A 112,119-nucleotide genomic window follows, 5' to 3' on the forward strand; every position below is an offset into this window, starting at 1 on the left:
AGTTTTTATGGCCCGATCATGGCCATTCGTGGCGTGTCATTGGACGTGCATCGAGGGCAGGTCGTTTCAATCCTGGGCGCAAATGGCGCGGGCAAGACAACGCTGATGAAAACAATCTCAGGCGTGATGGATCCCGAAAAAGGTTCAATCACATTTGACGGTCAGCAAATACAGGGATCGGAACCTCACAAGGTCGTGCAAAAAGGCATCGTCCATGTGCCCGAGGGACGCGAGGTCTTTCCACTTTTGACCGTCGACGAGAACCTGAACCTTGGGGCTTATACCCTTTCGGATAAAGGACAGATCGATCATGACCGCGATCTGGTGTTTTCCTACTTTCCTGTGTTGAAAGACCGCCGCAATCAAGAGGCTGGCACTCTGTCCGGCGGGCAACAGCAGATGCTGGCGATTGGGCGCGGCCTGATGGCTAACCCGCGTATCATGCTGTTGGATGAGCCTTCGCTGGGCCTATCGCCGCTGCTGGTGCAAGAGATTTTTGGCATTCTCAAACGCCTGAATGACGAACAGAGCATGACAATGATGCTGGTCGAGCAGAACGCTAATGCAGCACTGGAACTCGCCCATCATGGCTATGTAATGGAGATCGGACGGATCGTTATGGATGGTGCGGCTGAAACCTTGCTGCAATCCGAGGACATTCAGAACTTCTATCTGGGCGTTCAGGAAGAAGGCGCGCGAGAAAACCGTCGCTGGAAACGCAAAAAGACGTGGAGGTGAGCTGGATGGACGCAAGCCCCCTGCCCCCTCAGACCAGTATCAACGGTGTGCAGTTCAACGCTACGCCCGGTCAGAGACCCCTGCGAGTCGATGGCTGTGTCACGATATGCGAGCTATTCCAGAAACGCTGTGCCGAACTGGGACAGCGTACGGCGCATCGCGAGAAGGACTTCGGCATCTGGAAATCCTACTCATGGGCCGACTACTGGCAACACGCCAAATGGATCGGGCTGGCCCTGCGCAAGCTGGGTCTGCAACGTGGCGAGGTTGTCTCGATCCTGTCCGAAGACCGCAAGGAATGGGCGTGGTTCGACATGGGCATCCAGTGTGTCGGAGGGATTGCTTCGGGCGTCTACACCACAGATTCGGCCAGCCAGTTAAAATACCTGATCAATGACAGTGGCAGCCGGTTTCTGATCGTTGAAGATGAAGAGCAGTTGGACAAGTTCCTCGAAGTCGAGGCGGATCTGTCCGATCTGCTCAAGGTCATTATCCTTGAGGATGAAGGCCTGCACGACCTGGATCATCCGCGTTGCATGATGATCGAGGACTTGTATGCTCTGGGGCAGCAGGCTGAGGTCGATGAACCCGGCGCATTCGAAGCAGAAATCGCTGAAACCACGTCACAAGACACCGCCCTGCTCATATATACGTCAGGTACCACCGGTAATCCCAAAGGCGCCATGCTAAGCCATGAGAACATAATGGCCGCGATAGAGGCAGGGGCGCATTCCCTGCCCTCCCAATCAACCGACGAACAGCTATGCTTTCTGCCGCTCTGTCATATACTCGAACGCGACGTGTCGATCTACTACCCGCTTGCGATGAAGACTACTGTGAATTTCGCTGAAAGCCCCGAGACAGTGTTCTCCAACCTGCAAGAGGTCTCTCCCGCCACCTTCACTGCCGTCCCTCGCGTGTGGGAGAAGATCTACTCGCAGGTCATGTTCATGGCGAAAGAAGCAACGCCCACAGGGCGTTTCGCCTTTGCACAGGCGCTCAAGTCTGGAATGGCGCGGGCTGAATTTATCCTTGCAGGCAAACCTGTTCCAGCACTGATCGCTATGCAGTTCTGGCTTTGGGATCGGCTTGTTCTGCGCAACCTGCGCCGGATGCTGGGCTTAGATCGTCTCCGCCGAGGCGGCTCTGGTGCAGCGCCGATCTCTCCCGATTTGCTCAGGTGGTATTGGGCAATTGGTGTGCCCATTGTAGAGGGCTTCGGTATGACCGAAACCGCCGGCATAGCAGCGCTGAACACGCTTGAGGCCAACAAGATCGGCACCATTGGGAAACCTGTTCCTGGCAACGACCTGCGCATCTCGGATGACGGAGAAATTCAGGTCAAAGGCCTGAACGTCTTTCAGGGCTACTGGCGCAACAATGTCAAAACAGCCGAAAGCTTCACCTGCGACGGCTGGCTGCGCACCGGGGATATGGGGCATATCGACGAGGAAGGTTTTGTCACCATCACAGGGCGCCTCAAGGACATCATCATCACTGCGGGCGGTAAGAACGTCACGCCCGCAGAGATCGAGAGCGGGTTGAAGTTCAGCCAGTATATCTCGGACGCGGTGATCATCGGGGATCGGCGCAAGTATCTGACGGCGCTAATCATGATCGATCAGGAAAATGTCGAGAAATTCGCACAAGAGTGCAAGATCCCCTTTTCGAACTTTTCTTCCCTTTGTGCTGCTTCCGAAGTGACGGAGCTGATCGGCGAGGAAATCGCAGCGGTTAATAAGGACTTTGCGCGGGTCGAACAGATCAAGGATTTCCGGCTGATCGACGTGTTGCTCACTGCCGAAGATGAGGAGCTGACGGCGACGATGAAACTCAAGCGTGGTCTGGTGGAAAAGAAACACGCACATCTCATTGAAGATATGTACAATTAGTTAAGGGGCGACCCAACAGGGAGGAGAAGTATGAAACACTTATTTAAGGGCCTTGCCGCAGCGACGGCATTGACTGCATCCGCCACGATCAGCTGGGCGCAAACACAAGGCGTGACAGATGACGAGATCGTCATTGGCTCAGTCAACGACCTCAGCGGCATCTTCGCTGCCGTGGGCGTTCCGGCCACCAAAGGCGCAAATGTGGTCTTTGATCGCGTCAACGCCGAGGGTGGCGTGCATGGCCGCAAGATCCGCTTTGTCGTCGAGGATAACGGCTATCAGATGCCACGCGCGATGCAGGGCTATAACAAGCTGCTGAACCGTGACAAGGTTTTCGCGATGTTGCAGTCGCTGGGTACGCCGATGAATGTTGCTGGGTTCAAGCTGCTGGACCCGAAAGGTATTCCTAATGTCGCCCCCTTGACCGCCGCGCGGCAAATGCTGCAAGAGCCGATGAAGAACAAGTTCACCTCGTTCTCGACCTATTACGATCAAGCTCGGATTGGGGTGAAGTATCTGAACGGTGAATTTGGATCGCAAACCGTTTGCACCATGTACCTGCCTACTGATTTCGGTGAGGAAATTCTGGAAGGCAGCAAAGCGGGAGCCGAAGAGGCTGGCATCACTTTCGGCGCTGAGACCACCCATAAACCGGACGAGACGGATTTCGTGGGGTCCTTGAGCAAGCTTAAAGAAGAAGGTTGTGACATCGTCACGATGGCGCTCGGCGTGCGTCAGGCAATCACCGTTGTTGGAACGGCCAAGAAAATGGGCCTGACCGACATGAAGTTCCTCGGCACCTCTGCCAGCTTCCTAACCGTGGTGGCGCAGGTGCCCGGTGGTGTGACCGACGGTTTCTATGCGGCGGCCTCGTGGCTGGATCTCTGGGCGCGCGCCGAAGAGCCAGCCCCGGCAGCATTTATTGCTGAATACAAAGAGGCTACGGGCGAAGACCCGGTCGGATTTTCAATGCTGGGCTATTCAGCGGCCGAGATGATGGTCAAAGCGCTTGAAGCTGCAGGTCCTGATCTGACGCATGATAGCTTTATCGCCGCGATGGAATCTCTGGATTACATGGATGAGTTGGTCGGCAACCAGATCACATATGGGCCCGATGACCATCAGGGTGCTGACACTGTATTTGTCAGCGTCGTCGAAAATGGTGCGTGGAAACTGGTTTACGAAGAATAAACCGACCAAGAAAAAAGGGCTCGCAGTTGCGAGCCCTTTCCAATTCGGTATCCGCAGCGATTAACGCTTCGAGAACTGGAACGAACGACGCGCTTTGCGCTTACCGTATTTCTTACGTTCCACAACGCGGCTGTCGCGGGTCAGGAAGCCAGCGGCTTTCAGAGCGCCACGCAGGTTGGGATCGTACAGTTGCAGCGCTTTCGAGATGCCGTGCTTGACCGCACCGGCCTGACCGGTCAGGCCGCCGCCTTTGACGGTTGCAACAACGTCGAACTCACCTTCCACACCAGCAACCTGGAACGGCTGGCGCAGGATCAGCTGCAGAACGGGACGCGCAAAATACTTGTCCTGATCCTTGCCGTTCACGGTGACCTTGCCGGAACCCGGCTTGATCCAGACGCGGGCAACAGCGTCTTTACGCTTGCCGGTGGCGTAGGAACGACCCAGCTCGTCACGTACGGGTTCACGTACGATAACTTCTTCGGCCACGGTTTCAACGCCTGCGACGGCGCTCAGCTCTTCGAGAGTATTGATCTGATCAGCCATCGGTCATTAGCTCCGGGTGTTTTTCTTGTTCATGGACTTAACGTCCAGAACTTCGGGCGCTTGCGCCTCATGAGGATGCTCGGCACCAGCATAAACGCGCAGGTTGGTCATCTGCTGACGCGCCAGACGGTTGCCCGGCAGCATGCGCTTGACCGCTTGGGTCACGACGCGCTCGGGGTGTGCACCCTCAAGGATCTGCTGCTTGGTGCGCGACTTGATGCCGCCCGGGTGGCCAGTGTGCCAGTAGAAGTTCTCTTCGCGCTTCTTGCCAGTCATCTGGATTTTGTCAGCGTTGATCACGATGACATTGTCGCCCATGTCCATGTTGGGTGTGAACGACGCTTTGTGCTTGCCACGCAGGCGCATGGCGACGATCGAGGCAAGACGGCCCAGAACAACGCCCTCGGCGTCGATCAGGATCCATTTCTTGTCGATGTCTGCAGGTGTTGCAGAAAAGGTTTTCATGGCAGGATAGTCCTGTTTGATGTGAAAGACCGCCCCTTGGCGGAGCGGCCCGAATTCGATGGAGGGGGTTTAGACCTACTAGTTATGCAGGTCAATACAGGCAAAGTATAATATATCTATCAATAACAATAACTTATAAAATAGGTATTATTTTACCCCAAAATTTCTTCGGCATATCCAACTTTACGTAGTTTAGCTAAGCTAGACTCAACCAAGATCATCCAATGTCGGAGGTGGCAATGCAAGAATTGGAACAGGTTATCGCTGCCTATGGTGCGGCATGGCAGTCGACCGATCCCGAAAGGCGACTGAGCCTTCTTGAGCAGTGTTTTACACAAACTGGTCGTTACGTCGATCCAACTGCAGAAGTTTCCGGCAGAGATCAACTCAATGCCCATATCGGAGCGGTTCTGAGTGATACAAAGGGCCGAGTTGAGCTGACCAGTGAGCCGAATTCACACCATGATGTGGTCCACTTCACCTGGCATATGGTTGCTCCCGATGGTTCCATTATGGTGGCCGGACATGATTTCATTCGTCTCGATGCCGATGGTAAAATTGCACATTTGTCGGGCTTTTTCGGCGACCCTTCCCCGGTGCAATAGCGGCTAGACGCTTATTTGTTCGGGTGGGTTATCCAGCAGCGCGCGCAGGCGCAGCATGGCATCTTCGAACTTCTCAAGCGAGACATGCCCATTCACCGCTATACGAACGGCATTTGGCGCGCGACCATCCCGCAGCGCGAATTCATCGGCCGATCGCAGCTGAATACCTTCCCGCTCGGCCGCCCGGCTGAACGCAGCAGACCGCCAACCGGAAGGCAGATGAAGCCAGACGAAGGGAATTTCAGAATCCCAGTTTAGATCGAAGCCGCCCAGGGCGTTTACCGCCACACGTACATATTCGCCCATCTTGGTACGGACGTTTTTTGCAAGTTGCCTCGCCTCTGGATGTCCCAACAGCAACCGCGTCAACTCAGCCAAAGGCTGGGCGAGCCCGAAATACCCGTATTCTGCAGAACGCCGCAGATCGACGCTCTGCTCTTTCGGTGCGATGGCGAAACCTACCCGTAATGCTGGTGTGAGAGTTTTCGAAATTGACGAAACATGCCAGCCCCGTTCGGGTGCCAAAGCACGATAGCTGGGCGCGCGGGCCTCGCCCATGCGATAGCAATCGTCTTCAATGATCTGTAATTCATGCTTTCGCGCAATCTCGACAACTTCTTTGCGCCGCTCCAACGGTGAATGCCCGCCCGTTGGGTTCTGCACTTCGGGTGAGACGCAGATCGCCTGCGCCTTCGTTTGCCTGAGGATGTGGTCCAGCGCATCGGGGCTTATGCCCCATTTGTCCATTTTTACCCCGACAACCTCGGCGCGCATCAACTCACCTGCCCGTCTGAACCCGGCATAAGACAAGTCCTCAACCAACACGATGGGTTTCGGATCTTTCAGAACGGTCTGGAACACGACGCAAATGCCACTTTGCCCACCGTGTGTCAGTACAATGTCATCTGCATTCAATGAGCCCAGAGGAAGATCTGACAACCAGTCGGCCACAACCTGGCGCACGGGTAGGTAGGCATCTCGGGTCGGATAGTTCATAAACATCCGCGGATCGCCTTTTGCAACCTTTTCAAGGCATTCGCGGATTAATGTCACCTGCCCCACATCTGGCAAGCGTGGGCTGAACAGGCTGACATTGGATTCATATTTGTCGTCCCTCAGATGTAGCTGCCGCGACCAGACATCATCCAGAATGGGCGATCTCGGCGGGGCTACAAATGTACCACGCCCGACCTCGGCTTGTAGCAAACCTTCATCGGTCAGGATCGTATAGGCGCGCGCGACAGTGCCTGGTGTAATCTTTAATCGATACGCTAACTCACGCACCGGAGGCAGTTTCTTTCCAACCTCCAGCGTTTTGTTTTCTATCGCTTTTCGGATCGTGTCAGCGACCAGAGTATATTTTGGACCTTTGGATTTCGGTAGCGCCTCTGGCCAAATTGTATCCATTACAATTCTTCCTTTGATTTCGACACAATGCTGAATGTATCAAGGCAGTGTACCGAGCATATTTACTTTGTGTCAATACAATTTGAAAGGATACCCAAGATGACACGCGCAATGCACAACCCCGCCCTCTTGCTGCTGAACGACAGCCCCCGGCTGCCGCTGATCGCCGCGCTGGCCGTGCGGTTTGCGGCGTCGGTCACACAATGGGAACAACGCCGCCGCAGCCGGGTAAACTTAGGTAAGCTGGATGACAGGCTGCTCCGCGATGTCGGGCTGACCCGCCATCGGGCAGATGCAGAAGTCAGCCGCTATTTCTGGATGAAATAGACTATCCCCAGTCCCATCTAAGGGACCTCTTCCTGGCCGGGGTTTATCCCCGGCCTTTTTTACCCAAAGGCAGCAGCGGCTGAGCCTTCTGGAGGAAGCGAATAGGTCATGCTGGCCCGCGCGACGGGCTTGTCAGATCCGTCCGAGTAAATCAGCACATCCCCAACAGCCAGCGTTCTACCTAATTTCAACAACTTACACTCAGCAATCAGGTCCGCCCCGCCTTCGGGCTTGCGCAAGAAATCCAGAGAACTGTTGGTGGTGACAGCCAGAGATTGCCGACCTTTCCGTGCCAAAACCATTGCATATACACTGACATCGGCCAGCCCGAACATGGACGGACCAGATACTGTGCCTCCGGGGCGCAGGTGACGGTCTTCGACCCTCAGGCGCATGGTGATGTTGGCTTCTGTCAGATCCTCGACGACAAAGTCGTTATGAACCTGTGGAAACACCTGCGCCAGGTATTCCGTCAATTCTTGTTTATTCAGTGCTAATGACATGCTTCCCCTCGTCGCTCTGCCCGCCTAGAGTTGGCCTGAACGCCAGCGGGAGGGCAAGATGGCAATTCTGGAACGTCACGACACAGGTGCGATTGCACGGCTTCAAATGAACGCGCCTGAGCGGTTGAACGCCCTCAGCGATGAAATGCTGGCGGCCCTGCAGGCAGAGTTCAACGCGCTGCGCGAAGACAAGTCGAGTCGTGTTGTTGTTCTTTCCGGTGCGGGGAAAGCCTTTTGCGCGGGGCACGATCTGAAACAGATGACCCAGGGGCGGCAGGCACCCGATGGTGGGCTTTCTTATTTTCAGGATCTGTTCGACCGATGTGCCAAGATGATGATGTCCATTCAGTCCCTGCCCCAACCCGTGATCGCCCAAGCGCACGGGATCGCCACTGCCGCAGGGTGTCAGCTTGTAGCAACCTGTGACCTGGCAATCGCGGCCGAGGGCACACGGTTCGGCGTAAATGGTGTCAATATCGGCTTGTTCTGCTCCACTCCGATGGTGGCTCTCAGCCGGAATATACCGCGGAAACAGGCGTTTGAAATGCTCACGACCGGTGATTTTATCACCGCCGAACGCGCGGCTGAGCTGGGTCTGATCAATCGAGCGGTTCCCGAGAACTTGTTGGAAGATGAAACCAATGCGTTGGCCGAGAAGTTGGCAGGCAAGCTCAGCAGTGCGGTGAAAATCGGTAAAACCGCTTTTTATCAACAGATTACAATGCGGACTGATCAGGCATACGATTATACCGCCGAGGTAATGGCACAGAATATGATGGACCGGAATACTGAGGAAGGAATTAGTGCCTTTATCGAAAAGCGCCCGCCTGATTGGCACCAGTAACGCAATTATTTAATACATTTTTGCCGACTGTTCGCATTTTTTCACTTTTCAAAAGGGCGACACTGTGGCAAAGCTGGGTCAAGGCCAAGGCCTGACCATACTTTTGGGTCGCCGTGGGCGGAAGGTCCCTCCAAGCTGGTTTCTCTCACCGGCGTTGACATTCCCGCAGCGGCGACCCCAAGAATCCCCCTCAGAACTAAAGCCATTACTGCGCATTGCGCATGGCGCTGCTCTGCCCTATTTGGCAGCACATGACAGAGACATTGCATATCGTGGGCGGCGGCATGGCCGGGTCCGAGGCCGCCTGGCAGGCAGCGGAAATGGGCGTGGATGTTGTGATCCACGAAATGCGTCCTAATGTGGGCACGTTTGCACACCAGACCGGCAATCTGGCCGAGATGGTGTGTTCGAACTCATTCCGATCGGATGATGATGAACAGAACGCAGTCGGCTTGCTGCATTGGGAAATGCGCGCGGCAAACGGGTTGATCATGACGACCGCAGATAGCCATCGCCTGCCTGCGGGTGGCGCGCTTGCGGTTGACCGTGATCCTTTTGCCGAAGCCGTAACTGCCAAGCTGAAGGCCCATCCACGGGTCTCGGTCTCAGCGGAAGAAGTTACCAATCTACCCCAAGACGGAAAGTGGATCTTTGCAACCGGGCCGTTGACCTCGCCCGCATTGGGGGAAGCCATTCGCGCAGAAACTGGTGCCGAGGCGCTGGCCTTTTTCGACGCGATCGCCCCCATCGTCTATGCAGACAGCATTGATATGAGCAAAGCCTGGATGCAGTCACGCTACGATAAGGGCGAGACTGAGGAAGAGCGCACCGCCTACCTCAACTGTCCGATGGATCGTGACCAGCACGAAGCCTTCATTGATGCGCTGCTGGCTGCAGATAAGACCGAATTCCACGAGGGAGAGACCGCTGGTTATTTCGACGGCTGTCTGCCGATTGAGGTTATGGCCGAGCGCGGTCGTGAAACTTTACGCCATGGCCCGATGAAACCTGTTGGCCTGACAAATCCGCATCAACCGGAAGTAAAACCTTATGCCGTCGTCCAATTGCGGCGCGACAATGCCTTGGGCACGTTGTTCAACATCGTCGGTTTCCAAACCAAGATGAAATACGGTGCGCAAACCGAGGTATTTCGTATGATACCGGGTCTGGAAAATGCCAGCTTTGCGCGATTGGGTGGCATTCACCGCAATACTTTCATCAACTCTCCGACTTTGCTGGACGCGCAGATGCGGCTTAAGTCTAGGCCAAATATTCGTTTTGCGGGGCAAATCACGGGGGTGGAAGGCTATGTGGAAAGCGCAGCGATGGGCCTTTTGGCAGGCCGTTTGGCCGCTGCCGAAATACTAGGCCGATCCCTTCCCGACGTACCGCAAGACAGTGCGATGGGCGCATTGATCCACCACATCACGGGCGGCGCCGAAGCCAAGACCTTCCAGCCGATGAACGTGAATTTCGGTCTGTTTCGTCCGGTCGACGGCCTGAAGGGGGGGCGCCGAGGCCGCAAGGACCGCTACAAGGCCTATACCGATCGCGCAAAGGAAGTCTGGAGCGATTGGGTAAAGCAGTGTTGACTGGACGTCGCCCCCAGCCTGCGCCTAACATGTAAGGTATGAGCGATAAGTTTCTGAAAGACACATACAATCTGAATTCTGCCCAGGAAACGCACGATCACTACCAGAAATGGGCGGCCTCATACGATGATGAGGTCGGTGAGCACGGATATGTCACCCCGGACCGTGTTGCGGCAGCATTGAAATCCTTTGTCTCAGATGCTGATGTGCCGGTGCTGGACCACGGATGCGGTACCGGGTTGTCGGGTTTAGCACTTCGCAAGGCGGGTTTTCGTGTCATCGATGGGATGGATCCAACACCAAAGATGCTGGAAGGTGCCGCTGCCAAGGGGGTTTATCGCAACTTGATAAACTTCGAAGTTACTGATCCCAACCCCATTGAGGCCGAGGCTTACTCAGCCATAACATGCATTGGCGTCATCGGCGTTGGTGCCGCGCCGCCTGAAACCTTTGATCTACTTATGAACGCGCTGCCACGTGGCGGATATCTGGCGTTTTCCTTCAACGATCACACTTTGGCTGACCGCACTTACACCGGGCGGCTGAACGACTGGCTGGACATGGGTCACGCAAGGTTGTTATTCCGCGAATACGGTCCGCATCTACCGGGTATGGACATGAAATCAGACGTTTATGTTGTTGAAAAAACGTGACATTCACAACGCGTTTTGCGCCATCGCCAACAGGTCCGCTGCATTTGGGGCATGCCTATTCCGCGCTTCTTGCGTTTGATCAGGCACGGGCTGCGGGTGGATCATTTCTTTTACGGATCGAAGATATTGATCAATCGCGATCCAGGTCCCATTGGGAAACCCAGATCTACGACGACCTGCACTGGCTTGGACTGCACTGGCAGCACCCGGTGATGCGCCAGTCGGACAGGCTGCCGCGATACAGAGAGGCATTGGAAATTCTGAAAAACATGGGCCTTGTCTACCCTTGCAGCTGCAATCGTGCCGATATCGAATCTGCGGCCGGTGCTCCGCAGGAAGGTGTACCCCAGTTCGGACCTGACGGGCGCATCTATCCAGGCACGTGCCGCGACCGCCCTTTGTCGGATGCTTCAGATGGGGATGTTCTGCGCCTGAACATGCACAAGGCAATCAAGGCATCCGAACTTCGTGGATTTTGTGAAACTGGTGCGAAGTATTTGGGAACGCATGAGCTTGATGCGCACAACCTCATGAACGCGGTTGGCGACATCATTCTCGTTCGGCGCAATATGGGCAGTTCGTATCACCTGTCCGTCGTGGTTGATGATGCGGATCAGAACATCTCCCATGTGGTCCGGGGCGAGGATTTGTTCGATGCCACGCAGATACATGTCCTTTTACAAGGGCTGCTTGGGTTGCCGACACCTGTTTATCATCATCACCGTCTGATCCGGGACAACAACGGCAAACGCCTCGCGAAACGTGACGACGCACGCGCCATCTCGCTTTATCGCGAACAAGGAGCATCTCCCGCTGAAATCAGAGAGATGGTGGGCATTTGACCTGACCACCATCAGAGGCCCCACTATTCCATCGGCTTCATGAGTTCGACTTCGGTCCCATTGCGGACGGCCGTGTAGAAACAACTTCGCCGGTTGGTGTGACAGGCTGGCCCCGTTTGGTTCACCACAACCAGCAGGCAATCCCTGTCGCAATCGACGCGAAAATCCACCAGGGCCTGCAAGTGGCCTGAGCTTTCGCCCTTGATCCAGAACGCCTGTCGCGACCGCGACCAATACGTAACCCGTCCGGTTTCCAACGTGCGCTCGATGGATTGGGCATTCATCCAGGCCATCATCAGAACCTCGCCCGTCGCTTCGTCCTGTGCGATCGCGGGGATCAAACCCGCCTCATTGAATTTCAGTGTCGACGGATCGAACAAGACTGCGTCAGCCATCGCAAAAACCTTTTGCATCCCAGAATCCCGCCATTATGTATGGGGAATGGACAACGAGGGAAAGCCATGAGCGGCGAAACCGATCTGATCAAGCTCTATTCCGGACGCATCTTGGCGCTAGCTGCGGATATTCCTCATCTGGATCGCTTGGATAATCCCGATGCGACGGTAAAGAAACGAGCCCCTTTGTGTGGATCGACCGTGACTGTAGACGTCAAGCTTGAAGATGGGCGGATCGTGGACTTTGGGCAAGACGTCAAGGCCTGTGCGTTGGGTCAGGCCTCGGCTTCGGTCGTAGGCAGCGCCGTGATCGGGGCGACGCGGTCGCAGGTCGAAACCGCACGTGATCAGCTTTCCGCAATGCTGAAGAAAGACGGCCCTGGCCCCGAGGCGCCCTTTGACGGGCTCGAAGTCCTGATGCCCGCGCGGGACTACAAGAACCGCCACGCGTCAATCCTGCTGGCGCTTGACGCGACCGCCGAGGCGATGGAGCAGGCCGAACAAGCCAACTGCGCCTGATTGGCTTTTCCATACAAAGCCGTATAGGGTGCCCCCAATGATTGGGGGGGGCTAAAGTGAACAATTTGCTGGAACATTTTGTGACGCTCTGGGTCGTGATCGACCCGATCGGCACCATCCCCGTCTTTATCGCTGTCACTGCTGGAATCGCGACGAGTGCGCGTCGTAAAACTGCTTTACTGGCCGCGTTGGTCAGCGCAGGCATTCTGCTGTTCTTTCTGATCTTTGGGCAACTTGTGATCGAGGCTTTGGATATCGGCCTTAACTCGTTTCAGGTTGCAGGCGGAATTATTCTGTTTCTCTTCGCTCTGACTATGATCTTTGGCGAAAGCAAACAAGTGATCGAGCAGCGCCAGGCCGAAGAAGACTTGGACGACAAAATGCACAAGACCAATCCGGCCATTTTCCCTTTGGCCGTCCCTTCGCTTGCGTCACCGGGCGCGATGCTGGCGATAGTGGTTCTAACGGACAACAACCGATACAGCGTCGCCGATCAGAGCATCACTGCACTGGTTATGTTGGTCGTTATTGCCATAGCGTTTGTGCTGATGCTGCTGGCCGAGCCGATCATCCGGTTGATCGGGCATTCCGGCGCGGCGATCATCAGCCGCGTGATGGGGATGATCCTTGCATCTGTCGCCGTAAATTCAGTTCTATCCGCCACGATCGAAATCATCAAAACCGGACAGCTGTAAAAAAGAACCGCCGCACCTTCCGGGCGGAAAGGGCGGCGGCAAGTCATGCGTTTCTCATGTAGGGTCCGGATCACCGCACGGGGCCGAGGCAGGCCCCTTCAAGGGAAATGGGACAGGCAGGTCACCCTTGACTATGACGGGGAGACAAGCGCGGTGTGATCGGCACGAGATCGCAGGCAGAAAGGCTTAGAACCCGGTTGGCAGGTGAAGGGCAACCACCAGCATCACAACCAGTGAAACCGCGCCCGCTGCATCCTGCAAAATCGTGGATTGTGAACGGGTAAAGGCAGTTTTGATCTGGCTCAGCATGGTCTCACCTCCGGTCAGGTTTAATCCTTTGTTGACCTTTTGTTCTCATATTTTAACGAGTCGGTAAAGAACTTTTTGAGAACATTTGTGAACTTAGTGGGATTTTTGGTCTAACCCACTGATATCAAACGGATCGCCTGATCCTGCTTCATAAGCCACAGAAGAACACGCGCAGCCTGCCCCCGATCCGAGGTCAATTTGGGGTCTGCGGACAGCAAAGCGCGCGCATCTGATTGCGCCACCGCCATCAGCCCAGCTTGCCTTTCAAGATCAGCTATCCGGAACTTTGGCAGGCCAGATTGTGCGGTTCCGATCAAGTCACCCGCACCGCGCATCTGCAGATCGGTCTCGGCAATGCGGAAGCCGTCTTCAGTTTCTCGGAGTACCTCCAGCCGTTTGCGACCACCCTCGCTAAGCGGTGTCTGATACATCAACAAACAGGTTGAGGCCTCTTCACCACGTCCAACTCGGCCCCTAAGCTGATGCAACTGCGCCAGACCAAAAATCTCTGCCCGCTCAATCACCATGATCGTGGCGTTCGGCACGTTCACCCCAACCTCGATCACCGTAGTAGCGACAAGGACTTTGGTCTTACCACTCTGAAACGCCGCCATTGCCGCGTCTTTATCGGCGGGCGGCATTTGGCCGTGTACCAGACCCACCACATCGTCCCCCAAGATCGCGCGCAACCTTTTGAAACGCTCTTCAGCTGCAGTCAGGTCCGAGACCTCGGATTCATCGACTAATGGGCACACCCAATAGCATTGTTTGCCTGCATCAATCGCACCGCGCAGATGGGCCACAACTTCGTCCATGCGTTGCGTGCTGATGACTGCGGTCTTGATCGGTTTACGACCCGGCGGCTTTTCATCCAGCACCGAGACGTCCATATCGCCGTACTGCGCAAGCGCCAAACTGCGCGGGATGGGCGTAGCGGTCATCACCAGCACATCCGCGCGTTGGCCCTTTTCGGACAGCTCCATGCGTTGGCGGACGCCAAAACGGTGCTGCTCATCAACGATGGCCAGTCTTAGGGCTTTGAATTCAACATCGTCCTGAAACACCGCGTGGGTACCGACCAATATCTGAATATCTCCCTGCTTCAGCGCAGCCTGCTTCGCTCGACGCTCAGCCCCCTTGTCGCGCCCGGTCAGGATTTCCAGTACAACTCCGGCTTCTTCTGCCAATGGACGCAGCCCTTCAAGATGCTGCCGGGCAAGGATTTCGGTAGGGGCCATCATTACCCCCTGCCCGCCAGCTTCGACGGCTATAAGCAGCGAAACAAATGCTACCAGAGTCTTTCCTGCCCCCACATCGCCCTGAAGCAACCGGTTCATCCGCGTCTCAGCGGCCATATCTGCCGAGATTTCCTCGATCGCGCGTGTCTGCGCTCCGGTTGGTCGATATGGAAGGCTTGCCAGCACCTTGGATTGCAAAGCACCGGTGCCGAGACTGACGATCCCTCGCGCTTTACGCTCACGCTGTCGTGCCAGGGCCAGCGTCAATTGATGTGCGAGCAGCTCATCGTAAGCCAGACGTTCCCGCGCAGGCGCAAAAGGTGCTACGTCGTCCGCCCCTTGTGGGTGATGCGCCGCGTGAATAGCAGTTGTCCAATCTGGCCAATTCTGTTGTGCCACCTGAGCGGGGTCGGCCCATTCGGCCAATGCAGGTACTCGCGCCAACGCACTTTGAGCAGCTTTATAGGCAGTTTTTTGCGTCACACCCTGCGTCAGATGATAAACCGGTTCAAACTCGGGCAATTCGCCTGCGTTTTCAGGCGCGACCATATGATCGGGGTGTACCATCTGAGCCATGCCATCGAACAGCTCAAGCTTTCCCGATACCACCCGGCGTGCGCCCTCCGGCAACAGCTTCTTCAGATAGTCCCCTCGGGCATGAAAAAACACCAGTTGGAAATCCGCCTGACTGTCTTCAACATGAATGCGATATGCGCCCCCTTTGTTCCGCGGTGGTCGATGCGCGCCGATCGTCACCTCAACAGTCAAAGTCGTCGGAAGGTCGGCGCCCTTTATCGTATCGCGTCGCCGCCGGTCAATCACCGCATAAGGTAGCGAAAACAATACATCGCGCGGTGAATCGATCCCTAATTGGCCCAGAAGCTGCGCGGTCTTCGGCCCCACACCATCTAGTGTTTCAAGACCCGCAAACAGCGGAAAGAGCTGTTCAGGCCTGCCGCTCATAGATCGCCAATCAGTTGAAGCCAGCTATCTTCATCCAAGGTTTCGATGCCCAGATCAGCCGCTTTTTTCGCCTTGGACCCTGCGCCCGGGCCCGCCACGAGCAAATCAGTTTTCTGACTGACCGAGCCGGATACCTTGGCCCCCAGCGCTTCGGCGCGGGCCTTGGCCTCGGCGCGTGTCATCTTTTCAAGCGTTCCCGTAAACACGACGGTTTTTCCTGCGACCGGACTGTCCGACGCAGGAGCCTCTGGTGGAACAACCGTCAGATGTTTACGCAGATCATCAAATGCTTGGCGTTCCTCCGAATTGGCAAACGCATCAGATAGTGACAACCCGAGCGTGGCGCCGATTCCGTCGATACCAATCAGATCTGCCCAGGCGCTGGCGGCATCTGTCGAAACATCCATTCGCGCGAAAGCCGCGTCCCGAACTTCTTTAACTTTCGCACGCCTCGCTTCTGCAGTAGCCGCGATCCTCTCGGCGTCTTCCGCTTCATCGGCTGCACGCTGCGCAAGCGCGGCAGGCCGGGCCGTATCAATGGAGGCCGCCATTACATCCCATTCCCGATAAAACAACGCCAAATCTCGTGCACCAACTTCGCCCACATGACGAATCCCCAGAGCGAACAACAGACGGGCGAACGGTATGGTCCGCTTATCATCGATCGCTGCGAACAGGTTGCTGGCCGATGTCTCGCCCCAGCCGTCGCGGTTTTTCAACCGAGCCAGGTTTTCGGTGTCGCGATCTTTCAATGTAAATATGTCAGCGGGTGTGTTTATTGGCAGAAGAGGATCGCCATAAAACATCTCGATTTGTTTTGCGCCAAGCCCTTCGATATCGAACGCCTTGCGCGATACGAAATGTTTGAGTTTTTCAACCGCCTGAGCGGGACATATCAGCCCCCCTGTGCAGCGGCGGACCGCATCCCCCTCTTCCCGGATCGCGTCGCTGTCACATTCCGGGCATTTCGTCGGGAAAGCGAAGGGCCGCGCATCATCGGGTCGTTTCGACAGATCAACATCCGAGATTTTCGGGATCACATCCCCGGCCCGATAGACCTGAACCCAATCTCCAACGCGAATATCCTTGCCCTCACGAATGACCCCGCCTTTGGCGTCCCGCCCTGCAATATAATCTTCATTGTGTAGGGTCGCGTTCGAAACAACTACCCCGCCAACGGTTACCGGATGCAGGCGCGCTACCGGGCTAAGCGCGCCCGTACGACCCACCTGAATGTCGATGGCTTCAAGCCGCGTCCAAGCCAGTTCGGCAGGAAATTTGTGCGCAATCGCCCAGCGGGGCGTGGTAGATCGGAAACCCAGCCGGGCCTGCAGACTCAGATCATCGACCTTGTATACGACCCCATCAATGTCATAGCCCAAGGTCGCGCGCTGAGCTTCAATCTGACGGTAATGTTCCAACATCTCATTAGTCGTTGAGCAACGCCTTGTCAGCGCATTGACCTGGAACCCCAAGGTTTTGAGGCGATCAATTGCGTCCATCTGAGTCTCAGCTAGCGGTGCAGACAACTCACCCCAGGCGTAGGCAAAGAATTTCAGCGGGCGAGATCGTGTTATTTCGGAATCAAGTTGACGGAGCGAACCAGCCGCAGCGTTGCGCGGATTTGCAAAGGTCTTTCCACCTGTTTCGACCTGACGTGCGTTCAAAGCCTCGAAATCATGGTGAGACATGTAGACCTCGCCGCGAACCTCAAGAACGTCTGGTGCACCCTCAATTCGGTGTGGAATATCGGAAAGCGTACGCGCATTTGCGGTAACGTTTTCACCGGTCTCACCATCACCACGTGTTGCAGCCTGCATCAGTTCACCCTGCTCATACCGCAGGGATAATGACAGGCCGTCGATTTTGGGCTCAGCTGTATAGGCGAGCGGTGCCTCATCTCCCAGTCCTAGATATTTGCGGATCGAGCGGTCAAAATCGGCAACATCCGTGTCATCAAACGCATTGCCCAGTGACATCATACGCACGGCGTGGGTCACTTTTGCAAACCCATCTGAAACGCGTGCGCCCACTTGTTCAGTAGGGCTGTCGGAGCGTTTCAGTTCGGGGAAACGCGCCTCGATCTCGGCATTGCGACGCTTGAGAGCATCATAGTCGGCATCCGAAATTTCTGGAGCATCTTCAGTGTGATAAAGCTGGTTTGCCCGCAGCAATTCCTTGGCGAGCAGGGCCAATTCTTCCCGTGCTTCATCTTCTGTCAGATCTGCGATTGCTGTGGTATCGCTCATGGCCCCGCCCTGTCACATCGTCTTGAAAACCAGTGATAGGACGAGGCCATGGTCAGGTCCAGTGTTGTGCTGACACGCGAGTGGATTTACCGCCCCGGACCATCGACGGTAGCAATCAGATCAGATTAGGCACCCACGGCCATGCGGGTTTCACCCATGTTGTTGGCTTGCGGATCACGCAGGACATATCCACGGCCCCAGACCGTCTCGATATAATTCTCACCACCGGTCGCATTGCTGAGTTTCTTGCGTAACTTGCAGATGAAGACGTCGATAATCTTGAGCTCGGGCTCATCCATGCCGCCGTAGAGATGGTTCAGGAACATTTCTTTGGTCAGTGTTGTTCCTTTCCGCAGGCTCAGAAGTTCCAGCATCTGATATTCCTTGCCTGTCAGGTGTACGGTTTTTCCGTTCACCTCTACGGTTTTGGCATCCAGATTTACGGCGACCTGCCCGGTGTGTATCACGGATTGAGAATGCCCCTTAGAGCGGCGGATAATCGCATGAATGCGCGCCACCAGCTCTTCACGATGGAAAGGTTTGGTCAGATAATCGTCTGCTCCAAATCCAAATCCCTTGATCTTGCTTTCGGTGTCATCAGCGCCCGACAGGATCAGGATCGGTGTCTCTACCCGTGCTATGCGCAGTTGGCGCAATACTTCATGGCCGTTCATATCCGGCAGGTTCAAGTCCAACAGGATGAGGTCGTAATCATATAGCTTGGCCAGATCGATGCCTTCTTCGCCAAGGTCCGTCGCATACACGTTGAGATTGGCGTGTGTCAGCATCAGTTCGATGCTTTTGGACGTGGTTGGATCATCCTCGACAAGAAGTATGCGCATGTTCACTGCTCCAATTTAGGTCAAATTCTTCAACTGATTTGAGCCTGAATAAAAATGGTTAATCTGACGTTACCGTTGAATCATTTATTCACTTTCATCTTTAAGTTGTCGATATTTTTTTAAGGCCGTCACCTTCAACGCATCGATCCCGTGCTCAGCAACTGCTGAGACCCACGAGTTGAACTCTTCATCGCTGATGCCATAGCGCTTTTTGGCTTCGGACAACGAAATCAACCCATAAAGTACACCGCGCACAACGATCACCTTGCGCGACGCCACCCAGCGCCGCGTATCCGCAGGAGGCAAATCGGCGCGTGTCAGCACGCTCCCGTCCGGCAGGGTGACCGACCTTGGACCTTCTACTTTGTGCAAATACATCTCTCATACCTTCTGCTGCTGCGACAAAGCTGCACCCAGCCTACTTAAAAGGGCGTGAAACCGCCCCTTGAGAGTGTCTAGAATTTTCTTATATTCTGCCGGTCTTTCTTAACCCGGACAGGAACCGCCTATGGCCCTCGATACCGAGACCCCGCTGAACTCGCTTGGCTTTGCCAAACCACCCTCGGAAACGCGGGTTGTCGTGGCCATGTCCGGCGGTGTGGACAGCTCTGTTGTGGCGGCCCATCTCGCTGATCAAGGCTATGATGTCGTAGGTGTTACTCTGCAGCTTTACGATCACGGTGCGGCGTTGGCCAAGAAAGGCGCGTGCTGTGCGGGAATCGACATCCACGATGCGCGTCGCGTGGCGGAAGAACGCGGGTTCCCTCACTACGTCTTGGACTATGAAAATATCTTCAAGGACGCTGTAATCGACGAATTCGCCGACAGCTATCTTGCCGGCGCGACTCCGGTGCCCTGCATCCGTTGCAATGAACGGGTGAAGTTCAAGGACTTGCTTGAGACCGCCAAGGACCTTGAGGCCGACTGCATGGCCACAGGCCATTACATCCAGCGAAAGATGGGCCCCAATGGCGCCGAGCTTCATAGCGCTGAGGATGCAAATCGCGATCAGTCCTATTTCCTATTTTCGACCACACCGGAACAGTTGGATTTCCTGCGTTTCCCGCTTGGCCACCTGCCCTCCAAAGACGCCACGCGCGAGATGGCGGCACAATATGGGCTGGCCGTTGCGGACAAGCCGGATAGTCAGGACATCTGTTTTGTGCCCAACGGAAACTATGCCAGCGTGATCGAAAAACTGCGCCCCGGAGCCGCAGAACCCGGTGAGATCGTACACGCCGATGGCCGCGTTCTGGCGCAGCATAACGGGGTGATTCACTATACGATCGGTCAGCGTCGTGGGCTCGGTATCGGTGGTCTCAGCGAACCTTTGTATGTGGTCAAGCTGGATGTGGACAAGAAACAGGTTGTTGTCGGCCCCAAAGAGATGTTGGCCACAAGAACCGTTCCCGTGCGCGAGATCAATTGGCTGGGTGACGAACCGTTCACGTCAAAGAACGAATGGCATGTTTCGGTCAAAGTCCGCTCGACCCGCCCCCCGCGTGAGGCGATTATTCGACCCCTTTCGGACACAACAGCCGAGGTTGAATTGCTGACGCCCGAGGAAGGTATCTCTCCGGGTCAGGCTTGTGTGTTCTACGAAACCGATAGCAGCCGTATCTTTGGCGGCGGCTGGATCTGGCGCGGTTACTAAATCGCGTCAGTCCACGAGTTGCTGAGGATATAGATCCCGGCACAAATCATTACGTAAGGCACCAGTTTCTCAAGCCGACGTGCGAAACCGCCGGTCATGATCGGGGATTGTGCACCCCAAAGCCCCAGCATGGTCAGCGTCAGCGCTGCTGCCACCGCGCCGGTGACACCCGCAATCCGATAGCTGGGGGCTGAGTCGGCCAATAGCGGCGCAAGCACAGCGAACGTGTCCATCGACAGGCTTATGAACAGCAGCATGGTGACGAATGTTGAGGCACTCGTGGATATTTGAGGGGCCTCCTCGGCCTCTGATCCCTGGAACTGGCGGACAACTCCGATCAGCCCGAGGCCAAGTGGTATCACGCCCAGATATCCAGCCCAATGTGGCACCACATCATCGACACCCAAGGCCAACAATAAGGCGGCCGCGATGATTAACATCTGCGCCAGCAGGAACCCCGCAACGGTCCGGCGCGGACCAGACACCATCATCAACGCTACAAGAGCTGCAAGGTTGTCGAGATTGGTCAAAACCTGCGCCATGAAGGCCGAAGCAGCAAAGATCACATGATCCAGCATCACGATTTCATTCTGTCCAAAACGGACCTTGCCGCACGCAAACCCGGTGCTTCGCCACCGCGACCAAGACGCTCCATCGTCGTCGCCATGGCTTGATGTTGGGCGTCGGGGGTGGCGGCCACCTGTTCCAACGCCGAAGCGATCTTGTCCGGTTGGCATTCATCCAGCAGACATTCGGGTACTGCGTGTGTCTCCGAGACCAGATTGACCAGTGTGACGGTGTCCAGCTTAACCATTCGTTTTGCGATCAGCGTGGTCAGCCAGTTGAGGTTATAGGCGATCACCATCGGTGTTGCCTGCGCGGCCAGTTCCAATGAGACCGTGCCGGATGCAGCCAATGCAAGATCAGCTGCGGCAAACGCTGCCCGTTTCTGCGCTTGCGCGTCGTCCGAAGGCAATTCCCGCGGATCGACAACTATCGGATTCCCCGGCCAGTTCCGAACCTGTTCGGCGACCGCATCAACCATATGTGCAACTGCGGGCACGACCACGCGCATATCGGGACGGTTTTTCAGAAATTCCTGCAAAGCAGCGCCAAAGATCGGAGCCAGCCGTTCGACCTCACCCCGCCGAGAGCCGGGCAAAGCCAGCACGATGGGCGCGTCGCCCAGATCGTGAGCCGCGCGGAATCGCTGGATATCCTGATCGGACGCAATGGGTTCGTTCGCAACCGGATGGCCGACAAAGTCACACTCCATCCCTGCCCGCTCCATATAAGGCGGTTCAAAGGGTAACAGCGCAAGGACGTGATCGATTACTTTCGCCATCTTGTCTGCGCGCCCCGGCCTCCAGGCCCAGACGCTGGGGGCAACGTAGTGGACAGTGCGAATCTCGCTGGAGGCCTTTACCAGCTTAGCCACACGCAACGAGAAATCCGGGCTGTCGATAGTGATCAGTACATCAGGCTTCGTGTCTAGAACTGCCTGAGCAGTCTCAGCGATACGGCGTTTTAGGTGAAAGAACTTGGGCAGAACCTCGACCAACCCCATAATGCTGAGTTCAGACATGGGAAATCGGCTGGTCAGCCCCTGCGCCTGCATTAGCGGCCCGCCAACCCCATCAAAGTGCACCTCTGGCAAAAGGGTACGCAGACCTTCCATCAACGCGGCTCCTAAACGGTCGCCCGAAGGTTCACCGGCGACCAGAAAAACGCGCATCAGACCGTGCGCTCGCGGACATAAAGAAACAGACCAAGGCGATTGCATTCTTCAATCACGCGATCGCGTTGCAAAACGATGACGCCGCCCTTTTCAATGACAATGCCAGACAAGCCCGCAGCGACGGCTGCTGACACGGTGTCGGGTCCGATGGCAGGCATATCTGCGCGCCGGTCCTGATCCGGCTTTGGACCTTTGTACAGAATGCCACCGCCCGCGTCGGGGCGCTGTGTCAAGGATTGCAGCATCCATGCGGTGCCATAGATGCCCTCGATCGCCAACGCTTGGGATTTCAGTACTACGCAAGCCTGACCGATATCCGCCGCCCCCATGTTGCGCAGGATTCCGGCCGCTCGATCTGCGTCGGCGTGATCCGCTTCAGAAGGCTGGGCTTCGGTCAATGAGCCAAGCGGCGGCAGCAAATCCGGCGCGATCTCATGCGCCGCACGGACCGTCAAACCGGCATCCTCAAATATTCCAATGACCGCGCGCAATGCGCCGTCGTCACCGGCCATTATGGCCTTTTGCAGGATCGGCACCAGCGGCATCGTCGCCGCATCAATGCGAGCTGGATTGACAGTCGGACGACGCACTGCCCCTGCCATGCAAATCTCGGTCACGCCGCGGGCTTTGAGATCGGCGACGAAGCTACCCAGTTGCTCCAATGGAAAAACCAAGTCGGTGGTCAGTGTATCGGGCTCAAACCCTTCCAGAGCGCAGATCAGCGGGCGGTTTGGCAGACAATTGACCACCTCGTCTGGTAAAGCGCCAGTTCCTGCGATCAATGCCAGCATTGGCCTACTTCCTCGGGGTCAGGAACGAACGGTCTGTTTGCCCCGTCACAAATTCGACGATCTGGCGCACATATTCGTTGTCTGCATCCTCGCCCAGCCGGGTGGCGCGATCCATGAAGGTGCCGTCTCCTTCTGACAGTTCCTTGAAGGCCGCGCGCAATGCCGAGATATCCTCACGCGTTACACCACGCCGTTTCAAACCGACCAGATTCAAGCCATCCAGCTCGCCCCGAGGCGCCTGAACAAGCCCATATGGGATCACATCATTCGGGACCATCGTAAGCGCGCCAATGATGGCACCGCGACCTACGCGCACGAACTGATGTAAGCCCGAAATTCCGCCAACGATGACGTCATCCTCGATAATACAGTGACCAGCTGCGCCAGCGTGATTCACCAGAATGACCCGGTTGCCGATTTGTACATCATGCGCCACGTGGACACCGGCCATCAGTAAGCAGTCATCGCCAATCCGGGTGATACCACCGCCGCCATCCGTGCCGGTGTTGATAGTGACGTGTTCGCGGATACGGTTGCGCTCACCGATTTCAAGGCGCGTGTTCTCGCCACCGAATTTCTTGTCTTGCGGAATTTCCCCGACAACAGCAAAGCTGAAAATCACTGTGTCATCACCAATTGACGTATCGCCGGTGACTACGACATGGGATTTCAGTTCGACCCGATCGCCCAGACGGACCTGCGGACCGATATGGCAGAATGGACCAATCGTACAACCCTGCCCGATCTGCGCACCGTCTTCGATAATGGCGCTGGGATGAATACCGCTCATGTTGTTTTTTCCATGTCCCAGTCGACATAGGCCGAAAATTCAGCTTCGGCAGCAACCTCGCCCTCGACTGTCGCGCGGCCGCTGAACTTGAAGATCTTGCCACCTTTCTTACCGCGTACAGTTTCGACATGCATTTCGAGAACATCGCCTGGTACGACCTTGCGGCGGAATTTGCATTTGTCGATATTCATGAAATAGATCAGCAACTCGCTGTCGATGACATCCATGCCGACACCCAGCATAACCCCTGCAGTCTGCGCCATCGCCTCGACAATGGTCACGCCAGGCATGATCGGAGTTCCGGGGAAATGGCCCTGAAAGTGCGGCTCGTTCATGGTGACATTCTTGATGCCCACCGCTGATTGATAGCCATCGATATCCACAACCTTGTCGACCAGCAAAAACGGATAGCGATGCGGCAATATACGCTGAATCAGCTGAATGTCGGCGCTCTTGGTTTCCGTGGTCATGGTGCGGATGTCCTGTTCTGGATGTCTCTTTCAAGCGTGGTTAGCAATACCCGTACCCAAGGGCAAGCCAGCCTATTCGTTGTTATTGTTTTCAAGTGTAGCGCCGTCGCCGATTGCGGCATCGATCCTGGCGATCGCAGCGTTGGTAATATCTGAGGCGTCCGTGCTTAGAACCACATTGGACCGCTCGATCACAATCGAAGCGCCAAATTCACGCAGCAGTTCGATCAGCACCGGTTGCGCCATTTCAAAAAACTGACCACGCGCCTCTTCGCCGCGCCGCGCTAATGCGTCCAGTTTGGCGCGCTGGCCGTCACGGTGTGATTGAACTTTCTCGTCAAAAGCTTCGGCAAGCGGGCGAAACTCGTCTGCCGAAAGATCTGACCTCTTTTCGGTCAGATCTTTTTCTTCCTTGCTCAACTGCGCCACAATCCGTTCGTTTTCTTCAGCCAAAAGGGTGCTTTCGGCTTCAATCTCGCGAAAGACGCGCTGCCCAAAGGCGGAATCTGCAAACAAACGCTCACTGGAGATTGTCAGAACGTCTGTTTGTGGCACGCCCAATTGCTGCGCACCCAGCGGCATTGCTACAGCTAGCAGTACCAAAACGCACAGGGCCCTTAGCGGGCCCTGCAGGATGTTCTTAACTTCGGTGATCATTCGCGATCAGAACCTGGCTTGAACGGTCAGGTCAAAGCTTTGCTCTTTATCGAAGTCCTCTTTCTTGAGGGCCTGCGAGAAGTTGAAGCGAAGCGGACCAAACGGTGTTTCCCACAGTATGGATACCCCTACAACATGCCGGATCGAACCGCTTTCACCAACAATATCAGCGCCAGCGGTGTTGACGTTGTTGAGATTGTAGAGGTTGCCAACATCATAGAAGACGCCGCCACGCAGCCCCAGTTCTTCGGGCAGCCCCAGCGGGAAGTCCGATTCGAAACGAGCAACCCAGTAGTAGTTGCCGCCGATGGCATCGTCCTGCCCGTTCGAAAGGTCACGCGGCCCGATACCAGCAGGCTCAAACCCGCGGAATGTGCTAGGACCTAGAACAAACCGGTCGAGCGTGCGGCTGAAATCGTCCCCGGTCCAGTTCAGCGCACCCAGTTCAAGCGTCGCGCGCAATACGACTTCTTCGTTGAGGACGCGTTTCTGCGCGATCGCCCGTGCCGTGGTTTTGAAGAATTCATTGTCCCCGCCAAGACCAGCAGCATCCACGCCGACTTCGAACAGGACGCCCGCTGTGGGGTTCAGGCCACCAATACGGCTATCGTATACGTAGGACACACCCAGAGAACTGCTGGTTCGTTTCCCCTGATCGATCTCTGATGAGATGACAGCGCCGTTCCGCTCATTGCTCTGCTGGGTCATTTCGCTGCGATCCCAACCATAGCGAAGACGCAACGCCGACAATTCACCAATCGCGTAGCTCAGCTGTGGGCGGAAGAACACTGTTTTTGTGTCGTAGCTGGCAAAGCTCGAATTGGTGCTGGCCAGACCAAGCCCAAGATCAAAGCGTAGCTTACGGCCCAGCAGATAAGGCTCGGTAAAGTTGATAACGTACTGCTCAGAATCCTGAGCTGTCGACAACGTGATACCCAAGTTTTGCCCGCGGCCGAGGAAGTTCGATTCATTCAATCCGATTGCGATCCCGAAACCGTCCGAGACCGAGTAGCTACCACCCAGGCTCAACGAACCGGTTGGTTGTTCTTCGACATCCACGTCCACGATAACCTGGCTTGGCGACGATCCCTCGCGGGTTTCCACATCAGCGACCGAGAAGAAACCCAAGGCGCGAATACGTTCGGCGCTCTGGCGGATTTCGCGGGGATTGAAGGGGTCGCCTTCAACGGTATCGAATTGGCGGCGGATCACACGGTCCAGGGTGGTTGTGTTCCCCTCGATATCGATGCGTTCCACAAAGATACGCGGGCCACGGGTCAGCACGAACTGGACATCCAACGTCAGATCGCGGGGATTACGCGTTACCCGGGGCTCGACCCGCAGGAAATCAACGCCGTTTTTCAGCCCCAGACGCTCCATCCGCGCGATCGAGTTCTCAAGCACCGTCGGAGAGTAAATTACACCTGGTTTGACTTTCAGAGCCGCCTGATAAGGCGCTGGGTCCACACCCGGGATCTCACTGACGGTCGTAATCTGACCGAACGAGAACCGCTGTCCTTCTGTGACGTTCATAACCAGAAAGAATGCATCCCGTTCGCGGGTGAATTCGACATTGGCACTATTGACGCGAAAATCGATATAACCGCGTGACAGGTAGAAATCACGGATCACCTGTTTGTCGAATTCAATTCTGTCGGCAATGAAGGTGTCGCCGCGAAGGAAGGTCCGCAGAATGTTCGCCTGCTTTGTTTCAAGCACGCGGCGCAGGCGACGGTCCGAAAACGCGCGGTTTCCTACAAAACTGACGCGCTCGACCTCGATTGTCGTTCCCTCGGCGACTTCGAACACCAGATCGACACGGTTATCGCTGCGACGAATGATGCGCGGGATAACCGTCGCGGATACGCGGCCCTGCGCCGAATATACTTCGGCAATCAGGTCAGCGTCCGCTTCGGCCTGTTGAGGCGTGAATACGCGGCGGGTTTGGGACGATATCGCTTCGAGCAGGAGATCATCTTTTACGCGGCGATTGCCCTCGATGCTAATCTGGTTGATGGTCGGGTATTCCTCGACCGCGATGACCAACGAACTGCCACGTGGTGTAAGTTCGACTGTTTCAAAAACACCACTGTCAAGCAAACGCTGGAAGGCATCATTCAATTGTCCTGCCGTAACAGTCTGCCCCGGTTCGATTCCGGTGCGGGCGATAATCGTCGAAGTCTCGATCCGTCGATTGCCCTCAACTTCGAAGCTGTTGATGGTGTAAGATTGCGCTTGTGCGGGCTGCGTCAGAACCAGTAAACCCGGTGTAGCAAAAAGGAAAAAGAACGTTAGTGCCTGCCACAAAATGTTGTTTTTCCGCCCCCGCGAGCCGCAGTATGTGCCCGTGCGCCTGCTGTCAGTCATTTTTATCACTACCCAGAATTTTCAGCCTTTAGCTGCTGAGTAGCCCGATTGTGAGGCCATGTCAAAAGACGAAAAAGCAAAAACGGCCCATAAGGCCGTTGCACGTAAGTCAGACATGTTCAGGAGAATCACAAACCGAGCAGATAACCACCAACAGCTAGGGCCAGCGCGGTCACGGCAAAGCTAAGCAGCATATCCCAGTTCAACTGGAACAGGACGCTGACACTCTGATAGGATTTTTGAAAAGCCTTGGTCATTGAACTCAAGCCTACACTTATCGATGCACCCCAAAAAGATAGGCTTGAATTGCGGCAATTTTGCGTCGGAACGGTGCCAAGATCGCCTTAATCAGCAGAACAGATCATTACTGACCGAGAAAAGCATCAATGACAGGATCAGTGTGACACCGACCCCCATCAGTACCCTCAGCGCTTTATCACTGGGTGGTCTACCAGACACAGCTTCATAAGCGTAGAATAGCAAATGCCCCCCATCCAAGGCTGGGATCGGGAACAGGTTCAACAACCCGACCGCCGTTGACAATACGGCGATGAAGAAGATGAAGTTCTGTGCCCCCTGGCTGGCCATAGCACCCGAGGTTTCGGCAATACCGATCGGCCCGGAAATGTTGCAGGTGCTGATCGCTCCGGTGATCATGTGCCACATTCCCGACAGTGAGCCTTCGATGATGCGCCCGGTTTGGACCACGCCACCTTCGATCGAATCCCAAATGCCCGCTGGAACGGTTTCGGGATCGATCATCATGCCGCCTACGATACCGATGCGCCAATGGGTGATGAAACCACCATCCGACGTCGGCTCGTCCGTGCGTCGGGGCGCAAGTGCAAATTCCAAATCCGCCCCGTCGCGCCATACATCCAGCAGCAATACGCGCCCGTTCGATCCTTCGACATGTTCCTTAAGCTGCTCGAACGCAAAGATCGGATCACCGTCTACCGCCCTGATTACGTCGCCTTGCTGCAACTGTATGTCCATCGCGGCACTGCGCGGCGTAACCTGTTGGATTAGCGGTGGAAAGAGCCAAGGTGCCACGACATCAGTGGTCTCTCCATCTCGGATAACCGTATAGTCCAGCTCTGGTTCTACAGGCAGCGAATTGATGAAATCGGACCAGTTGCTTGCGTCATCGAAATCCGGTGTTGGAATGCCTGCGATGGCGATAATCTCATCGCCCTCCTGCAGACCCTGAATTGTACCAGGCAACGGCTGCAGTGCACCAACTGTCAAAGGTTCACGGGAAACACCCTGCGACCAGAAAATCAGGCCAAACACCAATATCGACATCACGAAATTAAAGACCGGCCCTGCCGCAACAGTAGCCGCACGCGCCCAAAGCGGGGCGCCGTGCATGGTGCGGCGCAGCTCTTCCGGGCTTTGCGCGGAGATCTCACTCATCGCGTCTACGTCTTTGCCGGACGCGGCATTGGCATCCCCGAGGAATTTGACATAACCGCCAAATGGCAGCAGCGCGACCTGCCAGCGAGTGCCGCGCTTATCTATGCGGCTCCATAGAACCGGGCCGAAACCGATCGAGAACACTTCGGCATGAATGCCAGACCACCGACCAACGATGTAGTGGCCGTATTCGTGCACCGCGACAATCACGGAAAGCGCAATAACAAAGGCTATTATCGTGTAGAGCAGATTGCCAAATTGCGGGATCAAAGAGAGTATATCCAAAAGTTCTATCCTGCTCGTTCCAATACGGTTTCATCGACCCACTGACGTGCGAGATGGTCCGTTTGCTGTACATTATCAAGGGTCAATGGTGCATCAATCAGGCTGTCTGAGGCCTCAAAGCGCTCCAACACGGCCGACACCGTGTCTGCCATATCCAAAAAACGTATCCGGTTTTCTATAAAGTGGTCCAATGCGCGCTCTTTGGCGGCGTTGAAGATCGCACCGGACAAGCCGCCGCGCTGCATCACTTCGCGGGCAAGACGCAAAGCCGGGTAACGCGCTTCATCCGGTGCATGAAATCGCAACTGACCCAGTTGCGCGAGATCCAGACGCGCAACAGGTAAATCGCGCCGTTCGGGCCAATGCAGCGCGTACCCGATGGCATGGCGCATATCCGGAGCACCCAGATGCGCCATCAAGGCGCCGTCCTGAAATCCGACCAGTGCGTGAACGATGGATTCGGGGTGCACGAGGACTTCGATATTCGATGGATTAACGCCAAAATATTCTTTGGTTTCTATAACTTCCAATGCCTTGTTGAACATAGATGCGCTGTCGATCGTAATCCGCTGTCCCATGTTCCAGTTCGGATGACTCGATGCCTGTTCAACAGTCGCCTTTGCCAGATCGCCGAGCGGCCAATCCCGGAACGCTCCACCGCTTGCGGTGATAATGATCCGTTCGACGCTAGTCATATCCTCGCCCACAAGCGCCTGAAAAACTGCCGAATGTTCGCTATCCACGGGCAATAGCGTGGCGCCATGCGCCCGAGCCGTTTCCAGAACCAGCGGCCCGGCACAAACCAGCGTTTCCTTGTTGGCAAGCGCGAGTGTCGCCCCTTGTTTCAACGCTTCGATCCCCGGAGCCAGTCCTGCGGAACCGACAATTGCAGACATCACCCAATCCGCCGGTCGCGCCCCGGCCTCGATCAGAGCGGCCTGCCCCGCAGCCGCTCGCACTCTGCTGCCGGCCAATGCGTCACGCAGATCATCGAGTTTGTCATCAAACGCAGTCACCGCCACGTCTGCATCCAGGCGCACCGCATCGCGTGCAAGCTGCGCGACGTTGCGTCCACCGGTCAACGCGACCACGTCATAGGCATTCGGATTTCTTGCGATCAGATCAATCGTATTCTGGCCAATGGAACCAGTCGCACCAAATATGGATACCCTTCGCATCACATACCTCCGGGCGCGTAAAACAGCCCTGCGAGCAACACAAAGACTGACGCGCCCATCATCCCATCAAACCGATCCAGAAACCCGCCATGGCCGGGTATAAGGTTTGAGCTGTCCTTAACGCCAAAGCCACGTTTTGTCGCGCTTTCAACAATATCACCGATCTGGCTGGCCATAGAGGCAAGAACCGAGACAACGATAAAAGCAATGCCGAAACCGGCATAGTGCGCAAAAACTGTTCCGACCAGCGCGGCGGCAACCCAGCCTCCAACCGTACCGGACCATGTCTTCTTGGGGCTAACTCTGGGCCAAAACTTAGGTCCGCCAAGCGTTTTGCCCACAAAATACCCGGCGACATCCGTGGCCACGACCACAAGGATCAGCCAAACCATCCATCCAAATCCCAGGTTCTCTCGGATCGATATGAATCCCAGCCCCGACATCGCGATCCAAAGGGCAAACAGGACGTATATCCCGCGCGCACGGTTGATCTGTCCTGCTCCTACCAATGCCGGGGCCACCAAACATGGAAGCTTGTATAGCGGTGGTAGATGATAGCTTAGGACCACGGCGAACCCGGTCAGTATCGCCAGCTGAATCGCGACACCCTGACGTTCTGGGTCGATCATCCGGATCAGTTCCCATATCATCAGACCGCAGACGGTGCCGATAAATATCTCAAACCACAGGCCGCCTAGCCAAACTTCGACTGCCGCAATAGTCACAAGAACCGAAGCCGACAAAACCCGGGCAGTCAGATCAGACCATCGGCCATCACTCATGCCGGGACCGCTCCAAACCGCCGTTCACGCGATCCATAGTTGCGGCACAGCCGTTCGAGTTCTGCAGCGGTGAAATCAGGCCACAGAGTATCGATGAATTCGTACTCGGAATAGGCAGACTGCCACAGCAGGAAATTAGAAATCCGCGCTTCACCACTGGTACGGATCACCAAATCGGGGTCAGGCAGAACGCGCGTGTCCAGATATTTGGGCAGAGTTTCCTCGTCCACGTCCTCGGGGCGCAGAATGCCATCGGCAACGTCACGTGCCAAACGTCTGGTCGCGCGCGCCACCTCGTCACGACCGCCATAGTTCAAGGCAACGGTTAGATGAACCAGGTCATTGTTCTGTGTTTCGCGTTCAAGCGTATCCATCAGCTCGGTCAACTTGGCATCCAGCCGAACTCTATCCCCAATGAAACGGACCCGAATGCCGTTATCTTTCAAGGTCTTGGTCTCTTTGACGATGTAACGGCGGAACAAGCTCATCAGGCCTGCAACTTCGACCTGAGTGCGTTTCCAGTTTTCAGTCGAAAACGCAAATACTGTCAGATACTTGATCCCTAAACCCGGGCAGGCCTCGACCACCTCACGGACGCGGCGCGCACCTGCATGATGGCCAAACAATCGAGGCCGCCCGCGTGACTGTGCCCAGCGACCGTTGCCGTCCATGATGATAGCAACGTGGCGCGGCCCTGCAATCGGAGAGGTATCGGGATCCTTTGGCATATCCGAGGCTCAGACCTGCATGATCTCGGCTTGTTTGGTCTCGAGCGCATCATCGACGGATTTGATCATGGTATCCGTCAGCTCCTGAACCTCGGTTTCCCAGAATTTCTGATCGTCCTCGGACATGCCGTCTGCCTTGGCCTTTTTGATCTGGTCCATGCCATCACGGCGCACATTCCTGATCGAAACCCGTGCGCTTTCTGCATATTGACCCGCGACCTTGCCGAGCTCGCGACGGCGTTCTTCGTTCAGTTCGGGAATCGGCAGCATGATGATGGTACCATTCAGTTGCGGGTTAATACCCAAACCGCTTTCCCGAATGGCCTTTTCAACTTTGCCGACGAGGCCCTTGTCCCAAACATTCACGGTTACCATGCGCGGTTCAGGGACGTTCACGGTACCAACCTGATTGATCGGAGTCATCGCGCCGTAAGCATCGACCATGACGGGCTCAAGCATTGAAGCCGATGCACGACCGGTCCGCAGCGAAGCGAATTCGGTTCTGAGGTTGGCCATGGCACCGTCCATGCGGCGTTTCAGATCATCGGTATCGAGTTCGAAATCATCAGACATGCTGCTCACTCCCCGTCTTCAGGTGATGTTCGGATGGGTCTTAAGCCATCACAAATGGGATGTATAGCAATCATGGTCACGAAATGTGGCAATGGCCAGAACTGTTTCCGGCATTTCGGCCTCATTCCCGACAATTGGTTCGGCCGGATGCATGCTCCGGCCGAACCGTTGTCTGTTTTGTCTATCAAGCGTTCACGTTGACCACGACGCGCCCTTTTACCTGACCTTGCAGAATGTCCGCTCCCAACTGGGGCAGATCAGAAAGGGTTGCTGCATGGACCATCGCCTCAAGCTTATCCATGGGCAAATCGGTCGCGATACGCGTCCAGGCTCGGACCCGGTTGTCGTATGGCTGCATCACGCTGTCGATGCCCAACAGATTAACACCGCGCAGCAGGAATGGGATCACGGTTGCGGGCAGCGCCGCACCACCGGCAAGGCCAACCGCAGCTACCGAGGCCCCATACTTCATCTGCCCCAGCACGCGGGCAAGCATCGCTCCGCCCACCGCATCAACACATCCGGACCAAGTTTCACTTTCCAGCGGACGCTTGGTGGTCTCGTTCAACTCGTCACGCGGGACAATTGTGGTTGCACCCAGTGATTTCAGGTATTCTTCGGTTTCAGGACGCCCGGTCACAGCTGCAACCTCATAGCCCAGATGGGCCAAAATGGCCGTCGCGACCGAGCCGACACCTCCTGCGGCACCTGTGACCAACACCGGGCCATGACCCGGCTGCAAACCTTGATCCTCCAGCGCCATGACGGCCAGCATAGCGGTGAACCCGGCAGTGCCAACGGCCATCGCCTGCCGTGTATCCAACCCATCCGGCAACGGCACCAGCCAATCTGCCCGCGCGTTTGCTTTTTGTGAATAGCCGCCCCAATGCGCTTCACCTACGCGCCAGCCCGTCAGCACGACCTTGTCGCCAGGTTTGTAGCGTGCATCCGAGGACTGCTCGACCGTGCCCGCATAATCGATGCCCGGAATATGAGGATAGCTACGCACCAGACCACCGCCTTTGGGCGACATGCACAGGCCGTCCTTGTAGTTCACCGTTGAATATTCAACGGCGATCGTCACTTCTCCATCCGGCAGCGTATCCAGAGAAATCTGCTTCACCGAAGCGCTTGCGAGGCCACTTTCTTCATCTTTTTCAACGACAAGTGCATTAAACATGAACTTACTCCTTCTATTGCCTCAATCGGCTGTGTTCCTGAAACAAGGGCTTAGCGCCAGAATTTTTCCTGCACCTCGGCCCATCGCATTCCATGTTCGGTCATCAATTCAATCCGCGTACCTGGCGCCCAATGGGACCGGTCGACCATTCCAATGGCTACATTCACTCCAAACTCGGGTGAATACGCAGCCGAAGCCACCTGCCCGACCTGCCGGCCCCCGGCCATCAGCGGCCAAGATTCGGTGCACGGTCCGATCTCACCTTCAATGACAAGCGGACGGATCTGCCGGGGCGGACCGTTTTTCGCCTGATCCGCCAAGGCGGCTTTGCCGATATAATCCAGCGGAGAATTGCAGAACCGTGCTAGCCCGCATTCATAGGGCGTATTCTCGCGCCGCATGTCCGACCCGAAACTCAACAGACCGCTTTCAACACGCTCAATCCCGTTTGGGCAACCTGCCCGCACATTCAGGTCTCGGCCATTAGAAAACAGCGTGTCCCATAGTGGCATGCCATAATCCGTTCCTTCGACGTATATCTCGAACCCGCCTTGTTTTGACCAGCCAGACCGGGCGACGACGAATGATGTATCTTCAAACGCTAACCGTTTATATCGAAAGAACTTTATATCCCTGACTTCATCACCAAAGACGCGCGTCATCAGCTCGTCCGCCTTGGGGCCCTGTACCGCCAAGGGCGACACATCCGGCTCAGAAATATCGACATCCAGCCCCAGCGCAATCACGATTCCCAGAGCAAATTGCCAAAGGTCACCATCGGCAACCGACAACCAATAGTGATCATCCGCCAGTTTGATCGCAACAGGATCATTCAGCATGCCGCCATTGTGATCTACTATCGGCACATAATAGCACTGGTTCGCCTGCATTTTGTCCATATCGCGCGGGCTGAGCATCTTCATCAGCCGCAACGCATCCGGGCCTTTGATCTGTACCTGCCGCTCACACGAGACATCCCAGACCTGAACATGCTGTTTCAGATGCGCCGCATCAGCCTCGATGCTTTCAAAAACCGTCGCAAGCAGCATGTGATTATAAACGGTATACCCTGTGACGCCTTCGGCCTCGACGCCCGGAGTGAATGGGGTTTTGCGCACGCGCCGGTTCGGTGAGATGACTGCCATGTCAGAAATCCTCTGGCAGAAAGACAAGATCGCTGACAGGTGCCTGCGAACCAGCCTCGGTCAGCATTTGGTGCAATTGTCCGCGATGATGTGTCTGATGATTGAACATATGAATGACGCATTGCCCGTAAGGCTTTGTTACGTCGTTCTCTTTTGCAGCCGAGTACCACGTGAACGAACCGCTCAGGACATCATCCCCCAACGTATTGGCCCATCTGGCAATACGGGCGTCAATCGTATCGCGCAGCGGCAGCCAGTCGGCCATGCCAGTGCAGATCGAGACACTCTCAGGAATGCCGCCACCTGGCCACGGTCCCTTGTCAAACCGGGAAATCCAGATCCAATCCCCCCAAAGCAGATGATTGGCAGTTCCCATGATCGACCCGAAAAAAGCGCCGCGATCCCGTGCCAATTCTTCGTCTGAAAGAGCTTTGAGAAAGCTCTTTAACTGGTTGTTTTGCCAGTGGTTATATCGCGCCATTTCACGGGCATAGGCACCGGTTATCATTACTTTGGCCCGTGCCAGTCAATCGGGCAGATCTCGGCTGACTTGCCGCCGAAGTCCCATACGCGACCATAGTCGCGCACCTTGGATTTCGTGCCTTTTGCTACAATGATGTCCGGCCCCATCCAGTATTTCGAATTTGAAACCATCACTGGGTGCTCTGGGTCTTTGCCAGCAAGCATTTCGATCTCACCCTGAATCTTGCGCCCTATCATGATCCGGCGTTTGGTGCCGTCCCTTTCGATCTGAACCGGTGCACGTTCAGCCCCTATGATCTCGCTGACCAACATAGTGAACAGCCCGGTTGTGCCACCTGCCTGACCGCTGAATATTTGCAACAGTCCATTATAAGCCTTGCCGCTGGCACGTTCATCCACATAAGCCGCGACTTTCCACTGGCCTTCGCCCATGCGTCCGGGGATATCAACCAACAGGCCCACATTCAGTCCGGACAAATCTTCGCCTTCGTAGTGGCCTTCGTCGATCGCGATACCCATCCACGCGTGGCAATGCCCTTCGGTCGGAGGGTGTGCACCCAGCGAAACCACGCATGGGCAGAATACGTCACACGAACAGTTCAGGATCAGTTCACCCTTAACCGCCCAATCGGTCGGGCTCATCTCACGCCGCTTGGGATTTGGCATCCGGCTGTCAATTCTTTGACTGACTGGCAGCTTGTCTGCATCCGGTTTTCTGTTTTTTGCCATCGACTTATCCTCCGTAAACAATGTGATGAGCGAGCAGGGCAAAACCACCCGCAATCAAGACGAATCCCATAGGACGGGTCACGGCGTGCCCGATCTGGGGAAGTTTTTCCAATACCATGAACAGGGTCGCCAGCCCCATCCAGAGCAGGCTCATGACGCCGCCGACAAAGCCCAACGCCATGAAGCCCCAGCAGCAACCGACACAGAACGCACCCAGTCCGACGCCCATGCGTACACCGCCGCCGAATCCGGTTTTCCAGTGGCCCAGAAAATACGTCATCGGTGCATGGCAAACACCGTGGCAGACTTCTTTCGCCCGAGAAAACTGAAAGGCACCCACGGCGATCAACAGGCCGGCGGCCAAATATGGCGATTTAGCGATTCCCAACATATCAACCGCGCCGCCAAACAGCAGCGCCAATTGCAGGCCAGTGATCAGCGCAGCAAAGCCCACCCAAACTATGAAATATCCGGATAGAACGCCCAGCCACCCTGCCCGCGTACCGTTCGCGCTGCGGATCAGATCATCATAACTGCGCAACGTGGGCACCAAAGTCGGCAGCATCATGGCCGCCATCATGATCGCCCACATCCAGAAAAGTGGGCCGAACTCGGCCATGGGCATATACATGTCCATACGCGGATCCATGGCCGCCATCGCCTGACCCATCGGTCCGGGTCGACCGATCCAGTCCACGTCCATATCGCGGCTCATCGAGACCATCATCCACCACGACCAAAGGATCGTGATGTAGAAGCCCAACCAAAGCGCGCTGCGGAAAATTGAGCGACTCACTTGCTCCTCCCGACTCAACTCTCTTGCTTTTCAAATGTCAGACTTTTAAATGTCAGACAAATAAAAATTACGCATCGCCGAAAACAACCATGAAAATCGACCCTCAGAGTACTGCAGATCTATCCGCTCAAATTGCTCAGGCGATCCGCGACGCCATTATTTCGGGTCGGTTAATCGTAGATGAGCGTCTGCCCTCAGAATCTGAGTTGGCCGATCAGTTCAAAGTATCACGGCCTACGGTTCGCGAAGCACTGAAACGTCTGGCAGCGCAGTCCCTTATCCGCACGCAACGCGGGGCATCGGGTGGTGCGTTTGTGAACCGACTGAGTTTTGAGGACGCCTATTCCCAACAAGTCACAACCTCGACACTGCTGCTGTCGATGAACGCTGTCAGTTTCGACACCGCATGCGAAGCGCGTTATGCGCTCGAACGTGCATGCGCTGCTTTGTCGTCACAACGCCGCACCGCAGATCAACTCGCCACCATGCGGGCCGAGATATTTCGTCAGGCGCAACCAGGTCTCACAGATGAGGCTTTCTGCGCGTCCGACGTCGCCTTTCATCGCGCGCTTGTGGATGGCGCGGGCAACCCCGTTCTGTCCTACCAATTGGCCGGTGCGGTCGAGGCTATGCAACCTCTGATGAACATGATTACGTTCACGGCTCGATCCCGCGAAGAGATCATTGCCCTCCACAGTGACATCACAGACGCACTAGAAGCGCGTGATGCCGGCTCGGTCGATGCAGCATTGATCAAACTTGAGGCCTACACACGGCAACTGGCGCAGGACGTGGCCGAAAGACGACGCAAACCCGCCTGACCACAGGCAAAAAGGAACGAAGGACGGCGAGGTGCCCGAGCAGGCAGCATGACATCCGGCGTTAAGACCGGAACTTCCAACATGAATTGAAGATCAATGACTTACGGGAGGACGTTATGAACCAAAGACCGGACCCAACCTTTTACCCATCAGCCAAACTGGCGATGGAGGGCCCCACTGAGACGCTTGCATTCACTTTGATGCTAAGCCCTGATTTTTCCCAACCAGACGGTTTGGCCGTCGTGAACGTGGATCCGACTTCGGATGATTACGGAAAAATTGTCCATCAAGTGATCATGCCAGAGAAAGGCGATGAGTTTCACCATTTCGGGTGGAACGCTTGTTCCTCTGCGCTGTCACCGCTTAGTGGTCATGCGTTTCTGGAACGCCGCTACCTCATTGTTCCTGGTATACGATCCAGCCGGATCTACATTATCGACGTAAAGAACCCGCTTGAGGCCAAGATACACAAGATCATCGAACCCGAAGAAGTCTTTGCAAAAACTGGATATTCCCGCCCGCACACGATCCATTGCGGACCGGAGGGGATCTACGTGAGCACGCTTGGAGGCGGTGGCGAAGACGGCACGGACGGCCCACCGGGCATTTTCATCATGGATTGCGAGAGCTTCGAGATCATCGGGCGCTACGAGATCGAGCGAGGTATCCAAGACAAACACTACGATTTCTGGTGGAACCTGCCACGCGACTATATGGTCAGTTCGGAATGGGGGCTGCCTCCGCAATTCGAAAACGGCATCGTGGCCGAGGATCTGCTTTCGAACAAATACGGGCACAGCATCCATTTCTGGAACCTGCGCAGCCGGACCAATATTCAGACCATCGATCTGGGTGAAAATCACCAGATGGCCCTGGAAATCCGGCCCGCTCACGATCCGGTCAAACAATATGGGTTCTGTGGTGTGGTGGTTGACACGACCAACCTGCAGGGCGCGATCTTTACTTGGTGGCGTAATGATGATGGCACCTTCGAGGCCAAGAAGACCATCACGATCGATCCGCAGCCCGCTGATCCTGATGACTTGCCTGAATTGCTGAAAGGCTTCTCTGCCGTTCCGCCACTGGTCACGGATATCGACCTCAGCTTGGACGATAAATACCTTTATGTGGCCTGTTGGGGCACGGGTGAGATGCATCAATACGATGTCTCTGATCCGATGAACCCGACCCTTGCGGGCAAAGTCGAGATCGGGGGGATCGTCAAGAAAACAAAACATCCCAACGGGCAAGACTTTGGTTACGGGCCGCAGATGGTTGAAATCAGCCGCGACGGAAAGCGGGTATATTGGACCAATTCGCTTTATTCCACTTGGGATGATCAGTTCTATCCCGGTGAACGCGGGGCTGCGATGGTCAAGGCGGATGTTGGCGAAAACGGAGGCCTGACATTGGATCCGAAGTTCTGGGTCGACTTCCCCGACGGATATCGGGCCCACCAAATCCGGCTTGAGGGTGGAGACTGTTCTACCGATAGTTTCTGCTACCCATCGGTCTGAGTTGGAGACTCTGATGACATCAACGGCTGGTCTCTGGCTGGCCGTTGTGCTTAGCGGCGCTTATCATGGCCTGAATCCCGGAATGGGCTGGCCGCTTGCGGTGTCTTCGGCGCTGATGGAACAACGGCCATCAGCTTTGTGGCGCGCATTGACCGCCCTGGCTGGTGGTCATTTCGTCGCCATGCTGGGGGTCCTACTGCCATTTGCTATGATGGCAGTTCTGGTTGAATATCAACGCGAAATTCGTATCGGCGCTGCGCTGATTGTGATCACAATGGGTGTTTACATCGCGATAACACGCCGGCATCCCCGGATGTTGTCGCGCGTACCGCCAAGCAAATTGGCACTTTGGTCGTTCCTCGTTGCGCTGGCACACGGCGCGGCGTTGATGTTGGTTCCGATTTATCTTGGATTGTGTGGATCAGACGAGCTGGAAACGGGCCAGATCGCAGTCTCTCAGATCATGGCGAGCAATGGCCTGCTCGTACTGACGGTCGCTGCACTTCACACAGCCGCCATGATCCTTGGCGGGGGCATTCTGGCCTTCGCCGTCTATCGCTGGCTGGGTCTTCAATTTCTGTCACGCAGTTGGTTCAATCTGGAACTTGTCTGGGCTCTCAGCCTGATCGCGGTCGGAGTTATAGGCTTGTGGTCAGCGATTTAGATGCTTTTCTTTACATAGTGCTGCGCTAGACTCTGCGGGCAGAGCAGAAAGGGAAAAAGTCCATGATCACAGCCCTTAACGTGATTGCCGCCTTGCTGACCATCGGCTTTGGTTTGTTCGGATTTCTGGCCCCGGCCTACACAGCCAACGCGCTGGACCTAGCCCCCACCAAAAGCACCATGGGACTTAGTGAGATGCGAGCCTCGGTTGGCGGGTTGTTCGTGGTGACAGGTGCCGTGGTTCTCTGGCTCAACACACCGATGGCATATGCCATGCTGGGCGTTGTTTATGCAGGGGCGGCGTTGGGTCGGTTTGTGTCTTTGGCGCTGGATAATCCCCCGTTCGTCAAGGCGCTGACTTTTGGTGGAATCGAGCTTGTTCTGGCCCTTTGGCTTATTCTCGCCAACATGAACAGAGCTGCTTAACTTATTGAATTTGATATAAGTCAACCTTAGCATTCCGGGTTTGCATCCGACCACGTCCTAACCTATATATGAGGGGTCCTTCGGGACTATGGACATAAACGCGCTCGTAATAAGCGGATCGGACCCGGGGGCGGTACCCGGCGGCTCCACCAACATCCTTCGTTTGAGGATCATGGGGCCGAAATAGGATCGACGAACGTCTAAAGGGGTTAGCTTTGTCTCGGCTGTCTGCCACCGTTACCGGCGAAACTAGTACAATTGCAAACGACAATCGTGCTCCGGTTGCAGTTGCTGCGTAAGCAGTAGCAAGACCGAAACTTAAGCCCTTGCGCCTAGCCGCGTAAGGCGGGGTTCGCAGGTACCTGGCAACAGAAACCTGCATTTTACCGATTATGTCTGCTCCATGCCCATAACTCACCTGGGATTCAGGGTTTATTCACTTCTCTGCTTCATCTTCCTGAACAAGCGACAGGAGGGCTGAGATGACGAATTCTGACAGGCTTAGGGCGTGGTATTCAGAGGTCTGGGAACAAGGCAATACCGATGCAATCGATCAGTTTTTTGCCCCGGATACGATGGCCGAAGGGTTGATACCCGAAATGCAGGTTGGCGCGGACGACTTTCGCGATCTGGTCATGGCGTTTCGTCATGTTCTGGGCGAGATCACAGTCGAACTGCCGAAGATCATCGAAAATGGTGATTGGGTCTCGGGTATTCTGCATGTCCGCACTTTCCGGGCCGATAACGGTGCCCCGCTTGAAGTTACCGGACAAGTCATGGCGCGCTTCAAAGGGGACAAGATGGTCGAGGCCTATAATCAGTTTGATTTCATTACACTTTTTGAACAACTGGGGCAGTTCCCACAGGATACTCTTCCGGTTTGCATGACCGGGCAAAGGTTGGACTGGGCCTGATAAACTTGACCGCAAGCTTGACCCATCCCGCATTTGCGCGCTAGCAGAGGATCAAGGGGTAAGCTTGCGAACACCCCGTGAGGCGGCAGCCCAAGTTCGCATGTATCCAAAGCAATAAGGAAACATGCAATGGCTGCCCCCAATGCAATTACACCCCGACAACTCTTGCGCCTGATCGGTACGCCTCAGGCTCCTATCCTGTTTGATGTGCGCACAGATGGGGATTTCGACGATGATCCCTCCCTCATACCCGGCGCATTCCGAATGCCATATCAAAATGTTGATGGCATAAGAAATCATACCGGCGATCATTCTTGCGTAGTAATTTGCCAGAAAGGCAAAAAGCTGAGTCAGGGCGTTGTTTCATGGCTGCAGGCTGAAGGGGTGGTGGCAGAATTTCTGGAAGGTGGAATGTTCGCCTGGCGCGCTATGCCGGGCGCAATGGTCGTGCCTGTGCCTGCCCTTCCTGCAGTTGCAAAAGGCAACACGGTCTGGGTGACGCGGCATCGCCCCAAGATTGATCGCATCGCGTGCCCCTGGCTGATCCGCAGGTTTGTCGACAGGCGCGCTCGGTTCCTGTTTGTAGTACCGGATGAAATTCAGGGGGTTGCCGAGCACTTCGGCGCCACACCCTTTGATGTTGAAGGAACTGATTGGAGCCATCGCGGCGACAATTGTACCTTTGACACGATGCTGGATGACTTCAAGCTTCGATCTGAGCCTCTGGACCGCATGGCGACGATCATACGTGCCGCCGATACAAACAGGCACGATCTGGCGCCTGAGGCCGCCGGGTTACTGGCCCTTTCGGTCGGCTTGTCGCGCCAGTATCGGGATGACCAGCAGCAATTGCAGGCTGGATTGCATATCTATGATGCACTCTATCGCTGGGCGCGCGATGGCTCTAGCGAGACGCATGATTGGCCCGCGGGTCACGGCAGATGACCCCTTCATATCAAGAGTTGATCAGGGTGTTTGGGCGCATCGGGCTGCTGTCCTTCGGCGGCCCCGCCGCCCAGATCTCACTCATGCATCAGGAGCTGGTTGAAAGGCGCCCCTGGCTGGACGAACAGACCTATCTGCGCGCGCTTTCCCTATGCATGCTGTTGCCGGGTCCCGAGGCCATGCAGCTTGCCACTTATGCAGGATGGCGGCTGCGCGGAGTGGCCGGTGGGTTAATCGCAGGCAGTTTGTTTGTACTGCCGGGTGCTCTGGTGATCGCGCTGTTGGTTTTGCTCTATGCGGCCTATGGCACATTGCCTTTGGTTCAAGCCGGATTCTTGGGCATCAAGGCCACGGTGATCATCATCGTCCTGCAAGCATTACTGAACCTATCGAGGAAAGCGCTTACAGACGTCGAGCACCGGGTTATCGCGGGCCTAGCCTTTTTGGGGATCTTTGTCTTCAACCTGCCCTTCCCTCTAATCATACTGTGCGCTGCCGTTTGGGGATTCGTGACTTCGAAAGACGACATGCGCGTTGCCGTTCAAGCCAGCCCAACACTTGCCAATCCTGTTCGCACAGCGGTTTTCTGGCTTATTCTTTGGCTGGGGCCGTTGTTTGTGCTGTCTTTGAGCGGTCAGGAACTGCTCAGCGATCTGGGCTGGTTCTTTGCCCGCCTTGCGGTTGTAACTTTTGGCGGTGCCTATGCGGTGCTGGCCTATATGACCCAGACCGTGGTCGAAACCTACCAATGGATCAGCACGGACCAGATGATCGACGCGCTAGGTCTGGCCGAAACCACGCCTGGGCCACTGATTCTGGTGACTCAGTTTGTGGCCATGCTTAGCGGTCAGATTGCCGGAGGCGCCTCGCTGGCTTTGGCGGCTGGCATTGTCGCTCTATGGGCGACGTTTGTACCGTGTTTTCTGTGGATTTTTCTTGCAGCCCCGCATCTGGACAGAATCGCCGCGCGTCCGCGTCTTGGGGCCGCGATGCACGGAATCACAGCTGCGATCGTCGGAGTGATTCTCAACCTCTCCGTGTGGTTCGGGCTAAACGTCTTGTTCACCTCAATTCCGGGGTGGCATAGGGGACCAGTTTCTATCCCCCTACCCGACCCTTCGTCGCTTGAATTCAGCGCACTTGTGCTGACCGTTCTGGCCGGCCTGTTGATTTTCCGTATGAAATCCGGTTTAGCAACCACACTTGGTATCATGGTTCTGGCCGGACTAGGCATGCAGATTTTGTAATCAATACAGCCCAGCACAGCCTTTCGTTTCCGTCCGAATGAACTATGCTGGGATTAACCACTTTCGAGGATCAACCATGTCGCAAGACATCGACTACGGGAATCTGATGCACACGGCCATGCGAGGCCTGATCAAGACCGTCCTGACCGACGTGTCCGAAACCGGCCTGCCCGGTTCGCATCATTTCTTTATCACTTTTGATACACGGCATGAGGGCGTTGAGTTGGCCGATTGGCTGCGTGAGCGCTATCCAGGCGAGATGACGATTGTCATGCAGCACTGGTTCGAAAACCTCGAAGTCGGTGACGATGGCTTTTCGATTACGCTGAATTTCGGGGATGCGCCGGAACCCCTTTACATCCCCTATCTGGCGATCAAGACCTTCGTAGATCCTTCGGTTGAGTTTGGCTTGCGCTTTGAAAGCCCGGAAGACGAGGACGAAGAGATCCATGTGACGGAAGAAGCCCCGATTGAGCTTGAGGCCGAAGAGACGGAACCTCAGCATGATGCGGATGTGGTCTCGCTGGACAGCTTCCGGAAATGACCAGAAAACCCCGCTTGATGCGGGGTTTATTCTCTTTGAAGGAATGTCTCGACCGAGCGCGACTTAACCCCATCGCGAAACCGGGAAAATGACAGGTCGAGCCCGCCATCAGCTAGTGTCCGGTCAAATTGCTGAAGCTCATAGCCACCGTTTTCGGCTATGAACAACGAAAACACCGTCAGAGTATCTCCTTCGATCCGCCCCCAAACAAAGGGTTCCCCTTTCATCGGGTCAAGCGGCACCTCATGGCCAAACACATTTCGCTTCATGGCCGCAGAATAAACATCGGGCCGATCCGAGCTTTGAAAATCAACCGAGTATTTCTCATCCTTGATGCGACCGTCGGCTTTGTAAGTCGTGGTGGTCCAACTCACGTTGAAGCCCCCTTTAATTTCCTGAATCGAAACGCTCATATCCCGAGGGGTCGCCGTACCATCCGCATCAACAACGTCGGCCGAACCGGTATAGTCGCCCACGAACGGCTCGATTCCCGTCGCCTGAGCGTGTTGCACAAATACTGCCAGCCAAAAACTCGCGGCAAACAATAACGCAAGCGTATACAAAGGGCTTTTGAGAAGTGACACGCGCATGGTTGCCTCCGTCAGGGTTATTGTCCCATCTTAACTTTAGCCCGCCGACGTACAATGGCACTGTTTTCGCTAACAGAAATTATTTGTAGCTGTGCCGCGTCTATACCTTTTCGCGGCCCAAGTTTAAGGTGCGCTCAACTGGCCGATTGCGCCACAGCCTTGCTGCGGGTAAACGGCATACGACTGCATACCAGACCGGAGCGACCGATGTCTCAAACCCGCACTGAATCCGACAGCTTTGGCCCGCTTGAGGTGCCTGCCGATAAGTACTGGGGCGCGCAAACGCAGCGTTCGATCATGAACTTCCCCATCGGCTGGGAAAAGCAGCCCGTCGCCATCGTGCGCGCGCTGGGTGTAATCAAAAAGGCCTGTGCAATTGAAAACAAAGCCATCGGCAAGCTGGACGCCAAGATCGCCGACGCGATCATACAAGCGGCCGGTGAAGTGTACGAAGGCAAGTTTGACGACAACTTTCCTCTGGTCGTATGGCAAACCGGCTCGGGCACGCAATCCAACATGAACTCGAACGAGGTCATTGCGAACCGCGCGATTGAGATTATGGGTGGCGAGATCGGCTCGAAAGATCCCGTTCACCCGAATGATCACTGCAATATGGGTCAATCCTCGAACGATACTTTCCCCACCGCGATGCACATCGCCACAGCGATGAGTGTGCGCGATGTGTTGATGCCCGGGCTTGAGAAGTTCGCCTCGGCGCTGGAAGCCAAGGCAAAAGAGTTTGCCGGTATCATCAAGATCGGCCGCACCCATACGCAGGATGCCACGCCGTTGACGTTGGAACAGGAATTCGGCGGGTATGCGCATCAAATTCGTCAGGGCATTGCGCGTGTAGAAGCTGCAATGCCCGGTATCTATGAACTGGCTCAAGGCGGTACTGCTGTGGGTACCGGTTTGAACACGCATGGCGGCTGGGATGAGGCTGTCGCCAAGAATATGGCCGATATCACCGGCCTGCCCTTTGTGACCGCGCCGAACAAATTCGAAGCTCTGGCCGCACATGATGCCATGGTCTTTTTGTCGGGCGCTTTGGCCACGATTGCCGGTTCCTGCTACAAGATTGCCAACGATATCCGTCTGTTGGGTTCGGGGCCCCGCTCAGGATTGGGTGAGCTTATCCTGCCCGAAAACGAGCCCGGTTCTTCCATCATGCCAGGCAAGGTGAACCCGACACAGGCCGAGGCGCTGACTCAGGTGGCCGCGCATGTGATGGGCAACGACGCAGCAATGAAGTTTGCAGGCTCGCAGGGCCATTTCCAGTTGAACGTCTACAACCCGATGATGTCCTATAACCTGCTGCAGTCGATCCAGCTGCTCGGCGATGCAACCGACAGCTTTACCGAGCGAATGCTGTTGGGCATCAAAGCCAACGAGCCACGCATCGACAAGCTGATGAAGGAATCCCTGATGCTGGTGACTGCTCTGGCACCGACAATCGGGTATGACAACGCCACGACCGTCGCCAAAACAGCGCACAAGAACGGCACAACACTTAAGGAAGAAGCCATTGCGTTGGGCTTTGTGGACGAGGCTACGTTTGATGCGGTTGTACGGCCCGAGCATATGATTGGACCCAAGGACTGATGGGTAAACCGGTTAACCTGAACCGGTTTCGAAAAGAAAAAGCGCGGGCTGAAAAAAAGGCCCGCGCGGATGCAAACGCTGCGAAACACGGGCAATCCAAAGCCGACAGGACCGTCGTAAAGCTGCAGCAAGACCGGCAGCGCCGGGACCTTGACGGTCACAAGGTCGACGAATGAGTGGACGTCCTGTCAAACGCTCCCTGACCTTGCAAGGTCATCGAACATCCGTTTCGCTTGAGGATGAGTTCTGGCAAGCCTTCCGTGACATCGCGCGGAAAAAAGATATCCCAATCAATGTCCTGGCGGCAAATATTGATGCAGAGCGCGACCCGGAAACCGGACTGGCTTCGGCCATTCGTGTCTTCATTCTGAATTGGTATCGTCAAACCGATTGAGTACTTGATTTCAAACAATCGCGTCGCTTATCTTCGCGGAGAACAAAAAGGGTACATTCATGAACGATTTGGCAACAGGCCCAGATGGAAAGCCTCGGTGTTCGTGGTGCAACGCCGCCCCCGAATTCTTTGACTATCATGATAACGAATGGGGATATCCGGTTTCCGATGACAGACGACTGTTTGAGAAACTGTGCCTCGAGAGCTTTCAGTCAGGCTTGAGTTGGCGCACCATTCTGTCAAAACGCGAGAATTTCAGGGCAGCATTTAGAAACTTTGATTTCAACAAGATAGCAGAATTTTCTGATGCAGATATCAATCGACTTCTGGACGACAAAGGCATCGTGCGACACCGCGGCAAGATTGAAGCCGTTATCAACAATGCCTGCCGCGTGCAGGACCTAATCGCTTCCGAAGGATCATTGGCCGCTTATGTCTGGAGGTACGAGCCTACGGCGCCACCCGCCCCGCAAAGCGCTTCCACGTCGGCAGAATCCATTGCGATGTCGAAAGATCTGAAAAAACGCGGTTGGAAATTCGTAGGCCCCACCACGATCTTTGCCTTTATGCAGGCCATGGGGTTGATCAATGATCACGCCAACGGATGTGTCATGCGCGAAAAAGCGGCGCAATTGCGCCGCGATTTCATCAAGCCCGAATAGACTACCCCACGATCAGATCGAGGCGCGGAAGATATTGTCGATATTCCCGCCGAGCGCTGCGTTGAATTCCGCGTCAGATTGCTGTTTGGACAGCCCTTCGGTCAGTGCGCGCGAAAACGACGCGATCATCTTGCTGTTTTGGCCAAGCAGGTCGCAGGCCTGCTCGGTCGAGTATCCGCCGGACAGCGCCACAACACGCAGGACGCGCGGGTGATCCGCCACCTCATCATAAAGGTTGGCCTGGCTGGGGATGGTCAGCTTCAGCATCACCTCCTGACCCTCGACCAATTGATCCAGGTTCTTCAGGATTTCTGATTTCAGAATGTCCTCAGCCTCGGCCTTGGTTTCCGAGTGGATGTTTACCTCAGGCTCGACAATTGGGACCATTCCCGCATCAGTGACCACGCGTGCGACCTGGAACTGCTGCGCGACAACGTCGGCAATGCCCTGAGCATTTGCTTCGTGGATAACTGAGCGTTCCTTGGTGCCAAAAACACCATCCGCCTTGGCCAACGTCTCAGCCAGCCCCGGAATTGGCTTCATCATCTGAACACCGTTGGCCTGATCCTCAAGTCCCTTGTCGATTTTCAGAAACGGCACGATGCCTTTTTCGGACCACAGATAATCCGCGACCTTCTTGCCGTCGATTTCTTCGCCCAAGGTCCGTTCGAACAGGATCGCGCCAATCACTTTATCCTTGGTGAAATCGTCAGCCAGAATGATCCGCGCGCGCATCTTCTGAATCTCGCCGAACATCTCTTCGTCTGATCCGTAATCCGATGCTTCAACACCATACAAAGCCAGCGCTTTGGGGGTTGAACCGCCGCTTTGGTCCAGTGCTGCGATAAATCCTGCGCCTTCGGACATCTGCGCGCGCTGTTCTGCTTTCGACATAACTCAATCCCGTTCAATATGATTCCGCATTTTCAATCCGCATACAGCATGCCGAAGAGCGATGGTAGTTTGTTAGCGCTCAACCAAGCGCAACCAAATTCCGTCTTTCGATCTGACGGTCAAATGCGCGACCGGTATCGGCGTTTTGTCTGGTATTGTTTCGAATCGGTAACGACGCAAGAGCATCGATAAGATCAAAGGACCTTCTACCATCGCGAACCCTGCGCCCGTGCAGACCCGGGGGCCAGCCGAAAAGGGAATATAGGCCTCGCGCTGGCATTTCTTTCCGTTTTCTGTCCTCCATCGCGTGGGGTCGAATTCGTCTGGCCGGTCCCAAAGCCTTTCGTGCCGATGCAAGTGCCAGGGGCTTACAACGATCTGAGAACCCTGCGAAATATCCCGATCACGGAAGCGTTCAGGACATGTCGCCTCGCGCACCATCATTGGAACTGGTGGATACAGGCGCAAAGCTTCACGAAACACATCGCGGCTAAGTTTCAATTGGGACATGGTAGAAAACTTGGGCATGTCCAGAGCTTTCGCTTCCTCAGCCAGCTTTTCCTGCCAGTCCGGATACATCGCCATCAGATAGAGCGTCCAAGCCAGTGCAGACGCGCTGGTTTCATGCCCCGCCAAAAAGAAGATGGCGACCTGATCGACCATTTCCTGCGCATCAAACCGGTCTCCGGTTTCCGGGTCTGTTGTCGTCATTATCTTGGTGGCCAGATCATCGGGGGCCGACCCGTTTTCGATTGCTATAGCGCGTTCATCCGTCAATCGGCTGATCAGATCCCGAATCTCGCTGGCGGTTTGGCGAGTTTTGCGAGAATGAAATCGGGGCATCCAGCTTGGAACCGGCACGAATGCGGCCAGGTTCAGCAAGGGCTGTTCGCGCTGATAGATTCGGAATTTATCGAAGACCTGCGCGGCAACCTCATGTTCGATAGGAACCGAAAACAGGGTACGGAAAATCACATCCGACGCGACATGGCTTGTGATTTCTTCACATTCCACCTTCTGCCCAACCCTGCCAGAAAGCCGATCCGCACAAGCCTGCGCCGCATTTAACATTGCGGGAAACGTATCTTTCAAACGTCCGCCTTCAAAGGCGGGATCAATGATCCTGCGCTGCCGTTTCCAGACTTCGCCATTGGTCAGGAACACGGACCGGCCCAATAAGGGGCGTAAGCCTTCGCTGATGCGATTTGATTTTGGAAACGCATCCGGGCGCTCTTTCAGAACTGCGCGGATCAGATCGGGTTGGTTGACCATATATGAGCGAAAGAACGGCGTTCGGAATTCAGCCATCCACGCTCGATATAGACGCTGGGGCTGAGCAGACAGCAAGTCTTGCCGAAACAGACGTAGATACCGCCACAGCGAGACCTTATCTGGTCGTGCTTCGGGCTTTGGGGGCGTCATGCTTCCACCGCGATGTATTTCGAAACAGCCCGCTCAATGCGCGATCGTGATGGGGCGCGCCATTCAAACCGCTGTTTCAATGTTTCAGGACCTGCGGTGATGCGGAAATAGTCATAAAGTCCAGGTTGATCGAACGCACAAAGATATTGAAAGTGCAGGCGAAAAAAGCGCCAACGCAATTGCTGCCATCGCGCGGGGGACAGTGTTTGGGTGAAGGCCGCAGAAAGAACCAGCGGCCCGCATTTTTTGGGGCCAGCGACGCCGCTGACCGCGACCGGATCGCACAACGCAAACGCGCAGCCATCCCCCGGTGCAGAGACATCGATCCAAGTCATATCCGCGCGTTCGGATAGATATTTAAGATCAGCGCGAAGCGTGTGTGCCTGCGGTAGAAACGAAACCATTGGCACCACCTGTCCCAAGGTCAGAAAGGATACGACTGGCTTATCCAGTACACCGCCCCGTCGTCGTAAAACATCTGCCAACACTGACACACCAAGATGGGCGCCAGAGCTGTGACCTACGACCAGCACCTCATCGGTGTCTGTGTCCAGCGTCTCGGTGATCAGGTCAGAAAACTCCCGCAGCCTCGATTGCAGATCTTGCGAATACGCGCCGTATAGCTTCGCCGAGTGGGCATAGTCATGCATAAGGTAATAAGCGAACAGACGATTATCGATCTTTCGGAACCATTGCATCAGAGCATAGATTACCCCGGCAGCAGGTACCAAAGACCACCACACAACGAGTGGTTTCAATACAGCGACTAAACCCCAAGCAATCAACAACGATGCCAAAAGCTGCAGCAGCAGCATTGCCACCGGGTATAGCGCCGCAATTACGGGCCCCTTGCGCAGCTGCATCAGCCGCCAAAGCGTACCGGTCGAGATATATATCCAGGCGGTTCTCGCCAGTTGCAGATAGGTTGCCGGTATCGATTGAGCCATGCTGTCACGCACGATATCCGACCAGACCAGAACCTGAACATCTGCATCAACAGGACTGCCGTCCTGCTGAGAAGTCACCTGCCAGCCGTAGGGACCTTCGCCCGTCCTAGCTCTAATATCGATCTGGTATCCCGATATCTCAGCCTGGGCGCGCCCCTCTTTGCGGTAGAGCTCTCGATATCGGCGCGGATGAATCGGGTCGTAGCCGGGAATGTAAAACACCCGGCGTTTGCGCACCTGCGGTTTGGATTGCTGACTGCTCATTACCCGGCCCTCTGCGCCAAAGATTAGCGCAGCGTTGACGCCAAGGTAAGACCTGGCGTCTATCCATCCGCGTTTAAAGCCAGAGGGTTAACCGAGGTTTGCCAATGCCGGGAATGTTTCCAGCAGCCACCAGCTGAATTCGGTGAACAAACCGGTGACAAGCATGATGCCAACAAACAGCAGCAGCCCGCCCATCACCTTCTCGATTGTGCCCATATGCGGTTTGATGCGGTTCATAACCGCCATCGAGCGGTTCAGGAACATCGCAGCCAGCAAGAATGGAATGCCCAGGCCTGCCGCATATACGCCAAGTAATACGGTGCCACGCGTGACTGATGCTTCGGAGGCGGCCAGCGACAAGATTGCACCTAATTGTGGGCCGATGCACGGCGTCCAACCGAAGGCGAAGGCCAGTCCCAGAATATATGCCCCGAACACAGATCCGCTGGAGTCACCCGTATCAACGCGTGCCTCACGATCCAACAAAGGAATACGGAACACGTTCAGAAAGTGCAGGCCAAAGACAATGACGACAGCACCCGAGAGTTTGGCGAAAAGCACCTGGTTCTGAAGGACAAACGCCCCAAAGACCGAGGCTGTGAAGCCTAGCAGCAGGAACACTGTCGATAGACCCAAAACAAAAAACAGTGCCGCCAGGGTCGCCTTGCGCCGCGCGCGCGCCTCATCCTGCATCTCGTTGATAGTCACACCGCTCATATACGCGAGGTACGGTGGCACAATCGGCAGCACGCAGGGAGACAGAAAACTTATCAACCCGCCCAGCATGGCGATAAACATGGCAGGCAGAAGGCCCGCGTCTATGATCTCAATTCCGAACATGACTCAGCACATATGGTATCGCGCGGGTTTCGTCACGAGGCCATTCGGTCACATCCTCGTGGTTGCGCGCTGGACAGTATCGCTCGTTAGAAATATCTCAGCCCCATGACCAATAAGATTGAAACACTGGATGCGTTGGGATTGTTGTGCCCCTTGCCTGTTTTGAAGGCTCGGAAGCGCCTGAAATCCTTGCCTGCGGGGGGTATGCTGCGCGTGCTGGCCGATGATCCAGCCGCGATTATCGACGTACCGCATTTCTGCACCGAATCTGGCCACACACTTGTCTCGCAAGAAACAGTGGATGGTCATCAGATATATGTGATCCAAAAATCGGCCTGAGGATTCTTTGGAACGCACCCTAATGAAAAAGGCGGGCCAGTTGGCCCGCCTTTTTCTTACTGTCCCAATGACCACCACCCTCGGCGCTTTGGCTTGGCCGGCGCGGGTTCGGGTTCGTCTGCCACTGCCTCCAAGACCGGCTCTGGGGTGGCAGCCTCAATGACTTCGGGTTCTGCTGCCACGGTCGATTCTTCGGCTTCTTCGGCAACCAGTTCAGGCGCTTCAGCAGGTTCCTCTGGCACTTCTTCAGCGACTTCAGAAGCCGACGTTGCTTCGGCGATCTCAAGTTCTGATGGTGCATCAGCACTATCGGACTCAGCGGCTGGTTCGATGCTTTCAGACTCATCGGCTGGCTCTTGCTGTTCAGCCTCGGCGGCCTCAGCATTGACCGGCTCTTTCTGCGGACCGGAGTTCGCATTATCCGCTTCGGTCTGCGTCTCGCTTGCTTCGACTGTGGCCTCAGTATCCTTTTTGCGTCGACGCGGTGCCCGGCGCTTTTTGGGTTTGGCCGCTTTCTCGGCATCTTCCTCAGCAACAGGCTCAGCCTCGGTCTGCTTGGCATCGACGCTCTCAGCTTCGTTGCTCGAGTCGGTTACACTGTCTGCGTCAGACTCGTCCGCATTGCCATCCGGCGCGTCACCATTGCCCGAACTCTTCTTGCGCCGGCGCCGACGCCGTTTACGCTTGGGCTTGGTCTCTTCCTCGCTCTGAACCGCAGTTTCTTCTTCGGTTTCGTCCTCATCCGTGGCGTCGACCATATCCATCAGCGACGCATCAACTGATACCACCGGCGCAGTTGCTTCAGGAACAACGCGGCTCGCGGTCTTGAACTTCTCCATCGAGAAGTCGGGGCTGACCAAATGAACGTCCCCTTCGATCCGAACCGACAAACCATACCGCGCTTCGATCTGCGCGATGTGTTCGCGTTTCTGGTTCATCAGGAAGTTGGCGATGCTAACCGGGCAACGCACCAATACCTCACGCGAACGGCGGCGAGTGCCTTCCTCTTCAATCTGGCGAAGGATTGACAGTGCCATATTGTCGTCCGACCGGATCAGGCCGGTACCATGGCAAGACGGGCATGGCTGGGTCGTCGCCTCAAGCATTCCAGGACGCAGACGCTGACGGCTCATTTCGAGCAGTCCAAAGCCCGAAATCCGGCCCACCTGAATACGGGCACGATCCGTTTTCAGCTTGTCCTTCAGTCGCTTCTCAACGGCCGAGTTGTTTTTGCGCTCGTCCATATCGATGAAATCGATCACGATCAGACCGGCCAGATCGCGCAGACGCAATTGGCGCGCCACTTCTTCGGCGGCCTCCAGATTGGTCTTCAACGCGGTTTCCTCGATCGAACCTTCTTTGGTCGCCCGACCCGAGTTCACATCGATCGCCACCAGCGCTTCGGTCACCCCGATCACGATATAGCCACCGGATTTCAGCTGAACCGTCGGGTTGAACATCCCGGCCAGATAGCTTTCCACCTGATATCGCGCGAATAGCGGCAGCGCGTCTTCGTATCGCTTCACGTTCTTGGCGTGCGACGGCATGATCATCTTCATGAAGTCTTTGGCGATGCGATACCCGCCCTCGCCTTCAACCAGAACCTCATCGATGTCGCGATTATACAAGTCGCGGATCGAGCGTTTGATTAGGTCGCCTTCTTCATAAATTTTCGCAGGCGCAATGGATTGCAACGTCAGCTCGCGGATCTGCTCCCACAGTCGTTGCAGGTATTCATAGTCGCGCTTGATCTCTGATTTTGTCCGTTTGGCTCCGGCCGTGCGCACGATCAGACCCGCGCCCGTGGGCACGTCGATTTCAGCGGCAATGTCTTTCAGTTTCTTCCGGTCAGCGGCATTGGTGATCTTGCGGCTAATTCCGCCGCCCCGTGCGGTATTGGGCATCAGTACGCAGTACCGACCCGCCAAAGACAGATACGTGGTAAGTGCCGCACCCTTGTTGCCGCGCTCTTCCTTGACCACCTGCACCAGCAGGACCTGACGCACCTTGATAACTTCCTGAATCTTGTAGCGGCGCGGGCGTGGCTTGCGCGGAGGACGGATATCCTCGCTATCGTCTTCGTCTGCGACCGACTCGATGGTATCGTCTTTCGAAGCCGCGTCAGCGCTTTTGCTTTCTGTCTCGCCATCCGCCTCGGGCTCGTCACCAGAAGCTTCCGCCTCTTCTTCGTCAGACTTGGCTTCGACCTCATCCGAAGGTTCTTCTTGGTCGGTATCAGTTGCTTCGACAGGCGCGTCTTCCGCTACCTCAGCAGTCTCTTCTGGCGCTTCCGCCTGCTGATCTACATCTTCGGACTTAGCTTCTTCGGTCGGAGCTTCTTCAGCAACAGGCTCGGCGGCATCCTCTGGCTCTTCCACCGGCGTCTCGGCAACGATTTCCATCGGAGACGTCCCTTCGGGCACCTCCGTCTCTTCACCGTCATCCAGATCGATGGTTTCCATTCCGGTCGGCTCTGAGGAAACCTCCAGCGTCTCAACCGGATCGTCCGTCTTGACGTCAGCGGCCTTCGAGCGCGAACGCGACCGGCGCTTCTTGGGCTTTGTTTCCTCGGCCTCATCCCGCGCCTTCATCGCCTCGGCATAGGCGCGCTCTTCCTCCATCAGCGCCTCACGGTCGGCGACGGGGATCTGGTAATAGTCGGGATGTATTTCAGAAAACGCCAGAAACCCGTGCCGGTTCCCGCCGTAGTCCACAAATGCCGCCTGTAGCGACGGCTCAACCCGTGTTACTTTTGCAAGATAGATGTTGCCAGCAAGCTGGCGTTTGTTTTCGGATTCAAAGTCAAATTCCTCAACCTTGTTTCCGTCGACCACCACAACGCGGGTTTCCTCCGCGTGGGTGGCATCGATAAGCATTTTCTTAGCCATGTGTCCTTGGTGCACCGCGCCAAACGCGTTGTCCTGACCCGTCCAGGCGGACAGGCGCTTTTGGGGAGGTGTCTTGTACGGGCGATATCGGACGGCGCGCGGCAGGGTCTGGCGCTTTGGCCCCCTGCCCGTATACTCAATCGTTGCGCGCGCGTCATCGCGGTTCTTCTCCGACAGGCGCGTCTAAATGCGGCCCGCCCATTTATTCCTTTCACCCGCATAGACGGGTTCAGGCGTTCATCTGCCCCATTGGGGCATAATCGGTCTGCCGCGCCGCGCGGGATCTATCCTCACCATCAGCTCAGCAGCGAAACTCAAAACACGGGGCTTGCAGGCACAAAATACCCGGCCCGTTCGATCACAATAAAAGCAGTCCTGTGGAAAAGACAATGGGCAAACTGCATCGCGACCCAAGAACGCGCCGAAGAGTCCCTTCATCTGTTCAGAAATATCCAGGGGTTGAATTGAACCGCAGGCTCAAGAGGGGGCCAGCCCCCTCCTCCGCTTTCACAGGTAATCCGAACGCTGCAACCCGTACTTCGCCATCTTTTCGTTCAGTGTCCGGCGTGGCAGGCAGAGTTCTTCCATCACCGAGGCGATCGATCCCTTGTGACGGCGCATCGTATTGTCGATCAGCATCCGCTCGAAGGCTTCAACATATTCCTTCAGCGGCTTGCCTTCAGTTGTCATCACAGGCTGCATCTCTTCGTGATCCGACATCAGCAGCGAAGCAATTGTCCCCGACCCGCGCCGCGACTGCAGCACCGCACGCTCAGCAATGTTGATCAACTGCCTCACATTCCCGGGCCACGGGGCCTGAAGCAGCTGAGCCGCTTCCTGCGCACTGACCTGAGGCGCGTCGCAGCCATATTCCTCTGCGAACTGTTCGCTCAGACGGGTGAACAGCGTCAGGATGTCCTCACCCCGCTGTCGCAACGGAGGCATGGTGATGCGCAGCGCCGCCAACCGATAGAACAGATCGGGACGCAATACATCTTCTGAGGTTTTGCCCGCTTCCTGCAGGTTCGAAATCGCAACGATCCGCGTTTCCGCAGGGGTGCCCTGCTCATTCATAACGCTCAAGAGACGGGCCTGCAGCGTATCACTCAGGGCTTCGACATCCTCGAGAACCAGCGTACCGCCGCGGGCCTCTTCGATGGCGGGCAACTGCGTGTCCTCGGGCAACATCGGGCCAAACAGGCGTTTCGACAGCGCTTCTTCCTCAAGTGCTGCGCAAGAAACCAGGACGAATTTCTTACCCGCCCGGCTACCAACCGCGTGCAATGCATGCGCCACCAAAGTCTTTCCGGTTCCGGTTTCCCCATCGATCAGGACATGACCATCCGCCTGCCCCAGATCCAGAATATCTTCACGCAACCGCTCCATGACGGGGCTGGCACCGATCAGCTTGTTCATGATCTGCGTACCGCCAGACAGCTCACGCCGCAGGGCTCGGTTGTCGAGCGTCAGACGACGCGCATTGCTGGCGCGTTTGGCCAGTTCGGACATGCGATCGGGGTTAAACGGCTTTTCAAGGAAATCGAACGCCCCGACACGCATCGCCTCTACGGCCATTGGCACGTCGCCATGTCCCGTGATCATGATCACCGGAAGCGTGCTATCGGCCCCCATCAGCTTTTTCAGCAGTTGAATGCCATCCATTCCAGGCATCTTGATGTCAGAAATCACGATCCCGGGGTATTCTGGCCCCAAGACCTTGAGCGCATCCTCGGCGCTTGAAAAGGTTTCGGTGTCGTACCCCGACAAAGCCAGCCACTGGCTGATCGACTGGCGCATGTCCTGTTCATCATCCACGATGGCGATTTTCATGGCCTGTGCCATAGTCACTTCCTCTATTCCGCGGCCTCAAGGCCGTCGCTTCCCAATATGGGCAATTGCATCTCAAACACCGCGCCACCCTGTTGGCCGTTGCGCGCGGTCAGCCGTCCGCCATGGTCGTTCACGATCCCGGACGAGATGGCAAGCCCCAGACCAACGCCGTCCCCCGGGCGTTTGGTCGTATAAAACGGCTCGAACAGGTTTTCGATATCCTCGATCCCGTGGCCATTGTCCCGCACGGTCAGTACCGCAGTTTCACCTGCAGCGAGAATGATCTCGACATCCGGCTCATCCACAGACTTGGTCGCATCCAGCGCATTGCGCAAGAGATTGACCATAACCTGTTCGATCCGCATCCGATCACCCATCACTATAACAGGTTCTTCGGGCAAAATCTGGGTTATCTTCACATGCCGCTGACGCAGCTGCGGTTCCATCATCGACAGGGACGAGGCCAGCGCTTCGCCAAGATTTACTGGCGAAAACGCATCTGCACCTTTGCGCGCATAGGATTTGAGCTGGCGCGTGATCGCTCCCATCCGCTCGATCAATCCGTCGATCCGCCCAAAGCTGGCCAACGCCTCTTCGGGCCGGTTTCGACGCAAAAGCAGACGCGCGCCGGCCAGATAAGTTTTCATCGCAGCCAGAGGTTGATTTAACTCGTGACTGACTGCCGCAGACATCTCGCCAAGTGCTGCCAGTTTTGAGCTCTGGGCAAGGGTTTGTTCGGCAACTTCCAGCGTCTTTTCAACACGTTCACGCTCAGCGATTTCCCGCTGCAGCCTTACGTTCAATGCGCGAAGCTCCGCCGACTCGCGCTGGAACAAGGTCATGCGCAACGTCGCCCTGCGGCTGAGCGCATAGAAGGTCAGCGCCAGAAGAATCGCAAATGCCATGATCTCAAGCGCCAGAACGCTGTTCACCCGCTCGCGGATCGATGAATAGGTGGTGAACGAAGTCATTTGCCAGCCCCGGAACGGAATGCGGGTCTCCATCCGCATCACAGCCTCGCCCTGAAGATAGGCATCGGGGGGCAAAGCGCTCCAATCGGTTGTGGCCCGGATTGCGCGCTGGATCGCGTTCTGAGGGGGTTGGCGCAACATGGCACCGCTTTCATCCAGACCTCGCCACTGAGGCTCGGTCGAGAGGATGATCGTACCAGTGCTGTCTGTGACCATCACCGCGTCAGAAATACCAGCCCAGGCGCGTTCAAATTTCTGCAAATCAACTTCGACTACGATCACGCCAAGAATCTCTGCATTCGCCTCGATTCGCCGCGAGTACACAAAGCTGTAACCGCCGGACTCACGTGGAATAACCGAGAATATAGTGGCATTCGACCGGATAGCATCGATGAAGTAAGGCGAGTTCCGGTGGCTTTCCTGCAACCGGTTCCGGTCGGTTGCAGCACGTGTCAGGCCATCCCCATCCAGCAAAACCAGCGAGGCCGCCCCGATTTCTTCAACGAAAGAGATCAGGCGCTGGCTCGACAGCGTGTAATCGCTGGATTGCAGGGCCGAAATCAGAGTGGGGTCACGGGCAAGCAACTGCGGCACTATGGCGTTGCGTCGCAACTCACTAAGCAGGTTGCCGGAATACAAGGCTAACCGCAGTTCGGCGCGGTTTTTGGTCGATTCGGTGAAGCGACTGGTTAGCAGACTGTTGGTGATCCACACTGTGGCGACAGTAGCAAGCAGCAACAAAAACACGGCAAGACGCAGCCGCCAGCCCATAGGCGCGCCGCGAAACCGGTTCAGAAACCCTTTGCTGTCTGCTTGATCTTCCGCGCTCATGTACTGACGCTACGCGTCCCGACTGATGACCTCAAGTCACGCGGGCGTCAGCACCCCGGCCAATGCGCGGAAGAGCGCCGTCCCGTCGGTGCCTCCGTGGCCTGAATCCGCCGCCCGTTCTGGGTGGGGCATCATACCTAACACGCGCCGGTTGTGCGATAAAATCCCTGCAATATCGTCGCGCGAACCATTGGGATTTTCGGCATATGTGAACGCAATGCGATCCTGATCTTTCAACTCGGCCAAGGTCTCATCGTCTGCGAAATAATTGCCATCGTGATGCGCAATCGGGATATCGATCACATCCCCGGCATTGTACCCTTCAGTAAAGGCGCTATCGCTGGTTTCGACCTTCAGTCCGATCGTTTTGCAGATGTATTTCAGACCGGCGTTGCGCAACAGCGCGCCAGGCAGAATTCCGGTTTCGGTCAGAACCTGAAAACCGTTGCAGATACCGACGGCATAGCCACCACGTTCGGTATGCGCGGCCAGCGCTTTGCAAATGGGCGACTGGGCCGCAATCGCGCCGCAGCGCAGATAGTCACCGTAAGAAAACCCACCCGGCACACCGACGATATCTATACCCTCGGGCAGCGCGGCATCCTTGTGCCAGACCATATCGACGGAAAAACCGGCCTGCTCGAAGGCAACGGCAAGATCACGATCGCAATTGGAACCGGGGAAAACGATGACGGCTGCGCGCATGGCGGACCCTCCTAGGTCAGAAAAACTTAGAGCAGTTCGATCTCAAAGCGTTCGATGACCGTATTGGCCAACAGCTTTTCGCACATCTTGGTTACGTCCGCTTCGGTCGAGCCGTCGGCCAGTTCTAGATCGATCACCTTGCCCTGACGGACACCTTCGACCTGATCAAAGCCCATCGCACCCAATGCGTGACGCACAGCCTCGCCCTGAGGGTCCAGAACCCCGTTCTTGAGCATCACATGCACACGTGCTTTCATTTTCGAGAACTCCACTGATGGACCGCGCATCGATCCGTTTCGTTGGGCGCGGGATACCCCGCTTGGGCTTGTCGGACAACCCTGTCGATATGAGACAGGATCAGTTGATCAGCGTTGGTTTTGTGACATTGCTTTTGGGCAGAACGCCAAGACGGCGGGCGACCTCAGAATATGCATCAGTCAGACTACCCAGATCACGGCGGAACACATCCTTGTCCAGCTTCTGACCGGTTTCGATATCCCATAGACGGCAGCTATCGGGGCTGATTTCGTCCGCAATGATCAGTCGTTGGAAATCGCCTTCGAACACACGCCCGATCTCGATTTTGAAATCGACCAGACGAATACCAACCGCCAGCATCACGCCGCTCATGAAATCATTAACGCGCAGTGCAAGGCTCAGGATATCGTCCATATCCTGCTGGCTCGCCCAGCCGAATGCCGCAATGTGCTCTTCGGTCACCAACGGATCACCCAGCGCATCGTCCTTGTAGCAGTATTCAACAATCGGGCGCGGCAGTTGAGTACCCTCGGCGATACCGAGGCGTTTGGACATCGATCCGGCGGCATAGTTGCGGACGATCACTTCCAGTGGAATGATCTCACAATTCCGCACAAGTTGCTCCCGCATGTTCAGACGGCGAATAAAGTGCGTCGGAACTCCGATCTGGGCCAGACCGGTCATGAAGAATTCGCTCAACCGGTTGTTCAGAACGCCCTTTCCATCGATCACGTCTTTCTTCTCGGCGTTGAAAGCTGTGGCGTCATCCTTGAAGTACTGCACGATGGTGCCCGGCTCGGGACCTTCATACAGGATCTTGGCTTTACCTTCGTAAATCTTCTTGCGACGCGCCATGAGCGACCTTTCCAGTCTGGGGAAAGGGAATGAGTCCCTTCACGTTGGCGCCCTCATAGTGCAAGCCCCGCTTTCCCGCAAGTTCGCAACACCGAGAGGCTTTGACGCAGCGCAAATACCTTGCGCACAGGGCGTCGTATAGTCATATCATCAGAAAAGAACATCTAACCCAAGAGGTCCCCAACCAATGACCACATTCGACGAACGTGAAGCCGCGTTTGAAAACAAATTCGCTCATGACGAAAAGATGCAGTTCATCGCCCGGATGCGCCGCAATCGATTTATGGCTGTATGGGCCTCGGCGCTGAAAGGCGAGACTGTGGAACAGGCGCGTAAATACGGGCAGGAACTTGTCCACACCGACCTGCAAAATGTCAGCGAAGACGATGTTGTCGAGGCGGTCAAAGGCTACCTCGGTGATCTCGCGGATGAGGCTAAAATCCGCGAGAAGATGGTCGAACTTCTGGTCGAAGCCAAAGAGCAGGTGATGGCGGAAGCCGAGTCCTGATGCCTGAGCTGCAAAACTCATGATCTTCATGAGTTTTATGAATTTGATTTGACGCCCCGGTCATGAGACACGGGGCGTCTCATATTTTGACGGGCTGTGGCCCCAATTTTGGAATACTCCAATGACAAACGCGCTCAGCAACCTTCTGGAAACCGTTGACGTCATTCTGGCGGATGGCGCAACCGGGACGAACCTGTTCAACATGGGCCTGCAATCAGGCGATGCGCCGGAATTGTGGAACGTCGATGCGCCTGACAAGATTCGTGCTCTGTATCAGGGCTCGGTCGATGCCGGCAGTGATCTGTTTTTGACAAACACATTTGGTGGAACAGCCGCGCGTTTGAAGTTACACGACGCCCAGAACCGCGTGGCCGAGCTGAACCGTACTGGCGCTGAACTGGGTCGCGAAGTCGCTGATAAAGCAGGCCGCCCAATCATCGTGGCCGGATCCGTTGGTCCGACCGGCGAGATCATGGAACCTGTCGGTAGCCTCTCACACGCCGAAGCCGTCGAGATGTTTCATGAACAAGCTGAGGCATTGAAGGCCGGAGGCGCAGATGTTCTGTGGCTTGAGACCATAAGCGCGCCGGAAGAATTCCGGGCTGCGGCAGAAGCGTTCGCTCTGGCAGATATGCCGTGGTGCGGCACCATGAGTTTTGACACGGCTGGCCGCACAATGATGGGTGTTACATCTTCTGATCTCGCAATGATCGTGGAAACTCTGCCCAATCCTCCGGTTGCGTTCGGGGCGAATTGCGGCACTGGTGCCTCGGATATACTGCGGACGGTACTTGGGTTCGCTGCCCAAGGAAACGAACGTCCACTGATTTCCAAGGGCAACGCAGGGATCCCGAAATATGTGGACGGTCATATCCATTATGATGGAACGCCTGAACTGATGGGCCAGTACGCCGCCATGGCGCGCGATGCAGGTGCAACGATCATTGGCGGTTGCTGTGGCACTATGCCTGCGCATTTGCGCAAAATGCGCGAGGCGTTAGATAACGGTCCGCGCGGCGAGCGCCCGACCCTGGATCAGATCGTATCGGCGCTTGGTCCGTTTACCTCAGCCTCAGATGGCACTGGGGACGAGGCCGTTCCCGAACGGCGCACTCGTCGCCGCCGCCGGGCCTGATTGAATGATCAGCGCCCTTCGAATTTCGCAGGGCGCTTTTCAAGAAAGGCTACGACGCCTTCGGCAAAGTCTCGGGTACGTCCGCATTCGCCCTGCAGGTGGGCTTCGGCCGCAAGTTGCTGAGGTAATGTTCTATCGTAAGTTCCCCGGATCGCTTGTTTGATCGCGCGAAACCCAGAGGTTGGGCCATTCGCCAAATACGCAGCTCTCTTGCGCCAATGAGCGTCGAACTCATCATCTGCAACCGCTTCCCAGATCAATCCCCATTCATCCGCCTGGCGCGCGCTGATCTTGTCTGCAAACAACGCTGCACCCATCGCTTTGGCAAACCCCATCTGACGCGGCATGAACCAGGTGCCGCCTGCATCAGGCAGCAGACCAATCCGAGCGAAAGCTTGCAGAAAATAGGCACTCTCGGTTGCTATCACCACATCGGCACAAAGCGCCAGGTTGGCCCCCGCCCCCGCTGCAGGCCCGTTAACAGCCGCTATTGTTGGCACGGGGCAATCATAGACAGCCTCAAGCATCGGTTCATATTCGTCGCGAAGCGCGCGTTCGAGGTCGATCTTTCCTGTGCTCGACGCGTCACCCAAATCCTGACCTGAACAAAAGGCAGAACCAGCACCCGTCAGGACAATCGCGCGGGCGTGTTGCGCGGCGTCTTTCATTGCGTAGGTGATCTCGGCCCGCATCTGCGTCGTCAACGCATTCATCTTATCCGGCCGGTTCAATGTCAAAACCGCCAAATTATCAGTAATGTCCAGAAGGACCGCTTCGTATTCCATGCAAAACCTCAGCTGCGCAGCGTTCTGCAAAACACTGACGCAAATGCGGAAAAAGGAAAAGAAGAACCGCGCGTCAGTCTTCCAGAATTCGGCGCAGACGCTCTTGTTCTTCCTCACTAAGGCCTTCTGAATGCGCTACTTCCTGATGCTGCGCACGCTTGCGCAAAAAGTTCCACCCCATGCCGGCCGCTATCAGCAGCATGACAGGAGCCGACAGCCATAACAACAGATTAGCGCCGGTCGCGGTAGGTTTCAGCAGCACATATTCGCCATAGCGATCAACGATAAAGTCCACAACCTCTTGATCAGTATCCCCGGCAACCAGACGTTCTCGAACCAAGATACGCAGATCACGCGCAAGTTCGGCATTGCTTTCGTCAATGCTTTCGTTCCTGCACACCAAGCAGCGCAGACCGGTACTGATATCTCGCGCTCGTGTCTCGAGCGCCGGGTCGTCAAGCACTTCATCCGGCTGAATAGCCATGATGGGGGATGCAATCAGCAGCAGGATAACAAGCAGGCGCTTCATTCGGCAGGAACCCCGCTTGCAGGCGTTTTCCGTGCACCGGCTGCAACACGGAAACGGCGATCCGACAGGCTGAGCACACCGCCCAGAGCCATGAGGATACATCCGCCCCAAATCCAGTTGGCCAGAGGTTTGATATAGGTTCGCATCACCCAGCCGCCATCAGCTTGTTGATCCCCGATCACAACATATAGATCGCGCAGAAAGCGGTAGTCGATTGCAGCCTCAGTTGTCGGCATCCGTGCCACAGGGTAGTCGCGCTTTTCCGGGTTAAGAGTCGCAATATAGCGCCCGTCCTTCTCAACAAGCACATCCGCCATGGTTGAGAAATAGTTCGGCCCCTGTACCTGACGCACATCTTGCAACGTCAACGTAAACTGTCCCACTTCAAAAGGCTGACCCGGTTGAGCGACACGAATATCCTCCACTTCCCAAGCGGTTAGGCCTGCGATGGCAAACATGGTGACACCCAAACCACTATGGGCCACCGCCTTACCCCAGTCTGCGCCGGGCAGTCGAAACAGGCGTCCAAAACTGCCTTTGCGGCCAGTGCGGCTCCAAAGATCGACGATGGCGCCGAAGGTGATCCACGCCCCCAGGAACAAGCCCACGGGTCCCAATGCGCTGCGTCCGGTCTGCATCACCCAGACCAGTATCGCGATCGTGACCGCCAGTACAAATGCATAGCGCAAAGACCATGCCGCCCGGCTTAGCTTGCCCCGCTTCCACGGCAGCATTGCGCCGACGGGAAGAACGATTCCGAGGGCGACCATGAATGGGGTAAATGCCGCATTGAAGAACGGCGCGCCCACCGAGAGTTTTCTATCGAACGCCATCTCGGCCACCATTGGCCACATTGTGCCAAAAAACACGACAAAGCAGCTAACTGCCAACAAGATGTTGTTCAGAACCAATGCACTTTCGCGGCTGACCATTCCGAAGACACCCTTCGCCTCCATCGCCTGCGCGCGTGCAGCAAACAGGGTCAACGCACCGCCGGTAAAGATGATCAGGATGAACAGGATAAATACGCCACGCTCAGGATCATTGGCAAAAGCATGGACCGAAGTCAGCAGCCCCGATCTCACGATAAAGGTCCCGATCAGAGAAAACCCAAACGCGATAATCGCAAGCAAGATCGTCCAGCTTTTCAACGCCTCGCGTTTTTCCACCACGATGGAGGAATGCAATAGAGCGGCCGCCAGTAGCCAAGGCATAAAGCTGGCGTTCTCAACAGGATCCCAGAACCAGAACCCGCCCCAGCCCAATTCGTAGTAGGCCCACCAGGATCCAAGCGCGATACCGATCGTCAGGAAGACCCAAGCCGCCAATGTCCAAGGCCGAACCCAACGCCCCCAAGCCGCGTCCACCCGGCCCTCGATCAATGCAGCAACGGCAAAACTGAACGCCATGCTGAGGCCGACATAGCCCAGATACAGGAATGGCGGATGGAAGGCCAAACCGGGGTCCTGCAGCAGCGGATTCAGGTCCCGTCCATCGAACGGAGGAACAGGCAGTCGGTCAAACGGGTTCGATGTGAAGAGGATAAAGGCATAGAAAGCCACTCCGATCGCGGCCTGAACGGCCAGCACCCGCGCCTTTAAGGTCGGAGGCAAGCCAGCGCCGAATATGGCGGCCATCGCGCCGAATATCGCTACAATCAGGACCCATAACAGCATCGAACCTTCATGGTTTCCCCAGGTCCCGGTAATCTTGTAGAGCATCGGTTTTGCCGAATGGCTATTCTCCACCACGATCCGCAACGAGAAGTCAGACGTGGTAAACGCCCAGACCAGCGCACCAAAGGAAAAGGCGGCCAAGATGAACTGCGTGATGGCGGCCGGTTCAGCGAAAACCATCCACCCGTTCCAACGGTTGGCAGCCCCGATCAACGGCACCACAGTTTGGACGATGGCAACGAGGAAGGCTAAGATAAGTGCGAAATGGCCGAGTTCTGTAATCATGGCCTGCTTATACTGCGGCACCGGTGCAAGTGCCATTCACATTCGCCTCGGATCACCGCACATAATGTCGCGCCTCAGGTCTTTCGTAGCCGCTTCCAGTCCTCCAATGCAGGGTTCGAATCCGGCTGGTTGACTGCTTCGGCCAACGATGCGTCCGAGCCAGTATCGGCGACACCCGGACTGTCATCGCGCAACCCGCGGATCGTTTCAAGATTGGCGATCACCTCAGGCGCCCTCAGCATTGTCGCGCTGATTTCTCTTTGAAAATCCTGCGCTTTGATCTGATGCCGCGCGCCAAAGTAAAACGACACGATCACCCCTAACAGCCACCACAGTGGCTCTGGCACCAGCGCAATTCCCTGCATACGTGCTGCGAACCACAGCGGATCGATCATGGCGGCCAGAAACAAACCCAATGTTCCCAAAGCCAGCGCCGGTCGCGGAAGGCGATTCAGCCCGTCCATGAACCGATCAAATCTGGTTTTGCTTGGGGCTTGGAATTCAGTGCCGAATTGCGCCATGGCCGCACTGCGCAGTTCGACAGAACGCTCGGCACCGCTTTCTACATTTTCGCGAAACACTTCCGCAGTTTCGCGAACCACATTGCGACCTCCGCCAAACAAGAGCGCCAACAAACCCGAGATCAAACCCATCCCGAAACCCTTTTCCGAAACGCGTCCTCGCTCAGATGATACTTGGGCGATAAAAACTCTTCGGCACGCTTGATCCATCCGCCTTTGCCGCCCGCGCGTGTTCTGGCATATTTACGAAGAGCCATCCGCCGGTCTGCTAAACGGAAGTAATAGTTTCGTCTTGCGACCCCATAGGCATCGCGAAACACCAGAGGCTTTGGACTAGCCGCCTCGCGGCTCGCCTGCGCAGTCTGAGGGCCGATGACCCCGTCAACCGTAATGTCATACTCCATCTGCCGCAGCAGGTTCTGCAGGATTTTCACCGCTTGAGCTCCTGCATTGACGTACATGTCGAACACGGATGCCTGTACGGCTTCCGGCAGCACCTGAAGGCGTGGTTTCTCAAAATAGTGTTCCAGAAAAATATCGACGGCCTGCGCTTTGCTAAGCATGCGCACGTCTTGTTGCGTCACCGAACCATCTCGGTCCAGATCGAGACCCAATCGGCGCATGGTATGGATCGTCACCCCGTATTTCGTGGCACCGCCGGGATCATCGGGGTCATCCACAAAACCACCTTCCCGCGCCACGATCCCTTTTGCAATCTGTCGTACCGTCAACATCGTCAACCCTATGCCAAACTTTGGCAAACGGTCGGACAATTTCGTTAACACCACTGCAAAACAAAGGGCGCTGCCTACCTCTCGCACGCAACGCCCCGCTTCTTCTGTTTAGAAATTTGACGCCGTTGGCATTCAGCGATGCTGCATTCAGCTATCGCCTGATTCCTGATAAACGCCTTGCTCTTTTAATGCGTCCACAACCTCTTTTGGCATGTAGGTTTCATCGTGTTTCGCAAGGATTTCAGTGGCTTCAAAAACTCCGTTCACATAACTTCCGGTGCCCACCATACCCTGATTTTCCGAGAACAGATCAGGCAGAACACCGGTAAAAGCGACCTTTACGCTTTCACCGCCGTCGGTCACGACGAAATGCACAGTCTCACCCTGCCCGCGAATGATCGAACCTTCTTCGACCAATCCACCTATACGGAACACCTCGGTCGGTTTCGGCGGTTCTGCAATCACCTGACTGGGTGAGCGGAAGAAGTTGATGCCATCACGCATCGCATATCCGATCAGACCCGTCGCCAGTATCAGGGCCGCAACAGCCACTAGAATGACTTGTACACGACGACGTTTCTTAAGCGTTTTCATACCGTCCTCACGGGAACAAGGGGGCCATCATCAGACCCAGGGTTTCATCCTCACCTAACATCAGGTTGGCGTTCTGCAAGGCTTGCCCACTGCTACCTTTTGTCAGGTTATCCAATGCTGCCACCACGATTGCACGGCGTTCGATCCGATCTCCAACGACACCGATATGGCAGAAGTTCGACCCCCGCACATGGTGGGTCGAGGGCGTCTCGCCAAATGGCAGCATCTCAATGAAGGGCTCGGCTTCATAGGCCGCTTGAAGTGTCTCATACACGCTCTGCGGGTCACCCTTTACATAGGTTGTGGCCAGAATACCCCGGTTGGCTGGGATCAGGTGCGGTGTGAACTGCACATGCACCGTCCGTCCAGCCAGTTCCGTGAATTCCTGATCAAACTCGCCCAGATGCCGGTGCGTCCCGCCAACGGCATATGCGTTCGCCCCTTCACTGAGTTCTGCGTGCAATAGATTCTCTTTCAGCGCCCGACCTGCGCCCGAGACCGCGCATTTCAGGTCCAGAATGATGTCATCCAGATCAATCACACCCGCCGAAATCAGCGGACGCAGCACATACTGACCCGTCGCGGCATTGCATCCGGTCCCGGCAACCAGCCGAGCGCCGCGGATTTCGTCACGGTAGAACTCGGTCAGACCATAAACCGCCTCTTCCTGATGCCCAAGCGCGGCATGTGAATTCCCATACCACTTCTTGTATTCGTCGCCATCGCGAAGTCGAAAATCTGCTGACAGGTCAACAATTTTCAAGGTGTTGGGCAGTTCGCGAATGACTTCCTGACTGGTCTTGTGCGGCAGAGCGCAGAAACACAGGTCGATTTGGCTAAAGTCGATCTCGGAAATCTTGCAAAGCACCGGCAAATCCATATGGCGCAGATGCGGAAATACCTGCGCCATTGTCTGTCCAGCCTTCCGCTCGGCGGCCAGAGCTTTGATTTCCATACTCGGATGCCCGGCGATCAGCCGCACGAGTTCCGCGCCGGTGTAACCAGAAGCGCCAAGAATTGCGATTTTGTGGGTCATGTCAGACCTCTTTCATTCATGTGTCACATGGGGTGACCGCCGCTGTGACGGTCAACGAATTACGGAATCGGAAAAGCGCCGTCCTTGACCTAGGTCAGGCGGCTTCAAAGGTGATTTGTCGTCGGAGGAACTGAGTCGCGCGATCCGTCACAACGCCCGGCTTACCCGTTGTCAGGAAGCCATCAGTGCCCTCACCCAGCATATTCGGATGCCGTTGCAAGTAGTCTGCAAGGCTTTCCGCAACCAGATCACCCTGGCTATAGACTTTCACATCCGGTCCGAGCGCCTGCTGAAACGTCTCTGCCATCAGCGGGTAATGCGTACAGCCCAGAATGGCTGCTTGCGGTTCCGGCATCTTGCGCTTCAGAGCATCCACATGGCTGCGTACCAAGGCCTCGGCCAAGATCATGTCGCCCTCTTCGATGGCGTCCACCACCCCGCCGCAGGCTTGCGCCTCGACATCAACCCCTATCGCCCGAAACGCCAGCTCCCGCTGAAACGCACGGCTCGACACTGTCGCGGGCGTCGCAAACAGCGCAACATGCTGCACCTGAACCTCACGCGGTGGAGAGTTGTCGCCCCATTGCCGTTCAGTCAGCGCCTCAATCAAAGGCACAAATACGCCCAGTACACGCTTTCCTTCTGGCACGCCCGCTTCTTGCATCCGACGCAGGGCGGCGGCGCTTGCGGTATTGCAGGCCAGAATCACCAGATTGCAACCGCGATCCCAAAGGTCCTGCACAGCGTTTCGTGTCAGGTTAAAGATATCCTCGGCATCGCGCACACCATAAGGCGCATGCGCGCTGTCCGCGAAATAAAGGAAATCAACGTCGGGCAGACGTTTCTGCGCGGCGTTCAGGACGGTCAAACCACCCAATCCGGAATCAAAGATACCTACTGCCATTTGCCCCTTCAGGCGCGATGCCGTTCCTCGAATTCATAGCCATAGTCATAAGACTTCAATGGCTCTGGAGACAGCTCATACGTGGCTTTGCGCAGGAAATCCATCATCTTGCGCGTATCCTTGCCCAGCGGGTCCAGAATGTCGCGCCCAATGGGGTCTCCTACAACTACGCGGACGGGGGTATCGACACGTTTCTTGAACTCTTTGATCAGCAACCCCATCCGCAGAGTGTTGTGCAGATGGCTGGCAATCTGGAACAAACGCGAGGTGTGACCATCGAAGAAAACCGGCACAACGGTCGCATTGGATTTGGCAACCATCCGCGCTGTAAATCCGCGCCACCCTGGATCCATCGGATGAGAAAATGGCTTGGCCGCAGTGCTGACGGTGCCACCCGGGAAGATCCCGATTGCACCACCATCGCTTAGGTAGTTCAGAGCGGTTTTGCGGGTCGCAAGATTCAGCTTCATCGCATCTTTTGTGGCATCAAACGAAATTGGCAGCACGATGCTGTTCAGGTCTTCAGCTTTGCGAAAAACATGATTGGCGAGAATGCGAAAGTCTGTCCGAGTCTGAGACAGGATGTGTCCCATCATTAGCCCGTCTAGAATGCCGTAAGGATGGTTCGCAATCAGGATCAATGGCCCATCTTTTGGGATGTTCGACAACGCACCGCCAACCACGTCTAATGTCAGCCCATATCGATCCACCATTACGGACCAAAAATCACGCCCCTGTGCGACCTCCTGCTCATACCCGTCAGCGCGGCGGATAAGACGCAGACGACCGGTCGTGTTTTCCATCAGCTTGATCACTATACGCCCGCTCCGCGTTTCTGCGGAATGGGCGTAAGAGATGTCACGAGCGACGTGATGGCGCGAGGGCATAGGCTACTCCGGTTTGCTGCCGCTTAGATAAGGCCGGGTAGACATTTTGCATAGGTTTGATGACAAGCTTGTAAAGCCTCACTCTGCCGCAGCTTTCATCTGAGGCCCGCCATCGCGAATAACAGCCAACAATTCCTCGCGCCGTTTCGCAGCCTTAGCCTCATTGGCGACCAAAACCGGACCGAAACCGCGAATGTCCAATGGCAGAGCCGCAAGGGCCGCGATCGCATCACTGGTTTCGGGCGTCAGACTGGGCAAAACCTCTTTCATGTCCTTTTCATACTGGCGGATCAGAGCACGCTCCATTTTGCGCTCTGTCGTGTAGCCAAAGATATCCAGCGGAGTGCCGCGCAAACCTTTCAGCTTGGCTAGAACCTTCAACGGACCAAGAAACCACTCTCCGAACGCTTTCTTGGCCGGGCGTCCATTGTCGCCCTTCGTCCCCAGGGTTGGCGGCGCAAGATGGAAGGTCATCTTAAAGTCACCATCAAACTCGGCCTCCGCCTTCTGGCGACTGTCGAGCAGCAATCGGGCGACTTCATATTCATCCTTATATGACAAAAGCTTATGGTAGCCTTTGGCAATAGCCTCACGAACGTGTTGATCTGCAACGCTGTCGACCAGCTTGCGATAACGTTTCGCCAACCGCTTGTTCTGATAGTCGATCAGGTGCGCAGCGCGGAAATCGATCACTTGATCGAGGGTCTTTGGTAACTCTGCTACGTTGGGGCGCAAAATATTGGCCACGTCGTCGGGGTGGGTCACCGCCCAGCGACCAACTTCAAAGGCGCGTTTGTTGCGCTCGACCGCCGCACCATTCAACTCAATAGCACCCATTATCGCTTGGTGACTGATCGGTAGCAGACCACGCTGCCAGGCTGCGCCAAAGACCATCATATTGGAATAGATCGAGTCGCCCATCACGGCTCGCGCCAGATCGGTGGCATCGAAAAGGGCCACCCCATCTTTCAACCGCGCCTGCAGCGCAAGCTGCAATTGATCGCTGGGGATTGTGAATTCTGTATCGCGCGTGAAGTCACCGGTGATAATCTCATGACTGTTCACAACGGCGCCGGTCTGGCCGGTTTGCGTGAGGCCAAGCGTCTTGGCCCCGGCCGATACCACCAGATCACCGCCGATCAGCGCATGCGCCTCGCCAGTGGCAACACGGATCGCGCTGATATCTTCGGGCCGGTTGGCCAGACGGCAATGGATATGTACGGCGCCACCCTTCTGTGCGAGGCCGGCCATTTCCATCATACCGGCACCCTTGCCGTCGATTTGTGCGGCTTGCGCCAGAACCGCCCCGATGGTGACAACGCCTGTGCCACCAACGCCGGTGATCACGACATTATGGGTGCCGTTGATCTGTGGCAAAACGGGGTCCGGTAGGTCGGGCAAGTCGAGGTCGGTCGTCGCCTCTTTGCGGATTTTCGCCCCTTCAACGGTTACAAAAGACGGGCAGAACCCGTTCAAGCAGGAAAAATCCTTGTTGCAGCTTGACTGATCAATCGCACGCTTGCGGCCAAGTTCGGTCTCTTTCGGTACGATGGAAACGCAGTTCGACTGAACGCCGCAATCTCCGCAACCCTCACAGATATCGGTATTTATGAACACTCGCTTATCGGGGTCGGGGAACGTGCCGCGCTTGCGTCTCCTGCGCTTTTCAGCTGCGCAAGTCTGAACATAAACAATGACCGATACACCCTCGATTTCGCGGAATCTTTCCTGAACCTGCATCAGTTTTGAACGCTCGAACGTCTCAACGCCCGAAGGCAACGCACCAAAATTCACATCTTCTTTTTCGTCGTAAACGACGGCAACGTTGCTGACTCCCATCGCGCGGACCTCGGCGACGATGCGTTCGGCACTTAGCCCACCTTCGTTCTCCTGACCTCCGGTCATCGCAACGGCGTCGTTATAGAGGATCTTAAAGGTGATATTTGTGCCCGCAGCCAGTGCCGCCCGGATCGCCTGCACGCCGGAATGGTTATAGGTGCCATCGCCGAGGTTTTGGAACACATGCTGTGTGGTCGAAAACGGAGCCTCGCCGATCCAGTTTGCCCCTTCGCCGCCCATCTGGGTGAAACCGGTGGTTTCGCGATCCATCCACTGCACCATGTAGTGACAGCCAATCCCGGCATATGCTCGGCTGCCATCAGGCAGCTTGGTTGAACTGTTATGCGGACATCCAGAACAAAAGTATGGCAAACGCGCCGCGATTTCCTGCGCATTGTCAGCCCGGCGCGCTTCGGACAGCGCCTCCAGTCCGGCACGAACGCCATCTGTATCGCGCCCCTCTTCGATTAGGATCTCACCCAGCTTCTCGGCAATCATGATCGGGTCAAGCGCCCCTCGGGTCGGGAACAGTTCTTCGCGGTGCAGCGTCCCCGCGCCGCCTTTGTACCAGCCATAAACACGGCGCCCACGACGGTCGTCAAAGATCGCCTCTTTGACCTGAACTTCGATCAGCTTGCGCTTTTCCTCGACGATCACGATCAGATCCAGGCCCTCAGCCCAATCGTGGAAGCCCTTCATATCCAAAGGGAAAGTCTGACCGATCTTATAGGTGGTAATGCCTAGCCGTTCGGCCTCATCCGCGTTGATGTTCAGCAGCGACATGGCATGAGTCAGATCAAGCCAGTTCTTACCCGCCGCCACAAACCCAATCTTGGCGCCCGGTTTTCCCCAGACCCTCTTGTCTAGTTTGTTGGCGTGAGAAAAGACCTCTGCCGCAAAGCGCTTGTGGTCGATTACGCGCGCTTCCTGCAGATGCGGTGTATCACCTAGCCGAATATTCAGCCCACCCTCTGGCATATCGAATTGAGGGGTGACCAGCTGCATCCGGTCAGGGCGGCCATCTACGACGGAAGTCACTTCGATCGTGTCTTTCATCGTTTTCAGCCCGACCCAAACCCCGGCGAACCGGCTGAGCGCGAACCCGTAAATGCCATAGTCCAGAATTTCTTGCACACCTGCCGGGCTGACCACGGGCATATACATGTCCACCAGTGACCATTCCGACTGATGTAAAACGGTGGAGCTTTCACCCGTGTGATCATCGCCCATGGCCATCAATACACCGCCATGTTGCGCCGTGCCCGCCATATTGGCATGGCGCATCACATCACCGGATCGATCTACGCCCGGCCCCTTGCCATACCAGAGCCCAAAAACACCATCGAATTTTCCGTCGCCACGCAGCCCCGCCTGTTGGCTGCCCCATAATGCGGTTGCGGCCAGATCTTCGTTCAATCCGAATTGAAAGGTGACATCCTTTTCGGCAAGTTGCTTTTCAGCACGAGACATCTGAAGGTCTACAGCACCAAGCGGAGACCCCCGATAGCCTGTGACCAGACCCGCTGTGTTCAATCCCGCCGCAGTGTCTCGTACTTTTTGCATCAGCATCAAACGCACCAGTGCCTGCGTGCCGTTCAGAAGAACCGGGCTTTTGGACAGGTCGAACCGGTCGTTGAGTGAAATTTTCGGCTGACTCATCTGACGTCTCCCCTCGTCGGATTAGTGTGCTTTATTCTCGTGCATATTAGGTCATAAATACTGACCTGCATAGTGATTTTACTCTATTCCGTAACGATTTCCGGGTTTCATTGTGGAATTTGTTACCTGTTTCATATAGGGCTGCGCGAGGATAACGAAAGTTGCGGCGATGGATTGGGACAAGCTCAGAATATTTCACGCGGTTGCAGACGCTGGCAGCCTCACACACGCGGGAGACAAGCTCAATTTATCTCAATCCGCGGTGAGCCGTCAGATCCGCGCGCTTGAAGAATCACTCGATGCAACCTTGTTCCACCGTCATGCACGCGGCCTGATTCTGACAGAACAAGGCGAATTGCTGTTCGATGCCACGACGGCCATGCTGAAACGTCTGGATGCCGCTGCGGCGCGTATCCGGGATAGTGAAGATGAGGTCTTTGGCGTACTGAGGGTGACCACCACCTTCGGGTTCGGCACGCTGTGGCTCGCACCGCGCCTACCGAAGCTCTATGAACAGTATCCTGACCTCAATATCGACCTCATGCTTGAAGAGCGGGTATTGGATCTGCCAATGCGTGAAGCCGATGTGGCCATCCGCATGAAAGAGCCCAGCCAGGCCGATCTCGTGCGCAAACGTCTGATGACTGTGCAGATGCTGCTCTATGCAACGCGCAGCTATTTGGATGCTCATGGTGGGGCGCCTGAAACGCTGGAAGACATTTCCAAGCACCGATTGATCTGCCAAACGCCCGCAGCCCCTCAGGTTGGGGCAAGCGCGTCGATGGTTCGTCACCTTATGACATACAATCCCGGCTCGTTGCTGACCGTGAACAACTATTTCGGCGTTCTTCAGGGCGTGCTGCATGATCTGGGTATCGGAGTACTTCCTGATTATGTGACTGAGGACTTCCCGGATCTGGTCCCCGTCATGTCAGACATCGAAAGTGCTGATGTTCCGGTTTACCTCGCCTACCCCGAAGAATTGCGTCATTCCAAACGGATAGCGGCATTTCGGGACTTTGTGCAGGATGAGATAATCGCCCATCGCAAACAGCTGAGGCAATTGGGCAAGCTATAGCCATGCACTCAGAGCATAGCGGGCATGACGCCGGGGTCTGCTAATAGACCTTGATCGTTAATAAACTGATCCCTAAATGAGCACATGAAGGCGGTGATGCTGAAACGCTCATCATCTTCATACCTCCCTGTTGGACTACGGCCGAGCTTAGTGCTCGGCCTTTTTTTTTGCGCCAGGCTGATGCAATTCAGTGGAAAGCACTGGGAAAATCCAATTCGTAGGCCTATGATCCCGAAAAAACACCTAAATTTCGTGTTCGAGGGCTAATTCATGTTCCACTCATTCCGCCTATTGTTGGCGATGATTTCAGTCTTGTTCCTGGCCGTGCCACTTCATGCACAAGACACAAGCACAACCGCTACAGTTGAAATTCCCGAAGATTTGACGCCAGAACAGGTTGATGATCTGGTTGCGCGCATGTCTGACGACCAAGTACGGGCAATCCTTCTGGAACGCCTTGACGCTGTTGCCGAAAAGCAAGCGGCAGAAAAGGAAGGTCAGGAAGACCCGCTGACCGAGCTCAATGAGATCTGGGCAGAAATGGTCGCATCCTGGACACATGTTCTGACCACAGTTCCCAATATCATCAGTGCGCAAATCACTGCATTTAGCAATTTCTCTGACAAATTGGGGGGCGCTGGTGTTCTGACGCTAATGGGGCTGGTGCTCTCGGTCCTGATAGTCGGCTTCATTGCTGAGAAGCTATTTATTTTCCTGACCCGCCGCTGGCATGAGGCAACCGAGCCCTCGGGTGACGCTGATCTCAGAGGCGCTGTGAACTACCTGTTCCGCCGATTTTGCCGCGAAATTGCAGGGCTTATCGTATTCTACGTCGTCATTCGGGCGATTGGCCGAGGATTGCTGAGCCCCGAGCAGATCATCTATGCAGCCCCATTTGTATTCTACCTAATCTGGGTGCCGCGTCTGGGGGCAGCAGTCTCGCGCTTTGTTCTTGCGCCGCAAAAGCCACAATTCCGATTGGTAAACATTGACGACCACTGGGCAAAATACCTGCATCGCAACCTGATCGGTCTGCTGATCCTGATCGGCTTTACCTTGTTCGTACTAAGGTTCAACGCGCTCAACGGGGTAACCGGCGATCAGACGCGCATCGGTTTTTGGCTGAACGCAGCAATCCACGTCTATATCGGCATAATCGCCTGGACTGCGCGCGAAGGTTTGTCACAGATGATGCTGGGCACCGACCCGGACCACACCAAGTTCGACGAAGAAGTCGCGCGGTATTACCCGTATTTTGCAATCGGCGTTTCGGTTGTGATTTGGCTGCTGGTCGAATTCCTGGTGGCACAACGCAACCCGGCGCTGATCCGCGTGCTGTCCGGTGGAGCGCATTTCACAACCATGTTCTGGCTGTTGATTGCACCTGCACTTGATACATTAATACGTGGTTTGGTGCGTCACCTGCAGCCGCCAATGTCGGGCGAAGGGCCATTAGCAGAACGCGCCTACCGATCGGCCAAGCGCAGCTATATTCGCATCGGTCGGGTGATTGCTGGCCTCTTCGTCGTCTTCATGATTTCCCGTGTTTGGCAGCTTGATCTGCGCCATGTTGCGTCCGCAGGTATCGGTGCCGAAGTTGGCGGCGCAATCATCGAGTTCCTGCTGATCATCGCTGTCGGCTACATCCTGAACGAGATCGTCTCGCTGTGGATTAACCGTCGTCTGGCCAAGGAACAGACAGCGGCCGAGGAGCTGGATGAAGAAGCCGGCGGAGAAGGTGGCGGCGCGGGTGGTTCGCGTCTGGCGACCGTCCTGCCCTTGTTGCGGATTACCGCACAAGTCACCATCTCGGTGATCTTCGGCCTACTGGCCCTGAGCGCTTTGGGCATCAACATCACGCCGCTGCTGGCTGGTGCTGGTGTTTTGGGTCTGGCCATCGGCTTTGGTGCGCAGAAACTGGTGGCCGATATCGTTGGCGGCATCTTCTTCCTGATCGATGACGCCTTCCGCGTCGGCGAATATGTCGATGTCGGCGGGACCATGGGAACGGTCGAGAAAATTTCGATCCGCTCAATGCAGCTTCGCCACCATCGTGGTCCGGTGCACACTATACCTTATGGCGAGATTCAAAAGCTCACCAACTTCAGCCGTGACTGGGTGATCATGAAGTTGAAATTTACTGTGCCGTTCGACACCGACCCCAACAAGGTCAAGAAGATCTTCAAGAAGATCGGTGCCGAGATGATGCAGGACGAGGTTCACAAAGATGGCTTCCTGCAGCCCTTCAAATCTCAGGGTGTGTTCGACTTCGACGATGTCGGTATGATCATCCGAGGCAAGTTCATGGCCAAGCCCGGCAAGCAATTCACACTGCGTAAGGAGATCTTTAACCGTGTGAAGGCCGAATTCAACGCAAATGGTATCGACTTCGCCCGCCGCGAGGTGCGCGTCGCCATCCCGGGGTTGGATGAGGCTGAGAACATAACTGAAGAACAAAAAGCTGCCGCCGGCGCAGCCGCCGCAGATGCGGTCAACAAAGGGCAAAACCCCGCCTGACACTTGGGCTTCGACACGTTTCAGCCGCTGGCTGAACCAAATCAGCACGCCTCTGAAATCGGAACCGGTCTTATGGCCGGTTCCGTTTTTTATTGCCCGATGTCCCCTGTGCGGGTTTGGCCCTTTCCTCAAGCGGCCCATTGCCCTAAAAGGCCCGCAATCTCGGCCCACTTGGACACAGGACAGAAGATGCAAGAGCCCGCCATCACACCCGATCTGATTGCCGCACATGGGCTCAAGCCCGAGGAATACGACATGATCCTTGAGATCATCGGGCGTGAGCCGACCTTTACCGAGCTTGGCATCTTTTCAGCGATGTGGAACGAGCATTGTTCTTATAAGTCATCCAAGAAATGGTTGCGCACCCTTCCGACCTCTGGCCCTCAGGTTATCTGCGGCCCAGGCGAGAATGCGGGTGTCGTCGATATCGGCGACGGTCAGGCCGTGGTGTTCAAGATGGAAAGCCACAACCACCCCTCGTATATCGAACCCTATCAGGGCGCGGCGACCGGTGTGGGCGGCATCCTGCGGGATGTCTTCACCATGGGCGCACGGCCCATCGCCTCGATGAACGCTTTATCCTTTGGCGAACCCGGCCACCACAAGACGCGCCAGTTGGTGAATGGTGTGGTCGAGGGGATTGGCGGCTACGGCAACTGCTTCGGCGTGCCTTGCGTGGGTGGCGAAGTTCGGTTCCACCCGGCCTATAACGGCAACTGCCTTGTGAACGCGTTTGCCGCCGGCTTGGCTGACAGTGACAAGATTTTCTACTCGGCCGCTTCGGGCGTTGGGATGCCCGTCGTCTATCTGGGCGCAAAAACCGGTCGTGACGGTGTGGGCGGAGCAACCATGGCATCGGCCGAATTCGATGACACCATCGAAGAAAAACGCCCCACCGTTCAGGTCGGCGACCCCTTCACCGAAAAGCGCCTGATGGAAGCAACGCTGGAACTGATGCAGACCGGTGCCGTGATCTCGATCCAAGACATGGGCGCAGCGGGCTTGACCTGCTCGGCTGTAGAGATGGGCGACAAAGGTGGTCTGGGCGTGCGTTTGGACCTCGAGAATGTCCCGCAGCGCGAAGAGAACATGACAGCCTATGAAATGATGCTGTCGGAATCTCAGGAACGGATGCTGATGGTCCTCAAACCTGAGCTTGAGGCTGAGGCCCGCGCCGTGTTCGAAAAATGGGACCTCGATTTTGCCATCGTAGGCGAAACCATTGCCGAAGACCGTTTCCTGATCATGCACAATGGTGAGATCAAAGCCGATCTGGTCCTGTCTAAACTGTCCTCGACCGCGCCTGAATACGACCGCCCGTGGGAACCGACCCCTGAGTCCGCGCCACTGGAAGACGTACCACAGATCGATCCGATCGACGGTCTGCGCGCCCTGCTCTCTTCACCCAATTACGCAGGCAAACAATGGGTCTATGAGCAATACGACACCATGGTCATGGCGGATTCAACTCGCACGCCGGGTCTGGGCGCTGGCATGGTCCGCGTACATGGCACCGACAAGGTGCTAGCCTTTACCAGCGACGTAACCCCGCGCTATGTCCGTGCAAACCCGGTGGAAGGCGGCAAACAAGCGGTGGCCGAGGCCTATCGCAACCTGACCGCCGTGGGGGCCAAACCACTTGCCACCACAGACAACCTGAACTTCGGGAACCCCGAAAAGCCCGAGATCATGGGTCAGTTCGTCGGCGCGATCCAAGGTATCGGTGCCGCCGTTGGTGCGCTGGATATGCCCATCGTGTCGGGCAACGTCTCTCTTTATAACGAGACAGACGGTCAGGCGATCCTGCCAACCCCCACCATCGGCGCGGTTGGTCTTCTTGCTCATAGCGACGAGATCATCGGAAACGAGGTTCGGGATGGCCATGTTGCGCTGGTCATCGGCGAAACCAACGGCCATATGGGTCAGTCCGCCCTGCTGGCCGAGGTATTCAACCGCGAGGACGGAGACGCGCCGCATGTTGATCTGGCTGCAGAGGCGCGCAACGGGGAATTCATCCGTGCCAATCGCGAGATGATCAAAGCATGTACCGATCTTAGCGATGGCGGCCTTGCACTGGCTGCGTTTGAACTTGCTGAAGCTGCAGGCGTTGGCGTTTGCCTGGATGATGCATCATCCGAGTTCCTATTCGGCGAAGACCAGGCCCGTTATCTTGTGGCATGCAACTTCGATCAAGCCGAGGCGCTGATGATCGCTGCCGGTCAGGCCGGTGTCCCGCTGGTCTCGGTTGGTCGATTTACCGGTGACAGCGTGAAGATCGGCAATTCCGAAGCTCCTTTGGCAGAACTGACCGAGACCTTCCGCCAGAGCTTTGCCGCCGCGGTCGCCTGATAAATCGTCTCTTCCGAATTCCAGAATTCCCGCGTCTTCCATAGGCGCGGGATTCGCGTATCTGAAAAATGCTCGACATCTTGCACGCCCGCTCCCATCACTCTACATCTTGGGAAAGACCTACAGGAGTGAACCTACATGCCGATGAGCGCCCACGAGATTGAAACCCTGCTGCGCGAAAGCTTTCCCAATGCGGAAATTCAGGTTGGTGGCAGCGATGGCGTGCACATGTCCGCCATGGTCGTGGACGAAAGCTTTCGCGGCAAAAACCGCGTTCAGCAACAGCGTGCGGTTTACGCTGCGCTGAAAGGCAAGATGGATGGATCTGATGGGGAATTGCACGCGCTGGCGTTGACGACGAAGGTACCTGAATGACACAGAACTACTTTCAAAAAAGCGCCTAAGTGGCTTTGAAAAGATGAGTGGCTGGCCCTTCTGGATATCTCTTCTTGGTGCATTGATAGTTGTCGCCGCCCTCATCGAAGCCTATGTCAAACGCAACAGAAAACGAAAACTGTCGGATATGCGCCCTGACCCCGATACGCTTAGCAAGGTTGGGGGAATTGAACGATACGGGCTTGATCCGGTGACGCTTGCACAAGCAGAACACCGGCGGCTTGAAGAAGAAGGATGGGCACCTGAACTGCCCGATAACCGAACGACCGCCGCGCAAGCGGATGAAAAGGAAAAGCAAGATGAGCGACGTTAAGACCCAGATCGACGAAACCGTCAAAGCCAACGATGTGGTGCTTTACATGAAAGGCACCAAAGAGATGCCGCAGTGCGGGTTCTCATCCCGGGTGGCCGGTGTTCTGAATTACATGGGTGTCGAATACACCGATGTGAACGTTCTGGCTGACGAAGCTGTGCGCCAGGGCATCAAGGACTACTCCGACTGGCCAACCGTGCCTCAGCTTTATGTCAAAGGCGAGTTTGTCGGCGGTTGCGACATTATCACTGAAATGACGCTGTCGGGCGAGCTAGACACACTGTTCGATGAAAACAGTGTGGGCTACAACAAAGACGCTGCGGACAAAATCCGCGAAGCAAACGCGTAAGCTATCGGCTGCTACAGTCCTTGAACAATACGAGTTCCGGGGCTGTGTCGCCTTCGGCCTGATGGCTGATCGTGGCATCCCACCCCTTGGAGCGCAGGGTGTATGTCCCTGCCCCTCCGACGGATTCATACCGGATGCCCGAACCGCTTGGAACCTGTTTCATGGGGATCAACTGATCATCGATCATCATCGCAGCCGCCCCATCGCCATTTGAGGCGTTAAAGTAGGACACCGGCACTTGCGTGTTGTTTTCACAGATAAACGTCACGGACAGAATGTCGATATCGGCCTTTGCCATCGTGCCAGTCAGCGAGACGACGGCCGCGCAAAAGGCCATTCGGGCGATCGGCATTAGGCCGTCCTTTCTTCAATGACTGCCGCCAGGGCTTCGGCGCGCGCCGCCATTTCAGCCAGCGTATCCGTGACAGATGGCGGCACTACCGCGACCTCGATCCGTTCAGGTTCCGGCTGCGGTTGGCTGCGGAGCCGCTTCAATTCGGTCTCCAATTCAACCAGCTTGGCCTCGGCCAGTTTCATGCGATCTTCATGCGCGGCTGCCTTGTCTGCCAACATGAGTCCCGCCATCAGCAGCATCCGCGATTCCGGCATACGTCCGATCTGGTCCGACAAAACCTGAGCCTCATCATCCAGCAGTCTGGCTGCCGCTTGCAGAAACGGTTCTTCACCGTCCTGGCACGAGACATCAAAGCCGCGGCCACCGATATGAATGGTTACTTCGGGCATTATTCCACCTCTCCCTCGGCCAGATTGGCATGACTTAGCAATGGCTCAAGCCGAGCCAGGACCGCATGCGCTTCGGCTGCGTCCGACGCGCGCGCGGCACGTATGGCTTCTAATTCGGCTGTCGTGGCCCGGTTCAGCATGTCAGCATCCGTGACACCGTCCTCTGCGGCGGCGCGTAATTCATCGACAGCGCTTCGGAGCTGATCGTTTGCATTGCGAAGCCGTTGCAAATCATCATCCAACCGGGACATCGCGGCCCCATGGCTAGCCCGTTCCGCGCGCAGCATCTCAAGCTCGGCATTGAGTTCGGTTAACCGCTCGCTATCGACCAGTTCAGCCCGCAGACGCGCCAATTCGGCCTCCATCTCTTCCGCGCGATCCGCGATTGGGGTCAGTTTCTCGACCTGCGCGCGCAACGTATTGGCCTCTTTTGCGGCGCCCTGATGTGAGCGCAGAGTCTCAATCTCTGCCTTCAAGCCCTCGACTTCGTCCGTGTTTTCAAGCGCAGCCTTGGCATCCGCCAACTCGGCCCGCGCAGCCTCAACCGTGGCGAGCTGAGAAGTCGCCTCGGCCAATTGCGCACGCAGCGCATCCACTTCCGAACTCGGTGCCGGTTGCGCACGCAGCGCGTCAATCTCTTGCGCGTGCCTCTCTTTGATCGTTTTCAGCCGTTCCTCAAGCTGGGCATTGGCCACCCGCTCTTCTTCAAGCGCCGTTCGCAGCGACGTATCATCACCGGCTGCGGATCCAGCATCGTGCAAGGCCTCGACACCATTACCGATCCGCTCCATCGCGGAGATAATGCGGCGTTGTAGTTCTTCGATCTGACTCATGCCTGTGTCACCTCTTTATCAAGGTTCGTTCTGATATTCGCCTACCCGAATCAAAAGCGGCGGCGCTCAGCCCTAGTCTAACGGAATGCGACAGAAAATACCCACTGTTTGGTTTCAACCACTTGCACACCGCTCTTGAAGCGCCAATTCGGTGTGCCACGCGGTTCTGCTTGCACTTTGACAATCGGATGGTATTCAGCGCCCATCTGCCCGTAAACCAAAGGAACTACGCCCGTGGACCTGACTGCGCTGCGCAATGCCAACCCCGAACACTGGGACAAGGCTGCGGCCATCCGCACCCTGACCCTCGACGCTGTCGCCGCCGCCAATTCCGGCCATTCCGGTATGCCGATGGGCATGGCCGATGTTGCGACCGTATTGTTCGAAAAGCACCTCAAATTCGACGCCGCTGCCCCGAACTGGCCGGACCGCGATCGGTTCATCCTATCGGCGGGTCACGGTTCGATGCTGGTCTATTCGCTGCTGTATCTCACCGGTCATGGCGATGTTACGCTGGAAGAGATCAAGAACTTCCGTCAATTGGGCGCCAAAACTGCCGGGCACCCCGAGAACTTCCTGATCGATGGTGTCGAAACCACTACCGGACCTTTGGGTCAGGGCATTTCGAATGCCGTTGGCTTTGCGATGGCCGAGGAAATTCAGCGTGCGCATTATGGCAAGAAGATCGTTGATCACTATACCTACGTGATTGCGGGCGACGGCTGCCTGATGGAAGGCGTCAGCCAAGAGGCGATCACTTTGGCCGGTCGCCACGAGCTGAGCAAGCTGATCGTCTTCTGGGATAACAACAACATCACCATCGACGGCACAGTCGACATCGCCGACCGCACCGATCAGGTGCGCCGTTTTGCGGCCTCGGGCTGGCATGTGCTTGAGATTGACGGCCACGACCCCAAGGCCATCGATGCGGCCATCGTGCAGGCGAAGAAGTCGAACAAACCGACGATGATTGCTTGTGAAAGTCACATTGCACTGGGTCACGCGGCGCAGGACACTTCAAAAGGCCATGGCGCTCTGACCGATCAGGATCAGTTGAACGCCGCCAAAGAAGCATATGACTGGCCGCATGATGCGTTCGTCATCCCTGCTGAGGTCAAAGCCGCTTGGGAGGCCATTGGTGCACGTGGCAAAGCCGAGCGCGCAGCGTGGGAGGAGCGTTTTGCGCAAGTCTCCGAACGTAAACAAGCCGAATTCAACCGCGCCTATGCGTTTGAGGCGCCAAAGAAGCTGGCCGGCGCCATCCGGTCGTTCAAGAAACAGATGTCGGAAGACCAGCCAAAGCTGGCCACACGCGCCTCTTCAGAGAAGGTGTTGAATGTCGTTAACCCGATCATGCCCGAAACCATTGGCGGCTCGGCTGACCTGACTGGATCAAACAACACCAAATCGGCTGATATGGGCGTGTTCCTTCCGGAAAACCGCAAGGGTCGGTATATCCATTACGGCATTCGTGAACACGGTATGGCCGCTGCTATGAACGGTATGGCGCTGCATGGTGGCATTCGCCCGTATGGCGGTACGTTCATGGCCTTCACCGACTATGCGCGGCCCTCGATGCGTTTGGCTGCACTTATGAAGATCCCGACGGTGTTTGTGATGACCCACGACTCGATTGGTCTGGGCGAAGACGGTCCGACGCACCAACCGGTGGAACATCTGGCGATCTCACGCGCGACGCCGAACACTTATGTGTTCCGCCCAGCCGATACGATTGAGACCGCCGAAGCCTGGGAATTGGCGCTGACCTTCAAGGACAGCCCCTCGGTTTTGTCGCTGACCCGTCAAGGCGTGCCAACTGTTCGGACCCAGCACAAAGCCAAAAACCTGACCGCGCAAGGCGCTTATGTATTGGCTGACGCAGAAAACAAGCGTCAGGCGATTCTGATTGCCACAGGTTCCGAGGTTTCGCTGGCGATGGAAGCTAAAGCAATACTTGAGGCCGAAGGCATCGGCACTCGGGTCGTTTCCATGCCCTGTATGGAGCTGTTTGCCGAACAAGACGAAGCCTACCGCAAGCGCGTATTGCCTGCGGGAGCCGTCCGCGTCGGTATCGAGGCTGCGGTTCGCGCCGGAGGCTGGGACCGTTGGCTTCTGGGCGAGCGTGGTCGCGAGGCCAAAGCCGGGTTCATCGGCATGTCCAGCTTTGGTGCGTCGGCACCCGCCGGAGAGCTCTACAAGCATTTTGGCATCACGACCGAGGCAACAGTCGCCAAGGTCAAAGAACTGCTGGGTTGAACCTACCCAAATTAGTCAGAAGGCCTCGGTTAAAACCGGGGCCTTTTTTGTTAGACGAAAATTATTACTGACTGCATACCATCGACAATTAGATCACCATCGGTGTTCCACATCCGCATGACCTGAGAGCTGTAGCCGTCATGTCCAGCTGTCAATTGATGTTCCATCAACCACCATCCATCGCGAGTATGAATATCTTCGGATAGCACGTTGAAAATCCAGTTCATTGATGAGTTGTTTCCCGGCTTCTTCAATGTCGGGAATATGGCCGGTGGCAACAGGTCCGCAATTGCGATCAACCCTTCGATCCTATCGCGCATATCGGCATCATTATGGCGCGCCCAAACCTTCACATAGCCACGCTCTGCACCAGCAAATGGCCGCGCCCCGTCGATCAACCGAACGTCGAAGTTCTCAAGAAATGCGATGGGAAGTTTTGGCAAATCTGGCGGGAAATAGTGTTCGGTGATCTCTGGCTGTATCTCTGCCTTAGCCGGATGTTCGAACGCCACATGGCTGTCCTGTGCCTTGCCAAACGTAAATGTCCCAAGTGCGGCTGTATTCCCCTCAATCCTTGCTCGTGTATTGATCGTCGTGACATTCCGCCCATTGCGAAGCACCTCGGTTTCGATCAGCGGAGGTGAACCGATGGGCGCGGTAAAATTGATCAGGGCCGAGCGTAATGGCGGCAGAACAGCGACCGCATTTCTTGCAGCAGCCAGCAGCAAGGCAGACGAGAAGCCGCCATATGTTGTGCGGCCTTGCATCCAGTTTGGCGGCACCGGAAACTGCAGCATCCCGTTCAACCGATCTGAACTGGCAAGGACTTGGGAAAGGCTGAGTTTAGTCATCGATCTCACACCGGATATGCTTCGATTGGAACTTACCCCGCTCTTACCGTTGTGCCAGATGAAACCTCACGTCACATGATCCTGATTTCAGTGTTTATTCGCAGATCCCGAAATCGCGCTGATCGCGGGGGACAGCAGCTTGGTTGCCACCGGTATCAGCGCCAGCCCATAGGCCAGACCGAATACACCATCCATCGTCGCCTTCGCGATCCACTTTACCGCGCCTGCCCATTGTTCAGACACAGCATGACTCGCAGCATTTGCCCAGTCGTAAATGTGATGGCCCAGCCAGCCAAAGCCCAGGACCTCCATACCGTGGATCATGATCGACCCGCCGACCCACAGCATCGCAGCAGTACCAACGATAGACAGAACTTTCATAACAACGGGCATCGCTTTGACTAGGCCCCTTCCCGTTCCACGCCCTATCGGCGTCGGAGCGTTTTGCGCCAGGAACAGCCCGACATCATCCATTTTCACGATCAGAGCGACCGAGCCATAAACGGCGACGGTGACCCCAACGCCCACCACGGCCAGCGTCGCGGCTTGCATCCACACATTCGGCGCTTCAATGGCCGCCAAAGCGATGGTCATGATTTCAGCAGAAAGAATAAAGTCAGTCTTGATCGCACCCTTCACCTTCTTTTCTTCCAGATGGCCAGGATCAGGATTTTTCATATCTTCGTCTATCGCATGGCTCCCATGTGGAAACAGGACGTGAAAAATCTTCTCGGCCCCCTCGAAACACAGATATGAACCACCGAGCATAAGCAGCGGTGTGATCAACCAAGGCGCAAAATTGGCTAGTAGCAATGCCACTGGCAACAACAGAATGATCTTGTTGAAAATCGATCCGCGCGCGATGCGCCAGATGATCGGCAGTTCCCGCGCTGGGGCAAAACCCTGAACGTATTTGGGCGTCACGGCCGCATCGTCAATGATCACACCCGCAGTCTTGGCCCCAGCCTTGCCGGCAGCGGCCACCACATCGTCCACCGAAGCCGCCGCGACCTTTGCAATGCCCGCCACGTCGTCCAACAGGGCCAACAGACCACTCATCGCGCTTCCTTTCCATTCATCTGTTCGATCGGACCCTACCTGATCCAACGGCTAGCGCAAGCGTTAGCGCAATCGGCGCAGGTTTGCGCTAACACCTTAAAAATATGCCATTTTTGCCCTTTTGAGATTCAATATTCGCGGCTATATGGCCTGCAACGTAAGCGCATTTTTGGAGACGTCGGATGACCATCAAGGTCGGTATCAATGGTTTTGGCCGCATCGGCCGCTGTACTCTGTCGCACATCGCCGCATCGGCGCGCAACGACATCGAAGTGATCAAGGTCAACGCCACCGGCCCGCTGGAAACCTCCGCGCACCTGTTGAAATACGACAGCATCCATGGACGTTTCCCACGCGACGTCTCGGTCGAAGGCAACACCATGGATCTGGGTCGCGGCCCGATGGAGATGTTCTCGACCTACGATATGAACGAGCTGGACTGGGAAGGCTGCGATGTCGTTCTGGAATGCACCGGTAAATTCAACGACGGCCTGAAGGCTAAAACCCATCTTGAGCGCGGCGCAGGCAAGGTTCTGCTATCGGCCCCTGGCAAGAATGTCGACAAGACCATCGTATTTGGTGTGAACCACAGCAGCCTGACTGCAAACGACAACATGGTGTCGAACGGTTCTTGCACCACCAACTGCCTTGCTCCGCTTGCCAAAGTTCTGGACGAAGGTATCGGCATCGAGCATGGCATCATGACCACGATTCACGCCTATACCGGCGACCAACCGACGCTGGACCGTCGCCACAGCGATCTGTATCGCGCCCGCGCTGCCGCCATGTCGATGATCCCGACTTCGACCGGGGCTGCAGCCGCGCTGGGTGAGGTTCTGCCGAATCTCAAAGGGCGTCTGGACGGCTCGGCGATCCGCGTGCCCACTCCAAACGTCTCGGCCGTTGATCTATCATTCCGCGCCTCGCGCGACGTCACTGTCGAAGAGGTCAACGCCATCGTCGAAGAGGCAGCGAAAGGCCCGATGCAGCGCGTTCTAGGGTATGAGCCCGCGCCGCTGGTTTCGACCGATTTCAACCACACCGAAGAAAGCTCGATCTTTGCGCCGGATCAGACCCGAGTTGTCGACAACCGAATGGTGCGCGTATTGGCATGGTATGACAACGAATGGGGATTCTCGGTGCGTATGGCGGATGTCGCCGTGGCGATGGGCCGCCTTAACTGACCCTTCGCACATCGCTTGTACCTTTATGCCCGCTCAGGTTATCTGAGCGGGCATTTACGTTCAGGGCGCAGAAATGACAAATCAAATCGCCATCTGGCTTGGAATCCTAATTCTGGGCGGTCTGATGCTGGACGTGGCACTATTCGGCACCGAACACCTGCTGTTCCTGGGCAAGAAGCTCTACGATTTCCTGGATTGGCTCGCCTTCTGGCGCTGACAGAGGTTTTTCTTGACTTTCGCGCCAATCTGGCTTTGTTAGCGCTAACCATCTATGGACCATGTTCTGACGGAGCGCATTATGACACTCAAGCTGGCAATCAATGGATTTGGACGGATCGGGCGCGGCGTTCTTCGGGCCGTCATGGAATCTGGACGTACTGATGTTGAAATCATCGCAATCAACGATCTGGCAAAGCCCGAAATGAACGCACATCTGTTCGAGTTCGACAGTGTGCATGGACGCTATTCCAAACCCGTAACTCTGACTGATGCAGGTCTGGATGTGGGTGCTGGGCCCATCCGGCTGACCAGCGAGCGTGATCCCGAAGCACTGGACTGGTCTGATGTGGATGTGGTTCTGGAATGCACCGGTGTTTTCCGGACCCGTGAAGCAGCTGAGCGGCACCTGAAAAACGGATCAAAGAAAGTATTGATCTCGGCCCCTGCCCGTGGCGACGGCGGCGTGAAGACAGTCGTGTTCGGCGTAAACGATCATGAGCTAACTGCCGACGATATCGTTGTTTCCAATGCCTCGTGCACCACCAACTGCCTGTCGCCGGTCGCGGCGGCTTTGGACGCAGGACTGGGAATCAAACACGGCAACATGACCACAGTTCATGCATACACGGCCAGCCAACCGGTTCACGACACTGCGGGTAAAGACCCCTACCTGTCGCGCGCAGCAGCACTGTCGATGATTCCGACGACAACTGGCGCGGCATCGGCTGTTGGTCTGGTTCTGCCGCAGCTTGCTGGTAAGTTGACCGGGCAAGCCATTCGTGTCCCAACGCCCAATGTCTCAGTCGTTGATCTGGTTGCTGAGGTTTCGCGACCGACGTCCGAAGAAGAGGTCAATGCCCTCTTTGTAGAAGCCGCCGCCAAAATCCCCGGCGTGCTGGCGGCCGAGAATCGCCCCTTGATCTCGATCGATTTCAACCACGACTCGCATAGCTCGACGGTTTCACTGGCTGAAACCAAAGTAACTGACGGCACATTGGTTCGGGTGCTTGCATGGTACGACAACGAATGGGGCTTCTCGAACCGGATGCTGGATACAGCCGCCGCGATGGGCGCGCTATCCTAACCGCTCTTTCAAGGCGGAATTGACGCGGGGCGTGACGAATTTTGACACGTCCCCGTTCAATCTGGCGATTTCTTTGACCAGTTTCGACGCAATGGCTTGATGCCGTGCCTCCGCCATCAAGAACACGGTCTCAATCGAGTCGTCCAACGCGCGATTCATCCCAACCATCTGGAATTCATACTCGAAATCCGCAACCGCACGCAGTCCGCGCACGATGATCTGAGCGCCTACATCGCGGGCGCAATCGATCAGCAGGTTTTCAAACGGATGCGCGACAATCTCGGTGCCAGTCTGCTCGGTTAGATGGGCGCATTCGGCCTCGATCATCGCGACACGCTCTTCCAAAGAAAACAGCGGGCCCTTGTCCCGGTTGATAGCAACACCAATGACGAGCTTATCCACCAGCGCAGCCGCGCGGCGAATAATGTCTATATGACCCATGGTGATAGGGTCGAAAGTACCGGGATATAATCCAACCCGCATTGGGCTCTCCAGCGCAACAATATTTCTGCGCAAGCAAACATAACTTTGCCGCAGGTGCAAGAGGCTGAAACAGCCCCCGCGTTCAATGCCCCATGATCATGCCCTCAAGCGCGTCTTTTTCCATAGCAAGTTCAGCAAGTTGCGCCTTGACCGCATCACCCAGCGTAACGATGCCGACCAGTTTGCCATCTTCCAATACAGGCATGTGGCGAAATCGTCCTTCGGTCATCTGGGACAGGATAGACTCAACAGTATCCTGCTGGCTGGCGGTCACAAGTTGCTTGGTCATATAGTTGCTAACGGGTTTATCCAAGCATCCGCTGCCGCTGGCAGCCAACTCGCGAACAATGTCTCGTTCGGATAAAATGCCCGCTGCCGTCTGCCCCCCATCCTCGGAAATGACCACAGTACCAATCCGCTTTTCCGCAAGAATCTCGGCAGCCTGAGAAACGGATGCCGTTGGCTCGACCGTCTCCACACCGCCGCTGGCCTTGGATTTGAGAATGGCCTGTACAAGCATAAGCGAAAACCTCCGGAATTACGTACTGTTTTCCAAAGCGTTGCCGGAATGTGTGAATGTGTCAAGGTGAAGCTTCGCGCTCAAGCCGCGCTACTTCGTCCCGTATTCCGCGCGTCAACGCCTCGGCAAAGCGGTTCAACCGCTCATTGCGCTGATCGCCCTGATGGCGGACCAGATAGAACCCCCGGGTCAGACTGACCTGATCCGTCAGGATTTTCTGCAATCCCCGATGGAACGGCAATGTGAAATCATGTGCCACGCAGACCCCTGTTCCCAGCGAAACTTGTCGCAGCTGAACGGAAACAGAGTTTGATGCAAGCGCGACACGTTCAACACCAATGTCGTTGAGATAGTCCAGCTCGCGGTCGAAAATCATGTCCGGAATATAGCCTATCATCCGATGCCCTTTTAGATCCTCGATGGATCGAATTTCGGCGTGACGACTCAGGTATTCCTTCGTTGCGACCATATGCAGCCGATAGTCGGATATCTTCTGCACCAGCAGTTTCCCTGCGGTGGGCGCACTGACTGTTACCGCCATGTCGGCCTCTCGCCGGGATAGGTTGATGATGCGCGGCAACGCCAGGATCTGAATGTCGAGATCAGGATTGGCATCGCTGATCTTGGCGCAGACCTGTGGCAACAGGTAATTGGCACTTCCATCCGGGGCACCAATTCTGATCTGACCGCTTAGCGATTTGGCAGAGCCTGACATGACACCAGTCGCAGCGCGCATAGCCTCTTCTGCCTGCAGCCCATGCTCCATCAGGCGTTGTCCCGCAGTCGTCAACACATAGCCCTGCTGTGATTTCGTGAACAACACCGCATCCAATGCCGCTTCGAGCCGCGCGATTCTGCGCCCGACAGTCGCCGGGTCGATCTTGAGAATCCGCCCCGCCCCTGAAAGGCTTTCATCGCGCGCGACCGCCAGGAAAACCCGCAAATCATCCCAATTCGGCGTCATGCTCTACCCTTTGCATTTTTGCAAAACTGATTTGAAATATTGCCTCTGTTCAGGTGATTTTCGCAAGTCTATTCTTCGCGCAACTTAATCCGGAGGAGTTTGCAATGCAGAACCTGACCCATTTCATCAACGGCGAAAATGTCGCTGGCACATCTGGCCGCTTTGACAATGTATTCAACCCAGCAACGGGTGAAGTGCAGTACCAATGCCCGATGGCCAGTGTCGCCGAGACCACCGCTGCGATCGAAGACGCTGCAGCAGCTCAGGTCGCTTGGGGCGCAACCAACCCGCAGAAGCGCGCGCGCGTTATGATGGCGATGGTTGGCTTGATGAACCGCGACATGGACAAGCTGGCCGAGGCTCTCAGCCGCGAGCACGGCAAAACCATCCCGGACGCCAAGGGTGATCTGCAGCGTGGTCTGGAAGTGATCGAGTACTGCATCGGCGCGCCCCAGATGCTGAAAGGTGAGTTCACCGACAGCGCGGGCCCGGGCATCGATATGTATTCAATGCGTCAGCCGCTGGGCGTGGTCGCTTCGATCATGCCATTCAACTTCCCCGCAATGATGCCGCTTTGGCACGTTGGCCCGGCACTGGCCTGCGGCAACGCAGTTGTTCTAAAGCCGTCCGAGCGCGACCCCTCTGTTCCATTGATGCTGGCAGAGCTGTTTGTCGAAGCTGGTCTGCCCAAGGGCGTGTTCCAAGTCGTAAACGGTGACAAAGAGGCCGTGGACACCCTGCTGGACAGCGAAATCATTCAGGGCGTGTCGTTCGTGGGTTCAACTCCGATTGCGCAATACATCTATGCTCGTGCAACCGCCAACGGCAAACGGGCGCAGTGTTTCGGTGGTGCCAAGAACCACATGATCGTTATGCCTGACGCCGATCTGGATCAGGCTGCTGATGCGCTGGTCGGTGCAGGTTTCGGCGCGGCTGGCGAACGCTGCATGGCAATCTCGGTGGCCGTGCCTGTGGGTGAAGAAACCGCAGACGCACTGATCGAAAAACTGATCCCTCGCGTGGAGAAGCTGAAAGTTGGCCCCTACACAGCGGGCGACGACGTAGACATGGGTCCGGTTGTTACTGCTGCCGCGAAAGAGCGTATCCTTGGCCTGATCAACTCGGGCGTTGAGCAGGGCGCGAAGCTGGTTGTCGACAACCGCGACTTCAGCCTGCAGGGCTATGAGGATGGCTTCTTTGTTGGCCCGCACCTGTTCGACAACGTCACTCCCGACATGGATATCTACAAGCAAGAGATCTTTGGCCCGGTCCTGTCGACCGTCCGCGCGGGTTCTTATGAAGAGGCGCTGAAACTGGCGATGGATCATGAATACGGCAACGGCACTGCGATCTTCACCCGCGACGGTGATACGGCGCGCGACTTTGCCAGCCGTGTGAACATCGGCATGGTCGGCATCAACGTTCCGATCCCGGTTCCGCTGGCCTACCACACTTTTGGCGGCTGGAAGAAATCGATGTTCGGCGACCTGAACCAGCACGGTCCGGACAGCTTCAAGTTCTACACCCGCACCAAAACAGTGACATCGCGCTGGCCGTCGGGCATCAAGGAAGGTGGCGAGTTCAACTTCAAAGCGATGGACTGATCATTCAGCTTACAAATCAGGAAACCCGGCCCTACATGGGTCGGGTTTTTTCGTGCCTGCGCCAGTTGCTGCCTGATCGCCTACCTCACAAGAAATTCAGAGGTCGCCCTCTGGAAAAAGCAGGCATTCACTAATATTTTATTGGTAATTCAACTATCCGAGCAGCTCATAACTCCCTGGAGGCAACCTTGTCCCAAAATCGTTTTACCCGTCGTCACGCCCTTTTGGGCGCTGCATCGCTGATTGCGGCCCCTGCTATCGTGCGCGCTCAAAGCACTGATGCTTTCCCACAGACCGAGGAAGCAATCAGTACGCAGCTTCCAGTACGTCGTAACGTTTCATCGTTCTCGCAGCAGAATTGGCAGGATCACTTTGACGAGTTGGGCGTCGGCGCATTGTTGGCCGATATCACCAGCCGGGCTGTTCATTACTGGGGGCCGGATGGAACCTACAAGCTGTACCCCAGTTCTGTCCCGATGAGCGAAGAGCTGACCAAGCGCGGCTATACCAAAGTCACACGCAAGGCGGAGAACCCAAGCTGGACACCAACCCCATCAATGCGCGAGCGCGATCCCTCGTTGCCAATTCGCATGGAGGGTGGTGAACCTGGAAACCCATTGGGAACTCGCGCTATGTATCTTGGCTGGCCTGCCTACCTGGTTCACGGCACCTATGATACCCGCAAGATTGGACGTCAGAGCTCGTCCGGCTGTATCGGTCTTTATAACCAGCACGTTGAAGAGCTGTACCCGCTGGTAAAGGTCGGTACTCAGGTACGTTTGGTCTAAACGGCGAGTTTCTACACGAAACACAAAAAAAAGCCCCGTCCATCAGGAACGGGGCTTTTGTTTTCGTGAAGGTGGTAGATTTATTCAGGAATGATCACTTCGTCGACAACGTGGATGACGCCGTTGCTGGCTTCGATGTCGGCCTGCACAACTTTGGCACCATTAACTTTCACGCCATTTTTCGCGTTCACGCTTAGTCGGTCGCCTTGCACGGTCAGAACCTTAGCGCGCTTTCCTGCAATGTCGCCGGACATCACTTTGGCTGGCACGACATGGTAGGTCAGGATCGACACCAACTGGTCCTTGTTTTCTGGCAGAAGTAGGGTTTCAACAGTGCCTTCAGGCAGAGCTGCAAAAGCCTCATCCGTGGGTGCAAAGACGGTGAAGGGCCCATCGCTTTTCAGCGTATCAACCAGGCCCGCGGCCTGAACGGCAGCAACCAGGGTGTTGAATGACCCGGCAGCAACTGCGGTATCTACGATATCAGCGGCCTGTGCCTTGACGGGCAGTGCAAGTGCAAATGCGGCGGCAGCGCCCATGAATGTGCGGCGGAACATGGCTGTTAACTCCTCTCCAGCTTGTTATGGAAAGGGTTACGGGCCTGGGTTCGAACCGGATCACACAGAAATCAATTTTCTTTGAGCTGAACCCAGATGCTCTGCGCACGGCCCTCTTCTAGAAACGGCAGCGCTGCGACGGCGTCGGGGCGATCCTGCTGCAGGTAATATCCGGGCCAAAGCATTGAATAGAAACCGGATTGCAGCAAGGCGTGCAACATGTACTGCTCACCCCATCCTGGGCAGTCATAGAAGAACCGTTTGGGATATTCATAAGGCAGAAAAACATCGTGGACATGAATGACAACGCCGGGTTTCAGCGCCGGAATGATCCGACAGAATAGATGGGCGACATCGTTGCTCATCCGAACCACATGGCTTGAATCGATGAACAGAACATCCCCAGCCTCAAGCTGATCGAACAGCGCGGGATCTACTTCTTCCAGTCGCTTCTGCTCAAACTGATCGACGACTTGAGCGATATCTGCGCGCGGGTACGGATCAATTGCCGTGATCGTCGTATCCAGCCTGCCATCAATGATCGCCTGCCGCGTCACGCGGGTAGAGTTCCCGCAGCCGACCTCGATCACGCGCTTGGGCTGAAAGCGGCGGATCATCAAGTAAAGCGCATCCGCATCCGGGCTATCGTAATATCCATTGCCGGTGTGATAACCGGTTTGGTTTCGCACCGGATCCTTCAAAGCTGCAAGCGCATCGGCATGGCGCGTATACTCTTCGACAAGTTGCGCGATATCGAATCCGTCCATTCCCGGCGACAGGGCATAAGCGGGCATGGTCAATCCCCCTGCCCGTTCGAACGCTTCCAGCCGCGCCCGTTCATCCTGTTCCGTAACCTTGTCGATCAGCTTGACGCCCAACTCATCTAGGGCTGCATTGATCTGCGGAAATTTTCTGGGTTTCACGAGGACGGCTCCACATTGCGTTGCGCCCGCTCTTTACCTGTGCACGCAGGACTTCCGCAAGAACCGACAGGCCAAACCCTTGGCAAAACGCTAATTTCCGTATTCACTGATGTGAATTGACCAACGAGGACCGCCATGCAGCAGGAATTCACGATCGGCATTGAAGAGGAATACCTGCTGGTCGATCAAGACAGTCTGCAGCTCGCCGAGGCGCCCGCAGCATTGATGGAAGCTTGTCAGGCAGATTTCGAAGGCCAGGTCAGCCCGGAATTTCTGCAGTGCCAGATCGAAGTCGGGACCCGCCCACATGCTACGATCAGATCGGCGCGCGAAGATCTAAAGCGCCTGCGTTCTTGTGTATCAAAACGTGCGTCCGAGTATAATCTGGCTCCGATCGCGGTCTCTTGCCATCCGTTTGCGAACTGGAAAGATCAACACCATACACGGAAAGAACGCTATGACGCCCTGCAGCATGCTTTGGGCGGCGTGGCGCGGCGGATGCTGATCTGCGGAATGCACGTGCATGTGGGCGTCGAAGATCAAGCCTTGCGCGCCGACCTGGTACCCCAGCTTTCTTACTTTCTGCCCCATCTGCTGGCGTTGTCGACCTCGTCTCCTTATTGGAACGGCGAAGATACCGGGCTTTCCTCCTATAGGCTCACCGTGTTCGACAATCTGCCCCGGACCGGTCTGCCCCCGGTGTTCAGCAGTTGGGGCGAATACGAACGCACCACCGGCGTGCTGGTCGAACTCGGCGTGATCGAGGACACCTCTAAAATCTGGTGGGACCTACGTCCATCTCACCGGTTCCCCACCCTAGAAACACGCATCATGGACGTACAGCCAAGGCTTGAACATACGCTTTCGCTTGCAGCGCTAGTGCAGGCGCTGACCCGGATGCTGTGCCGCCTGAAAGACCGCAATCTTCGTTGGCGGCAATATGATAAGTTTCTGATCGGCGAAAACCGTTGGCGCGCGCAGCGCTACGGTGTGGGCGAAGGTCTGATCGATTTCGGTGATCGCTCAATCAAGCCGATGGCTGAACTGATCGGAGAGCTGATGGGCATGTTGGCCGAAGACACCGAGGCATTGGGCACCATGACCGAACTCGCCCGACTTCGGCAGATCGCAGAAAATGGCACCTCCGCCACCCGCCAACGCCGTGTTTACGCTGAAGCTTTAGCGCGCGGGGATGATCCGGGCATGGCGGTGGTCAAGCACCTGATCGAGGAATTTCACGCCGACCTATAAAGTCAAACCGCCGCCAAAATCTCCTTGATCCGGTCCGCTACGGGTTCATACAAATCGCGATCCGTCCAGTATCCGTTATGCGAAAGCGGGTTCCACGACGTAAAGATTTTGCCCGCATTGATCGGCTTATCCTTCAAGGCCCCACTTTGAGCGAGCTGTTCATAGCTTGGCGCGCTTTTGCCCAAAGGAAAACCCAAAACATCATGCTTGTCATAGTAGTTTCGCCACCAGGTCGAAAACTGCAACGTAGGCGGCAGCGCGCGGTTCGGGGCCATGATCGGAAAAATCTCATTCTCGGGATATGCGAACAGAAAAATCGGAATATTGCACCCAAACGTCACGAGGCCAGCAACGGTTTTCATGTTTTCAACATCTGTCGGGTGAACCGGTGAACCACCCTGGCGCAGATGTCTTTGCATGTCATAAATATAGTTCGACATTATGTGCCCACCCAGCGAATGCGCCAGGATCAGTACAGGCCCCTGTGGTCCGACCTGGTATTTGACGACCCCCATCACATTCTCGATTTTCTTGTGGATCGCCTCATAGATCTTATCGCCATCATCCGGAGTTGGTCGGTAAGAAGCAGCATCCGACAGATTGCACACTACAAACTCGCGCAGCTTGTCGTATCCTAGGCTGCGGTTGACCTTACGCAGATATGCCTTTTGCCGCCCTTGCAGGATCTGTGCCCAGACCACCTCGTGCCAGATCACATCATCCATATCCGCGCCGACCCGGTTCGAAACGCGTCGTTTCAGCCCTTTGGAAAACGTTGGGGTCGTGGATGGGGGCTGGTTCTGAGGATTGTACTGGCTGCCCATGCCGTGAATCGCGATAACAGCAAGCTTGTGTGACGACATAAGAATACTCCGTAATGATCAAGAAAGCAGAATTCCCGCAGTATACCTCACCGTCCAGAAATCCCCTAAATCGCCGGGTTTGCCGTCATTGAAAAATTTCTGTAAGGATTGAAGAATAAAACGCTCGTTCAATTCTATAGCCATCAGGAAGCACACGTCATGGATTTCGCGCTGACCGAAGAACAAACGGCCATTTTCGACATGGCCTACGCCTTTGGCCAAGACCACATCGCCCCCTTCGCGCGTCAGTGGGAAGCAGACGGAACCATCCCCAAAGAGCTTTGGCCCAAAATCGGCGAACTAGGATTTGGTGGACTTTATGTCTCGGAAGAGGCTGGTGGTTCGGGTTTGACGCGATTGGATGCGACACTGGTGTTCGAAGCGCTATCGATGGCCTGTCCCTCGGTCGCGGCGTTCCTGTCGATTCACAACATGTGCGCCAAAATGCTGGACAGCTTTGGCAGTGACGATCTGAAGGCCCGCATCATGCCAAGTATCCTCAGCCTCGAAACCGTCCTCAGCTATTGCCTGACGGAACCCGGATCGGGATCAGACGCCGCAGCATTGAAAACGCGCGCTGAACGGACCAATGAAGGCTACACGCTCAACGGCACAAAAGCGTTCATTTCCGGCGGCGGCTATTCGGATGCCTATGTCTGCATGGTGCGCACGGGTGAAGACGGCCCTAAGGGGATCTCTACCGTCTATGTCGAAGACGGCACACCCGGCCTGAGCTTTGGTGGTCTGGAGCAGAAAATGGGTTGGAAAAGCCAGCCAACCGCGCAAGTTCAGTTTGACGATTGCAAAATTCCATCCAGCAATCTGGTCGGGGCTGAAGGCGACGGTTTCAAATACGCGATGATGGGGCTGGACGGTGGCCGCCTGAACATCGCCTCCTGCTCGCTGGGGGCAGCTCAGAACGGTCTGGACATGACGTTGCAATATATGTCCGAGCGCAAGGCCTTTGGACAATCGATCGATCAGTTTCAGGCGCTGCAGTTCCGACTGGCAGATATGGAGATTGAGCTGCAGGCGGCGCGCACATTCTTGCGTCAGGCAGCGTGGAAACTTGATCAGGGCGCACCGGACGCCACAAAATTCTGTGCGATGGCCAAGAAATTCGTAACAGAAACCGGATCGAAGGTTGTGGATCAGTGTCTGCAATTGCACGGCGGATACGGCTATCTGGCTGATTATGGCATCGAGAAACTGGTGCGGGATCTACGTGTGCATCAAATTTTGGAAGGCACGAACGAGATCATGCGCGTGATCGTTGCGCGCCAGATGCTCTCCAATCGCTGAGGTCTTTGATGTCCGATATCGACATTCGCACCACAGGCCGTGCCGGGCGCATCACGCTGACACGACCACACGCCCTGAACGCCCTTAGCTATGAGATGTGCATGGCCATCGATACCGCTCTGCGCAACTGGCGTGAGGATGATCAAGTCGATCTGATCATTCTCGATGCCGAAGGCGACAAAGCCTTTTGCGCTGGCGGAGATATTGCCGAGCTTTATGCAACCGGCACCAAGGCGGACTATGCTTATGGCCAAACGTTTTGGCGCGACGAATACCGCCTGAATGCCTTGATTTTTGAGTACTCAAAACCAGTGATCAGCTTCCTGCAAGGTTTCACCATGGGTGGCGGGGTTGGCATCGGGTGCCATGGCAGCCATCGAGTGGTTGGAGAAAGCTCAAAGATCGCGATGCCGGAATGCTCAATCGGGCTGGTTCCTGATGTGGGCGGATCGCTGATGTTGGCGCTGGCGCCGGGGCGATTGGGCGAGTATCTGGGCACCACCGGCCACCGCATGGGGCCCGGAGATGCGATCTATGCCGGGTTTGCCGACCATTTCATTCCCCAAGAGCATTGGGCGGGGCTGATAGACCAGTTGGAAGCCTCTGGACGGGCGGAACTGGTGGATGAGCATGCAGTGCCCGCACCGGATAGCCCCTTGGCTGAAATGCAGGGCGAGATCGACAGGCTATTCAGCGGAGAAAGCCTTAGCGATATCCTGAACAGCTTGCGTAACGATGACACAGAATTTTCGACGAAAATTCTCGGCACCCTGCAGCGAAACTCTCCTATCTCCATGGCTTGTGCTGTCGAGATGTTGCATCGGCTGCGCGGAACCGGCCTGACATTGCAAAAAGCGCTGGATCTGGAGTACCGGTTTACTTATCGCGCGATGGAGCATGGCGATTTTCTGGAAGGCATTCGCGCCCAGATCATCGACAAGGATCGCAACCCGAAATGGCAATTTGCTGATTTGGATGTGCCTGCAGTCGCGGTGTCCAAGATGCTGCAACCGCTCGGTGCGGATGCATTAAGCTTTTCAGAGGAGTAAGGGATGAAAATCGCATTCATAGGGCTTGGCAACATGGGCGGCCCGATGGCGGCCAATCTGGCGCGCGCGGGCCATGACGTCATCGGCTTTGATCAAGTTGATGTCGCCATCGAAGGCGTTTCCATGGCGTCCTCTGGCGCCGCTGCAGCTGCGGAAGCCGACGCCGTCATCACCATGCTTCCCAACGGGCAGATTCTGCGCACTGTGGCCAATGAAGTCGTCCCGGCAATGCAAGACGGTGCGGTTCTGATTGACTGCTCTACGGTCGATGTCGACAGCGCCCGCGCGGTGGCGCAGCAAGCTGCTCAGGCTGGTCTGCTATCAGTCGATGCACCTGTATCCGGCGGGATTGGTGGGGCCGCTGCAGGCACTTTGACCTTTATGGCCGGTGGATCTGACGCAGCTTTTGCCAAGGCGGCTCCGTTATTTGAAATCATGGGGCAAAAAGCGGTTCACTGCGGTGAAGCTGGCGCGGGTCAGGCCGCCAAAATCTGCAACAACATGATTCTCGGCGTGACGATGATCGCGACCTGCGAGGCATTTGCGCTTGCTGATAAATTGGGATTGGATCGACAAAAGATGTTCGATGTCGTCAGCACGTCCTCAGGGTACAGCTGGACAATGAACGCCTATTGCCCTGCCCCAGGCGTTGGACCCCAAAGCCCATCCGACAATGACTATACCCCTGGTTTCGCCGCCGAGCTGATGTTGAAAGATCTACGCCTCAGCCAACAGGCCGCCGAAAGTGCGAATGCCGATACGCCCATGGGACAGGTTGCGACAAAGCTCTATGAATCGTTTGTCGAACACGAAGATGGCTTGGGGCGCGATTTCAGCGCCATGCTGCCACGTTTTGAGAAGCGGTCCAGAGACTGAACAACCTCAGAACGCAGCGCTCTACGAAGCACCAGAGAAGAAAATTCGCAGCATTTTCTTCTCTCGCTCTGTTCCTATTCGGCAGCTACGGCTTGCCCATCCAGCATTGGCTTCAAATAACGCCCAGTGTGGCTACGCTCACATTCAGCGACGTCTTCGGGCGTACCCTCAGCCACAATCTGACCTCCGCCATCGCCACCTTCCGGGCCAATGTCGATTATCCAGTCGGCGGTTTTTACGACATCGAGATTATGTTCGATGACAACAACAGTATTTCCTTGGTCGACCAGTTCGTGCAGGACTTCCAACAGTTTACGTACGTCCTCGAAATGCAGACCCGTTGTGGGTTCGTCCAGAATATACAGCGTTCGACCCGTTGATCGCTTGCTCAGTTCTTTAGAGAGCTTTACACGCTGCGCCTCACCACCGGAGAGCGTGGTCGCCTGTTGACCAACTTTGATGTAGCCGAGCCCAACGCGAGCCAAGGCATCCATCTTGTCACGGATCGATGGCACCGCTTTAAAAAACTCCTGCGCATCTTCCACTGTCATATCAAGTACATCCGCGATGGACTTACCCTTGAACTTGATCTCAAGCGTCTCACGGTTATATCGCGCGCCTTTGCAGGTTTCGCAGGTGACATAAACATCAGGCAGAAAGTGCATCTCGATCTTGATGACGCCATCACCCTGACACGCTTCGCACCGGCCGCCTTTGACGTTAAAGCTGAACCGCCCGGGCTTGTATCCACGCGCTTTGGCTTCTGGCAACCCGGCAAACCAGTCTCGGATCGGGGTGAAAGCCCCGGTGTAAGTCGCTGGATTTGAACGTGGAGTCCGGCCAATGGGTCGCTGGTCTATGTCGATCACCTTGTCCAGATGCTCAAGCCCTTTGATCGTTTCACAGGGCGCCGGTGTCTGGCGAGCGCCGTTCAACCGCATCGAGGCGGTTTTGAACAAAGTCTCAATCGTCAGCGTCGATTTTCCACCGCCAGACACACCGGTCACACAAACAAATTTTCCGAGCGGAAATTCGGCCGTCACGTTCTTGAGGTTGTTTCCCGTCGCCTTAACAACGGTCACTTTCTGCTTCTTTCCCTTTCGCCGCTCAACTGGCACCGGGATCTCGCGTGTGCCCGAAAGATATTGACCGGTGATCGAGGCCGCATCGCCGGCGATATGCTCGGGCGTACCGTGGCTGACCACCTGTCCGCCATGCACTCCTGCACCGGGACCGATATCAAACACATAATCCGCCTCGCGAATGGCCTCTTCGTCATGCTCAACGACGATGACCGTGTTGCCCTGGTCACGCAAATTCTTAAGCGTTCCCAGCAAACGATCATTGTCGCGTTGGTGCAGACCAATCGATGGCTCGTCGAGCACATACAATACCCCGGTCAGGCCCGAGCCGATCTGGCTCGCCAGACGGATACGCTGACTTTCACCTCCGGACAGGGTGCCACTTGAACGAGACATCGTAAGATATTCTAATCCAACATTATTCAAAAAACCCAACCGCTCGCGAATTTCCTTGAGAATTGCGCGCGCGATCTCGTTCTTTTGTGCGCTCAGATGATTTGGGGCATCCTCAACCCAGGCCAGCGCCTCGCGGATCGACATTTCGACGACCTGCCCGACGTGCAAACCCGCGATCTTGACGGCCAGCGCCTCAGCACGCAGACGGTAGCCTTTGCATGTGCCACAGGGTCGGTTGTTTTGATAGCGCTCGAATTCTTCGCGAATCCAGGCGCTGTCAGTCTCGCGATAGCGGCGCTCCATGTTGGGGATGACGCCTTCAAAGCTTCGGGTAACCTGATAGACGCGGCCACCTTCATCATAACGGAACTGGATCTCTTCATCACCAGACCCGCGCAGAAACACCTGCTGGACTTTCTTGGGCAAGTCCTTCCAGGGAGTGTTCTTGTCAAACTCGTAATGTCGCGCGATAGCTTCGATCGTTTGCAGAAAATACGGTGATTTACCCTTCCGCCAGGGCGCAAGCGCCCCGTCATAGAGTTTCAATGTCTGGTCCGGCACGACCAGACGTTCATCAAAGAACAGTTCGACCCCAAGCCCGTCGCAATCGGGGCAAGCCCCAAAGGGCGCGTTGAATGAGAACAGGCGCGGCTCGATCTCGGGGATGGTGAACCCACTGACCGGGCAGGCAAAATTCTCACTGAATGTGATGCGTTCGGGGTCGCCCTCTTTCGGTGCGGTTTCGAGGATTGCGATCCCGTCCGCCAGATCCAGTGCGGTCCTTAGGCTGTCGGCCAGGCGTGTTTCCATGCCCTCTCGTACCACCAGACGATCAACGACGACGTCGATATCGTGGCGGAACTTCTTGTCCAGTGTCGGAGGCTCATCCAATTCATAGAACTCACCATCTACCTTGACGCGTTGAAAACCCTGCTTGCGCAGCTCAAGGAACTCTTTCCGATATTCACCTTTCCGATCACGAACGATGGGGGCCAGCAGATAGCCGCGCGTGCCCTCCTCCATCGTCATGATCCGGTCGACCATGTCCTGCACCTGCTGTGCCTCAATCGGCAATCCTGTGGCCGGGCTGTAAGGCGTACCAGCACGGGCAAAGAGCAAGCGCAGATAGTCGTAGATCTCGGTTACGGTGCCCACGGTCGAACGCGGGTTTTTTGAGGTCGTTTTCTGCTCGATCGAAATCGCGGGGCTTAGTCCGCTAATGTGATCCACATCGGGCTTCTCCATCATATCGAGGAACTGGCGCGCATAGGCCGACAGGCTTTCGACATAGCGGCGCTGCCCTTCGGCATAGATCGTATCAAATGCCAAAGAAGACTTACCCGAGCCCGACAGGCCAGTGATCACCACCAGCTGATCCCGTGGGATGTCGACATCAATGCTCTTGAGGTTATGCTCGCGCGCACCGCGCACCTCGATATTCTTCAGCTCAGCCATTCAGGCCCCCAACAACCAACGTCACTCAGAGATAGGCGAGAGCGGCTGAGTCTCCAACCAAAAAATTAGAACAAAGTAAGAACAGGCGATTTTTCGACACTCGGCTTAAGCACTGGTTTTCTTAGCCAGAGCCCATGCGCAGATTGGAAAATCGGGATCGTTCTCCAAATTGTCTGTCTCAGGGTCATAAACAGGAGGCCATTCAAGTTCGAGATTGCGCAAAGCGGCATGCCGATTGCCCCACTGTTCGGCCCGGATGAGATCCGGGTCGAACCCACACTCAGTGAGCAGGTTTTTCAATCCGCGCGCAGACCAGCGCGAACAGTCATGCGGAGCGGCGTGAAACGGAATGAAGAACGGGACGGCCAGCCAGAAATACCCTCCGGGCCTTAGCATCTCTAGCACGTTCAGCGTGGCTTCAACCGGGCGATCCAAGTGCTCCCACACCTGATTGGCCAAAACCAGATCGACCTTTCGCACCTGCTGCTGCTTGTCCAGAACGGGTCCGGTGCAGATATCATGTTGCTTGTGCCAAATCTGTTCATAGCTGCAAAATCCAAATTGCTTACCCCACGAACCAGAAATCTCAATGACATCAAGTGTTTCCGGCTTCAGGCCGCGGACCCACTGCCGGCTGCGCCGTGCCATGATAACTCGATTTAGACTGGTCACTGCTTGCCCCTGATGTTTTGCAGGCAATAAACCATAAGATCAGTAAGATGTCGGCACAAAAAACGCCCACAAGGGCGTATGACTTTCTAAATCGAAGGAAAATGGCGCGGTTGACGGGGCTCGAACCCGCGACCCCCGGCGTGACAGGCCGGTACTCTAACCAACTGAGCTACAACCGCGCATTTAGGGTCTATGTGCGATCCGTTTGCCCGGATCAAAGGCTGGCAGCGATGGCGCGGTTGACGGGGCTCGAACCCGCGACCCCCGGCGTGACAGGCCGGTACTCTAACCAACTGAGCTACAACCGCCCACTGCCCGTTCATCTCTGAACGTTGGGGTGTATTATGGCTACACCCCGGCATCGTCAAGCGGCGTTTTCAAGTTTTTTGCTCGAACCTGATTTTTTCCGATCTATCCGACTTGGCGGTCATTGGGTGAAAACCGGATTCCGTCTGACGCGCTGCAATTTGAACGCTTTGAACTTGCGGAGAAACACAAGCCGCTGTATCAAACGCCGCTATGGGTGATTAGCTCAGTGGTAGAGCGCTTCGTTCACATCGAAGATGTCAGGAGTTCAAATCTCTTATCACCCACCATATTATTCAAATGCTTATGCGGCATAGTTGAAGCGTTTTGGAGCCATTTGGTTCAACGCTGCGAGCACAATGCTGTCATCCTCCGACATACACGCCGGATTTAGGACGATAAAAAACCTTTTGGTCATGCAGACGCCCCAGAAGGTCGTGTGCCTTGCGCACAAAGTCTTCACGGGTTTCCCGTTCTTCTACCCTCTCGTCAACAGGGACATTCGATCTGGACGCTATGGCATGACGCATGGCCTCTTCGATTATATCCATATCTTCGACCGAAAGCTCGAACATATCATTGTACAGAGGCATCCTGGGTTCTCCTACCTTGGCACAGACGACCAGCGTGCCTCATGTACCGAGTCGATTCCACTTCAAATACCTATTGCCGGCGATCGCGTTTCGAAGAACACGCCCAGCAGGATTTAGAAGATGAATCGGGCAGACCTCGTTTTCGCGAATTTTCTGCATGATATGTGGCACTTGCCATGTTTCCCGTGGCCTGCTTATCCTGATGTCATAGCCACCAATAAGGCACCCCTCTTTGGGCGAGAAATAACATGGCGAAACTGAAGCGGGAAATTGGCCTGGTCGGCCTGACCTTCATTTCGGTTGGAGGAATCATTGGGTCAGGCTGGCTTTTCGGCCCCCTACTCGCCGTGCAACACGCAGGCCCCGCCGCGGTTCTTTCTTGGATTATTGGCGCCGTTGCGATGTTCATACTGGCAATAACCTTCGCCGAGATTTCAGCGATGTTACCTATCCCAGGCGGAATCGCACGCGTCCCTCAGTTCTCACACGGCAACATCGTGTCGATGGCGATGGGATGGACGGCCTGGATTGGCTACAACACCACCGCTCCGATCGAAGTTGAAGCCATGCTTAAATACCTCGCGCCCTACGCGTCATGGCTCCACGCCGCGGATACCGGCGAACTGACCGGCGCTGGTGTTTCGGTCGCCTTGCTGTTCATGTTGCTGTTCGTCGCTGTGAACGCACTGGGCGTAAAATTTTTTGCACAGGTAAATGCAACGCTGACCTGGGCCAAGATTGCCATTCCGATAGTATTGTCCGTGTTGTTGATCGCGACCCGCTTTGACGTGCAGAATTTCTCCGCCCCTGACGGTTTCGCCCCCTACGGCCTGAAAGGCATCATGGCCGCAGTATCAACCGGTGGGGTGATCTTTTCCTTTATAGGTTTCCGACATGTTGTTGATATGGCAGGAGAAGTTCGAAACCCAAAATTCGACATCCCGGCCGCTCTGGTTCTATCCATTGTATTATGTGCCTTGATCTACCTTGGATTACAGGTGGCCTTTATCGGCGCGCTTGATCCCGCGATGATCCGCAATGGTTGGGCAAGCCTCAACTTTGGCGGACAAGGTCCCTTGGATGGCGTCATAATGTCTGTCGGAATATTGTGGTTCCTCAGCTTGCTGAACGTCGGGTCAGTCATCGGCCCGTTTGGCAATGGGTTGGTTGCAACAGGATCGAACGCTCGTATCGCTCTGGCCCTGTCGCAAAACGGGTTCCTGCCGAAACGTTTGCAGATCTTGTCATCGTTCGGAGTACCGCTTTGGGCCTTGGCTCTCAACTTTCTGATTGGCACTCTGTTTTTACTGACGGTCCCGTTCGCAACCGTAATCGCCCTGAACGGGGCCGCCATTGTGCTTTCGTTCGCGGTCGGCCCAATCGCCGTGGTGTGCTTACGCGATCTGATGCCTGACCGCCCGCGCTCAATCCGTATTCCCGCCGTCAAACTTGTCGGGCTCACGGCCTTCGCGATCTCAACCCTGATCGTCTACTGGAGCGGATGGGACACGGTCTGGAGGCTGGGAATTGCACTGCTCATCGGCATGGCGCTGCTGCTGATCCGCTTTCACAATCGGCTCGATGAAATGGACGCAACCGAGGCGCTTTGGCTGATGCCCTATTTCTGTGGTTTGGGGCTGATTTCTTACATGGGTCAGTTTGGAGAAGGCGCGCAAAAGCAGATCCCGTTTGGTTGGGACATTGTGCTGTGTGCGGCATTTTCAGCGGTGATTTTTGCGCTCGCCGTACGCTCGGCGCTGTCAGACAAAAAATTCCAGGCTTACATCGAAAACGAAGAGGTGCTGGACCCGGCCAAACCTGTCATTGGACTTTGAACAAAAAAAGGCGGGGAATGACCCCGCCTTTCTAATTAATCTGTTTCAGGCTTAGTGGGCTGTTGCCGACGGTCCTGCCCCTTCGGCCGCCTTGGCGGCAGCGGCAGCGGCCTCTTCAGCGGCCTCATCCCACTCAATTGACTCGGGCTTACGTATCAACGCTTGCTCCAGTACCTCCGAGACGTGTTTGACCGCGATGATCTCCAGCCCTTCTTTCACGTTGTCGGGGATATCCGCCAGATCCTTCTCATTCTCTTCGGGAATGAGGACAGTCTTGATCCCGCCACGCAGGGCAGCCAGCAGTTTTTCTTTCAGCCCGCCAATCGGCATCGCGTTGCCGCGCAGCGAAACCTCGCCGGTCATGGCGATGTCCTTGCGCACAGGAATACCGGTCAGGACCGAAACAATCGAGGTCACCATAGCCAAGCCCGCAGACGGACCATCCTTTGGCGTCGCACCATCGGGCACGTGCACGTGGATATCGATTTTGTCGAACTGCGGCGGTTTAACCCCGATCTGAGGCGAAATTGATCGGACGTAAGACGACGCCGCGTCGATCGATTCCTTCATCACATCGCCCAGCTTACCAGTGGTCTTCATCCGCCCTTTGCCGGGCAGTTTCAGAGCCTCGATATGCAGCAGATCACCACCGACCGAAGTCCAGGCCAAGCCAGTGACTACACCAACCTGATCGTCCTGTTCAGCCAAGCCATAACGGAACTTGGGCACTCCAAGAAAATCATCCAGATTGTCGGGCGTCACCTTTACGGTCTCCGCCTCTTTCTTGATGATCTTGGTCAACGATTTCCGCGCCACTTTGGCGATTTCGCGTTCGAGGTTCCGCACACCCGCCTCGCGGGTATAGGTGCGGATGATCGATTGCAGCGCCTCATCGGTCAGCTCAAACTCCTTGGCTTTCAGACCATGGTTTTTGACCTGTTTGTCGATCAGGTGTTGCTTGGCGATCTCGCTCTTTTCCTCTTCGGTGTAACCGGCCAGCGGGATGATCTCCATCCGGTCTAGCAGAGGCCCAGGCATGTTGTAGCTGTTAGACGTGGTCAGGAACATCACGTTGGACAGGTCATATTCGACCTCAAGATAATGATCCATGAACGTGTTGTTTTGTTCCGGGTCCAACACCTCCAGCATCGCCGAGGCTGGATCGCCACGGAAGTCCTGCCCCATCTTGTCGATTTCATCGAGCAGGATGAGAGGGTTTGTGGTTTTCGCCTTCTTCAGCGCCTGAATGATCTTGCCGGGCATCGACCCGATATAAGTCCGACGGTGGCCACGAATCTCAGATTCGTCGCGCACACCACCCAGCGAGATGCGAATGAATTCGCGCCCCGTGGCTTTTGCGACCGATTTACCCAGCGAGGTTTTACCCACACCCGGAGGGCCAACAAGGCACAGGATCGGGCCTTTCAGTTTTTTCGAGCGCTGTTGAACCGCCAGATATTCGACGATCCGCTCTTTGACCTTCTCAAGTCCATAGTGATCGGCATCCAGAATGTCCTGCGCGCGACCCAGATCCTTTTTGACGCGGGATTTGGTGCCCCACGGCAGTGACAGGATCCAGTCCAGATAGTTGCGCACAACGGTCGCTTCAGCCGACATGGGCGACATGTTCTTGAGCTTTTTCAGCTCACCCTCGGCCTTTTCGCGCGCCTCTTTCGACAGCTTGGTCTCGTTGATCTTGGCTTCCAGTTCGGCAACTTCGTTGCTGCCGTCCTCACCATCGCCAAGCTCCTTCTGAATGGCTTTCATCTGCTCATTCAGATAGTATTCGCGCTGCGTCTTCTCCATCTGGGATTTGACGCGGGTCTTGATCTTTTTCTCGACCTGCAGAACCGACATTTCGCCCTGCATCAGACCATAGACTTTCTCAAGCCGCTCGCTCACCGAGAGCGTCTCAAGCAGTTCCTGTTTCTGTTCAACCTCGATGCCCAGATGACCTGACACAAGGTCGGCCAACTTTGCAGGCTCGGTGGTTTCACCAACAGCAGCCAGCGCTTCTTCGGGGATGTTCTTGCGCACTTTTGCATAGCGCTCAAACTCGTCCGCGACGGTGCGCAACAGCGCTTCGGTCGTGGTGACATCGCCCGGAATCTCGGTCAGATACTCGGCGCGCGCTTCGAAAAACTGATCGTTTTCAAGGAATTCTGTGATCTGCACCCGCGCCTGCCCCTCGACAAGCACCTTCACGGTGCCATCGGGCAGTTTCAGCAGTTGCAGCACGTTGGCCAGAACGCCCGAGCGGTAGATACCGTCGATTTCCGGATCATCCTCACCAGGATCAATCTGGCTGGACAACAGAATTTGCTTGTCATCCTGCATCACCTCTTCCAGGGCGCGGACCGATTTGTCACGGCCCACGAACAGCGGCACGATCATATGTGGGAAGACCACGATATCGCGCAGCGGCAGGACGGGGTATGAGGAATTCAGAGGCTCTTGCATGCTCTATCCTTATCATTGGCAAGACGGCGCTGGTCCCTGATTCAGGCAACCTTTGGCCATCTCCTGTCTTGGACGATAAAGGTGGGGCACCTGTTCCCCCATTTCAACCTCATCGTCGTTTGTCGTGATGCAGCATGACCGGATGATTTGGGGACTTCAAGGCATCCGACAGACATATCCACCGATTTTAGCGAACCCAGCATTAAAACGGGCAACAAATCATCCAGCGTGGATCAGAACACCCTCTGCTTAGCTCGGGACAAAAAGAAGCCATGACCGACTTCGTTTCTACATTCCAAGCCCTTTTTCGAGGAATGGCAAACGAACCCGCCAAACTCTCCGGTTACGCCGTAGTCTGCACGGTCAAATCCATCCCGGTTATGGCTGACTGGTTGGCACAGCATGCGGACGGCGCCCGTATTGGTCATGAAAAAATCATGTCCCCAGTCCGACTGACAATCCGCCGGGCGCGGGAACGCAGGCGCACCACTCCGCTCAATTATAGTGCAAGACAGGTCCGAAACACTCGCCCCCTGCCCGACGACACACTGAATATTCTCGGACGGGGTTTCGAAGGTCCAGACATCCGCAAGAGATGTCGATGCGCAAAGAACGATTGCGATAGAAACAATAAAGCGAGGCATTGAATCCTCCTGAACAAAACAAATGAAAATGGTAAATAATGCGCGAACAGTATAGCAAAAAATACCACGTTTGTCACCGCAATGGCCACAATCTACAGCGGTTCAATATCGCCTTGCTCCCGAAGCGAGTGGAATTGCGATTGCCACTCTGCGAATGTGCCCTGTGAAATCGCGCCCCGCATTCCCTGCATGATTTCCTGAAAGTAATGCAGATTGTGCCAAGTCAGCAGCATGCCCGAGATCATCTCATTCGAGCGGAACACGTGATGCAAGTAGGCGCGAGAATAACTTGAACACGCGGGGCATGTGCAGTTCTCATCCAGCGGGCGTGGGTCGTCAGCATGGCGGGCGTTCTTGATATTGACCACACCGTAACGCGTGAACACCTGCCCGGTGCGACCCGACCGCGAAGGTAGAACGCAATCCATCATATCTATCCCGCGTGCAACGGCACCTACGATATCATCAGGCTTGCCTACGCCCATCAGATAACGCGGTTTATCCTGGGGCAAGAAGTCAGGCGCATAGTCAAGGCAGCTGAACATGGCCTCCTGCCCCTCACCCACGGCAAGGCCGCCGACGGCGTAGCCTTCAAAACCGACCTGCTTAAGTGCCTCGGCACTTTCTTCCCGAAGATCTTGTTCCAGCCCGCCCTGCATGATCCCAAACAGGGCATGTCCGGGGCGGTCTCCAAACGCTTCGCGCGACCGCGCGGCCCACCGCATCGAAAGGCGCATGGACTCGGCGATACGGTCGCGATCGGCGGGCAGCGCAGGGCATTCATCAAAGCACATGACGATGTCCGAGCCCAAAAGCCGCTGGATTTCCATCGACCGTTCCGGCGTCAATTCGTGCTTCGAGCCATCGACGTGAGATTTAAAGGTCACGCCCTTCTCGGTCAGTTTGCGCAGACCGGCCAGCGACATCACCTGAAATCCGCCAGAATCCGTCAGGATGGGCCGGTCCCAGTTCATGAACTTGTGCAGGCCTCCCAAACGATCGATCCGCTCGGCCGTTGGGCGCAGCATCAGATGATAGGTGTTGCCCAACAGAATATCGGCACCCGTGGCGCGCACACTTTCCGGCATCATCGCCTTGACGGTCGCGGCTGTGCCCACAGGCATGAACGCCGGCGTCCGCACCTCACCGCGCGGCGTGTTGATCACGCCTGTGCGGGCCTTGCCATCGGTGGATTTCAGGTCGAAAGAAAATCGCTGGGTCATGGTAACGCCTTGGATCGCTGAACCGGGCAGGCTTTGCCCGATCTGCAAGGGCATTGCAACCCGTCAGGGCAGCGAGGCTACACGGTCCGTAAACAGGCGCACCACCCCTGCCCCATCGACATCCCGGCACACTCGCACTGGTGGCCGTGCAGGGTCAGGACGAGTCGCACCGATCTCAGCCCCGTCCAACGCCACCTGCAAACCCGTTTCGACCATTTCGAACATCGGTTCATGGGTGCAGGCGATAACGGCAGTCGAGTCATGCAGTCCGCACCCTTCAAGCCCACCGATCTCTTTGTAGAACTTTAAATAGAAGCGCGAGATATCACGCAGAAAACCACCCATGTCAGGGGAACGTTCAGCGAGCGCCTCAAAATCTGCGGTCTCGTAGAGCGTTTTCAGAGTCACATCCAATCCCACCAGAATCGTAGGCGGCGGCGCGGCAAAGACTTCGTCTGCAGCTTTGGCATCGTGATAGATATTCGCCTCGGCATGTTCGGTGATGTTGCCCGGGCAGAATACAGCACCACCCATGATAACGAGCTTGCCAAGATTGTCCGCAAACTCGGGGTCCAATCGCATGGCATCAGCGATATTGGTCAATGGCCCAACCGCACATACAACCAGTTCACCGCGATGGGTGCGCGCCATGTCGACCAGAAACTCGGCGGCAGACAGGGCGTGGTTTTCGCCTATCTCATCAATCTTGGTCAGGTCACCAAAACCTTCGGGGCCATGCACATGTTCCGAAGGTGAATGCGTGGTCTCTCCCAAAGCGAATGGCGCGCCTTGGGCCACGGGAATGCCCAGCCCTAGTTTGTCCACCAGAAACCGCGCATTGCGGCTGGATTGATGCACATGGGTGTTGCCGAACACGGTGGTCAGACCAACAAGGTCAATTTCGGACGCAGCGGCGGCATAGGCAATGGCCATTGCGTCGTCGATGCCGGGGTCTGTATCGATAATCAGTTTCATCCTCGTCCGATAACGCAAACACCAGCGGGATGCAAAGCTGCCACAAAAGGGAATTTCTGGCCGGTATGAACGTTTTCACCGATTTGCATTCCGGCCAGCACAATCCATACCAGAGTTGAAATTGAGCGACTCAATCCCCATATGTATACCATAGTACACAATAAATGAGGACAGTATGATAGAAGACCAGATTATCGGACTGATTACTTCGAACATTATCTACCTGCTGGCAGCGGCGCTTATTGCCATTGTCATCTTCAAGGGCATCAAGATCGTGCCTCAATCCGAGAAATACGTTGTTGAACGGTTTGGCCGCCTGCATTCGGTGCTTGGGCCCGGGATCAATTTTATCGTTCCTTTTCTAGATGTTGCCCGCCACAAGATATCCATCCTTGAGCGTCAGTTGCCAAACGCAACGCAAGACGCAATTACCAAGGACAACGTTCTGGTGCAGATCGATACCTCGGTGTTCTACCGCATTCTCGAGCCGGAAAAGACGGTCTATCGCATCCGCGATGTCGACGGTGCGATTGCAACGACTGTAGCCGGTATCGTCCGCGCCGAGATCGGTAAGATGGACCTGGATGAAGTGCAATCGAACCGGGCGCAACTGATTGAACGTATTCAGGAAAGTGTCGAAACCGCCGTTGACGATTGGGGGATCGAAGTAACCCGCGCCGAGATTCTGGACGTGAACCTCGATCAGGCCACTCGTGACGCGATGTTGCAGCAATTGAACGCCGAACGTGCCCGCCGTGCGCAGGTGACCGAGGCCGAGGGCCAAAAGCGTGCCGTTGAGCTGCAGGCAGATGCCGAACTTTATGCGGCAGAGCAGACCGCCAAGGCCCGCCGAATCTCGGCTGAGGCCGAAGCTTATGCGACTCAGGTCGTGGCAAAGGCCATTCAGGACAACGGGCTGGAAGCGGCACAGTATCAGGTTGCGTTGAAACAGGTGGAATCGCTGAACGCCCTGGGCAACGGCACCGGCTCGCAGACCATCGTTGTACCTGCAAACGCCCTTGAAGCCT

111 protein-coding genes, 3 tRNA genes, 1 other RNA gene and 1 pseudogene (2 of these 116 running past the window's edge) are annotated in these 112,119 nt (G+C 55.9%); 47 read left to right on the forward strand and 69 right to left on the reverse strand.

Annotated elements, in window-relative coordinates; all coding sequences use genetic code 11:
- The 3 genes in view from ACR0L9_RS07440 to ACR0L9_RS07450 are tightly spaced (at most 30 nt apart) and all read left to right on the forward strand, a layout consistent with a single transcriptional unit that may run on beyond the window.
- Window positions 1–738, forward strand: partial view of an ABC transporter ATP-binding protein gene (locus ACR0L9_RS07440; protein WP_170405694.1) — the 3' portion only. It extends 36 nt beyond the left edge of the window; 738 of the gene's 774 nt are visible here — the last part of the coding sequence; its start codon lies off the left edge, out of view; the stop codon is at window positions 736–738.
- 5 nt (window positions 739–743) lie between these two features.
- Window positions 744–2,630 (forward strand): AMP-dependent synthetase/ligase, encoded by a 1,887-nt coding sequence (locus ACR0L9_RS07445; protein WP_480585023.1) that lies wholly within the window; start codon window positions 744–746, stop codon window positions 2,628–2,630.
- A gap of 30 nt (window positions 2,631–2,660) precedes the next feature.
- The gene (locus ACR0L9_RS07450; RefSeq protein ID WP_170595653.1) at window positions 2,661–3,821 is read left to right on the forward strand and encodes an ABC transporter substrate-binding protein; all 1,161 of its coding nucleotides are present in this window, start codon (window positions 2,661–2,663) and stop codon (window positions 3,819–3,821) included.
- Between the two features lie 60 nt (window positions 3,822–3,881).
- Here ACR0L9_RS07450 and rpsI read toward each other — a convergent pair whose 3' ends face one another.
- Together rpsI and rplM are read right to left on the reverse strand one after the other, a co-directional pair.
- Window positions 3,882–4,367, reverse strand: a complete 486-nt coding sequence (gene rpsI, locus ACR0L9_RS07455) for a 30S ribosomal protein S9 (protein WP_010440030.1) — start codon at window positions 4,365–4,367, stop codon at window positions 3,882–3,884.
- Window positions 4,368–4,373: 6 nt separating this feature from the next.
- Window positions 4,374–4,832 (reverse strand): 50S ribosomal protein L13, encoded by a 459-nt coding sequence (gene rplM / locus ACR0L9_RS07460; RefSeq protein ID WP_039536983.1) that lies wholly within the window; start codon window positions 4,830–4,832, stop codon window positions 4,374–4,376.
- 239 nt (window positions 4,833–5,071) lie between these two features.
- On the opposite strand from rplM, the gene ACR0L9_RS07465 reads away from it, so the two are divergent.
- Entirely contained in the window at window positions 5,072–5,437 is a 366-nt protein-coding gene (locus ACR0L9_RS07465; RefSeq protein ID WP_480585020.1) for a nuclear transport factor 2 family protein, read from the forward strand.
- A gap of 3 nt (window positions 5,438–5,440) precedes the next feature.
- Here ACR0L9_RS07465 and ACR0L9_RS07470 read toward each other — a convergent pair whose 3' ends face one another.
- Window positions 5,441–6,844, reverse strand: coding sequence for an aminotransferase-like domain-containing protein (locus tag ACR0L9_RS07470; RefSeq protein ID WP_170595657.1), 1,404 nt, complete (start codon window positions 6,842–6,844; stop codon window positions 5,441–5,443).
- A gap of 99 nt (window positions 6,845–6,943) precedes the next feature.
- Between ACR0L9_RS07470 and ACR0L9_RS07475 the strand changes: the two genes are divergently transcribed.
- The gene (locus ACR0L9_RS07475) at window positions 6,944–7,171 is read left to right on the forward strand and encodes a YjiS-like domain-containing protein (protein ID WP_170393113.1); all 228 of its coding nucleotides are present in this window, start codon (window positions 6,944–6,946) and stop codon (window positions 7,169–7,171) included.
- A gap of 59 nt (window positions 7,172–7,230) precedes the next feature.
- On the opposite strand, the gene ACR0L9_RS07480 is transcribed toward ACR0L9_RS07475, so the two are convergent.
- Window positions 7,231–7,674, reverse strand: coding sequence for a PaaI family thioesterase (locus tag ACR0L9_RS07480; RefSeq protein WP_480895344.1), 444 nt, complete (start codon window positions 7,672–7,674; stop codon window positions 7,231–7,233).
- Between the two features lie 49 nt (window positions 7,675–7,723).
- On the opposite strand from ACR0L9_RS07480, the pseudogene ACR0L9_RS07485 reads away from it, so the two are divergent.
- The 4 genes and pseudogenes from ACR0L9_RS07485 to gluQRS form a co-directional block, all read left to right on the forward strand.
- Window positions 7,724–8,518 (forward strand): annotated as a pseudogene (locus ACR0L9_RS07485) (enoyl-CoA hydratase); the annotation flags it as partial.
- Window positions 8,519–8,769: 251 nt separating this feature from the next.
- Window positions 8,770–10,110: a methylenetetrahydrofolate--tRNA-(uracil(54)-C(5))-methyltransferase (FADH(2)-oxidizing) TrmFO gene (gene trmFO / locus ACR0L9_RS07490; RefSeq protein WP_170625926.1), complete on the forward strand. Its 1,341-nt coding sequence runs from the start codon at window positions 8,770–8,772 to the stop codon at window positions 10,108–10,110.
- A 38-nt stretch (window positions 10,111–10,148) separates the two neighbouring features.
- Window positions 10,149–10,763 (forward strand): class I SAM-dependent DNA methyltransferase, encoded by a 615-nt coding sequence (locus ACR0L9_RS07495; protein WP_480895345.1) that lies wholly within the window; start codon window positions 10,149–10,151, stop codon window positions 10,761–10,763.
- A complete protein-coding gene (gene gluQRS / locus ACR0L9_RS07500; RefSeq protein WP_480895346.1) occupies window positions 10,760–11,605 on the forward strand; it encodes a tRNA glutamyl-Q(34) synthetase GluQRS in 846 nt (281 codons plus the stop codon). The genes ACR0L9_RS07495 and gluQRS overlap by 4 nt, the downstream gene beginning before the upstream one ends.
- Window positions 11,606–11,628: 23 nt before the next feature.
- Here gluQRS and hisI read toward each other — a convergent pair whose 3' ends face one another.
- Window positions 11,629–12,018 (reverse strand): phosphoribosyl-AMP cyclohydrolase, encoded by a 390-nt coding sequence (hisI, locus tag ACR0L9_RS07505; protein WP_170610577.1) that lies wholly within the window; start codon window positions 12,016–12,018, stop codon window positions 11,629–11,631.
- Between the two features lie 48 nt (window positions 12,019–12,066).
- Between hisI and ACR0L9_RS07510 the strand changes: the two genes are divergently transcribed.
- Window positions 12,067–12,519 carry an iron-sulfur cluster assembly scaffold protein gene (locus ACR0L9_RS07510; protein ID WP_480895347.1) on the forward strand — a complete coding sequence of 151 codons (453 nt, stop codon included), beginning with the start codon at window positions 12,067–12,069 and terminating at the stop codon, window positions 12,517–12,519.
- 56 nt (window positions 12,520–12,575) lie between these two features.
- On the forward strand, window positions 12,576–13,214 hold the full coding sequence (locus ACR0L9_RS07515) for a MarC family protein (RefSeq protein ID WP_480895348.1): 639 nt from the start codon (window positions 12,576–12,578) through the stop codon (window positions 13,212–13,214).
- Between the two features lie 186 nt (window positions 13,215–13,400).
- Here the strand turns inward: ACR0L9_RS07515 and ACR0L9_RS07520 are convergent, their stop codons facing one another.
- From ACR0L9_RS07520 to sciP, 5 genes are all read right to left on the reverse strand, one after another.
- Window positions 13,401–13,523, reverse strand: coding sequence for a hypothetical protein (locus ACR0L9_RS07520; protein WP_255612104.1), 123 nt, complete (start codon window positions 13,521–13,523; stop codon window positions 13,401–13,403).
- A 110-nt stretch (window positions 13,524–13,633) separates the two neighbouring features.
- A complete protein-coding gene (gene recG, locus ACR0L9_RS07525) occupies window positions 13,634–15,724 on the reverse strand; it encodes an ATP-dependent DNA helicase RecG (RefSeq protein ID WP_480895349.1) in 2,091 nt (696 codons plus the stop codon).
- Window positions 15,721–17,973 (reverse strand): NAD-dependent DNA ligase LigA, encoded by a 2,253-nt coding sequence (ligA, locus tag ACR0L9_RS07530; RefSeq protein ID WP_480895350.1) that lies wholly within the window; start codon window positions 17,971–17,973, stop codon window positions 15,721–15,723. Before ligA ends, recG begins: the two co-directional genes overlap by 4 nt.
- A gap of 125 nt (window positions 17,974–18,098) precedes the next feature.
- The gene (ctrA, locus tag ACR0L9_RS07535; RefSeq protein ID WP_170393124.1) at window positions 18,099–18,815 is read right to left on the reverse strand and encodes a response regulator transcription factor CtrA; all 717 of its coding nucleotides are present in this window, start codon (window positions 18,813–18,815) and stop codon (window positions 18,099–18,101) included.
- A gap of 84 nt (window positions 18,816–18,899) precedes the next feature.
- Window positions 18,900–19,193: a CtrA inhibitor SciP gene (gene sciP / locus ACR0L9_RS07540; RefSeq protein ID WP_170405653.1), complete on the reverse strand. Its 294-nt coding sequence runs from the start codon at window positions 19,191–19,193 to the stop codon at window positions 18,900–18,902.
- 130 nt (window positions 19,194–19,323) lie between these two features.
- Between sciP and mnmA the strand changes: the two genes are divergently transcribed.
- Complete coding sequence (mnmA, locus tag ACR0L9_RS07545) at window positions 19,324–20,469, forward strand: tRNA 2-thiouridine(34) synthase MnmA (protein WP_170405650.1); 1,146 nt, start codon at window positions 19,324–19,326, stop codon at window positions 20,467–20,469.
- On the opposite strand, the gene ACR0L9_RS07550 is transcribed toward mnmA, so the two are convergent.
- From ACR0L9_RS07550 to ACR0L9_RS07635, 18 genes are all read right to left on the reverse strand, one after another.
- Window positions 20,466–21,047 (reverse strand): cadmium resistance transporter, encoded by a 582-nt coding sequence (locus ACR0L9_RS07550; RefSeq protein ID WP_480561522.1) that lies wholly within the window; start codon window positions 21,045–21,047, stop codon window positions 20,466–20,468. The two genes, mnmA and ACR0L9_RS07550, sit on opposite strands and share 4 nt — an antisense overlap.
- On the reverse strand, window positions 21,047–22,204 hold the full coding sequence (gene lpxB, locus ACR0L9_RS07555) for a lipid-A-disaccharide synthase (protein ID WP_480895351.1): 1,158 nt from the start codon (window positions 22,202–22,204) through the stop codon (window positions 21,047–21,049). Before lpxB ends, ACR0L9_RS07550 begins: the two co-directional genes overlap by 1 nt.
- Window positions 22,204–22,998, reverse strand: coding sequence for an LpxI family protein (locus tag ACR0L9_RS07560; RefSeq protein ID WP_480561525.1), 795 nt, complete (start codon window positions 22,996–22,998; stop codon window positions 22,204–22,206). The genes lpxB and ACR0L9_RS07560 overlap by 1 nt, the downstream gene beginning before the upstream one ends.
- A 4-nt stretch (window positions 22,999–23,002) precedes the next feature.
- Window positions 23,003–23,788: an acyl-ACP--UDP-N-acetylglucosamine O-acyltransferase gene (gene lpxA / locus ACR0L9_RS07565; protein ID WP_170405636.1), complete on the reverse strand. Its 786-nt coding sequence runs from the start codon at window positions 23,786–23,788 to the stop codon at window positions 23,003–23,005.
- Window positions 23,785–24,258, reverse strand: coding sequence for a 3-hydroxyacyl-ACP dehydratase FabZ (gene fabZ / locus ACR0L9_RS07570; RefSeq protein WP_170393131.1), 474 nt, complete (start codon window positions 24,256–24,258; stop codon window positions 23,785–23,787). The genes lpxA and fabZ overlap by 4 nt, the downstream gene beginning before the upstream one ends.
- Before the next feature lie 72 nt (window positions 24,259–24,330).
- Window positions 24,331–24,915, reverse strand: coding sequence for an OmpH family outer membrane protein (locus ACR0L9_RS07575; protein ID WP_170405633.1), 585 nt, complete (start codon window positions 24,913–24,915; stop codon window positions 24,331–24,333).
- Window positions 24,916–24,921: 6 nt separating this feature from the next.
- Window positions 24,922–27,282 (reverse strand): outer membrane protein assembly factor BamA, encoded by a 2,361-nt coding sequence (gene bamA / locus ACR0L9_RS07580; RefSeq protein WP_480895352.1) that lies wholly within the window; start codon window positions 27,280–27,282, stop codon window positions 24,922–24,924.
- Window positions 27,283–27,410: 128 nt separating this feature from the next.
- On the reverse strand, window positions 27,411–27,539 hold the full coding sequence (locus ACR0L9_RS07585) for a hypothetical protein (RefSeq protein ID WP_255612105.1): 129 nt from the start codon (window positions 27,537–27,539) through the stop codon (window positions 27,411–27,413).
- Between the two features lie 91 nt (window positions 27,540–27,630).
- Window positions 27,631–28,983: an RIP metalloprotease RseP gene (rseP, locus tag ACR0L9_RS07590; RefSeq protein ID WP_170735082.1), complete on the reverse strand. Its 1,353-nt coding sequence runs from the start codon at window positions 28,981–28,983 to the stop codon at window positions 27,631–27,633.
- Window positions 28,984–28,988: 5 nt separating this feature from the next.
- Complete coding sequence (gene dxr / locus ACR0L9_RS07595; RefSeq protein WP_170405627.1) at window positions 28,989–30,161, reverse strand: 1-deoxy-D-xylulose-5-phosphate reductoisomerase; 1,173 nt, start codon at window positions 30,159–30,161, stop codon at window positions 28,989–28,991.
- Window positions 30,161–30,943, reverse strand: a complete 783-nt coding sequence (locus tag ACR0L9_RS07600) for a phosphatidate cytidylyltransferase (RefSeq protein WP_170393136.1) — start codon at window positions 30,941–30,943, stop codon at window positions 30,161–30,163. The genes dxr and ACR0L9_RS07600 overlap by 1 nt, the downstream gene beginning before the upstream one ends.
- Window positions 30,940–31,671, reverse strand: a complete 732-nt coding sequence (locus tag ACR0L9_RS07605) for an isoprenyl transferase (RefSeq protein ID WP_170421502.1) — start codon at window positions 31,669–31,671, stop codon at window positions 30,940–30,942. The genes ACR0L9_RS07600 and ACR0L9_RS07605 overlap by 4 nt, the downstream gene beginning before the upstream one ends.
- Window positions 31,672–31,680: 9 nt before the next feature.
- A complete protein-coding gene (frr, locus tag ACR0L9_RS07610) occupies window positions 31,681–32,244 on the reverse strand; it encodes a ribosome recycling factor (RefSeq protein ID WP_170393138.1) in 564 nt (187 codons plus the stop codon).
- A 184-nt stretch (window positions 32,245–32,428) separates the two neighbouring features.
- Window positions 32,429–33,424, reverse strand: coding sequence for an acryloyl-CoA reductase (gene acuI / locus ACR0L9_RS07615; RefSeq protein ID WP_480736254.1), 996 nt, complete (start codon window positions 33,422–33,424; stop codon window positions 32,429–32,431).
- 50 nt (window positions 33,425–33,474) lie between these two features.
- Window positions 33,475–34,569, reverse strand: coding sequence for a dimethylsulfoniopropionate demethylase (locus tag ACR0L9_RS07620; protein WP_170393140.1), 1,095 nt, complete (start codon window positions 34,567–34,569; stop codon window positions 33,475–33,477).
- Between the two features lies 1 nt (window position 34,570).
- Window positions 34,571–35,077: a DinB family protein gene (locus tag ACR0L9_RS07625; RefSeq protein WP_480895353.1), complete on the reverse strand. Its 507-nt coding sequence runs from the start codon at window positions 35,075–35,077 to the stop codon at window positions 34,571–34,573.
- Window positions 35,077–35,781, reverse strand: a complete 705-nt coding sequence (locus tag ACR0L9_RS07630) for a DUF1326 domain-containing protein (RefSeq protein WP_170393142.1) — start codon at window positions 35,779–35,781, stop codon at window positions 35,077–35,079. The genes ACR0L9_RS07625 and ACR0L9_RS07630 overlap by 1 nt, the downstream gene beginning before the upstream one ends.
- Window positions 35,782–35,785: 4 nt before the next feature.
- On the reverse strand, window positions 35,786–36,577 hold the full coding sequence (locus ACR0L9_RS07635; protein ID WP_170562820.1) for a DUF2182 domain-containing protein: 792 nt from the start codon (window positions 36,575–36,577) through the stop codon (window positions 35,786–35,788).
- A gap of 89 nt (window positions 36,578–36,666) precedes the next feature.
- Here ACR0L9_RS07635 and ACR0L9_RS07640 point away from each other — a divergent pair, with 89 nt between their 5' ends.
- From ACR0L9_RS07640 to ACR0L9_RS07680, 9 genes are all read left to right on the forward strand, one after another.
- The gene (locus tag ACR0L9_RS07640) at window positions 36,667–37,398 is read left to right on the forward strand and encodes a FadR/GntR family transcriptional regulator (RefSeq protein WP_170405607.1); all 732 of its coding nucleotides are present in this window, start codon (window positions 36,667–36,669) and stop codon (window positions 37,396–37,398) included.
- Window positions 37,399–37,514: 116 nt separating this feature from the next.
- Window positions 37,515–38,915 (forward strand): selenium-binding protein SBP56-related protein, encoded by a 1,401-nt coding sequence (locus ACR0L9_RS07645; RefSeq protein WP_170393145.1) that lies wholly within the window; start codon window positions 37,515–37,517, stop codon window positions 38,913–38,915.
- A 13-nt stretch (window positions 38,916–38,928) separates the two neighbouring features.
- Window positions 38,929–39,579, forward strand: a complete 651-nt coding sequence (locus ACR0L9_RS07650) for a hypothetical protein (RefSeq protein WP_170421484.1) — start codon at window positions 38,929–38,931, stop codon at window positions 39,577–39,579.
- A 62-nt stretch (window positions 39,580–39,641) separates the two neighbouring features.
- Window positions 39,642–40,004 carry a DUF4345 family protein gene (locus ACR0L9_RS07655; protein WP_170393147.1) on the forward strand — a complete coding sequence of 121 codons (363 nt, stop codon included), beginning with the start codon at window positions 39,642–39,644 and terminating at the stop codon, window positions 40,002–40,004.
- A 36-nt stretch (window positions 40,005–40,040) separates the two neighbouring features.
- Window positions 40,041–40,387, forward strand: a transfer-messenger RNA (tmRNA) gene (ssrA, locus tag ACR0L9_RS07660).
- Between the two features lie 99 nt (window positions 40,388–40,486).
- Entirely contained in the window at window positions 40,487–40,918 is a 432-nt protein-coding gene (locus tag ACR0L9_RS07665; protein WP_170393148.1) for an ester cyclase, read from the forward strand.
- 129 nt (window positions 40,919–41,047) lie between these two features.
- Window positions 41,048–41,863: a chromate resistance protein ChrB domain-containing protein gene (locus ACR0L9_RS07670; protein WP_480895354.1), complete on the forward strand. Its 816-nt coding sequence runs from the start codon at window positions 41,048–41,050 to the stop codon at window positions 41,861–41,863.
- On the forward strand, window positions 41,860–43,110 hold the full coding sequence (gene chrA, locus ACR0L9_RS07675; protein WP_480895355.1) for a chromate efflux transporter: 1,251 nt from the start codon (window positions 41,860–41,862) through the stop codon (window positions 43,108–43,110). Before ACR0L9_RS07670 ends, chrA begins: the two co-directional genes overlap by 4 nt.
- A 76-nt stretch (window positions 43,111–43,186) precedes the next feature.
- Window positions 43,187–43,654, forward strand: a complete 468-nt coding sequence (locus tag ACR0L9_RS07680) for a ClpXP protease specificity-enhancing factor SspB (protein WP_170405597.1) — start codon at window positions 43,187–43,189, stop codon at window positions 43,652–43,654.
- 26 nt (window positions 43,655–43,680) lie between these two features.
- On the opposite strand, the gene ACR0L9_RS07685 is transcribed toward ACR0L9_RS07680, so the two are convergent.
- A complete protein-coding gene (locus ACR0L9_RS07685) occupies window positions 43,681–44,244 on the reverse strand; it encodes a hypothetical protein (RefSeq protein ID WP_480895356.1) in 564 nt (187 codons plus the stop codon).
- A 207-nt stretch (window positions 44,245–44,451) separates the two neighbouring features.
- On the opposite strand from ACR0L9_RS07685, the gene fumC reads away from it, so the two are divergent.
- Genes fumC through ACR0L9_RS07705 form a run of 4 tightly spaced genes read left to right on the forward strand, consistent with a single transcriptional unit; the run spans window position 44,452 to window position 46,902 of the window.
- Window positions 44,452–45,846 (forward strand): class II fumarate hydratase, encoded by a 1,395-nt coding sequence (gene fumC / locus ACR0L9_RS07690; RefSeq protein WP_170625942.1) that lies wholly within the window; start codon window positions 44,452–44,454, stop codon window positions 45,844–45,846.
- On the forward strand, window positions 45,846–46,022 hold the full coding sequence (locus ACR0L9_RS07695) for a DUF4169 family protein (RefSeq protein ID WP_170393154.1): 177 nt from the start codon (window positions 45,846–45,848) through the stop codon (window positions 46,020–46,022). Before fumC ends, ACR0L9_RS07695 begins: the two co-directional genes overlap by 1 nt.
- Complete coding sequence (locus ACR0L9_RS07700; RefSeq protein WP_170405591.1) at window positions 46,019–46,240, forward strand: ribbon-helix-helix domain-containing protein; 222 nt, start codon at window positions 46,019–46,021, stop codon at window positions 46,238–46,240. The genes ACR0L9_RS07695 and ACR0L9_RS07700 overlap by 4 nt, the downstream gene beginning before the upstream one ends.
- 59 nt (window positions 46,241–46,299) lie before the next feature.
- Window positions 46,300–46,902, forward strand: a complete 603-nt coding sequence (locus ACR0L9_RS07705; RefSeq protein ID WP_480762432.1) for a DNA-3-methyladenine glycosylase I — start codon at window positions 46,300–46,302, stop codon at window positions 46,900–46,902.
- A gap of 12 nt (window positions 46,903–46,914) precedes the next feature.
- Here the strand turns inward: ACR0L9_RS07705 and ACR0L9_RS07710 are convergent, their stop codons facing one another.
- The 4 genes from ACR0L9_RS07710 to ACR0L9_RS07725 form a co-directional block, all read right to left on the reverse strand.
- The gene (locus tag ACR0L9_RS07710) at window positions 46,915–47,796 is read right to left on the reverse strand and encodes a fructose bisphosphate aldolase (RefSeq protein WP_170393157.1); all 882 of its coding nucleotides are present in this window, start codon (window positions 47,794–47,796) and stop codon (window positions 46,915–46,917) included.
- A 72-nt stretch (window positions 47,797–47,868) separates the two neighbouring features.
- On the reverse strand, window positions 47,869–49,218 hold the full coding sequence (locus ACR0L9_RS07715) for a cytochrome P450 (protein ID WP_480895357.1): 1,350 nt from the start codon (window positions 49,216–49,218) through the stop codon (window positions 47,869–47,871).
- Window positions 49,215–50,429 carry a hypothetical protein gene (locus tag ACR0L9_RS07720; RefSeq protein ID WP_170817740.1) on the reverse strand — a complete coding sequence of 405 codons (1,215 nt, stop codon included), beginning with the start codon at window positions 50,427–50,429 and terminating at the stop codon, window positions 49,215–49,217. The genes ACR0L9_RS07715 and ACR0L9_RS07720 overlap by 4 nt, the downstream gene beginning before the upstream one ends.
- Before the next feature lie 87 nt (window positions 50,430–50,516).
- Window positions 50,517–51,269, reverse strand: coding sequence for a cytochrome c biogenesis CcdA family protein (locus ACR0L9_RS07725; protein ID WP_170393160.1), 753 nt, complete (start codon window positions 51,267–51,269; stop codon window positions 50,517–50,519).
- A 105-nt stretch (window positions 51,270–51,374) separates the two neighbouring features.
- On the opposite strand from ACR0L9_RS07725, the gene ACR0L9_RS07730 reads away from it, so the two are divergent.
- The gene (locus tag ACR0L9_RS07730; RefSeq protein WP_480895358.1) at window positions 51,375–51,608 is read left to right on the forward strand and encodes a sulfurtransferase TusA family protein; all 234 of its coding nucleotides are present in this window, start codon (window positions 51,375–51,377) and stop codon (window positions 51,606–51,608) included.
- A gap of 56 nt (window positions 51,609–51,664) precedes the next feature.
- On the opposite strand, the gene ACR0L9_RS07735 is transcribed toward ACR0L9_RS07730, so the two are convergent.
- The 6 genes from ACR0L9_RS07735 to purC form a co-directional block, all read right to left on the reverse strand.
- Window positions 51,665–54,496, reverse strand: a complete 2,832-nt coding sequence (locus ACR0L9_RS07735; RefSeq protein WP_480895359.1) for an Rne/Rng family ribonuclease — start codon at window positions 54,494–54,496, stop codon at window positions 51,665–51,667.
- A gap of 507 nt (window positions 54,497–55,003) precedes the next feature.
- Complete coding sequence (locus ACR0L9_RS07740; RefSeq protein WP_170393162.1) at window positions 55,004–56,338, reverse strand: sigma-54-dependent transcriptional regulator; 1,335 nt, start codon at window positions 56,336–56,338, stop codon at window positions 55,004–55,006.
- Window positions 56,339–56,349: 11 nt separating this feature from the next.
- A complete protein-coding gene (locus ACR0L9_RS07745) occupies window positions 56,350–58,128 on the reverse strand; it encodes a sensor histidine kinase (RefSeq protein WP_480613602.1) in 1,779 nt (592 codons plus the stop codon).
- 36 nt (window positions 58,129–58,164) lie between these two features.
- Window positions 58,165–58,833 carry a phosphoribosylformylglycinamidine synthase subunit PurQ gene (gene purQ, locus ACR0L9_RS07750; protein WP_170393163.1) on the reverse strand — a complete coding sequence of 223 codons (669 nt, stop codon included), beginning with the start codon at window positions 58,831–58,833 and terminating at the stop codon, window positions 58,165–58,167.
- A gap of 26 nt (window positions 58,834–58,859) precedes the next feature.
- Entirely contained in the window at window positions 58,860–59,090 is a 231-nt protein-coding gene (gene purS / locus ACR0L9_RS07755) for a phosphoribosylformylglycinamidine synthase subunit PurS (RefSeq protein ID WP_170405579.1), read from the reverse strand.
- Window positions 59,091–59,190: 100 nt separating this feature from the next.
- Window positions 59,191–59,946 carry a phosphoribosylaminoimidazolesuccinocarboxamide synthase gene (gene purC / locus ACR0L9_RS07760; protein WP_170393164.1) on the reverse strand — a complete coding sequence of 252 codons (756 nt, stop codon included), beginning with the start codon at window positions 59,944–59,946 and terminating at the stop codon, window positions 59,191–59,193.
- Window positions 59,947–60,133: 187 nt separating this feature from the next.
- Between purC and ACR0L9_RS07765 the strand changes: the two genes are divergently transcribed.
- Together ACR0L9_RS07765 and bmt are read left to right on the forward strand one after the other, a co-directional pair.
- Window positions 60,134–60,454 (forward strand): DUF1476 domain-containing protein, encoded by a 321-nt coding sequence (locus tag ACR0L9_RS07765; protein ID WP_170393165.1) that lies wholly within the window; start codon window positions 60,134–60,136, stop codon window positions 60,452–60,454.
- Between the two features lie 121 nt (window positions 60,455–60,575).
- Entirely contained in the window at window positions 60,576–61,589 is a 1,014-nt protein-coding gene (gene bmt / locus ACR0L9_RS07770; protein ID WP_170510072.1) for a betaine--homocysteine S-methyltransferase, read from the forward strand.
- An 8-nt stretch (window positions 61,590–61,597) separates the two neighbouring features.
- On the opposite strand, the gene ACR0L9_RS07775 is transcribed toward bmt, so the two are convergent.
- From ACR0L9_RS07775 to ACR0L9_RS07820, 10 genes are all read right to left on the reverse strand, one after another.
- A complete protein-coding gene (locus ACR0L9_RS07775) occupies window positions 61,598–62,374 on the reverse strand; it encodes an enoyl-CoA hydratase-related protein (RefSeq protein WP_170732109.1) in 777 nt (258 codons plus the stop codon).
- Between the two features lie 73 nt (window positions 62,375–62,447).
- Entirely contained in the window at window positions 62,448–62,903 is a 456-nt protein-coding gene (locus tag ACR0L9_RS07780) for a cytochrome c-type biogenesis protein (protein ID WP_170405571.1), read from the reverse strand.
- Window positions 62,900–64,864, reverse strand: a complete 1,965-nt coding sequence (locus tag ACR0L9_RS07785) for a heme lyase CcmF/NrfE family subunit (RefSeq protein WP_170563485.1) — start codon at window positions 64,862–64,864, stop codon at window positions 62,900–62,902. Before ACR0L9_RS07785 ends, ACR0L9_RS07780 begins: the two co-directional genes overlap by 4 nt.
- 74 nt (window positions 64,865–64,938) lie before the next feature.
- Window positions 64,939–65,517, reverse strand: a complete 579-nt coding sequence (locus ACR0L9_RS07790) for a holin family protein (RefSeq protein WP_170421443.1) — start codon at window positions 65,515–65,517, stop codon at window positions 64,939–64,941.
- Window positions 65,508–66,119 (reverse strand): holin-associated N-acetylmuramidase, encoded by a 612-nt coding sequence (locus ACR0L9_RS07795; protein ID WP_480895360.1) that lies wholly within the window; start codon window positions 66,117–66,119, stop codon window positions 65,508–65,510. The genes ACR0L9_RS07790 and ACR0L9_RS07795 overlap by 10 nt, the downstream gene beginning before the upstream one ends.
- A gap of 147 nt (window positions 66,120–66,266) precedes the next feature.
- Window positions 66,267–66,713, reverse strand: a complete 447-nt coding sequence (gene ccmE / locus ACR0L9_RS07800) for a cytochrome c maturation protein CcmE (protein ID WP_170405562.1) — start codon at window positions 66,711–66,713, stop codon at window positions 66,267–66,269.
- A gap of 7 nt (window positions 66,714–66,720) precedes the next feature.
- Window positions 66,721–67,749 carry an N-acetyl-gamma-glutamyl-phosphate reductase gene (argC, locus tag ACR0L9_RS07805; protein WP_170393172.1) on the reverse strand — a complete coding sequence of 343 codons (1,029 nt, stop codon included), beginning with the start codon at window positions 67,747–67,749 and terminating at the stop codon, window positions 66,721–66,723.
- 94 nt (window positions 67,750–67,843) lie between these two features.
- Entirely contained in the window at window positions 67,844–68,653 is an 810-nt protein-coding gene (gene murI, locus ACR0L9_RS07810; RefSeq protein WP_170405556.1) for a glutamate racemase, read from the reverse strand.
- 8 nt (window positions 68,654–68,661) lie between these two features.
- Complete coding sequence (locus tag ACR0L9_RS07815) at window positions 68,662–69,540, reverse strand: lysophospholipid acyltransferase family protein (RefSeq protein ID WP_170393174.1); 879 nt, start codon at window positions 69,538–69,540, stop codon at window positions 68,662–68,664.
- 78 nt (window positions 69,541–69,618) lie between these two features.
- The gene (locus tag ACR0L9_RS07820; protein WP_480895361.1) at window positions 69,619–73,038 is read right to left on the reverse strand and encodes an indolepyruvate ferredoxin oxidoreductase family protein; all 3,420 of its coding nucleotides are present in this window, start codon (window positions 73,036–73,038) and stop codon (window positions 69,619–69,621) included.
- Window positions 73,039–73,207: 169 nt separating this feature from the next.
- Here ACR0L9_RS07820 and ACR0L9_RS07825 point away from each other — a divergent pair, with 169 nt between their 5' ends.
- The 6 genes from ACR0L9_RS07825 (at window position 73,208) to grxD (ending at window position 80,040) form a co-directional block, all read left to right on the forward strand.
- Complete coding sequence (locus ACR0L9_RS07825; protein ID WP_170393176.1) at window positions 73,208–74,116, forward strand: LysR family transcriptional regulator; 909 nt, start codon at window positions 73,208–73,210, stop codon at window positions 74,114–74,116.
- Between the two features lie 270 nt (window positions 74,117–74,386).
- Window positions 74,387–76,633, forward strand: a complete 2,247-nt coding sequence (locus ACR0L9_RS07830) for a mechanosensitive ion channel family protein (protein ID WP_170393177.1) — start codon at window positions 74,387–74,389, stop codon at window positions 76,631–76,633.
- A 189-nt stretch (window positions 76,634–76,822) separates the two neighbouring features.
- Window positions 76,823–78,982, forward strand: coding sequence for a phosphoribosylformylglycinamidine synthase subunit PurL (purL, locus tag ACR0L9_RS07835; RefSeq protein WP_170393178.1), 2,160 nt, complete (start codon window positions 76,823–76,825; stop codon window positions 78,980–78,982).
- Between the two features lie 138 nt (window positions 78,983–79,120).
- Window positions 79,121–79,357, forward strand: coding sequence for a BolA/IbaG family iron-sulfur metabolism protein (locus ACR0L9_RS07840; protein ID WP_170393179.1), 237 nt, complete (start codon window positions 79,121–79,123; stop codon window positions 79,355–79,357).
- Between the two features lie 43 nt (window positions 79,358–79,400).
- On the forward strand, window positions 79,401–79,691 hold the full coding sequence (locus ACR0L9_RS07845; RefSeq protein ID WP_170393180.1) for a hypothetical protein: 291 nt from the start codon (window positions 79,401–79,403) through the stop codon (window positions 79,689–79,691).
- Window positions 79,678–80,040 (forward strand): Grx4 family monothiol glutaredoxin, encoded by a 363-nt coding sequence (gene grxD / locus ACR0L9_RS07850; RefSeq protein WP_170393181.1) that lies wholly within the window; start codon window positions 79,678–79,680, stop codon window positions 80,038–80,040. Before ACR0L9_RS07845 ends, grxD begins: the two co-directional genes overlap by 14 nt.
- A gap of 1 nt (window position 80,041) precedes the next feature.
- Here the strand turns inward: grxD and ACR0L9_RS07855 are convergent, their stop codons facing one another.
- The 3 genes from ACR0L9_RS07855 to ACR0L9_RS07865 are packed head-to-tail and all read right to left on the reverse strand — an operon-like array spanning window position 80,042 to window position 81,617.
- A complete protein-coding gene (locus ACR0L9_RS07855; RefSeq protein ID WP_170393182.1) occupies window positions 80,042–80,392 on the reverse strand; it encodes an MliC family protein in 351 nt (116 codons plus the stop codon).
- Window positions 80,392–80,784, reverse strand: coding sequence for a cell division protein ZapA (locus ACR0L9_RS07860; RefSeq protein WP_170393183.1), 393 nt, complete (start codon window positions 80,782–80,784; stop codon window positions 80,392–80,394). The genes ACR0L9_RS07855 and ACR0L9_RS07860 overlap by 1 nt, the downstream gene beginning before the upstream one ends.
- Window positions 80,784–81,617, reverse strand: a complete 834-nt coding sequence (locus tag ACR0L9_RS07865) for a hypothetical protein (RefSeq protein ID WP_480895362.1) — start codon at window positions 81,615–81,617, stop codon at window positions 80,784–80,786. The genes ACR0L9_RS07860 and ACR0L9_RS07865 overlap by 1 nt, the downstream gene beginning before the upstream one ends.
- A gap of 234 nt (window positions 81,618–81,851) precedes the next feature.
- Between ACR0L9_RS07865 and tkt the strand changes: the two genes are divergently transcribed.
- Window positions 81,852–83,873 (forward strand): transketolase, encoded by a 2,022-nt coding sequence (tkt, locus tag ACR0L9_RS07870; protein WP_170635671.1) that lies wholly within the window; start codon window positions 81,852–81,854, stop codon window positions 83,871–83,873.
- A gap of 50 nt (window positions 83,874–83,923) precedes the next feature.
- Here tkt and ACR0L9_RS07875 read toward each other — a convergent pair whose 3' ends face one another.
- Complete coding sequence (locus ACR0L9_RS07875; protein ID WP_480895363.1) at window positions 83,924–84,724, reverse strand: thioesterase family protein; 801 nt, start codon at window positions 84,722–84,724, stop codon at window positions 83,924–83,926.
- An 87-nt stretch (window positions 84,725–84,811) separates the two neighbouring features.
- Window positions 84,812–85,783 (reverse strand): DUF808 domain-containing protein, encoded by a 972-nt coding sequence (locus ACR0L9_RS07880; protein ID WP_480569586.1) that lies wholly within the window; start codon window positions 85,781–85,783, stop codon window positions 84,812–84,814.
- Window positions 85,784–85,965: 182 nt separating this feature from the next.
- Here ACR0L9_RS07880 and gap (ACR0L9_RS07885) point away from each other — a divergent pair, with 182 nt between their 5' ends.
- From gap (ACR0L9_RS07885) to gap (ACR0L9_RS07895), 3 genes are all read left to right on the forward strand, one after another.
- A complete protein-coding gene (gene gap / locus ACR0L9_RS07885) occupies window positions 85,966–86,967 on the forward strand; it encodes a type I glyceraldehyde-3-phosphate dehydrogenase (protein WP_480895365.1) in 1,002 nt (333 codons plus the stop codon).
- Window positions 86,968–87,040: 73 nt separating this feature from the next.
- The gene (locus ACR0L9_RS07890; RefSeq protein WP_010439846.1) at window positions 87,041–87,184 is read left to right on the forward strand and encodes a hypothetical protein; all 144 of its coding nucleotides are present in this window, start codon (window positions 87,041–87,043) and stop codon (window positions 87,182–87,184) included.
- A gap of 81 nt (window positions 87,185–87,265) precedes the next feature.
- Window positions 87,266–88,270 carry a type I glyceraldehyde-3-phosphate dehydrogenase gene (gene gap, locus ACR0L9_RS07895; RefSeq protein WP_170510534.1) on the forward strand — a complete coding sequence of 335 codons (1,005 nt, stop codon included), beginning with the start codon at window positions 87,266–87,268 and terminating at the stop codon, window positions 88,268–88,270.
- Here gap (ACR0L9_RS07895) and coaD read toward each other — a convergent pair.
- The 3 genes from coaD to ACR0L9_RS07910 all read right to left on the reverse strand — a co-directional run bounded on the left by coaD (window position 88,262) and on the right by ACR0L9_RS07910 (window position 90,237).
- Window positions 88,262–88,753 (reverse strand): pantetheine-phosphate adenylyltransferase, encoded by a 492-nt coding sequence (gene coaD, locus ACR0L9_RS07900; protein ID WP_170393190.1) that lies wholly within the window; start codon window positions 88,751–88,753, stop codon window positions 88,262–88,264. The two genes, gap (ACR0L9_RS07895) and coaD, sit on opposite strands and share 9 nt — an antisense overlap.
- Before the next feature lie 82 nt (window positions 88,754–88,835).
- Window positions 88,836–89,273: a CBS domain-containing protein gene (locus ACR0L9_RS07905; protein WP_170405529.1), complete on the reverse strand. Its 438-nt coding sequence runs from the start codon at window positions 89,271–89,273 to the stop codon at window positions 88,836–88,838.
- Between the two features lie 61 nt (window positions 89,274–89,334).
- Window positions 89,335–90,237 (reverse strand): LysR family transcriptional regulator, encoded by a 903-nt coding sequence (locus tag ACR0L9_RS07910; protein WP_170625962.1) that lies wholly within the window; start codon window positions 90,235–90,237, stop codon window positions 89,335–89,337.
- Window positions 90,238–90,341: 104 nt separating this feature from the next.
- Here ACR0L9_RS07910 and ACR0L9_RS07915 point away from each other — a divergent pair, with 104 nt between their 5' ends.
- Together ACR0L9_RS07915 and ACR0L9_RS07920 are read left to right on the forward strand one after the other, a co-directional pair.
- Window positions 90,342–91,841 carry a CoA-acylating methylmalonate-semialdehyde dehydrogenase gene (locus tag ACR0L9_RS07915; RefSeq protein WP_170421406.1) on the forward strand — a complete coding sequence of 500 codons (1,500 nt, stop codon included), beginning with the start codon at window positions 90,342–90,344 and terminating at the stop codon, window positions 91,839–91,841.
- Between the two features lie 188 nt (window positions 91,842–92,029).
- Window positions 92,030–92,629 (forward strand): L,D-transpeptidase, encoded by a 600-nt coding sequence (locus ACR0L9_RS07920; protein ID WP_170393194.1) that lies wholly within the window; start codon window positions 92,030–92,032, stop codon window positions 92,627–92,629.
- Window positions 92,630–92,709: 80 nt separating this feature from the next.
- Here the strand turns inward: ACR0L9_RS07920 and ACR0L9_RS07925 are convergent, their stop codons facing one another.
- A complete protein-coding gene (locus tag ACR0L9_RS07925; RefSeq protein WP_170662452.1) occupies window positions 92,710–93,186 on the reverse strand; it encodes a fasciclin domain-containing protein in 477 nt (158 codons plus the stop codon).
- 71 nt (window positions 93,187–93,257) lie between these two features.
- Window positions 93,258–94,109 carry a class I SAM-dependent methyltransferase gene (locus tag ACR0L9_RS07930; RefSeq protein ID WP_480895366.1) on the reverse strand — a complete coding sequence of 284 codons (852 nt, stop codon included), beginning with the start codon at window positions 94,107–94,109 and terminating at the stop codon, window positions 93,258–93,260.
- A 135-nt stretch (window positions 94,110–94,244) separates the two neighbouring features.
- Between ACR0L9_RS07930 and ACR0L9_RS07935 the strand changes: the two genes are divergently transcribed.
- The gene (locus ACR0L9_RS07935) at window positions 94,245–95,360 is read left to right on the forward strand and encodes a carboxylate-amine ligase (RefSeq protein ID WP_170393197.1); all 1,116 of its coding nucleotides are present in this window, start codon (window positions 94,245–94,247) and stop codon (window positions 95,358–95,360) included.
- Between the two features lie 2 nt (window positions 95,361–95,362).
- Here the strand turns inward: ACR0L9_RS07935 and ACR0L9_RS07940 are convergent, their stop codons facing one another.
- A complete protein-coding gene (locus ACR0L9_RS07940) occupies window positions 95,363–96,223 on the reverse strand; it encodes a hypothetical protein (RefSeq protein ID WP_480895367.1) in 861 nt (286 codons plus the stop codon).
- Between the two features lie 159 nt (window positions 96,224–96,382).
- On the opposite strand from ACR0L9_RS07940, the gene ACR0L9_RS07945 reads away from it, so the two are divergent.
- The 3 genes from ACR0L9_RS07945 to mmsB are packed head-to-tail and all read left to right on the forward strand — an operon-like array spanning window position 96,383 to window position 99,450.
- A complete protein-coding gene (locus ACR0L9_RS07945) occupies window positions 96,383–97,525 on the forward strand; it encodes an acyl-CoA dehydrogenase family protein (RefSeq protein ID WP_480895368.1) in 1,143 nt (380 codons plus the stop codon).
- An 8-nt stretch (window positions 97,526–97,533) separates the two neighbouring features.
- Entirely contained in the window at window positions 97,534–98,574 is a 1,041-nt protein-coding gene (locus ACR0L9_RS07950) for an enoyl-CoA hydratase/isomerase family protein (RefSeq protein ID WP_480895369.1), read from the forward strand.
- Window positions 98,575–98,577: 3 nt separating this feature from the next.
- The gene (gene mmsB / locus ACR0L9_RS07955) at window positions 98,578–99,450 is read left to right on the forward strand and encodes a 3-hydroxyisobutyrate dehydrogenase (RefSeq protein ID WP_480895370.1); all 873 of its coding nucleotides are present in this window, start codon (window positions 98,578–98,580) and stop codon (window positions 99,448–99,450) included.
- A gap of 74 nt (window positions 99,451–99,524) precedes the next feature.
- On the opposite strand, the gene uvrA is transcribed toward mmsB, so the two are convergent.
- The 4 genes from uvrA to ACR0L9_RS07975 form a co-directional block, all read right to left on the reverse strand.
- On the reverse strand, window positions 99,525–102,383 hold the full coding sequence (uvrA, locus tag ACR0L9_RS07960; protein ID WP_223118103.1) for an excinuclease ABC subunit UvrA: 2,859 nt from the start codon (window positions 102,381–102,383) through the stop codon (window positions 99,525–99,527).
- 105 nt (window positions 102,384–102,488) lie between these two features.
- Complete coding sequence (locus ACR0L9_RS07965) at window positions 102,489–103,031, reverse strand: methyltransferase domain-containing protein (protein WP_170510563.1); 543 nt, start codon at window positions 103,029–103,031, stop codon at window positions 102,489–102,491.
- Window positions 103,032–103,157: 126 nt separating this feature from the next.
- Window positions 103,158–103,234, reverse strand: a tRNA-Asp gene (locus tag ACR0L9_RS07970).
- A 52-nt stretch (window positions 103,235–103,286) separates the two neighbouring features.
- Window positions 103,287–103,363, reverse strand: a tRNA-Asp gene (locus ACR0L9_RS07975).
- Window positions 103,364–103,576: 213 nt separating this feature from the next.
- Here ACR0L9_RS07975 and ACR0L9_RS07980 point away from each other — a divergent pair.
- Window positions 103,577–103,651 (forward strand) — tRNA-Val (locus tag ACR0L9_RS07980).
- A gap of 75 nt (window positions 103,652–103,726) precedes the next feature.
- Here the strand turns inward: ACR0L9_RS07980 and ACR0L9_RS07985 are convergent.
- The gene (locus ACR0L9_RS07985) at window positions 103,727–103,954 is read right to left on the reverse strand and encodes a hypothetical protein (RefSeq protein WP_170405503.1); all 228 of its coding nucleotides are present in this window, start codon (window positions 103,952–103,954) and stop codon (window positions 103,727–103,729) included.
- A gap of 248 nt (window positions 103,955–104,202) precedes the next feature.
- Here ACR0L9_RS07985 and ACR0L9_RS07990 point away from each other — a divergent pair, with 248 nt between their 5' ends.
- Complete coding sequence (locus tag ACR0L9_RS07990; RefSeq protein ID WP_170635659.1) at window positions 104,203–105,789, forward strand: APC family permease; 1,587 nt, start codon at window positions 104,203–104,205, stop codon at window positions 105,787–105,789.
- A gap of 51 nt (window positions 105,790–105,840) precedes the next feature.
- Here ACR0L9_RS07990 and lon read toward each other — a convergent pair whose 3' ends face one another.
- The 4 genes from lon to ACR0L9_RS08010 form a co-directional block, all read right to left on the reverse strand.
- A complete protein-coding gene (gene lon / locus ACR0L9_RS07995) occupies window positions 105,841–108,249 on the reverse strand; it encodes an endopeptidase La (protein ID WP_170393206.1) in 2,409 nt (802 codons plus the stop codon).
- 233 nt (window positions 108,250–108,482) lie between these two features.
- Window positions 108,483–108,893, reverse strand: coding sequence for a DUF6636 domain-containing protein (locus ACR0L9_RS08000; RefSeq protein ID WP_170405494.1), 411 nt, complete (start codon window positions 108,891–108,893; stop codon window positions 108,483–108,485).
- Window positions 108,894–108,985: 92 nt separating this feature from the next.
- Complete coding sequence (gene tgt / locus ACR0L9_RS08005) at window positions 108,986–110,116, reverse strand: tRNA guanosine(34) transglycosylase Tgt (protein ID WP_480895413.1); 1,131 nt, start codon at window positions 110,114–110,116, stop codon at window positions 108,986–108,988.
- A 63-nt stretch (window positions 110,117–110,179) separates the two neighbouring features.
- Window positions 110,180–111,091, reverse strand: a complete 912-nt coding sequence (locus ACR0L9_RS08010; protein WP_480895371.1) for a nucleoside hydrolase — start codon at window positions 111,089–111,091, stop codon at window positions 110,180–110,182.
- A gap of 175 nt (window positions 111,092–111,266) precedes the next feature.
- Here ACR0L9_RS08010 and ACR0L9_RS08015 point away from each other — a divergent pair, with 175 nt between their 5' ends.
- Window positions 111,267–112,119 carry the 5' portion of an SPFH domain-containing protein gene (locus ACR0L9_RS08015; RefSeq protein ID WP_170393209.1) on the forward strand. It continues 38 nt past the right edge of the window, so the window shows 853 of its 891 coding nt (coding positions 1–853); the start codon lies at window positions 111,267–111,269; its stop codon lies beyond the right edge, outside the window.

This window comes from Ruegeria sp. I3 (assembly GCF_056532525.1).

Bases quoted from the DNA above. Each gene is read 5' to 3' on its own strand.
- lpxB (WP_480895351.1), bottom strand. From the start codon at position 22,204: ATGCGCGTTTTTCTGGTCGCCGGTGAACCTTCGGGCGACCGTTTAGGA.
- bmt (WP_170510072.1), top strand. From the start codon at position 60,576: ATGACAAACGCGCTCAGCAACCTTCTGGAAACCGTTGACGTCATTCTG.
- purS (WP_170405579.1), bottom strand. From the start codon at position 59,090: ATGAAAGCACGTGTGCATGTGATGCTCAAGAACGGGGTTCTGGACCCT.
- ACR0L9_RS07880 (WP_480569586.1), bottom strand. From the start codon at position 85,783: ATGAGTGGTCTGTTGGCCCTGTTGGACGACGTGGCGGGCATTGCAAAG.
- ACR0L9_RS07650 (WP_170421484.1), top strand. From the start codon at position 38,929: ATGACATCAACGGCTGGTCTCTGGCTGGCCGTTGTGCTTAGCGGCGCT.
- gap (WP_170510534.1), top strand. From the start codon at position 87,266: ATGACACTCAAGCTGGCAATCAATGGATTTGGACGGATCGGGCGCGGC.
- trmFO (WP_170625926.1), top strand. From the start codon at position 8,770: ATGACAGAGACATTGCATATCGTGGGCGGCGGCATGGCCGGGTCCGAG.
- frr (WP_170393138.1), bottom strand. From the start codon at position 32,244: ATGTCTGATGATTTCGAACTCGATACCGATGATCTGAAACGCCGCATG.
- ACR0L9_RS07855 (WP_170393182.1), bottom strand. From the start codon at position 80,392: ATGCCGATCGCCCGAATGGCCTTTTGCGCGGCCGTCGTCTCGCTGACT.
- ACR0L9_RS07670 (WP_480895354.1), top strand. From the start codon at position 41,048: ATGGCTGCCCCCAATGCAATTACACCCCGACAACTCTTGCGCCTGATC.
- ACR0L9_RS07745 (WP_480613602.1), bottom strand. From the start codon at position 58,128: ATGAGCGCGGAAGATCAAGCAGACAGCAAAGGGTTTCTGAACCGGTTT.
- ACR0L9_RS07775 (WP_170732109.1), bottom strand. From the start codon at position 62,374: ATGGAATACGAAGCGGTCCTTCTGGACATTACTGATAATTTGGCGGTT.
- dxr (WP_170405627.1), bottom strand. From the start codon at position 30,161: ATGCGAAGGGTATCCATATTTGGTGCGACTGGTTCCATTGGCCAGAAT.
- tgt (WP_480895413.1), bottom strand. From the start codon at position 110,116: ATGACCCAGCGATTTTCTTTCGACCTGAAATCCACCGATGGCAAGGCC.
- ACR0L9_RS07790 (WP_170421443.1), bottom strand. From the start codon at position 65,517: ATGGGTTTGATCTCGGGTTTGTTGGCGCTCTTGTTTGGCGGAGGTCGC.
- coaD (WP_170393190.1), bottom strand. From the start codon at position 88,753: ATGCGGGTTGGATTATATCCCGGTACTTTCGACCCTATCACCATGGGT.
- sciP (WP_170405653.1), bottom strand. From the start codon at position 19,193: ATGTATTTGCACAAAGTAGAAGGTCCAAGGTCGGTCACCCTGCCGGAC.
- ACR0L9_RS07710 (WP_170393157.1), bottom strand. From the start codon at position 47,796: ATGTCGAAAGCAGAACAGCGCGCGCAGATGTCCGAAGGCGCAGGATTT.
- ACR0L9_RS07890 (WP_010439846.1), top strand. From the start codon at position 87,041: ATGACAAATCAAATCGCCATCTGGCTTGGAATCCTAATTCTGGGCGGT.
- fumC (WP_170625942.1), top strand. From the start codon at position 44,452: ATGTCTCAAACCCGCACTGAATCCGACAGCTTTGGCCCGCTTGAGGTG.
- ACR0L9_RS07475 (WP_170393113.1), top strand. From the start codon at position 6,944: ATGACACGCGCAATGCACAACCCCGCCCTCTTGCTGCTGAACGACAGC.
- ACR0L9_RS07935 (WP_170393197.1), top strand. From the start codon at position 94,245: ATGCAGCAGGAATTCACGATCGGCATTGAAGAGGAATACCTGCTGGTC.
- ACR0L9_RS07680 (WP_170405597.1), top strand. From the start codon at position 43,187: ATGTCGCAAGACATCGACTACGGGAATCTGATGCACACGGCCATGCGA.
- chrA (WP_480895355.1), top strand. From the start codon at position 41,860: ATGACCCCTTCATATCAAGAGTTGATCAGGGTGTTTGGGCGCATCGGG.
- ACR0L9_RS08000 (WP_170405494.1), bottom strand. From the start codon at position 108,893: ATGCCTCGCTTTATTGTTTCTATCGCAATCGTTCTTTGCGCATCGACA.
- ACR0L9_RS07925 (WP_170662452.1), bottom strand. From the start codon at position 93,186: ATGTTCCGCCGCACATTCATGGGCGCTGCCGCCGCATTTGCACTTGCA.
- ACR0L9_RS07550 (WP_480561522.1), bottom strand. From the start codon at position 21,047: ATGCTGGATCATGTGATCTTTGCTGCTTCGGCCTTCATGGCGCAGGTT.
- mmsB (WP_480895370.1), top strand. From the start codon at position 98,578: ATGAAAATCGCATTCATAGGGCTTGGCAACATGGGCGGCCCGATGGCG.
- ACR0L9_RS07915 (WP_170421406.1), top strand. From the start codon at position 90,342: ATGCAGAACCTGACCCATTTCATCAACGGCGAAAATGTCGCTGGCACA.
- ACR0L9_RS07740 (WP_170393162.1), bottom strand. From the start codon at position 56,338: ATGGCACAGGCCATGAAAATCGCCATCGTGGATGATGAACAGGACATG.
- ACR0L9_RS07990 (WP_170635659.1), top strand. From the start codon at position 104,203: ATGGCGAAACTGAAGCGGGAAATTGGCCTGGTCGGCCTGACCTTCATT.
- ligA (WP_480895350.1), bottom strand. From the start codon at position 17,973: ATGAGCGATACCACAGCAATCGCAGATCTGACAGAAGATGAAGCACGG.
- ACR0L9_RS07945 (WP_480895368.1), top strand. From the start codon at position 96,383: ATGGATTTCGCGCTGACCGAAGAACAAACGGCCATTTTCGACATGGCC.
- ACR0L9_RS07605 (WP_170421502.1), bottom strand. From the start codon at position 31,671: ATGCCAAAGGATCCCGATACCTCTCCGATTGCAGGGCCGCGCCACGTT.
- ACR0L9_RS07875 (WP_480895363.1), bottom strand. From the start codon at position 84,724: ATGACTAAACTCAGCCTTTCCCAAGTCCTTGCCAGTTCAGATCGGTTG.
- purQ (WP_170393163.1), bottom strand. From the start codon at position 58,833: ATGCGCGCAGCCGTCATCGTTTTCCCCGGTTCCAATTGCGATCGTGAT.
- ACR0L9_RS07470 (WP_170595657.1), bottom strand. From the start codon at position 6,844: ATGGATACAATTTGGCCAGAGGCGCTACCGAAATCCAAAGGTCCAAAA.
- hisI (WP_170610577.1), bottom strand. From the start codon at position 12,018: ATGCAAAAGGTTTTTGCGATGGCTGACGCAGTCTTGTTCGATCCGTCG.
- mnmA (WP_170405650.1), top strand. From the start codon at position 19,324: ATGGCCCTCGATACCGAGACCCCGCTGAACTCGCTTGGCTTTGCCAAA.
- ACR0L9_RS07950 (WP_480895369.1), top strand. From the start codon at position 97,534: ATGTCCGATATCGACATTCGCACCACAGGCCGTGCCGGGCGCATCACG.
- ACR0L9_RS07865 (WP_480895362.1), bottom strand. From the start codon at position 81,617: ATGAGTCAGATCGAAGAACTACAACGCCGCATTATCTCCGCGATGGAG.
- ACR0L9_RS07845 (WP_170393180.1), top strand. From the start codon at position 79,401: ATGAGTGGCTGGCCCTTCTGGATATCTCTTCTTGGTGCATTGATAGTT.
- lpxA (WP_170405636.1), bottom strand. From the start codon at position 23,788: ATGAGCGGTATTCATCCCAGCGCCATTATCGAAGACGGTGCGCAGATC.
- ACR0L9_RS07725 (WP_170393160.1), bottom strand. From the start codon at position 51,269: ATGTTCGGAATTGAGATCATAGACGCGGGCCTTCTGCCTGCCATGTTT.
- ACR0L9_RS07940 (WP_480895367.1), bottom strand. From the start codon at position 96,223: ATGTCGTCACACAAGCTTGCTGTTATCGCGATTCACGGCATGGGCAGC.
- ACR0L9_RS07495 (WP_480895345.1), top strand. From the start codon at position 10,149: ATGAGCGATAAGTTTCTGAAAGACACATACAATCTGAATTCTGCCCAG.
- murI (WP_170405556.1), bottom strand. From the start codon at position 68,653: ATGGCAGTAGGTATCTTTGATTCCGGATTGGGTGGTTTGACCGTCCTG.
- ccmE (WP_170405562.1), bottom strand. From the start codon at position 66,713: ATGAAAACGCTTAAGAAACGTCGTCGTGTACAAGTCATTCTAGTGGCT.
- ACR0L9_RS07655 (WP_170393147.1), top strand. From the start codon at position 39,642: ATGATCACAGCCCTTAACGTGATTGCCGCCTTGCTGACCATCGGCTTT.
- ACR0L9_RS07640 (WP_170405607.1), top strand. From the start codon at position 36,667: ATGAAAATCGACCCTCAGAGTACTGCAGATCTATCCGCTCAAATTGCT.
- ACR0L9_RS07560 (WP_480561525.1), bottom strand. From the start codon at position 22,998: ATGCTGGCATTGATCGCAGGAACTGGCGCTTTACCAGACGAGGTGGTC.
- ACR0L9_RS07735 (WP_480895359.1), bottom strand. From the start codon at position 54,496: ATGGCTAAGAAAATGCTTATCGATGCCACCCACGCGGAGGAAACCCGC.
- ACR0L9_RS07665 (WP_170393148.1), top strand. From the start codon at position 40,487: ATGACGAATTCTGACAGGCTTAGGGCGTGGTATTCAGAGGTCTGGGAA.
- ACR0L9_RS07795 (WP_480895360.1), bottom strand. From the start codon at position 66,119: ATGTTGACGGTACGACAGATTGCAAAAGGGATCGTGGCGCGGGAAGGT.
- ACR0L9_RS07860 (WP_170393183.1), bottom strand. From the start codon at position 80,784: ATGCCCGAAGTAACCATTCATATCGGTGGCCGCGGCTTTGATGTCTCG.
- ACR0L9_RS07695 (WP_170393154.1), top strand. From the start codon at position 45,846: ATGGGTAAACCGGTTAACCTGAACCGGTTTCGAAAAGAAAAAGCGCGG.
- purC (WP_170393164.1), bottom strand. From the start codon at position 59,946: ATGGCGCGTCGCAAGAAGATTTACGAAGGTAAAGCCAAGATCCTGTAT.
- ACR0L9_RS07715 (WP_480895357.1), bottom strand. From the start codon at position 49,218: ATGACGCCCCCAAAGCCCGAAGCACGACCAGATAAGGTCTCGCTGTGG.
- ACR0L9_RS07685 (WP_480895356.1), bottom strand. From the start codon at position 44,244: ATGCGCGTGTCACTTCTCAAAAGCCCTTTGTATACGCTTGCGTTATTG.
- ACR0L9_RS07465 (WP_480585020.1), top strand. From the start codon at position 5,072: ATGCAAGAATTGGAACAGGTTATCGCTGCCTATGGTGCGGCATGGCAG.
- ACR0L9_RS07445 (WP_480585023.1), top strand. From the start codon at position 744: ATGGACGCAAGCCCCCTGCCCCCTCAGACCAGTATCAACGGTGTGCAG.
- ACR0L9_RS07785 (WP_170563485.1), bottom strand. From the start codon at position 64,864: ATGATTACAGAACTCGGCCATTTCGCACTTATCTTAGCCTTCCTCGTT.
- ctrA (WP_170393124.1), bottom strand. From the start codon at position 18,815: ATGCGCATACTTCTTGTCGAGGATGATCCAACCACGTCCAAAAGCATC.
- ACR0L9_RS07450 (WP_170595653.1), top strand. From the start codon at position 2,661: ATGAAACACTTATTTAAGGGCCTTGCCGCAGCGACGGCATTGACTGCA.
- acuI (WP_480736254.1), bottom strand. From the start codon at position 33,424: ATGTTTAATGCACTTGTCGTTGAAAAAGATGAAGAAAGTGGCCTCGCA.
- bamA (WP_480895352.1), bottom strand. From the start codon at position 27,282: ATGACTGACAGCAGGCGCACGGGCACATACTGCGGCTCGCGGGGGCGG.
- ACR0L9_RS07600 (WP_170393136.1), bottom strand. From the start codon at position 30,943: ATGAGTGATGGCCGATGGTCTGATCTGACTGCCCGGGTTTTGTCGGCT.
- gap (WP_480895365.1), top strand. From the start codon at position 85,966: ATGACCATCAAGGTCGGTATCAATGGTTTTGGCCGCATCGGCCGCTGT.
- lon (WP_170393206.1), bottom strand. From the start codon at position 108,249: ATGCAAGAGCCTCTGAATTCCTCATACCCCGTCCTGCCGCTGCGCGAT.
- ACR0L9_RS07985 (WP_170405503.1), bottom strand. From the start codon at position 103,954: ATGCCTCTGTACAATGATATGTTCGAGCTTTCGGTCGAAGATATGGAT.
- ACR0L9_RS07510 (WP_480895347.1), top strand. From the start codon at position 12,067: ATGAGCGGCGAAACCGATCTGATCAAGCTCTATTCCGGACGCATCTTG.
- rpsI (WP_010440030.1), bottom strand. From the start codon at position 4,367: ATGGCTGATCAGATCAATACTCTCGAAGAGCTGAGCGCCGTCGCAGGC.
- ACR0L9_RS07825 (WP_170393176.1), top strand. From the start codon at position 73,208: ATGGATTGGGACAAGCTCAGAATATTTCACGCGGTTGCAGACGCTGGC.
- ACR0L9_RS07765 (WP_170393165.1), top strand. From the start codon at position 60,134: ATGACCACATTCGACGAACGTGAAGCCGCGTTTGAAAACAAATTCGCT.
- ACR0L9_RS07520 (WP_255612104.1), bottom strand. From the start codon at position 13,523: ATGCTGAGCCAGATCAAAACTGCCTTTACCCGTTCACAATCCACGATT.
- ACR0L9_RS07720 (WP_170817740.1), bottom strand. From the start codon at position 50,429: ATGAGCAGTCAGCAATCCAAACCGCAGGTGCGCAAACGCCGGGTGTTT.
- ACR0L9_RS07480 (WP_480895344.1), bottom strand. From the start codon at position 7,674: ATGTCATTAGCACTGAATAAACAAGAATTGACGGAATACCTGGCGCAG.
- ACR0L9_RS07910 (WP_170625962.1), bottom strand. From the start codon at position 90,237: ATGACGCCGAATTGGGATGATTTGCGGGTTTTCCTGGCGGTCGCGCGC.
- fabZ (WP_170393131.1), bottom strand. From the start codon at position 24,258: ATGACCACGGAAACCAAGAGCGCCGACATTCAGCTGATTCAGCGTATA.
- ACR0L9_RS07905 (WP_170405529.1), bottom strand. From the start codon at position 89,273: ATGCTTGTACAGGCCATTCTCAAATCCAAGGCCAGCGGCGGTGTGGAG.
- ACR0L9_RS07575 (WP_170405633.1), bottom strand. From the start codon at position 24,915: ATGATCACCGAAGTTAAGAACATCCTGCAGGGCCCGCTAAGGGCCCTG.
- ACR0L9_RS07620 (WP_170393140.1), bottom strand. From the start codon at position 34,569: ATGGCAGTCATCTCACCGAACCGGCGCGTGCGCAAAACCCCATTCACT.
- uvrA (WP_223118103.1), bottom strand. From the start codon at position 102,383: ATGGCTGAGCTGAAGAATATCGAGGTGCGCGGTGCGCGCGAGCATAAC.
- ACR0L9_RS07820 (WP_480895361.1), bottom strand. From the start codon at position 73,038: ATGAGTCAGCCGAAAATTTCACTCAACGACCGGTTCGACCTGTCCAAA.
- rplM (WP_039536983.1), bottom strand. From the start codon at position 4,832: ATGAAAACCTTTTCTGCAACACCTGCAGACATCGACAAGAAATGGATC.
- ACR0L9_RS07830 (WP_170393177.1), top strand. From the start codon at position 74,387: ATGTTCCACTCATTCCGCCTATTGTTGGCGATGATTTCAGTCTTGTTC.
- ACR0L9_RS07630 (WP_170393142.1), bottom strand. From the start codon at position 35,781: ATGGCAAAAAACAGAAAACCGGATGCAGACAAGCTGCCAGTCAGTCAA.
- purL (WP_170393178.1), top strand. From the start codon at position 76,823: ATGCAAGAGCCCGCCATCACACCCGATCTGATTGCCGCACATGGGCTC.
- ACR0L9_RS07730 (WP_480895358.1), top strand. From the start codon at position 51,375: ATGACCAATAAGATTGAAACACTGGATGCGTTGGGATTGTTGTGCCCC.
- ACR0L9_RS07585 (WP_255612105.1), bottom strand. From the start codon at position 27,539: ATGACCAAGGCTTTTCAAAAATCCTATCAGAGTGTCAGCGTCCTGTTC.
- ACR0L9_RS07625 (WP_480895353.1), bottom strand. From the start codon at position 35,077: ATGATAACCGGTGCCTATGCCCGTGAAATGGCGCGATATAACCACTGG.
- recG (WP_480895349.1), bottom strand. From the start codon at position 15,724: ATGAGCGGCAGGCCTGAACAGCTCTTTCCGCTGTTTGCGGGTCTTGAA.
- ACR0L9_RS07965 (WP_170510563.1), bottom strand. From the start codon at position 103,031: ATGGCACGGCGCAGCCGGCAGTGGGTCCGCGGCCTGAAGCCGGAAACA.
- ACR0L9_RS07705 (WP_480762432.1), top strand. From the start codon at position 46,300: ATGAACGATTTGGCAACAGGCCCAGATGGAAAGCCTCGGTGTTCGTGG.
- ACR0L9_RS07700 (WP_170405591.1), top strand. From the start codon at position 46,019: ATGAGTGGACGTCCTGTCAAACGCTCCCTGACCTTGCAAGGTCATCGA.
- ACR0L9_RS07780 (WP_170405571.1), bottom strand. From the start codon at position 62,903: ATGAAGCGCCTGCTTGTTATCCTGCTGCTGATTGCATCCCCCATCATG.
- argC (WP_170393172.1), bottom strand. From the start codon at position 67,749: ATGACCCACAAAATCGCAATTCTTGGCGCTTCTGGTTACACCGGCGCG.
- grxD (WP_170393181.1), top strand. From the start codon at position 79,678: ATGAGCGACGTTAAGACCCAGATCGACGAAACCGTCAAAGCCAACGAT.
- ACR0L9_RS07645 (WP_170393145.1), top strand. From the start codon at position 37,515: ATGAACCAAAGACCGGACCCAACCTTTTACCCATCAGCCAAACTGGCG.
- ACR0L9_RS07840 (WP_170393179.1), top strand. From the start codon at position 79,121: ATGCCGATGAGCGCCCACGAGATTGAAACCCTGCTGCGCGAAAGCTTT.
- ACR0L9_RS08010 (WP_480895371.1), bottom strand. From the start codon at position 111,091: ATGAAACTGATTATCGATACAGACCCCGGCATCGACGACGCAATGGCC.
- ACR0L9_RS07815 (WP_170393174.1), bottom strand. From the start codon at position 69,540: ATGCCCTCGCGCCATCACGTCGCTCGTGACATCTCTTACGCCCATTCC.